Origin of the sequence: Streptomyces sp. NBC_01013 (assembly GCF_045162765.1) — a bacterium.
Lineage (GTDB): Bacteria > Actinomycetota > Actinomycetes > Streptomycetales > Streptomycetaceae > Streptomyces.
Window position 1 is genome coordinate 8304765 of sequence record NZ_CP108687.1, and the last position, 115343, is coordinate 8420107.

General features: G+C 71.0%; 66 protein-coding genes and 11 pseudogenes (1 of these 77 only partly in view). 47 read left to right on the forward strand and 30 right to left on the reverse strand.

What is annotated here, in order from left to right; translation table 11 throughout:
- From OG538_RS35955 to nudC, 7 genes are all read left to right on the forward strand, one after another.
- On the forward strand, positions 1 to 733 hold the end of the coding sequence (locus OG538_RS35955; RefSeq protein WP_406099832.1) for a peptidoglycan-binding protein. The gene continues 3917 nt to the left of window position 1, outside the view; the window shows 733 of its 4650 coding nt (coding positions 3918-4650); its start codon lies beyond the left edge, outside the window; it ends in the stop codon at positions 731 to 733.
- A gap of 575 nt (positions 734 to 1308) precedes the next feature.
- Positions 1309 to 1644 (forward strand): hypothetical protein, encoded by a 336-nt coding sequence (locus OG538_RS35960; RefSeq protein ID WP_406099834.1) that lies wholly within the window; start codon positions 1309 to 1311, stop codon positions 1642 to 1644.
- A gap of 462 nt (positions 1645 to 2106) precedes the next feature.
- Positions 2107 to 2514, forward strand: a complete 408-nt coding sequence (locus OG538_RS35965) for a hypothetical protein (RefSeq protein WP_406099836.1) — start codon at positions 2107 to 2109, stop codon at positions 2512 to 2514.
- A gap of 109 nt (positions 2515 to 2623) precedes the next feature.
- Positions 2624 to 3262: a hypothetical protein gene (locus OG538_RS35970; protein WP_406099838.1), complete on the forward strand. Its 639-nt coding sequence runs from the start codon at positions 2624 to 2626 to the stop codon at positions 3260 to 3262.
- A 52-nt stretch (positions 3263 to 3314) separates the two neighbouring features.
- Positions 3315 to 3518: a hypothetical protein gene (locus OG538_RS35975; RefSeq protein ID WP_406099840.1), complete on the forward strand. Its 204-nt coding sequence runs from the start codon at positions 3315 to 3317 to the stop codon at positions 3516 to 3518.
- A 94-nt stretch (positions 3519 to 3612) separates the two neighbouring features.
- Positions 3613 to 3879 carry a hypothetical protein gene (locus tag OG538_RS35980; protein ID WP_406099841.1) on the forward strand — a complete coding sequence of 89 codons (267 nt, stop codon included), beginning with the start codon at positions 3613 to 3615 and terminating at the stop codon, positions 3877 to 3879.
- Between the two features lie 151 nt (positions 3880 to 4030).
- Entirely contained in the window at positions 4031 to 4930 is a 900-nt protein-coding gene (gene nudC / locus OG538_RS35985; protein ID WP_406099843.1) for an NAD(+) diphosphatase, read from the forward strand.
- A gap of 358 nt (positions 4931 to 5288) precedes the next feature.
- On the opposite strand, the gene OG538_RS35990 is transcribed toward nudC, so the two are convergent.
- A complete protein-coding gene (locus tag OG538_RS35990) occupies positions 5289 to 5756 on the reverse strand; it encodes a hypothetical protein (RefSeq protein WP_406099844.1) in 468 nt (155 codons plus the stop codon).
- Positions 5757 to 6167: 411 nt separating this feature from the next.
- Positions 6168 to 6677, reverse strand: coding sequence for an ArsI/CadI family heavy metal resistance metalloenzyme (locus tag OG538_RS35995; protein WP_406099845.1), 510 nt, complete (start codon positions 6675 to 6677; stop codon positions 6168 to 6170).
- Positions 6678 to 6759: 82 nt separating this feature from the next.
- Between OG538_RS35995 and OG538_RS36000 the strand changes: the two genes are divergently transcribed.
- From OG538_RS36000 to OG538_RS36035, 8 genes are all read left to right on the forward strand, one after another.
- Entirely contained in the window at positions 6760 to 7140 is a 381-nt protein-coding gene (locus OG538_RS36000) for an ArsR/SmtB family transcription factor (protein ID WP_406099846.1), read from the forward strand.
- Positions 7137 to 7904 carry an aquaporin gene (locus OG538_RS36005; protein ID WP_406099847.1) on the forward strand — a complete coding sequence of 256 codons (768 nt, stop codon included), beginning with the start codon at positions 7137 to 7139 and terminating at the stop codon, positions 7902 to 7904. The genes OG538_RS36000 and OG538_RS36005 overlap by 4 nt, the downstream gene beginning before the upstream one ends.
- Positions 7904 to 8323 (forward strand): arsenate reductase ArsC, encoded by a 420-nt coding sequence (locus tag OG538_RS36010; protein WP_406099849.1) that lies wholly within the window; start codon positions 7904 to 7906, stop codon positions 8321 to 8323. The genes OG538_RS36005 and OG538_RS36010 overlap by 1 nt, the downstream gene beginning before the upstream one ends.
- A gap of 17 nt (positions 8324 to 8340) precedes the next feature.
- Positions 8341 to 8826, forward strand: a complete 486-nt coding sequence (locus tag OG538_RS36015; RefSeq protein WP_406100440.1) for a GNAT family N-acetyltransferase — start codon at positions 8341 to 8343, stop codon at positions 8824 to 8826.
- Between the two features lie 126 nt (positions 8827 to 8952).
- Positions 8953 to 9309, forward strand: coding sequence for a hypothetical protein (locus OG538_RS36020; protein ID WP_406099850.1), 357 nt, complete (start codon positions 8953 to 8955; stop codon positions 9307 to 9309).
- Between the two features lie 349 nt (positions 9310 to 9658).
- A complete protein-coding gene (locus OG538_RS36025) occupies positions 9659 to 9928 on the forward strand; it encodes a hypothetical protein (RefSeq protein WP_406099851.1) in 270 nt (89 codons plus the stop codon).
- Positions 9929 to 10160: 232 nt separating this feature from the next.
- On the forward strand, positions 10161 to 11921 hold the full coding sequence (locus OG538_RS36030) for a hypothetical protein (RefSeq protein WP_406099852.1): 1761 nt from the start codon (positions 10161 to 10163) through the stop codon (positions 11919 to 11921).
- 303 nt (positions 11922 to 12224) lie between these two features.
- The gene (locus tag OG538_RS36035) at positions 12225 to 12773 is read left to right on the forward strand and encodes a DUF4262 domain-containing protein (RefSeq protein ID WP_406099853.1); all 549 of its coding nucleotides are present in this window, start codon (positions 12225 to 12227) and stop codon (positions 12771 to 12773) included.
- A gap of 448 nt (positions 12774 to 13221) precedes the next feature.
- Here the strand turns inward: OG538_RS36035 and OG538_RS36040 are convergent, their stop codons facing one another.
- Positions 13222 to 13797: a CGNR zinc finger domain-containing protein gene (locus OG538_RS36040; RefSeq protein ID WP_406099854.1), complete on the reverse strand. Its 576-nt coding sequence runs from the start codon at positions 13795 to 13797 to the stop codon at positions 13222 to 13224.
- A 103-nt stretch (positions 13798 to 13900) separates the two neighbouring features.
- Here OG538_RS36040 and OG538_RS36045 point away from each other — a divergent pair, with 103 nt between their 5' ends.
- Positions 13901 to 15073 (forward strand): epoxide hydrolase family protein, encoded by a 1173-nt coding sequence (locus OG538_RS36045; protein WP_406099855.1) that lies wholly within the window; start codon positions 13901 to 13903, stop codon positions 15071 to 15073.
- Between the two features lie 59 nt (positions 15074 to 15132).
- Positions 15133 to 15936 (forward strand): MBL fold metallo-hydrolase, encoded by an 804-nt coding sequence (locus tag OG538_RS36050; protein WP_406099856.1) that lies wholly within the window; start codon positions 15133 to 15135, stop codon positions 15934 to 15936.
- Between the two features lie 18 nt (positions 15937 to 15954).
- On the opposite strand, the gene OG538_RS36055 is transcribed toward OG538_RS36050, so the two are convergent.
- A complete protein-coding gene (locus tag OG538_RS36055) occupies positions 15955 to 16512 on the reverse strand; it encodes a T3SS effector HopA1 family protein (protein WP_406100441.1) in 558 nt (185 codons plus the stop codon).
- Between the two features lie 44 nt (positions 16513 to 16556).
- Here OG538_RS36055 and OG538_RS36060 point away from each other — a divergent pair, with 44 nt between their 5' ends.
- Positions 16557 to 16901, forward strand: a complete 345-nt coding sequence (locus OG538_RS36060) for a hypothetical protein (protein WP_406099857.1) — start codon at positions 16557 to 16559, stop codon at positions 16899 to 16901.
- 1141 nt (positions 16902 to 18042) lie between these two features.
- Here OG538_RS36060 and OG538_RS36065 read toward each other — a convergent pair.
- From OG538_RS36065 to OG538_RS36080, 4 genes and pseudogenes are all read right to left on the reverse strand, one after another.
- A complete protein-coding gene (locus tag OG538_RS36065) occupies positions 18043 to 18342 on the reverse strand; it encodes a hypothetical protein (RefSeq protein ID WP_406100461.1) in 300 nt (99 codons plus the stop codon).
- Between the two features lie 25 nt (positions 18343 to 18367).
- Positions 18368 to 18631: pseudogene (locus OG538_RS36070) on the reverse strand (MMPL family transporter); the annotation flags it as partial.
- 264 nt (positions 18632 to 18895) lie between these two features.
- Positions 18896 to 19456 (reverse strand): GNAT family N-acetyltransferase, encoded by a 561-nt coding sequence (locus tag OG538_RS36075; RefSeq protein WP_406099858.1) that lies wholly within the window; start codon positions 19454 to 19456, stop codon positions 18896 to 18898.
- Between the two features lie 89 nt (positions 19457 to 19545).
- Positions 19546 to 19713: pseudogene (locus tag OG538_RS36080) on the reverse strand (IS256 family transposase); the annotation flags it as partial.
- Positions 19714 to 19718: 5 nt separating this feature from the next.
- On the opposite strand from OG538_RS36080, the gene OG538_RS36085 reads away from it, so the two are divergent.
- The 3 genes and pseudogenes from OG538_RS36085 to OG538_RS36095 form a co-directional block, all read left to right on the forward strand.
- Positions 19719 to 20147 carry an integrase core domain-containing protein gene (locus OG538_RS36085; protein ID WP_406099859.1) on the forward strand — a complete coding sequence of 143 codons (429 nt, stop codon included), beginning with the start codon at positions 19719 to 19721 and terminating at the stop codon, positions 20145 to 20147.
- 224 nt (positions 20148 to 20371) lie between these two features.
- Positions 20372 to 20761 carry a hypothetical protein gene (locus tag OG538_RS36090; RefSeq protein ID WP_406099860.1) on the forward strand — a complete coding sequence of 130 codons (390 nt, stop codon included), beginning with the start codon at positions 20372 to 20374 and terminating at the stop codon, positions 20759 to 20761.
- Positions 20762 to 20819: 58 nt separating this feature from the next.
- Positions 20820 to 21421: pseudogene (locus OG538_RS36095) on the forward strand (IS5 family transposase); the annotation flags it as partial.
- Between the two features lie 229 nt (positions 21422 to 21650).
- On the opposite strand, the gene OG538_RS36100 reads toward OG538_RS36095, so the two are convergent.
- The 4 genes and pseudogenes from OG538_RS36100 to OG538_RS36115 all read right to left on the reverse strand — a co-directional run bounded on the left by OG538_RS36100 (position 21651) and on the right by OG538_RS36115 (position 25116).
- Entirely contained in the window at positions 21651 to 22784 is a 1134-nt protein-coding gene (locus OG538_RS36100; RefSeq protein ID WP_406100462.1) for a hypothetical protein, read from the reverse strand.
- A gap of 103 nt (positions 22785 to 22887) precedes the next feature.
- Positions 22888 to 23521: pseudogene (locus OG538_RS36105) on the reverse strand (IS5 family transposase); the annotation flags it as partial.
- Positions 23522 to 23693: 172 nt separating this feature from the next.
- The gene (locus tag OG538_RS36110; RefSeq protein ID WP_406099861.1) at positions 23694 to 24272 is read right to left on the reverse strand and encodes a beta-N-acetylglucosaminidase domain-containing protein; all 579 of its coding nucleotides are present in this window, start codon (positions 24270 to 24272) and stop codon (positions 23694 to 23696) included.
- Positions 24154 to 25116 carry a mannose-binding protein gene (locus tag OG538_RS36115; protein ID WP_406099863.1) on the reverse strand — a complete coding sequence of 321 codons (963 nt, stop codon included), beginning with the start codon at positions 25114 to 25116 and terminating at the stop codon, positions 24154 to 24156. The genes OG538_RS36110 and OG538_RS36115 overlap by 119 nt, the downstream gene beginning before the upstream one ends.
- Positions 25117 to 25640: 524 nt before the next feature.
- Here OG538_RS36115 and OG538_RS36120 point away from each other — a divergent pair.
- From OG538_RS36120 to OG538_RS36135, 4 genes are all read left to right on the forward strand, one after another.
- Complete coding sequence (locus OG538_RS36120; RefSeq protein ID WP_406100442.1) at positions 25641 to 26453, forward strand: type VII secretion system-associated protein; 813 nt, start codon at positions 25641 to 25643, stop codon at positions 26451 to 26453.
- A complete protein-coding gene (locus tag OG538_RS36125) occupies positions 26450 to 27664 on the forward strand; it encodes an RICIN domain-containing protein (RefSeq protein WP_406099864.1) in 1215 nt (404 codons plus the stop codon). The genes OG538_RS36120 and OG538_RS36125 overlap by 4 nt, the downstream gene beginning before the upstream one ends.
- 147 nt (positions 27665 to 27811) lie before the next feature.
- Complete coding sequence (locus OG538_RS36130; RefSeq protein ID WP_406099865.1) at positions 27812 to 31123, forward strand: right-handed parallel beta-helix repeat-containing protein; 3312 nt, start codon at positions 27812 to 27814, stop codon at positions 31121 to 31123.
- Positions 31120 to 32376, forward strand: a complete 1257-nt coding sequence (locus tag OG538_RS36135; protein ID WP_406099866.1) for a S8 family serine peptidase — start codon at positions 31120 to 31122, stop codon at positions 32374 to 32376. The genes OG538_RS36130 and OG538_RS36135 overlap by 4 nt, the downstream gene beginning before the upstream one ends.
- 63 nt (positions 32377 to 32439) lie before the next feature.
- Here the strand turns inward: OG538_RS36135 and eccCa are convergent, their stop codons facing one another.
- Positions 32440 to 36444 (reverse strand): type VII secretion protein EccCa, encoded by a 4005-nt coding sequence (gene eccCa, locus OG538_RS36140; RefSeq protein ID WP_406099867.1) that lies wholly within the window; start codon positions 36442 to 36444, stop codon positions 32440 to 32442.
- Positions 36445 to 36904: 460 nt separating this feature from the next.
- Between eccCa and eccD the strand changes: the two genes are divergently transcribed.
- From eccD to OG538_RS36195, 11 genes are all read left to right on the forward strand, one after another.
- Positions 36905 to 38314: a type VII secretion integral membrane protein EccD gene (gene eccD / locus OG538_RS36145; RefSeq protein ID WP_406099868.1), complete on the forward strand. Its 1410-nt coding sequence runs from the start codon at positions 36905 to 36907 to the stop codon at positions 38312 to 38314.
- 47 nt (positions 38315 to 38361) lie between these two features.
- Positions 38362 to 39972, forward strand: coding sequence for a type VII secretion protein EccB (gene eccB / locus OG538_RS36150; RefSeq protein WP_406099869.1), 1611 nt, complete (start codon positions 38362 to 38364; stop codon positions 39970 to 39972).
- Between the two features lie 467 nt (positions 39973 to 40439).
- Positions 40440 to 40775 (forward strand): hypothetical protein, encoded by a 336-nt coding sequence (locus tag OG538_RS36155; RefSeq protein WP_406099871.1) that lies wholly within the window; start codon positions 40440 to 40442, stop codon positions 40773 to 40775.
- Between the two features lie 92 nt (positions 40776 to 40867).
- A complete protein-coding gene (locus tag OG538_RS36160) occupies positions 40868 to 41176 on the forward strand; it encodes a WXG100 family type VII secretion target (RefSeq protein ID WP_406099873.1) in 309 nt (102 codons plus the stop codon).
- Positions 41177 to 41307: 131 nt separating this feature from the next.
- Positions 41308 to 41772, forward strand: coding sequence for a type VII secretion system-associated protein (locus OG538_RS36165; protein ID WP_406099874.1), 465 nt, complete (start codon positions 41308 to 41310; stop codon positions 41770 to 41772).
- Positions 41773 to 41894: 122 nt separating this feature from the next.
- Positions 41895 to 45695, forward strand: coding sequence for an AAWKG family protein (locus OG538_RS36170; RefSeq protein ID WP_406099875.1), 3801 nt, complete (start codon positions 41895 to 41897; stop codon positions 45693 to 45695).
- A 188-nt stretch (positions 45696 to 45883) separates the two neighbouring features.
- Complete coding sequence (locus tag OG538_RS36175) at positions 45884 to 46339, forward strand: YbaB/EbfC family nucleoid-associated protein (protein WP_014153545.1); 456 nt, start codon at positions 45884 to 45886, stop codon at positions 46337 to 46339.
- A gap of 2 nt (positions 46340 to 46341) precedes the next feature.
- The gene (locus tag OG538_RS36180) at positions 46342 to 46710 is read left to right on the forward strand and encodes a hypothetical protein (protein ID WP_406099877.1); all 369 of its coding nucleotides are present in this window, start codon (positions 46342 to 46344) and stop codon (positions 46708 to 46710) included.
- Positions 46711 to 46791: 81 nt separating this feature from the next.
- Positions 46792 to 84033, forward strand: a complete 37242-nt coding sequence (locus tag OG538_RS36185) for a lonely Cys domain-containing protein (protein ID WP_406099878.1) — start codon at positions 46792 to 46794, stop codon at positions 84031 to 84033.
- Between the two features lie 67 nt (positions 84034 to 84100).
- Entirely contained in the window at positions 84101 to 84886 is a 786-nt protein-coding gene (locus OG538_RS36190; protein ID WP_406099880.1) for a type VII secretion system-associated protein, read from the forward strand.
- The gene (locus OG538_RS36195; RefSeq protein WP_406099881.1) at positions 84879 to 85616 is read left to right on the forward strand and encodes a type VII secretion system-associated protein; all 738 of its coding nucleotides are present in this window, start codon (positions 84879 to 84881) and stop codon (positions 85614 to 85616) included. The genes OG538_RS36190 and OG538_RS36195 overlap by 8 nt, the downstream gene beginning before the upstream one ends.
- On the opposite strand, the gene OG538_RS36200 is transcribed toward OG538_RS36195, so the two are convergent.
- The 5 genes from OG538_RS36200 to OG538_RS36220 all read right to left on the reverse strand — a co-directional run bounded on the left by OG538_RS36200 (position 85507) and on the right by OG538_RS36220 (position 91462).
- Entirely contained in the window at positions 85507 to 86700 is a 1194-nt protein-coding gene (locus OG538_RS36200) for a MerR family transcriptional regulator (RefSeq protein ID WP_406099883.1), read from the reverse strand. The two genes, OG538_RS36195 and OG538_RS36200, sit on opposite strands and share 110 nt — an antisense overlap.
- A gap of 107 nt (positions 86701 to 86807) precedes the next feature.
- Entirely contained in the window at positions 86808 to 88550 is a 1743-nt protein-coding gene (locus OG538_RS36205) for an endo-1,4-beta-xylanase (protein ID WP_406099884.1), read from the reverse strand.
- Positions 88551 to 88814: 264 nt separating this feature from the next.
- Positions 88815 to 89474, reverse strand: a complete 660-nt coding sequence (locus tag OG538_RS36210) for a hypothetical protein (protein ID WP_406099885.1) — start codon at positions 89472 to 89474, stop codon at positions 88815 to 88817.
- Positions 89471 to 89836 carry a hypothetical protein gene (locus tag OG538_RS36215; RefSeq protein WP_406099887.1) on the reverse strand — a complete coding sequence of 122 codons (366 nt, stop codon included), beginning with the start codon at positions 89834 to 89836 and terminating at the stop codon, positions 89471 to 89473. The genes OG538_RS36210 and OG538_RS36215 overlap by 4 nt, the downstream gene beginning before the upstream one ends.
- Positions 89837 to 90655: 819 nt before the next feature.
- Complete coding sequence (locus OG538_RS36220) at positions 90656 to 91462, reverse strand: peptidylprolyl isomerase (RefSeq protein WP_406099889.1); 807 nt, start codon at positions 91460 to 91462, stop codon at positions 90656 to 90658.
- Positions 91463 to 92408: 946 nt separating this feature from the next.
- On the opposite strand from OG538_RS36220, the gene OG538_RS36225 reads away from it, so the two are divergent.
- Both OG538_RS36225 and OG538_RS36230 read left to right on the forward strand, forming a co-directional pair.
- On the forward strand, positions 92409 to 93095 hold the full coding sequence (locus tag OG538_RS36225; protein WP_406099890.1) for a type 1 glutamine amidotransferase domain-containing protein: 687 nt from the start codon (positions 92409 to 92411) through the stop codon (positions 93093 to 93095).
- A 381-nt stretch (positions 93096 to 93476) separates the two neighbouring features.
- Positions 93477 to 93791, forward strand: coding sequence for a transposase (locus tag OG538_RS36230; RefSeq protein ID WP_406100443.1), 315 nt, complete (start codon positions 93477 to 93479; stop codon positions 93789 to 93791).
- Positions 93792 to 94150: 359 nt separating this feature from the next.
- Here OG538_RS36230 and OG538_RS36235 read toward each other — a convergent pair whose 3' ends face one another.
- The gene (locus OG538_RS36235) at positions 94151 to 94696 is read right to left on the reverse strand and encodes a DUF5710 domain-containing protein (protein WP_406099891.1); all 546 of its coding nucleotides are present in this window, start codon (positions 94694 to 94696) and stop codon (positions 94151 to 94153) included.
- 151 nt (positions 94697 to 94847) lie between these two features.
- Between OG538_RS36235 and OG538_RS36240 the strand changes: the two genes are divergently transcribed.
- Positions 94848 to 95345 carry a hypothetical protein gene (locus tag OG538_RS36240; protein WP_406099892.1) on the forward strand — a complete coding sequence of 166 codons (498 nt, stop codon included), beginning with the start codon at positions 94848 to 94850 and terminating at the stop codon, positions 95343 to 95345.
- Between the two features lie 437 nt (positions 95346 to 95782).
- Here OG538_RS36240 and OG538_RS36245 read toward each other — a convergent pair.
- The 4 genes and pseudogenes from OG538_RS36245 to OG538_RS36260 all read right to left on the reverse strand — a co-directional run.
- A pseudogene (locus OG538_RS36245) lies at positions 95783 to 96355 on the reverse strand (IS110 family transposase); the annotation flags it as partial.
- Positions 96356 to 96679: 324 nt separating this feature from the next.
- Complete coding sequence (locus OG538_RS36250) at positions 96680 to 97243, reverse strand: GNAT family N-acetyltransferase (RefSeq protein ID WP_406099894.1); 564 nt, start codon at positions 97241 to 97243, stop codon at positions 96680 to 96682.
- A pseudogene (locus OG538_RS36255) lies at positions 97240 to 97967 on the reverse strand (XRE family transcriptional regulator); the annotation flags it as partial. The pseudogene OG538_RS36255 and the gene OG538_RS36250, both read right to left, overlap by 4 nt.
- A 518-nt stretch (positions 97968 to 98485) precedes the next feature.
- Positions 98486 to 98650 (reverse strand): annotated as a pseudogene (locus OG538_RS36260) (NAD(P)-dependent oxidoreductase); the annotation flags it as partial.
- Positions 98651 to 98749: 99 nt separating this feature from the next.
- Between OG538_RS36260 and OG538_RS36265 the strand changes: the two are divergent.
- Positions 98750 to 99151 carry a DUF6193 family natural product biosynthesis protein gene (locus tag OG538_RS36265; RefSeq protein ID WP_406099895.1) on the forward strand — a complete coding sequence of 134 codons (402 nt, stop codon included), beginning with the start codon at positions 98750 to 98752 and terminating at the stop codon, positions 99149 to 99151.
- 148 nt (positions 99152 to 99299) lie between these two features.
- On the opposite strand, the gene OG538_RS36270 is transcribed toward OG538_RS36265, so the two are convergent.
- A complete protein-coding gene (locus OG538_RS36270; protein WP_406099896.1) occupies positions 99300 to 100241 on the reverse strand; it encodes an oxidoreductase in 942 nt (313 codons plus the stop codon).
- Positions 100242 to 100345: 104 nt separating this feature from the next.
- On the opposite strand from OG538_RS36270, the gene OG538_RS36275 reads away from it, so the two are divergent.
- Positions 100346 to 100951 carry a TetR/AcrR family transcriptional regulator gene (locus OG538_RS36275; protein ID WP_406099898.1) on the forward strand — a complete coding sequence of 202 codons (606 nt, stop codon included), beginning with the start codon at positions 100346 to 100348 and terminating at the stop codon, positions 100949 to 100951.
- Between the two features lie 2070 nt (positions 100952 to 103021).
- On the opposite strand, the gene OG538_RS36280 is transcribed toward OG538_RS36275, so the two are convergent.
- On the reverse strand, positions 103022 to 103747 hold the full coding sequence (locus OG538_RS36280; RefSeq protein ID WP_406099899.1) for a hypothetical protein: 726 nt from the start codon (positions 103745 to 103747) through the stop codon (positions 103022 to 103024).
- Here OG538_RS36280 and OG538_RS36285 point away from each other — a divergent pair.
- Positions 103717 to 103884 (forward strand): annotated as a pseudogene (locus OG538_RS36285) (Rid family hydrolase); the annotation flags it as partial. The gene OG538_RS36280 and the pseudogene OG538_RS36285 overlap by 31 nt on opposite strands.
- A 61-nt stretch (positions 103885 to 103945) precedes the next feature.
- On the opposite strand, the gene OG538_RS36290 reads toward OG538_RS36285, so the two are convergent.
- The 3 genes from OG538_RS36290 to OG538_RS36300 all read right to left on the reverse strand — a co-directional run bounded on the left by OG538_RS36290 (position 103946) and on the right by OG538_RS36300 (position 109634).
- Positions 103946 to 105490, reverse strand: a complete 1545-nt coding sequence (locus tag OG538_RS36290; protein ID WP_406099901.1) for a carboxylesterase/lipase family protein — start codon at positions 105488 to 105490, stop codon at positions 103946 to 103948.
- Between the two features lie 21 nt (positions 105491 to 105511).
- Positions 105512 to 106426: an MBL fold metallo-hydrolase gene (locus tag OG538_RS36295; RefSeq protein ID WP_406099902.1), complete on the reverse strand. Its 915-nt coding sequence runs from the start codon at positions 106424 to 106426 to the stop codon at positions 105512 to 105514.
- A gap of 355 nt (positions 106427 to 106781) precedes the next feature.
- On the reverse strand, positions 106782 to 109634 hold the full coding sequence (locus OG538_RS36300; RefSeq protein ID WP_406099903.1) for an AAA family ATPase: 2853 nt from the start codon (positions 109632 to 109634) through the stop codon (positions 106782 to 106784).
- Positions 109635 to 109887: 253 nt separating this feature from the next.
- Here OG538_RS36300 and OG538_RS36305 point away from each other — a divergent pair.
- Together OG538_RS36305 and OG538_RS36310 are read left to right on the forward strand one after the other, a co-directional pair.
- Positions 109888 to 110159, forward strand: a pseudogene (locus tag OG538_RS36305) (hypothetical protein); the annotation flags it as partial.
- 741 nt (positions 110160 to 110900) lie between these two features.
- Positions 110901 to 111095 (forward strand): annotated as a pseudogene (locus OG538_RS36310) (transposase); the annotation flags it as partial.
- Between the two features lie 246 nt (positions 111096 to 111341).
- Here OG538_RS36310 and OG538_RS36315 read toward each other — a convergent pair.
- Positions 111342 to 111512: pseudogene (locus tag OG538_RS36315) on the reverse strand (IS5/IS1182 family transposase); the annotation flags it as partial.
- 162 nt (positions 111513 to 111674) lie between these two features.
- Positions 111675 to 112061 carry a hypothetical protein gene (locus OG538_RS36320; protein ID WP_406099905.1) on the reverse strand — a complete coding sequence of 129 codons (387 nt, stop codon included), beginning with the start codon at positions 112059 to 112061 and terminating at the stop codon, positions 111675 to 111677.
- A 456-nt stretch (positions 112062 to 112517) separates the two neighbouring features.
- On the opposite strand from OG538_RS36320, the gene OG538_RS36325 reads away from it, so the two are divergent.
- The 3 genes from OG538_RS36325 to OG538_RS36335 all read left to right on the forward strand — a co-directional run bounded on the left by OG538_RS36325 (position 112518) and on the right by OG538_RS36335 (position 115091).
- Positions 112518 to 113243: a TnsA-like heteromeric transposase endonuclease subunit gene (locus OG538_RS36325; protein WP_406100444.1), complete on the forward strand. Its 726-nt coding sequence runs from the start codon at positions 112518 to 112520 to the stop codon at positions 113241 to 113243.
- Positions 113236 to 113604, forward strand: coding sequence for a hypothetical protein (locus tag OG538_RS36330; RefSeq protein WP_406099906.1), 369 nt, complete (start codon positions 113236 to 113238; stop codon positions 113602 to 113604). Before OG538_RS36325 ends, OG538_RS36330 begins: the two co-directional genes overlap by 8 nt.
- A 449-nt stretch (positions 113605 to 114053) precedes the next feature.
- Positions 114054 to 115091, forward strand: a complete 1038-nt coding sequence (locus OG538_RS36335; RefSeq protein WP_406099908.1) for a Mu transposase C-terminal domain-containing protein — start codon at positions 114054 to 114056, stop codon at positions 115089 to 115091.
- Positions 115092 to 115343 lie beyond the last annotated feature (252 nt).

Below are 115343 nucleotides of genomic sequence, written 5' to 3' on the forward strand. Positions count from 1 at the left end.
CGACACGGGCGAGATGGACGAAACGAGCGAGAAGGGTGGCCGCTGGTTCTGCGACCTGGACATCGACACCGGGGACGCCTGCCTGCCCTTCGTCCGGCTCGCCCTGGTCCGCTACCAGCCGGATTCGATCCCCGGAGCCGAGATCTCCCAGGTCGTCCTCGCCGACCTGGTGCGCACTCTGCCCGACCGGGAATTGCTGGTCACGCCCGGCGAGTCGCTGTCGGTCAGCGTCACCGGCCCCTCCTGGGACCCCACCGGGTCGCCGGCGCCGCAGATCACAGCAGCGTTGCAGCGCCGGAACAGCGCCGTCGCCGACGAGGACCTTGGCTGGGTGACGCTCGAGGACACCGCCGCTGTACTCACCTCGATCGACGCGGAGTCCTCCCGGACGCCCTTCTACACGGGTCAGATTCCGGTACCGCCCGTGCGACGCGGGGGGCCGCTGCGACTGGTGGTCGTCGAGACCGAGGGCATCCGAGCCGACGGCCCCACCCCGCCCACGACCCCGGGGCCGGTCGTCTACTGCGACACCGTCAACCTCTCACCGGGGAGCGCTGAACCGGACGAGCGGCACGACGGGCATGACGATCATGGCGGCCACGACGGGCCTGGCGGACACGACGGGCATGACGATCATGGCGGCCACGAGGGGCATTTCGGGCCCGGTGATCACGGCGGGCACGAGGGGCATGGCGGGCCCGGTGATCACGGCGGCGGGTTTCGACACGGCTGATCCCTTGGCACGAGTGGCCGGCTCTGTGGCCTGGGCGAGCCGAGCGAGCACGGTCCGTGAGACGGCTCAGGCGTGTGGCCCAGAGTCTCGACCCAGAAGGTCACCATGCTCCGCGGATCGGAACAGTCGATCGTCAGCCCCACTGTCGTCGCCATGCTCAGAGGATCCCAGGCGGTTCTGCAGTGCCGCAGTTGTCGGATCTGCCCGGGTGGATGTCGATAGTGGAGAGTGTAGCGAGGGTGCCTGATCGCTGAGGTCGTCTTCCCTGTTGGATCTGTGTGTTGAAGCGGATCGAGCAGGGGTGGATGCGTGCTGGGGTGGCGTACGTTCTGGGTACCGGAGGACCGCCAGGTGTCTGCGGCTCGGGTACCTGTTCTCGGTGGGTGGGAGGACCTGGGTGCTCGTGAGGATCGCGTTGGGATTCATCCTGGGGATCCGATTCTTCTTTCTCCGGACTGACAGGTCGATGAGGTACTGGGCCGGTATCTGTGCCAGGTGTGTTCCGCACAGCGAACGAGCGGTGCGAGAGCGTCCTGGCGCCGGTGACGAGCGAGCCGCCGTTTTGCACCCCTCAGATGGCCCGGCACAGCTTCGCGCTGGTGATGCTCGTGGTCCTCAACCACGTCATGGACCGGCGCATGGGCCTGACACCGCAGGAGCGGCGGGACTTCCGGCTCCTGTACGGAGATCCGTGGCGGATGGTGCAGGACCTGCTCGGACACGCCCAGCTGGAGACCACGAAGCACATCTACCTCGCTCCGGTCGCGGACCTACAACTACGGTCGCTGCTCGCCGACTTCCAGCCCGAAGACGGTCCGGTCTCCGAAGGACAGCTGACGTCGGTGTTCGCGCGGCTGGCCCAGGAGGGCGAGGGCATCCAGGACCTGGACGACAAGCTGGTGCCGCGGTGAGCCGCCGTGGCCACGCGGCTGCTCTGCCGAATGGGCCGCACCAGCGGCCGATGGCGCTGGAGCACGAAGCTGTGGTGGTGACGCACCGGGATCAGCAGGGGCGGGCGCGCCGCTACGACTTCGGCACCCTCCTCGTCCCAAGGCCGTGGCACAGTCGCTGGCCGTGCTCTTCGCCGCCAAGTGCACCCCTGGCGGGGGCTGGGACAGCGCGGAGAGCAGCGAGGCAACCTGGTACACGGTGCGACCCTTCGCCAGGTTCCTCAGCGGGCTGGATCAGGTACCTCAGGATGTGGACCAGCTGACCTCAGCCGCACCACCTGGCAGCTCAGCACCCGTCCCTGCCAGCGATGCGCGCTCGACCGGCAAGTACGCGACCTCCTGGCCGGCAACACGGGCACGATCCGGCAGGACCTCGTCCCTCTCTACAAGGCACTGTCCGGAGCCGAACGCCCCACAAGCACCATGTTCTGGCTATCGGGCTCGAAGGTCGGCGGCCTGCTCCGGCAGATAGGCCGTGACGAACGGCCCGTCACCCACGACACGCTCGACGAGTTGCCGGCGAGCAAGGTCCTCGCACATCTCCGCAGCGTCCTGGTCGCCACCGGCGCCTTGCCGCCTCGCGACGAGCGGCTGGTCGCCCTGGACCAGTGGATCACCTCGGCGCTCCAAGCACGCACCGATCTCACCGAGCGCCGGATCCTGCACGGCTACGCGGTCTGGCACCACCTACGTCGACTCCGGCGACGCCTCGGCCAGGAGCACACCACGCACCTAGGCGCTGAACGTACGCTGCCACGTCACCGCAGCAGCGAACTTCCTCGACTGGCTGTCCGACAGCGCTCTCACGCTGGGCACGTGCACCCAGGTTGACCTGGAGCGATGGATTGCCGACCCCAAGGCCACCTACCGGGACGAGACCAGCCACTTCGTCCGGTGGTCCGTCCAGCACCGGCATGCCAAGGGACTCACCTACGGCACCGTGCGCTGGACAGGACCCTGCGGGACGATCGACAGCGAGAAGCGCTGGGCCGACGCAAGGCGCCTCCTGCACGACGACACGCTGGCGACCTCGGATCGAGTCGCCGGCCTGCTGCTGGTCCTCTATGCCCAGCAGATCGCCACCATCAGCCGCCTGACGGTCGACGACGTCCACCTCGACAACGACAAGGTCGGGATCACGTTCGGCACCTCACCTGTCGTCCTCCCCGAACCGCTGGCCGGCCTGGTGCGCGACCTCATCGCCACCCGGCGCGGCAAGGCCAGGAGCGGCGCCCCCGACGACGCGCCGTGGCTATTCCCCGGCGGCCGTCCCGGACAGCCCATCGGTGACGACCGGCTCGGCCTCCGCCTCCAGAAGATCGGCCTCCAGCCGCGCCAGGACCGCTCCACCGCCCTGTTCACCCTCGCCACCGAGGTCCCCGCCGCCATCCTTGCCCGGATGCTGGGCGTCCACATCCAGGTCGCCGTCCAGTGGCAGAAGGCATCGGCCGGCGACTGGGCCGCCTACGCCGCCGAGGTCAGCCGCCGTGCCCCCACTCCGGCGGGCGAAGCCCAGACCAACGAGGTTCCCGATGGCCAGCACCCAAGAACAACAATCCCTCCGGGGCTAACGACGTGAAGAGCCACGTTGATCTTGCCGCGATTCCTACACCGAACGAGAGGTGCAACCCATGACCGACCATCTGTCTGCCGTCTTCACGATGCTTGGGCCGGGAGGCCGACGCTTCGCCGATCCCGAAAGCTGGGCGCGTCTTGAGTCGGAGGTCGGCACAGAACTCCCCAGCGACTACAAGGAGTTCATCGACGAGTACGCGCCGATCACGGTCAACAGCCTATTTCAAGCACCCGGCGACCACACGTTGGAACCTTCTTAAGGACATCCGGGAGACTGAGCAAGCCTTCCGCGATGCCGACTGGGACGGCCTTCCGCACCCGGAGACCGGTGCTGGCGGAGTTCTGATTCCTGCCTTGTCGACCGACTTCGGCTTCCACGCCTTCCTCAGCCGCAGCCCACGGACGCCCGACTGGAGCGTGGTGGTACACGACCGGGACGAAGGCGGGTCCTGGGAGCATGCCATGAGCTTCGCCGAGTGGCTCTACCGGCACCTCATTGGCGAGGAAGTCATCCATCCCAATGGAACGTATTTCTACCCCGGTCCGGTCAATCTCGAACACCTGCCCATGAGTCCGGACGATCGCCCCGTTCCCTGGCACGGACCTGACCGAGGGATGTGACGGTGGTTATCTAGTGTTGTCAAGCCATCGAGCCAGTTCATCCCAGATGTGATCCGGTAAGGCATGTTAGGCAAGTTCTAGCTGCGGAGGGTTTCGGCGGACGTATCCGCTAGTGTCGAGGACAGGCGGACACTGTGATCCAGGAGGAGCGGTGTACTACAGCGGGTTGGGGCTCGACCGTGTCGTTGATCGGCGGGGAGACTCGGACTGGATCGAGGCACTGCTGACCAGGGCCAGTACCCAGGTCATTCCCCTGTGGCAGGACCAGTGCCTGGTGCGAAACGAAACGCCGTTGCGGCTGCCCTTGGCCCAGGCGAGGGACATCCTCGTCGCGGCCGGCGACCGGGTGCTGCTCGGCCTCGAAGGCGAGAGGGCGGTGTTCGCGGCTGATGTGTCCGGGCTCGAACGGGAGAGCGCCGTCGAGCTGGCCGGCGCGGACAGGATGCTGGACGTGCGGGCGATGGTTCCCACCATCACGCCGGACGAAGCGGGTCTGCTGGCGTACGCGCGGGGAGTTCTGCACTGGAACCGCAATCAGCGGTTTTGTGGCGCCTGCGGGGGCCCGGCCCGGTCCTGCAATGGTGGCCACCTGCGGACCTGCCAGAACTGTGGGAAGCTGCTGTTCCCGCGGATCGAACCGGCCGTGATCGTGCTGGTCGAGCTTCCGGGCACGCCCCGGCGCTGCCTGCTCGGCCGCCATGCGGCATCCGGCCCGAACCGCTTCAGCACCCTAGCCGGGTTCGTCGAGATCGGCGAGAGCTTCGAGGACACGGTGCGCCGCGAGGTGCGGGAGGAAGCCGGCGTCACCGTGGGTGCGGTGACCTACCAGGGTTCCCAGGGGTGGCCGTTCCCGGCCGGGGTGATGATCGGGTTTCGCGCCGAGGCCCTTTCCGACGCGATCGATGTGGACAACGTGGAAGTGGTGGAGGCACGCTGGTTCACGGCCGCGGAACTGCGCGCGCGGCTGGCGGACGCTGCTCTCGGCGGCCCGTACCGGGTCGATTCGATTGGCAAGGCGCTCATCGACCAGTGGCTGGCCGACACAGACTGAACCGATGCGGTGTGCCTCGCTCATCTTCTGCTTCAACTCGGCCACCGCCTGCGTCCGTTATCTGGGGTTGAGTAGCCAAAAGCGCAGCTCAGAGGCCATGGGGCGCTGTAAGGCATGAGGGCAGCCCGCTCGCAGGTTTGGACATATGTCTGACGAAGAGTCTCGATCGAAACTCTTTGCCGCCCTGGTCAGAGGGCCTGCGCACCCGCCGACTGAACTGCGGAGTGAAAACCGCAGCGACGGGGACCAGCGTACAACCGCATGCCTTACAACTGCCTTACAGCCCTTACGGCTTACAGCAACCCACGATAACCTCGGGGCCGAGGCATTCGGAGAGTTCCAATACCCGACTCCACCATTAGCCCGGAGCCGCGACGGCATCCACGAACTGCTCGACATCGAGACCGCCCGGGCCACCGCCGACACCCTCACCACCGTCCACGACGACATCACCCACGAGGCGGGCATCTCCGGGCCGGCCGCCCGGCGCGCGATCCACGCCGCCGCCCAGGCACCGACGTTCGCCGGCTCGATCCGCACCCACCGCCAGGCCCGCGACATCCTGGCGAACCCCGCCCTGACCGTCTACGACAACCCGCGCGCCTTCCTGATGTGCGTCTACAACCGCGACCGGGCCCTGTGCCACCGCCTCGACATCACCGATGCCCCGCGGCTCGATCGTTGCCAGCCGGCCTGCGCGAACATCGCCCGCACCGACCAGCACGCCGACCAGCTTCGCCAGCACGCGCAGGCGCTGGAGAAGCAGGCCGCCTCCGAGGCCCTGCCTGATCCGCTCGCCGACCGGCTCGGCCGCCGCGCCGAACACCTTCTGGGCTTAGCCGACCGGCACGAACACGACCGCATCACCCTTCAGGAGCCGACACCGCAGCACGCGAACGGAGCGCTGACGATCGTCGCCCTCGCCGTGGAGGCCGGCGTCCCGCGCAACGCGCTCACCCAGCGGCACACCGACCTGAAGTCGGAGTTCTACGACAAGGTCCGGGCCCGGGGCGGAACGCCGGACAGCGAGCGCCGGCTGCGCCGGCAGGTCCGCAAGCTCAAGGAACTCCGGTCGGCCGACGCCGAAGAGATCGCGCAGCTCAAGGCCGACGTCGAGGCTCTGGTGGGCGCCTTCACCAGGCCACGGCAGAGAACAGTGGCCTGCGCCGGCAACTCGTCGACCGCCATGCGGTCGTGCGCGTGCTGCCGGCGCAGACGCCGCCGGTCAGGTAGCCGGTCAGCTGCCGCAGGCACACCCGGCGGCCGCCTTCGCCGCGACGGGGGTCTGAGAGGAGTCGAGGGCCTGCTCCTCGGGAGTGCAGCAGGCGGTGGTGCCGCAGCAGGCGTCCGGGGCGCCTTCGGCGCTCTTGCCCAGGGTGTCGGCGCCGGCCTTGACCACGTAGACCTCCCACGGCTCCTTGCCGGGGCCGGTGACCCACACCTTGTCCTGGAGGGCGTAGCAGCAGGAGGTGTCGTTCTCCTCGAACGTGGCCAGGCCCGCGTCCTTGAGCCGGGTCGTGGCGGCGGTGACGTCCTCGGTGCTGGCCACCTCGACACCGAGGTGGTCCAGGCGGGTGTCCTCGCCGGCCTCGCCCTCGATGAGGACGAGCTTGAGCAGGGGCTCGGTGACGGCGAAGTTGGCGTAGCCCTCGCGCCGCTTGGCGGGCTCGGTGCCGAAAAGTTTTGAGTAGAAGGCGATCGAGGCTTCGAGGTCGGCGACGCGCAGGGCGAGCTGGACACGGGACATGACGGTCTCCCAACGGTTTGTTTCGACGCCTGTCGATACAGTCGACCTTGCCACCGGGATCGACGGCTGTCAATATTGAGGAATGTCGAAACAATCTGGTCTGCCGGTGCTCGGACAGGACGACGTCGCGTGCTGCGCGCCGATGGTCCGCGAGCCGCTCGGCGAGGAGGCCGCGGTTGAGCTGTCGCGAATGTTCAAGGCGCTGTCGGACCCGATCCGGCTGCGGCTGCTGTCCCTGATCGCCTCCCACGAGGGCGGCGAGGCTTGCGTGTGCGACCTCATCGGCCCCTTCGACGTGTCCCAGCCGACGATCTCCCACCACCTGAAGGTGCTGCGCGAGGCCGGGCTGGTCGGCTCCGAGCGGCGCGGGACCTGGGTGTACTACTGGGTGCTCCCCGAGGCGCTGGCGAAGCTGTCCGCCCTGCTGGAGATCCCCGGCGTACCCGCGCAGGCCCCGGCGTGAGCGCGTCCGCGCCGCTGCTGCGGCGGGCGGCGGTCGAGGGGCTGGGGACGGCCGCGCTGGTCGCGGTGGTGGTCGGCTCCGGGATCCAGGCCACCGAACTGACCCACGACGTCGGCACGCAGCTGCTGGCCAACTCACTCGCCACGGTCTTCGGCCTGGGCGTGCTCATCGCGTTCCTGGGCCCGGTGTCCGGAGCGCACTTCAACCCCGCGGTCACCCTGGCCGCCTGGTTCACCGGCCGGCGCACCGGCGACGGCCCCGCCCTGCGCGACGTCGCCGCGTACCTGCCCGCCCAAGTCGCCGGGGCGATCGCCGGCGCGGTGCTGGCCGACGCCATGTTCGGCAAACCGCTGGCCGCCTTCTCCACCCACGAACGGTGGGCCGGGCACCTATGGCTCGCGGAGGTCGTGGCCACCGCCGGACTGGTCTGGCTCATCTTCGGCCTGGCCCGCGTCGGCCGCGCGCACCTCGCGCCGCTGCTGGTCGCCTCCTACATCGGCGCGGCGTACTGGTTCACCTCCTCCACCTCCTTCGCCAACCCCGCCGTCACCATCGGCCGGGCGTTCACCGACACCTTCACCGGCATCGCCCCCACCTCCGTGATGCCCTTCCTCGCCGCCCAGCTGCTCGGCGCCACCGCCGGTCTCTGCCTGGTCACCGTCTGCTTCGGCCGCCCTGCCGCCGCGAGTGAAGACGAGGTCATCGCCCCCCACGCCGGGCAGCAGCCCACCGCCCGTTCCACCGAAGAAAGCGCCCTGGCCTGATGAGCACCTCGTCCACCCCGTCCGTGCTGTTCGTCTGCGTGCACAACGCCGGCCGCTCCCAGATGGCCGCCGCCTTCCTCACCCACCTCGGCGGTACTCGCGTCCACGTCCGTTCCGCCGGATCCGCCCCCGCCGACACCGTGAACCCCGCCGTCGTGGAGGCTCTGGTCGAGGTCGGCATCGACATCTCCGCCGAGACCCCGAAGGTCCTCACCACCGAGGCGGTGCAGTCCTCGGACGTGGTGATCACCATGGGCTGCGGCGACGCCTGCCCCTACTTCCCCGGCAAGCGCTACCTCGACTGGAAGCTCGAAGATCCGGCCGGGCAGGGCGTCGCGGCCGTCCGCCCGATCCGCGACGAGATCGAGCGGCGCATCCGCGGCCTGCTCACCGAACTCGGCATCGAGCCCGCGGCGTGACGGCCCCCGACACCGGCATGCGCATCACGCCCATGGGGCCGGAGCACGCCGAGCAGGTCCTGGCGATCTACCAGCGCGGCATCGACGAAGGCAACGCCACCTTCGAGACAACCGCCCCGACCTGGGAGACGTTCGACAACGCCAAGCTGCCCAACCACCGCCTGGTCGCCCTCGACGGCGACCAGGTGCTGGGATGGGCCGTCGTGGTGCCGGTCTCAGACCGGTGCGCGTACGCCGGCGTCGTCGAGCACTCCGTCTACGTCCACACGGACGCCCGCGGCCGCGGTATTGGCCTGGCGCTGTTGACCGCTCTGATCGCCTCCACCGAGGCTGCCGGCATCTGGACGATCCAGTCCGGCGTCTTCCCCGAGAACACCACCAGCCTCGCCTTGCATCAGCGGGCCGGCTTCCGGGTGATCGGGACCCGAGAGCGCATCGGTCAGCACAACGGCCAGTGGCGCGACGTGGTCCTGATCGAACGCCGCAGCCCAGCCATCGCCTGAGCTGCAAGGCGGGCTACTTCACATCAACACGCTGAACTTGACAGAGAAGTTCGCGGTGACTACCCGAATCAAACGGCCGCGTTGAAGGCGGCCGCGCAGAAGCTGGGCATTGGTTCGGCTGAGACGTTGCGGAACTGGGCGGAGCAGGACGGGGTCGACTCTGGGTGGCTGCCGCCGTGCACGACCACCGAGGAGTCCGCCCAGCTCAAGACGTTGAAGAAGGTGAACGCCGAGCTGAAGTGGGCGAACGACATCGCTCACGCCCGCTCTGCAACTACTACATCGAAGAGCGTGCGCACTGGAAGACCTGGCTGGGCACGCGCAAGGACCGTCAACTGCTCCTTGCGGCTGACCAGCCGCCGGACGATGACCGCCGACCTGTCCGCCATGTACCCGCACGACACCGAGGGCCAGGCCATGCTGCGCCCGTTGACCCGCCAGCGGGGCCGCCTCGGCGTACGAGCGGGCCCGTCTCGCCGCTGACGCCGTGGCCGCCCGGGTCCACGCGGTGCGTCGTGCGGACCGCCTGTGCTCTCGCCCCCGACCGTGCGCCGTCGCCGTGCCTGCTTCCTCAAGGACGCACCCGCGGCCGTTCCGCACCGGCCGGAAGGACGGCCGCCTCCTGGAGTCGGAGACCGGCGTCGGCATGGTGGAGCAGACCCGCCGGACCTTCGAAGCCGCCGCTCAGCCGGCCGCAAGGCTCTAGGCCGCAAGCGGGAGCGCGCAGTCACCCACGCCGCCCGGCCACTGCCCGCCCGGCTATGTGTCCGCCGCCGCACATCCAGCCACCCGACACCCAACGCACACCGTGCCGGGCCAGGGGAGGAGTCGCATGAGTACCCCGGACGAACACCCCGACCCCGACGACGCACTCGTCCACGCGGCCCGCGCAAAGATGGCACACGCGACCCGCGCAAAGATGGCTGCCGCGCTCAACGATGACCATAAGCCAGAGCCTGATGAGCCCATGGGGTGTCAGCCAGTCTGGAAGCGGCCCTGGAAGCCGAAGTCGAAGGCAGCGAAGGTCCTGAACGTCACCAGCTTCACCCTCGAGGAGCGCATCACCGTTGAGGCGCCGTTGATCACGAACCACGGTGTGTAAGGGCCCGGTGGCCGCGCCGAGGAGGAACCCGCGCCTTGGCCATCCCGGGATGTGAGGACTGGCGCGGCAACGCCTTCTGAACAGGAGGCCGTCCAAGGGGCCTCCGACGAGGTCAACGTAGTCGTGGCCCACTCCGGCGTAGGGGCGGAGGCCGTCATGGGCATAAGCGGATTTCGCCCGGCGGGGATGGATAGGCTCATCAGGGTTCGTTAGCCGATGCCTTGGGGGGACGATGCTGACCGCCGACGATCTGACGGCAGCCGAGCAGCGGGTGGTGAGTGCGGCGGCCCGTGGTCAGGCCGCAGACCTGCGGGTCGGCGACGCGGAGACGGACGCCCCTGGCCGCGGTGCGTCGTGGTCACCGGAGCGCACAGTGCGGGCTGAGGTCATCGCCCAACTGCTCTTGGACACCGACGTGCGCACTCCGGTCCGATTGGCCGGCGCGCGGGTCACCGGGTCGCTCGACCTCGAAGGTGCCACACTGAGCCGCTGGCTGCTGCTCACGGACTGCTGGCTGGACGAGCCAGTCGCCCTCTCCCACGCCACCGTCCCTCTGATCCGCATGACCGGCTGTCACCTGCCCGGCCTGGACGCCGAAAACCTGTGCGTCCAGGCAGACCTCGCGCTGGAGCACGGATTCACAGCCCACGGAGAGGTCAAACTGGCCCGTGCTCGGGTGGGCGGTGTGCTGTCTCTGGCCGGGGCCCGCCTCGACAACCCCGGCGCGACCGCGCTGGATGCCGCACGGCTCACCGTCGATCACCACATGCGCCTGGATACGGGCTTCACCGCCCGCGGTGAAGTCTGTATCACCGGCGCCCAAGTCGGGGGAGACCTCGTCCTGACCGGCGCGCGGTTGACCAACCCCTCGGGCGTGGCTCTCGCCGCCGACCAGTTGCGCGTGACTCAGAGCGTGACAGGCGACGGGGTTTTGGCCGAAGGCAGCATCAACCTGGTCGGCGCGGGCATAGGCGGCTCGCTCATCTTCACCGGGGCCGGCATCGCCAGCGTGGATGACTGGGCACTTTTCGGTTCCGACCTGGAGGTGGCGCAGGAGATGCGGCTCAGCCATGGCTTCTCCTCGCTCGGAGGCATCGACCTGCGAGGAGCACGCCTCGGGACGCTCATCCTCGATCGAGCCGAACTCGACAACCCGGGCGGATCTGCGCTGGAGGGCGGCTGGCTCTCTGTGGACCGCCAGGTCTCGGGCCGTCAGGGACTCACCGTGCGAGGTGAATTCAGCCTGTACGGCGCACGGATCGGCACGCGGGTGGACCTGCGCGACGCTTCCTTCAGCAACCCCGGCAGCCTCGCTCTCGATTTCGAGCGACTCGACACCCCGGCCCTGTACCTGCTTCCCCGACGCTCACCGGACGGGCTCGTCGATCTCAGTCACGCGAAGGTCGGAACTCTCCATGACGACCCCGCGACCTGGCCCGACAGGCTCGACCTTCGCGGACTGACCTACACAACGCTCATCAACGAGCACGCCTCGGTTCGGGAGAGGCTGAGCTGGCTGGAGCGGCAACCGGGCGGCTATGTACCGCAGCCCTACGACCAACTCGCCGCCGCCTACCGCCAAGCCGGCCAGGAGGACGCCGCACGCCTTGTGGCCATCCACAAGCAACGCCGCCGGCGCCGTACGCTCAATCCAGTCGGAAGGCTGGTCAACTGGCTGCTCTATCTGACCGTCGGCTACGGCTACCGAACCTGGCTGGCCGCCCTATGGCTGCTCGCCCTGCTTGCCCTCGGCACCGCCGTCTTCAGCGACGCCCACCCCTCCCACATGACCGCTGCAAGCAAGCCCGCCCCGGCCTTTCACTCGGTTGCCTATTCCCTCGACGTCTTGCTCCCGATCATCGACCTCGGACAGCAGAAGGCCTGGTTGCCCACGGGCAGCGCCCTGTACTGGTCGTGGCTGCTCTCCGGCGCCGGATGGGTCCTGACCACGGCAGTAGCAGCAGGACTGAGCGGGGTACTCAAGCGGGACTGAAGACGGCATCAGACAGGAAGGCGCTGCCTTCGCGAAGCGCTCTTCCACGGGTCCGCTGCTGCCATGACCGCCCATCTGTCCGCCCGGTACCCGAACGACACCGAGGACCAAGCAGTGCTGCGCCCGCTGACCCACAAGCGGACCGTGGCCGGCCCGGAGTGGCTTTATCGAGCAGTAATGTCCAGTAGTGGGTTCTGGCACAGATCTTGGGGAGGTCGCCTGAGGTGACGATGCTGTTCGATTGAGAGGATGGTCGGGGACCCCGGCTGCCGGACTCGAACGCTCACCTCGTAGCCTCCGCACATGACCGATGATCCGTTCCAGTGCCGCTGTGTGCTGTGTCATGACTACGGTGACCTGGACGAAGCGGACCGCGCGGATCTGACGATCATCGAGAATGTGCAGCAGCACGGATGGCACGTCGTGATGGTGCCCGAGGACGACATCGGTCCGGGATTCGTCTACACGATCGGCCTCGCGCACACTCACGGCGCGCCCGAACTCGCCATGTTCGGACTCGATGTTCACGCCATGCACCGCATGCTCAACAGGCTCGGAGCGAAGTCCGCCGCGGGCGCTGCACTGAACGATGGCCAGAGGCATCCTGACGTTGTAGACGGTCACCAAGTCGCGCTCACGCAGGTCGACCTTCGCTGGTACCGGACCTTCTTCGGGCAGGCCATCGGGTTCTACCGGCGGCCTCCTTTCCCTGTGCTGCAGATTGCGTGGCCCGACGCGGATGGCCGCTTTCACTGGGAAGAACAGGCTGAGGAGAGGCATCGGGAGTCGCAGCCTCAGTTGTGGCTGCCACCGGCTGAGCACCCTGTTGGGGTCTGGACGACCGAACTATGACCCCGCGCCGACCAGCGATGGAGCAACACCGTCGCGAAAGCTACTGACCGTCGCATATCCTGCTGCCACTCGCGGAGCCCTCGCATCAGGAAATCCGAGAAACAGCGCCCAAGGGCTGTCCCACAATTCCTGGTGGATCAGCGCGCGGCGTCGGATGCGGTGCATCGCAAGGCGGAGAGGCGCCCGCACACTGGACGTATTCGGAGGTTTCGACAACGCGGCGAGGTGCCGTAGCTGTCGTGCGCCCGCCAGGAATTGCGGGACAGCCCTTAGTCCCGGCGGGCCTCCGCCGCCGGGACCGGCTCCACTGCGACTGAGTTAGGCCACCAGTCGCCGATCGCGTCCACGAGCGGCTGCATAGGTCCCGGAATGGCATCCACCAGCTGTCCTGCAAGGGCCGCGAGTGGCCACACGCCACCGCGACCGTCAGGGTGTACCGAGGTAACGATCACTCTGCCGATCTGGGGGTTTTGCGCTGGTTGGCATTGAAGCGCGCTTTCTTTCGACGATTCCCGCACGTGTTCATGTCGCACCATTTGCGGGTGCGACTTTGACTGGTGTCGAAGAAGGCGGCCAGGCAGGTTGGTGATGCGCACAAGGCCAGTTTTCCGACTCGTTCGCCTGCGATGATGCTGATCGCGTCGGCGGCGACCACGCTGAGAGCATCTTCCACGCAGGAAGGCGAGCTGAGCCGCCATTGCCGGTTACCCTCGGCCGTCAGGATCGCCGCGGCCTGACCCTGAGCGCTGCAGTCATTGATGACCTGTACAGCAGATGCAGGAAGAGCGGCCTGGATCGCGGCCGCTGTCGCGGCGGCGTGAATCGACTCCCTCAGTTCCCGAGCGAGGTCGAGCTGTGCAGTGGTGCAGGAGTCCACGGCGAGGCCGTTCACTACCAGCCAGTCGATGAGTCGGTGCGGCGTGGGGATGCGCTCCACGGCGTCGCCATGACGCTCCGACAGAGTCCCCGTGAAGCTGGTCGCCAGCACGTTACCGAGGCGGAAGTCAGGGAACGCAGCACGCATGGAACCACCTTAGCCGGTTGCACGCAGGTATGAAGACACGCTAGAACCGTCTTAGCCGGTTCGCGATAGTTCGCAACCGGTTCCGCGATGGCCAGGAGGTCTCATGCCCCGTCCAACCAGCGACGTGCAAGCATTCGAAGCCCACGCAACTGACGCTGACCTCGACGATCTGCGCGCGCGACTGGCCGCGGCGCGGCTACCGGAGGCCGAGACGGTCTATCGCGCCGCGCCCGACCCTCGCCGATGGGAGCAGGGCGTTCCTCTCGCCGACCTCGTCGATGTCGTGAACTACTGGCGCACCGGGTACAACTGGCGGTGGTTCGAAGAGCGCCTTAACCGGATCGGCCAGTTCCGCACGACCATTGATGATCTGGGAATCCATTTCCTGCACCGCCGATCCGTGCGCGCAGATGCCACTCCTCTGATCTTGACGCACGGCTGGCCAGACAGCATTGCTCGGTTCATCGACGTAGTGGACGAGCTGGCAGATCCGAAAGATGCGGACGCGCCGGCGTTCCACGTCGTGGTCCCGTCGCTGCCAGGTTTTGGTTACAGCGACAAGCCGGCCACCACCGGGTGGGGAAACGAAAAGATCGCGGCCGCGTGGGTGGAACTGATGGGAAGGCTCGGCTACAGCAAGTTCGCAGCCCACGGCGGCGACTGGGGCGGTAATATCACCACGGTTCTCGGCGGCAGGTTCCCGGCGCACGTTCTTGGCATCCACACAACGTTCGCGGAGGCACCGCCCGGGTTGACAACGGACGGGCTGACGGCGGCCGAGCGCAAATGGACCGAGGAAACCCGCGATTTCTGGCGCCACCACGCGGCATACGCGAAGCAACAGGCGACCCGACCGCAGACCATCGGCTACTCGCTCGTCGACTCACCGGTCGGGCTTCTTGCCTGGATCCTTGACAAGTTCGCCGAGTGGTCAGACACCGAAGACAGCCCGTTCGAGACGATTTCCAGAGACCGCGTTCTCGACGACGTCACCCTGTATTGGCTGACACGGACCGGCGCATCGGCGGCCCGCATCTACTACGAAAGCCACAACTCGCTCGACCCCGAACTTCGGGTCGACGTCCCGTCAGCACTCACTATGTATCCCCGCGACACCGAGAAGTGTCCGCGCCCCTGGGCACAGGAGCGGTACCGACAGATCGTCCGTTGGACGTTGCCCGAAAACGGGGGACATTTCCCGTCGCTGGAGGTTCCCGAGTATTTCGTCAAGGATCTGCGAGAAGGCCTCGCGGCAGTACTGGCCGCCAATCGGTGAACGCGACTGGGTGCCGGCACTCGTGGCGCGGGCCGCCCGCCGGTGGCATGATCTGTAGAATGCCCCATTCTCTTCAGGTCGGCCCGTACACCGTTATCGCGCTGGCCGACGGCGCGGGCCCCTTCTTCGCCCCCAGGTCCGAGGCGTTCCCCGACGCCACCACCGAGCAGTGGGCGGCGGCCGACCAGTTCGATCCCGGCGCGCTCGGCACCGACGGGCGCTGGCTGCTCCAGTTCCGCGCGTTCGCGATCCGCAGCGATCAGGGTGTGACTCTGGTCGATACGGGGATCGGCCCGGCCGACAGCCCGGCGGCCTCCTGGGCACCCGTGCCCGGGGTGCTCCCGGCTTCACTGGCTGCCGCGGGTATCGAACCCTCCGACGTGGACACCGTGGTGCTCACGCACCTGCACACCGACCACGTGGGCTGGGCTGTCGTCGGCGGCGAGCAAGCGCGGCCGTTCTTCCCGAACGCCCAGTACCTGTTGCAGCAGGCTGAACTTGACGCGCTCGAGGAAGTCAACCCGCAGCTGCGGTCCAAGGTGATCGAACCTCTCTGCAAGACCGATCAGCTTCGGCTGCTCGACGGTGACACCCTGCTGCGCAGCGGTGAGCGCGTGTTCGCCACGCCCGGTCACACACCCGGCCACCAGAGCGTGCTTGTCGCGTCCGGGCGCGAACTGGTCGCCGTTACCGGTGACCTGCTCGTGCACGCGATGCAGCTACTGCACCCCGAAGTCGCCTACGCTCACGAGATGGATCATGAGCAGGCAAGAACCTCAAGGCAACGGGTGCTCCACAGCCCGGCCGCCGACACCCTTTACCTCGCGACCCCGCACCTGACCGAGCCGTTCATCGTCCACTGACCCACCCGCCGGGGCCGGTCACTTCCGCGAGCACGCGCAGTCGCTCGGCAGGGGCGCCTCCTCACGGGGTGAGTCCGTGTTCCGGTACGGGGCGAGCGGGTCGATCCGTGCTTCGCGCAGGGCTTCGGCCGCTCGTGCCGGCAGAGGTGCCGCTGCCCCGCCCCGACCGGAACTCGTGCCAGGACGGCGGCCCGGTGCTGACCGAAACTCAGGCCCGCATCTGCGGGCGGGCGTCGTCGGGCTCCCACGCGATGGCGGCACGGGAGGCGAGTCGCCGTGCGAAGACGGAGGTGTCGGCTCCTGTGTCCGACCGGCCCTGGCCACCTCCGCGACGTCGTGGCAGTGGTGCCACGAACCGTGCCCCAGATACACCACGAGGCCGTCACGACGAGGATGGGCGGAGGGGAGGGACAGCGCCTTGGCCTGGTGCGCGGCCTGCGAGGGTTGGTCCCATCTCTCACCGCACGATGCCCTCCTCCGATCTCGACGCGACGGACCCCGCCGGCCAAGAGCTGGAAGACGGGGTCCGGCTTGCCTCTGGAGTCGGGCTGGAGCAGTTTGCGCGGGCGGCCTCAGGTGACGCGTTCTGCTTCGTCGGCGAGGGCGGAGAGGAACGCCCCGTGGTGTACGTCAGCCTCGACGGCGAGGCCGGGCCGCTCGCCCTCGGACTGCCAGAGCTGGTGCGGCTGTGTCTGGTGGCACCGTGGTGGCGTGATGCTCCCGGACGGACAGCTGGAGAACTCCAGGCGGTCGCCGACGAGTACCGGGAGGACATGCCCGACCTCGACCGGCAACGCGACTGCGCGGCCCGGGCGCTCGGCCTGGATCCGGCCGGACTGCCGTCCGAGGCGGCATCCCTGGCCCGGCTCGTGGAGCTCTCCCGAGGTCCCGTCGCCGTGGCTTGCCTCGTCGTCGGATACGAGGGCGATCCGCTTGATCCGCTGTTCGTCAGCGACCCCAGCTGACGCTGGCTGACCAGCCACCCGGACCCGGAACCCTGTGTGATCGGCCAGTTGTCCGCAGCCTGGACTCCGGTCGGCCGGCCACAAGCGAGCAGTAGCGAGATCGGTCAAGGCTCAGGGAGAGCGGACACGTGCAGGTCAGACGCCGGCTCGGGGATCTCACCGAGTTTGCGTGCTCGGGAGGCGGCCTGTCGGCAGGCGTGCGAGCACCATCGTCGGGCGGCTGAGGCGGATTCCATGGGGGACAGGCAGAGAGCCGCAGTCAGGCCCTGCGGGGACGCTGTGGTCGGCGTGGAGATGGGCGGGATGTTGCGTGCGTTCGAGGCAGTCCTGGTCGCGACAGCGCTGGTAGTAGCCGACCGGGCGGTGGCGGCTCATGGGGGTGCGGTGGATGACGTCACCGCACTTCGTGCAGACCTTCGGCGAGGAAGTGGTCGGGGCCGGCGGCTGCGGGAGCCGCTCGACTCCTTGGTGGTGTGCCATCCGCCGGCAGCGCGGGGAACACCGGGACGGTGTGCTCTTTCCCGGGGTTCGGGGCAGTTCGATGATGCTCGACTTCTGTCCAGCCCTCTCGTCGCGGGCGCGCATTGTGCTGGCACAAGGCTCACCCGTGCTGGGGGTTACGCCCTGCATAGTCACGCTGTTGCAGTCAGCTACCGCTTCCGAACCGGCAAGGTCGTCGAGGACCTGCCGTGGACCGAATCATTCATCGGTCTGCTGGGCTCAGCGACTCCGGGGCGAGCGTTTCGCTGGCACCGGGGACAGAAGCACCACTCAGGGCCCTACTGGGCGGCTATGACGCGGGGCCATGTGATCTATGGGTCGCGCCTGGAACTCTCACGGCTCTTGTTTGCCAAGATTGAGATGCGTCACTGGCCTTGCCGACCGTCCTCCGGCTGTCCCACCGGACCTGCCCGAGCACCCTGACTACCCTCGCATCCTCGCCGTCTTCAGAGGCGACCGGACTGCTGCGGGCCAAAGACGTCTGCGAAGCCTCGACCACAACTGCTGCCGAAGCGTTGAAGGCACCCGAACCACATTGAAACGCCTGGTCAAACTCGGCATCTTCACCGAGGTCGAAACTGGCAGCTTCGCCAGGAGGCAGTAACCGGCCGACCCCCGTGGTGGGGATCAGTGGGCTTCGTCAGCCAGCCGATGGGGTGAGGCTGGTGCGGTCGAACGGGCCACCGTGCACGGCGGCGTACGTGATGGCGTCGTTGACGGCATCGAGGCCGAACGGCCGGACCCGTTCGGGGGAGAGATCCAAAGCGCCCGAGGCGAGGAGCCGGATGATGCCGACATTGGCTGTGCGCGGGTACATCCACTGCCCACGCACGGTGATCGAGTTGCGCATGATCCATGGGTACGGGAGTGCGAGGTCGTCGCCACCGAGCATTCCGACGCCGCCCATGAGAACGACCCGGCCGTACTCGCGCACAGTCATGGCCGCCGCACGCGAGGCCGAGCCCCTTGGCCGTTACCTTCTGTCCGTCCGGGGCCTGGAACACCAAGCGGGCTTCGGCGCCCTGCGAGTTGCTCTGCGGGAAGCGCTCGTCCAGCAGGTCGAACGCTTCTTGCGACTCGGTGCCGGGCATGGCGAGGTCCTCGTCCTCACTGGCCGGCGCCAAGGCCGCGGCGGCCACAGCCACCACCAGGGCACCGAGCCAGAGACCGCCCACGAGCCGGCGCCGCCGGAAGGCCCACAGTCCGATCCGGTAAAGAATTGTCGCCACCGTTGATCACTCCAGACACCGCTAGGCGCGCCAGGCAAAGGAATTGCGTGGGATTCACGCGCCTCCCACCCTTCCCTGCGGCGCTCCGCCGGGCATCGTCCCCGGCCACCGTCGCCCCCTGGTGCACCCGGACCAGTCATGCCCGCAACCTGGTGCGTACGCACCACATGCCGGCTCGGGGCGCTGGGGGTGCCCCGGATGCAGGACCGGGCCCCCTGGTGGTCTGGAGTAATTGTCAAGAGTTGTGGACGGTGCCGCTGATGTCTATCGGTGCTGCTCCCACTGGGTCCGGGTGAGTTCGTACTCGACTTCACCGTGCTCGGAGCCTTCGATCGCCTCCGGCCAGTGCCCGGTGAAGTTCCGGACGAAGGACAGGCCCGACTTCTCCATCACGCGACGGGAGCGGGTGTTGACGGCCATGGTGTTTGCGGTGACCCGCTCGACCTCCAGTTCCACGAACCCCTTGTGGACCAGGGCCCGGGACCCCTCGGTGGCATAACCACGCCCCCATGTCGCCTGGTTCAACCGGTAACCGAGTTCGACCACGGCGGGGCCGTGCTCCTCCAACGGCCGGAACTCGAACCAGCCCAGGAAGGTGCCGGTGGACTTCTCCTGCGCGGCCCAGTAACCGCGGGTCTCCCAGCACGGGTAGTCGTGCAGGAGCCGCGGGAGGGTCCGGGTCTCGATCGCCTCCCGACTTGTGGGGCGGCCACCATTGATGAAGCGCATGACCTCGGGGTCGTTGTCCAGGGCGAGCAGGTGGTCGATGTCGGTCGCCGTGAACGCGCGCAGAACGAGCCGGTGGGTCTCCAGGAAGTTGGGCATGCCGCGATCTTCGGCACGGGCGGGCCGGGCCTGCCACTGGTTTTCTGACCGGCGGCAGGCGGTGGTGTTGATGCCGCGCGGGCCTCGGATCGCTCGGCCAGGAAGCCCCGCTCGAAGCGGACGCCAGCCCGGACCAGGGCGACGAGATGGGGTGCGTTCACGGCCCGCCAGCGTTCCTGGGCTGACTCGATGAGCTTGAAGACCACGGCCAGGGCGGCGGCCCGGCTGCCGGCGCCCTTGGTGACCTTGGTCCGCAGATATCGTGACCGACGCCCTGGCCGAGGCGATCCGCACCCGGGGCAGCCTCGTCGGATCGATCCTGCCCACCGACCACGGAGCCCAGTACGCCAGTCGGGCATTCGCTGAAGTCTGCAGGGCAGCAGGGGTCCGGCGAAGCATGAGCGCGGTCGGGTCCAGCGCGGACAACGCGCTCGCCGAGTCCTTCCACGCGACCTTCACACGCGAGACCCTGCAAGGACGAAAGAGCTGGCCAAACGAGTTCGACGCACGACTCGACGCCTTCCGATGGCTCCACCGCTACAACACCCGACGCTGCCATCTGCAACTGACCTGTGACAGCGAAGTAGGGCGGATTGCCACCGAAGTTGCACCAACGCTGTTTAGCGACGCCAAAGTTGGACCGATTGGGATGGATGCATACTCGGTGCGGGTGGCTCGCTGGGGTGCTTAGGGGGGGTTGGTGGGGGATCGTGTGGCTTGCTTCTACCGTCGCGGGCGACGAGCCCGCCGAGGTGCGCGGGCGTTGAGGTGAGAGTGGGCGGAAGCGGTGCCGTCGTTGATGGCCGCGTTGCAGCCCAGAGCAGACAAGGCCCAGATGTCGGCCGGGCGGGACGGTGGCTGCGGGCCCACCGGATTTCCGGGCGGTCAGGCCGTCATGCTAACTAGGATTGACCCATGACTAGTCGACGTCAGCTGATACTTCGTCTGTCGCTGTCCCTGCCCCTGCTGTTGGCGTCCACGCTCTCCCTTGCGGCCTGCAGCTCAACGCCCTCCAAGGCCACGGTGGCGGCGCGCGAGTCTGCCAAGTCCGCCTGCGCCTCCCTGCAGCAGCTGACCGACCAACTCGCCCGCCCCCGGCCGTCAGATCTGACCGACCCCTACTACCAGACCGCCGAGCAGTACCTGAACACGGCGACCAACCGCGCCGCCGACGCGGCTCAACAGGACCACGGCTACCAAGAGTTTGCCGACACCCTGCACCGGGCGGCCGAGACCTGGCAGGTCACCTTCACGCTGGACAAGGCCGAGCCGCTGATCCAGCGGGCGCGGAAGGAGAAGTGCTGACGCTCTCGGCGTGAACCTACTCGGGTGCAGATCTTCTGGGTGTGCCTGTTCGTCCTGGCTGACCTGCCGTTGCCCGTTCCAGCCCCTCCGGCCGAAATGGGAGTTGTTCCAGCGGGTGGTGCCGCAGGCGCCGTCGCGGCCGCAAGGTGGCGGTCGGCGCCGTCACGGCGACCGGGAGGTGCTGGCCGCGATCGATTTCGTGGCCACGTCGGGCTGTACCTGGCAGCAGCTACCGTCGGTGTCGTTCGGCCCGTCCGGCGCGACCGCCCACCGGCGGTTCTCGGAGTGGTCGAAGGCCAGGGTGCAGGCCAAGCTGCACCGCCCGGTCCTCGACGAACTCGGTGCCCGCGGCGAGTTGGACTGGTCGAGGTGCGCGATCGACTCGGTGAACCTGCGGGCCTTGAAAAGGGTGACCTGACAGGTCCGAATCCTGTTGACCGGGGCAAGCACGGCTCGAAGATCCACCTGATCACCGAGCGGAACGGTCGGGTCTGCCCATATCCGTCGCGATCTCCGGCGCCAACGTCCACGACAGCCAAGGTGGGTCTGATCCCGCTTGTGAAGGGCATACCCCCCATCCGCTCCCGCCGAGGCCCCCGTCGGCGCAGGCCCGGCAAGCTCCATGCCGACAAGGGCTACGTCTACCGCCACCTGCGGCAATGACTGTCCCGGCGCGGAATCCGGCATCGCATCAGCGCGAGCTCGTCGACCTCCTCGCCATCGAGCCCATCAACTGCTCCGCTCGCGAAGGCGTACCGCCGGGCGGAAACGACGACGCCGGGCGCCCGCGCCGGCCTGGGCGCGAGTCTCCAGCCCGATTCCCGCCTGTGCTTGTACTTCATCTTCAAGCGGCGCGAATGGCTGTAGCGCCCCACCGGGAGATCGCGGCCTACGGGTCCTGGCGTGTGTGCCGGGTCCTCGCGGACGCCGATCGCACCCAGCCGGGGCCCGGGGCCGCGTCGAAGTCCTCCGTGAAACGGTAGATGCCGCGCACGCCCGTATACGCGGCTACCAGGGCCAAGATCCACGCCACCGCGTCGGGTCCCGGTCCGCGTTCGGCCATGACGAGAGCGAGTAGCGTCGCTGCTGCCATGGCCAGCGCGGGAAGGTGCGCGGCGGCGCGGTACTGGGAGCTGCGCGGGGCCCGGCGGACGCGGCGGGCTGTGGTGGGTCGCGCATGCTCCGGTGCGTACGCCGACTCGGCGGCGTAGCGATCCGTCGCGCCCCAGACGACGTACCCGTCGTCCGTGACCAAGGCCGCGCCCATAGCCTCCGTCGGTTCGCCCCAGGATCCGCCAGCCGCGGCCCAGCAAAGCCAGCCGTACCGGCCCTCAAGGGCGATGCCCGGTTCCAGGTCGAGCCAGCGGAAGGCCGTGTTGTTCTCGTCCGCGGTCCGCAGCGCGAAGGTCTGGTCGTCGGCCGTGAGCGACAGCCGACGCGCCAGCCAGGTCACGTTGCCTTCGCCGTCCCACTGGGCCTTGCCCACCCGGACGCGGCGGGCGGCAACCGTACCGGCGGCGGCATCCCGGCGCAGCTCGGCCGGGCCCGCGTGAGGGCCGCCAGCGGCGAAAAGGCTGACCACCCACAGGCGCAGCAGGTACAAAGACACGAACCCGGCCACGACGGTGATCAGGTTCATGGCAGGTGCCAGCGGGCCGGCGTGGGCGCCTATCGTGCGGGCCACGACGAGCGGGAGCGCGGACAGCATCAGCCCGGGCACGAGCGTCGCCCGCACCCTGCGTCGGCGTGGTAGCCGGGCGGGTACGGCCGCGCGGCCGGGCTCCGCCGACAATGGCGGAAGGATCAGCGGAGGGGCCAAAAGCGCGCCGACCCACCAGAAGGTGGTGAGGAGTGCGGTCAGCGCCGCGTACCGAACCACCAGGTCGCTCCCGACGCCCGATTCGGGCGTCGGGAAGAGCAGGCAGAGGGTGGTGAGTGCCCCCGCCGCCAGCGCCGCTGTCCCTGTCACCCGGCACCACCAGGTCGCACGCCGCGGCAGCGCCGTACGGTCGTCGTCGTTCATGGCTCCCCCCAGGGCAGTCCAGCTGGAGGCGCGGCACGGTGCCTTCCCCTGGCGAACTGCGCCTCGCCTGTGTTCGATCCGGCGACAGAGTACGCCTGAATCCGTTGGCGAGTAGGCGGTAGCAGATGAGGGTGCAGGCGATGCTGGTGACGGCCAGGAAATGGTCGGCCTTGCGTTCGTAGCGGCGGTGGAGTCGTCGGCAGCCGGCGAGCCAGGACATGGTGCGTTCGAGCGTTCGATGGTCCAGCGGTGGCGGCCGAGTCGCTGTGAGGTCTCGATGCCTTTGCGTGCGATGCGGTGCCGGATTCCGCGCCGGGACAGCCATTGCCACAGGTGGCGGTAGACGTAGCCCTTGTCGGCATGGAGCTTGCCGGGCCTGCGCCGACGGGGGCCTCGGCGGGAGCGGATGGGGGGTATGCCCTTCACAAGCGGGATCAGACCCACCTTGGCTGTCGTGGACGTTGGCGCCGGAGATCGCGACGGATATGGGCAGACCCGACCGTTCCGCTCGGTGATCAGGTGGATCTTCGAGCCGTGCTTGCCCCGGTCAACAGGATTCGGACCTGTCAGGTCACCCTTTTCAAGGCCCGCAGGTTCACCGAGTCGATCGCGCACCTCGACCAGTCCAACTCGCCGCAGGAGCCGAGTGCGTCGAGGACCAGGCGGTGCAGCTTGGCCCAGACCCGTGCCTTCGTCCACTCGGTGAATCTGCCGTGGGCTGTCGCACCTGACAGACCCCGCAATTTCTTCCCGTACAGCGAGCCCACTATCACGCGCCCTTCGTGCACGACCGGCCCCAAGTGGTAACGCGTCTCAACCGAGGAGAACCGGCCCTGCCCATACCCGGAACACACGGGACCTCCAGAGAGATCCGCCGCTGCCGACTCCGCACGTCGGACACCAACAGCGCTACCGCCCACACGACAGCCCCGGCTGCCGGAACAAGAACCATGAGCACGTTCGCCCACCCCGGTCCCAGAAACGAGCAAGTAGCAAGAAGACGGCCTCGGGCGCCTGATTCCCGCGCCCGGGGCCGCGCGTCACATCGTCGGTGCGCAGCACGGACTTGTAGGCGGAGTCCGCCGTGTCGGAGTACTCCGTGGGCACGAACTGGAGCGGGGTGGCGTGCGGGCGGGTGTCGATGAATTCGTGCTGCACGGCGTTGAGCAGGTCGGCCTGCGCCTGCCCCGCGCTGCCCCTGCCCGGGGCGCCGTACTTCTCCCGGTCGGCTTCGCAGTTCCACTTCGTGTAGCTGATGAACCGGCGGGACCGGGCAGCCGGAAACGCCCGGACTCCATCTGCCGGTGACCGGCCCGGCGAAAACGCGGCCGGCCCGCACACGGCGGGCCGGCCGGGGTACGACAGGGCGTCAGGTCGACCAGAGGACGTTGCCGTTCTCGGCGACGACCACCTTGCCGTCCGCTCGCAGGACGAGCTGGGCTCCCGGGTGGTCGTGGGTCTTGGAGGCCCAGATCGGGCGGTCGTCACCGTTGTGGATGACGAGGTTGCCGTCGGGCTGGAAGATCGCCCGATGGTTCTGACCGAACGTCATCGCAGCCCAGATCGGCTTGCCGTCTTCGTTGAGGACGACGAGGTTGCCGTCGGTCTGCATGACCATCTTGATGCGGTTCGTCGTCCAGGCCTGGTTGACCTGGATGACACTGGGAGCCGAGATGACCACCGTGCTCCACTCCGGCTTCGGCGAGGGCTTGGGCTTCGGCTTCGCCTTGGGCTTCGGCTTCGTCGCGGAAGGGCTGGGCGTCGGCTCCGGTGCGGGGACCACGGGGGTCACGGCCTTCGGCTCGACCGGCTTCGGCTTCTCCTTGGTCGGGGAGGGGCTGGGCTTCCCGGCCACGTAGTCGTCGAGCGCGGCGGGGGCGGAGTTCGGGTTGAGGACGGTGTCGGCGCCCCCCGCCACCGGCCGCATCGGTGTCTCGTCCCCGCCCTTGTCGTTGGCGCTTCCGATCAGCAGCAGGGGTATGGCCACGAGGGCCGCGCCGAGGAAGGCGGCACCCGCCAGGACCGGCGTACGGGGGCGGCCGGCGTGGACGCCGGTGGCGGTCGTGGTGCCGGGCGCCGTCACGGCTGCCGTCGTGACGGCGACACCCTCCTGGGACGCCTCGGTCACCGCGGCCTTGGCGGCCGTCGGAGGGGTGGCCGCGGTGTTCCCGGCCGGCGCTGCGCCGGACTCCGCCTCGGGTGCGGCCGCGAGGGCCGGCGCCCCCTCGGCCGATGCCGGTGAGGGTGACGCGGGCCGGGAGCCGGCCGCCTCCGCGTCGGGGGCAGTGGCCGCTGTCGTGTTCGCGCCGGGGGTGGGGGGCTGGGAGGACATGCGGTTACTCCTTCTCGGTGGTGGAGCTGTCAGTGGGCAGCGGTGGGCCGGAGGAACACCTGCGAGCCCTCGACGCACGGGCTGACGTCCCGTCGAGGAACCGGGACGCACCGGTTCTCGCCGTCGGATGCCGGCTGACCCGGCGCGCGGTGTGCGGCCACCGGTCCGACGCCCCTCCGAGCTGTGAGGCAGTGCCGTGGGGTCCCGGTCGGGCGTCCGGACCGTGAGGTTCCGTACGTCGAAGAGGCCGATGGCGTACACAACGTAGCCGTTCGGCGCGAGAAGGACCGCGCCCTCACCCCGGGACTTCCCGTCACTTTGTCCCCTTCCTGCTCACTGCTCCCGGAAAGTTCTCCGCTCGGGCAGGAAACGGGCACGTCGGAGGCCCAAACGGACCCGGTCCGAACTCCCATGGGCGGGAGCCGTATGACATCCTGTTGGCTCCCCGATCTGATCAATGCCGGCGTGCGCGCGTGGCGTTTCGAGAGCCGAGAATTCGTACAGACCCAAGAGTTCAGGTGGAGATGCGGTCCGGAGAGCGACAAGAGGGCGCGAACGGCGCCTCGTTCGTCATGCCCGAAGCCCCGGACCCGGCCGCCGGACCGGGGCCCGGCATCAGTGAGGACACCGTCGAGGCCGACACCTCCGGCATACCCGAAGCAGTGAGGGCCGCGGCCCGCCGTGCTCCGGGACACTGGGTCGGGGTGGTGGACCCGGAATGGACCGGGGAACGCACACCGGCCGAGTGGGCGGTGCTGGGGGAGTGGCAGTCGGACGCGAGCGGCGGGGTGGGCGAGTACCGCGCCAACCCGGCGTACCGGCCCTCGGCGCGGGTGCTCGGATGGCCGGAGCCTACCGATCCAGTGGACGCAGCGGCGCAGCGGGCCGCCACCGGCTACGGCTCGGTGGAAGAGGCTCTCGCGGTGCTCGCCGAGGCGGAGATCACCGTCGTGCGCGGACCGGACGGCGGGCCGCTGACGGCAGCCGGACGGGACGGGGCGCCGGTGGTCCTGTTGTTCACCTCGCCCGCACACGAGTTCATGTCGTCGGCACTTCACCATGACAGGCTGCCCGTACAGGAACTTGCCCGCTCACTGAAGGATCCCGGCACCTTGCTGATGGTCAACGCGGGAGCCGCGGCCCCCTTGCTCGTCCCGGCGGAGAGCCTCCCCGGCCCCGCGCGCGTCGTGGGCGACGCCTGGGCGCCCGCGACGGAGTACGGCTCCGCCGCCTCAGGTACCGCGGATCACGCCGGGACCGCCTCGGCGGAACCCGCCGCGGACCGGACCGCCAGCTCATCCGACCACCTGCCCCCCACGACAGGGAGGACCCCGTGACGAGTTCGTCCCAGCACCGCCCCGCCCCCCCGAAGGCACGAGTCGAGTCCTCCGCCTCCGGCGGCGAGGAGTCGGCCGTCGGCACCGCGCCCACCGCCCCAGCCGCACCCCCGTCCGGATCCGCAGGGCCGGCGACCGGGGCGGACGCCGGGAAGGCCGGTACGCGGACCGCGGAGGCCGAAAAGGCCTCCGGAGAAGCCGAGAAGACCTCTGACGAGACCGCGAAGGAGCCCGGCGAGACGGGCAAGGAACCCGCAGGCCCCGCGGCGGGCAGGACGACGGCCGGCCCCGAAGCCGGCGCCCGGTCCGAGTCCGAGGCCGAGGCCGACCACGGCGGCACCGCCGCCGCGCAGAGCCGCTTGCCCGCACTCGTGCGGACCATGACCGCGACCGCGATCGGCAGGCCGGAGCACGAGGCCGGCCCCGTGGGCAGGCCCGGCAAGGCGGTACTGGCCGGGGCGGCGGTGGCGGGGGCGCTGCTCGTGTCGGTGCCCTTCCTGATACTCGTCGGGAACGACGACAAGGGCCCCGAGCGGACGTCGGTCGCCGCCGCGGGGACCGTGCTCGACGGGAGCGGTCCGGAGGCGCCGGGTGACTTCGCCGTGACCCCTGCCGAGACCACCTCTCCGCCCGCGGAGAAGACGAAGGCCGCCGACGAGCCGGTGAAGGAGAAGCCGGTGGAGAAGGCGCCGGAGCCGGAGAAGGCGGAGGACGTGCCGAAGAAGGCCGCCGAACCGGAGGAGCAGCCGAAGAAGGAGAGCACGGAGAAGAAGTCCGACGGCGCCAAGAAGCAGCCCGCGAAGACCGCCGCTCCGGCCGTCACGCTCAGTGGGCCCGTCTCCTTCCGCAGCCATCTCTCGGGCCGCTGCATCGACGTACCGGGCCACGACTTCAGCGACGGCAAGGCGCTGCACGTGTGGGACTGCAACGGCGCCCCCGCGCAGAAGTGGCAGTTCGCCTCCGACGGCACCATCCGCATCAAGGGCCTGTGCCTGGACGTGGCCAACGCGAACTTCAGCGACGGCACCCCCATCCAGATCGCCTGGTGCAACGGCAACGCCGCCCAGAAGTTCGCTCTGAACGGCGCCCATGATCTGGTCAACACCGTCGTCGGCATGTGCGTCGACATCGCGGGTGCCAACCAGAACAGCGGGGCGGCGCTGCAGCTGTTGCACTGTTCGGGCAACCCCGCCCAGAAATGGAGCACCTGACCGCAGCTCCTCGATGCCGGGAGCACCCCTCCCGGAACCCGTACCCGCCGGGGACGAGGCATGATGGCATCGTCGGCTCGCCGGCACGCGTCCCCGGCGAAACCGGGGAGCCCGCAGAAGACGCCGCCGTAGCAAGGAGGTTGGTGCGTGTCGCGCCAGGTACTGTCGGTCGGCCCCGCCGACCGCTTTTCGACGATCGGTGAAGCGCTTGCCGCAGCCCGTACCGGGGCGCTCATCAGCGTCCAGCCCGGGACGTACGCCGAGAACCTGGTGATCCACACCAGGGTGACCCTCACCGCCGCCGAGGGGCGGGGCACGGTGGAGATCAGGCCGCGTTCGGGCAGCGTGATCGTGTTGCGCGCCGATGCCGTGATGCTCTCCGAACTGACTCTGCGGGGTGGTGACGCCGAGCTGCCGGCGGTGGACGTGCGGCGCGGGCAGGCCGCGTTCGACGGCTGCGAGATCATCGGCGCCGCATGGACCGCGATGCTGGCCGGCGGAACCGGATCCCTCGCGCTGCGGAACTGCCGGGTGAGCAACCCGCAGGGCGCGGGCATCGTGGTGACCTCGGCCACTCCCACCACCGTCGAGTCCTGCACGCTCGAACACCTGGGCACCAGCGGCCTGGTCCTCGCCGAGCAGGGCGAGGCCCGCATGCGGGACTGCACGGTGCGCGATGCCCGCGGCAACGGCCTGCTGGCCAACGGCGAGACCCGTGGCACCGTGGAGGACTGCGACGTCTCCTCCACCGACAAGCCCTCCATAGCCCTGGAAGGGAACTGCACCGTCTCGGTGGTCCGCACCGTGGTGCACGACACCAGCACGGGTGTGCACCTGAGCAGTTCGGGCCGTACGACCCTGGAGGACGTCCGCGTCACCGGGGCCTCCGGGAACGGGATCGCACTGGCCGGGGGCACCGACCCGGTGCTGCGGCGCTGCCGTGTCTCACGCGCACGCGGCCACGGGGTGCTGGTCACCGACCGGTCCCGCGGCACCTTCGAGGACTGCTGGGTGGACGGCGCGCAGGGCGCGGCGCTGCGGGTCGCCGGGGCCGCCTCCCCGGCACTGACCGGCCTGACGGTCCGCGACTGCGACGGACCCGGACTGCTCCTGGAGGAGGACTCGGCACCGGAGTTCGACCGCCTCGAGGTGATCGGCGGCACGCCCGCGGTCGCGGTCGTCGGAGGTGCCAACCCGTTGCTGCGCAGGGCCAGGCTGGTGGAGCCCTCCGGTGACGGCATCGCGTTGACCAAGGATGCCCGCGGCCGCGCCGAGGACTGCGAGATCGTCCGTCCGAAGGGCGCCGGTGTGCGCGTGGCCGCCGGCAGCACCCTCTATCTGGCCGGTGGCGGGGTCTCCGACCCCGCCGCCAACGGGCTGGTGGTCGAGGACGGCGGCAACGTCACCGTCCGCGACTTCCGCGTCGAGACAGCCGGCGAGGAGGGTGTCGTGGTCGCCTTGGGCGGCGAGCTGACGGCCAACCGCACCGCCGTGCACGCCCCCAAGGGGCACGGCTACCTGATCCGTGAGGGCGCGCTCGCCTCGCTCAGCGGATGCGAGGCCACCGGCGGATCCCAGGACGGCTTCCGGGTGGAGTCCACCGCGCCGGTCTCGCTCGTCAACTGCCACGCGCGGGAGAACGAGGGCGGTGGTCTGGTGCAGACCGTGCCCGGCGAACGTCTCGCGGTGGACAACCTGAACAGCGTGAGCAACGGCAAGCGGGATGCCTGGGGCACCGGCAGCGCCGAGAACACCGACCCGGCCGGCTCCGGCGCCGCGGACGCGCCCGCGCCGGACCGTGCGGACGGCCCGCTCGGCGCCCTCAACGCGCTGATCGGCCTGGAGAACGTCAAGCAGCAGGTGCGGACCCTGGTCAACCTCACCCAGCTCGCCCAGCGCCGTGAACAACTGGGCATGTCGGCGCCGCCGATGAGCAGACATCTCATCTTCGCCGGTCCGCCCGGCACCGGAAAGACGACCGTCGCCCGCCTCTTCGGCGCGATCCTGGCCGAGCTGGGCTCGCTGCGCAGCGGGCACCTGGTGGAGGTCTCGCGCGCCGACCTCGTCGCCCAGGTCGTCGGCGGTACCGCGATCAAGACCACGGAGACCTTCCAGCGGGCCCTCGGCGGAGTCCTCTTCGTCGACGAGGCGTACACGCTCGCCTCCGACAGCGGCAACGGCGGCGCCGACTTCGGCCGCGAGGCCGTGGACACCCTGCTGAAGCTGATGGAGGACCACCGCGACGACGTGGTGGTGGTCGCGGCAGGCTACTCCCGCGAGATGGACTCCTTCCTCGCATCGAATCCGGGTCTGGCCTCCCGCTTCTCGAGGACCGTCGAATTCGAGAACTACTCCGTGCCCGACCTGGTCGCGATCATGGAGAGCATGTGCACCCAGCACCAGTACGAGCTGGGCGAGGGCACCGCCGCCGCGCTGGCCGCGCACTTCGAGGCGATGCCACGGGACGCCGGATTCGGCAACGGCCGTGCCGCACGGGGGGTGTTCGAGGAGATGGTGGACAGACAGGCGGTCCGGCTCGCCGAGCAGCAGCAGGTCAGTGAGCAGGATCTGCGGCTCCTGCTGCCGGACGACGTCTCCGCCACCGCCGCGGCGGCGGCCACCGACACCGCCGTTCCGGACGACGACCCGCTGACCCGTCTCGGCGACATGATCGGCCTCGCCGAGGTGAAGCGCGAGGTCGCCGACCTGGTCAACCTCATCACCACGGCCCGCCACCGCGCGGCTGCCGGGCTGCCGGTCCCCTCGCTCAGCAACCACCTGGTCTTCACGGGCCCTCCCGGTACCGGCAAGACCACCGTCGCCCGCCTCTACGGGGAGGTCCTGACCCAGCTCGGGGTGCTCGACCTGGGCCAGCTCGTCGAGGCGGCCCGCGCCGATCTGGTCGGCCGCTACATCGGCCACACCGCGCAGCTCACCCGCGAGGTCTTCGAACGGGCCCGTGGCGGTGTCCTTTTCATCGACGAGGCGTACACCCTCACCCCGCGTGGCGGCGGCGCCGACTTCGGCCAGGAGGCCGTGGACACCCTGCTGAAGCTGATGGAGGACCACCGCGACGAGGTGGTGGTCATCGTCGCCGGCTATACCGACGAGATGGAGCGCTTCCTCGGATCCAACCCGGGCCTCTCCTCCCGCTTCCCGCGCCGGATCGCGTTCGCCGACTACTCCTCCGAGGAACTGGTCACCATCGTGCGGACCCAGGCCGCGAACATGGGCTACGAGTGCGGGCCCGGCACCGGTCCCCTGCTCAAGGAGTACTTCGACGCGATGCCGCGGGACCGTTCCTTCGGAAACGCCCGGCTGGCCCGCCAGGTGGTCGAGTCCATGGTCACCCGTCAGGCGGGCCGGCTCAGTTCGCTGGCCGCGCCCACCCTGGAGGACCTGCGGGTACTCCTTCCCGCCGACGTCACGGCCGTTGCACTGAAGGTGGCACCCCGATGAGGCCTCCGGGGAACGGGGCGGCCCGCCTGCTGTCCGGGGCCGGCCTCGCCGCCGCCCTGCTGCTGCCCACCGCCCTCCCGGCGCAGGCCGCGCCCCCTTGGCGCGTCCCCGCGGCCGACGGGAAGAAGGGCCAGGAACTTCCCGGCATGCCGTCCGCCCTCGACCCCGAGGCCGACGAGGTGCTCTGCACCCCGGCCTCCCGTGAGACGGCGAAGAAGCAGGACTGGTCGCGCCAGCGCCTTGACCTGGACCGACTGCACCAGCACAGCACGGGTGCCGGGGTGACCGTCGCGCTGATCGGCACCGGTGTCGCCCCCGGCGCGGCCGGTCTCAAGGGCCGGGTCACCGCCGACGGTGAGGCCGCCGACGACTGCGTCGGAAGCGGCACGTTCCTGGCCGGCCTGATCGCCGGGACCGGTGGGGACAGCCCCCGGCTGGCCGGGGTGGCACCGGGGGCGAAGATCCTTGCCCTGCGCGGCACCGACCGACGTGGCAAGGCGAGCGCTGACCTGGTGGTGGACGCGCTGCGTGCGGCGACCGAGGCCCGTGCCGAGGTGATCGCGGTGGCGGTGGCTCTGCCGCGGCAGGACGCGGCGCTGAGCAGCGCGGTCGCGGAGGCCCGCCGTGCGGGCGCCGTCGTGGTCGCGGCTGCCGCCCCTGACCCGCCGTCCCGGGGCGGGTCCGACGAGATCCCGGCCCGCACGTACTGGCCGGCCGGGGAGCCCGGCGTCCTCTCCGTCGCCGACATGCTTCCCGGCGGTGTCCGTCCGGACGGCTCCCTGCCCACCTACGGCGTCGATCTGGCCGCCCCGGGCGCCGGGGTGGTCTCCGGCGGCCCGCGGGGCACGGGCCACTACCTCGGCGGCGGCGTCCCGGTGGCCACCGCCTACGCCGCGGGAGCCGTAGCGGCCGTCCGCGCCGCCCACCCCGACGACTCGCCCGAGGACGTCGTCCGCCGTCTGACGGCCACCGCCTACCCCGCCGACATCCCCCAGCTGGACGCCTACGCCGCCGTCACCTCCGTCCTCGGTGAGCCTGCCGGGTTCGCCGGGTCCGCCGGGGACAAGGACGGGGCGGAACCCGTGACCGTCCGCGACACCGCGGCGACGGACCGCGCCACCGGCCGGGCCACCCTTTTCGTCCTGCTCGGCTCAGCGGCCGTCCTCGCCGTCCTCTGGGCCGGTTTCGCCCTGTCCCGGGCCCGCGCCCGGGGGTGGCGCCCGGCGGGAGCGGCCGGAACGGCGTCCGAATGATCTGAGACGTGACGAGACCCTCCCGAGGCTGACCTCGGGAGGGTCTCGTCGTCGTGCGTCCTGTCAGTCCTGGCTCCGGCTCTCCTCGATCAGTGCCGTCTGTATGAGACGCGGCCGGCGGCGGGCGATGTGGAGGGCCCGGCCGGGCGGGAGGTTGAGAGGCCTCGCGTCGCCGAAGAGACGGCCCTCCGTGGGCGGGCACGAGAGCAGGACCGCGGGGTTGTTGGCCTCGTCGAGGCGGCGGATGAGCCCGTCGCTGAGGCCACGGCCGGCACCCATGGCACTGCGGGCGACGACCAGGTGCAGACCCATCTCGAAGCCCAGGGTCAGATTCTCGAAGAGCGGTTCGAAGGGGCTCTGGAAGGAGTTTCCGGAGACCATGTCGTAGTCGTCCACCAGGACGAACAGGCGGGGACCGGTCCACCAGTCGCACCTGCGCATCCGGGCGGGCGCGATGTCGGCGCCCGGGACACGGGACTTCATCGCGCGGGCCGCGCCCTCGATCGTCTCCTTGAGGTTGTCCAAGGAGATCACGTGCCCGATGCGGTACTCCTCGGGAATGGCGTCGACCAAGGTGCGGCGGTAGTCCACCGCGATGATCTTCGCCTCCTCCGGGGTGTAGCGGGTGGCGATGTTCCTGGTGATGCCGCGCAGCAGGTTGGTCTTGCCGCTCTCCGTGTCACCGACCACGATCAGGTGCGGTGTACGGCTGAAGTCGTGCCAGACCGGTTCCAGCGCGTCCTGGTCGATGCCCAGCGGGATACGCATGCCCCCGCCCTCGGTGGCCTCGGGCGCCGGGAGATCGGATGCCGGGAGCTTGTGCGGCAGCATCCGGACCTGAGGCGCGGGTGCACCCGTCCAGTGCCGGGAGATCTCCGCGACCAGGTGCGTGACGCCGTCGCCGAGGTCGTCCAGGGAGCCGCTGCCGTCCAGCCGGGGCAGACCGGCGAGGAAGTGCATCTTGCTGTCCGCGGTGATGCCGCGTCCCCCGCTGCGCGGCACCGAGCGGGCCTTGCGGGTGTCGATCTCGGAGTCCATCGGGTCACCCATCCGCAGTTCGAGGCGGGTGGCCGCCTGGTCACGGACCTGGGCGGACAGCTCGACCCAGCGCGTGGTGGTGATGATCAGGTGGATGCCGTAGTTGAGCCCCCGGGCGGCGAGTTCGTTGAACTTCGGGATCAGGTCGTCGTAGTCCTGACGGACCGTGGACCAGCCGTCGACCACCATGAACACGTCGCCGAACGGCTCGTCGGGGAACTCCCCGGCGGCCCGGCGGCGGCGGTAGGACTGCATGGAGTCGAGCGTGTGGTCCACGAAGAACTGCTCGCGGCGGGCGAGGAGCGTCATCACCTCGGCGACGGCACGGTGCACCCGCTCCGGGTTGAGCCGTGCCGCGACCCCGCCGACGTGCGGAAGGGCGGCGAGCTGCGAGAGACCGCCGCCGCCGAAGTCGAGGCAGTAGAACTGGATCTCGGCGGGTGTGTGGGTGAGGGCCAGGGCGGCGATGAGCGTGCGGGCGAGAGTGGACTTGCCGCTCTGCGAACCGCCCGCGACGGCGACGTGCCCGCCGGCTCCGGAGAGGTCCACGACCAGCGGGTCGCGGCGCTGCTCGAAGGGCTTGTCCACGAGGCCGACCGGGACCCGCAGCCGTCCGGTGCCGGACCACCCGGCGGCGCTGAGGCCGCGCTCCGGGTCGGGGGCGATGCCGGGCAGCAGGACGTCCAGCGGGGAGGGCTCGTCCAGCGGCGGCAGCCACACCCGGTGGGCGGCGGGGCCGGAACCGCGCAGCCGGTCGAGGGCCACGTCGAGCAGGGCCTCCTCCTCGCCCGTCTCCTCGGCCTCCGGCTCCGGCTCGGTGGCCGGGTCCAAGGTGCGCGGCACCACCCAGCCGCTGGTCCACGGCACCACCTGGCTGGCCACCCGGGCCTGGACGACCGCACCGGTGCGGCGCCCGTACGTCCCGGACGAGTAGGCGGCGCGGAACCGTGTGAGGGCCTCCACCCCGGACTTCAGGTAGCCGCTGCCCGGCTGGGCGGGCAGCTCGTAGGCGTCCGGAACGCCGAGTACGCCGCGGCTCTCCATGGCGGAGAAGGTACGCAGACCGATGCGGTACGACAGGTGGCTCTCGAGCTGGTGCATGCGGCCCTCGTCCAGGCGCTGCGAGGCCAGCAGCAGATGCACCCCGAGGGAGCGGCCGAGCCGGCCGATCATCACGAACAGGTCCATGAACTCCCGGTGCGCGGACAGCAGCTCACTGAACTCGTCGACCACCACGAAGAGGCTGGGCAGCGGGGTGAGGTCCGTCCCACCGGCGCGGGCGCGCTCGTACTCCAGGGCGGAGGTGTAGTTGCCGGCCGAGCGCAGCAGCTCCTGGCGCCGGATCAGTTCGCCGTGCAGGGCGTCCTGCATACGCTCGACCAGGGCGACCTCGTCGGCGAGGTTGGTGATGACGGCGGAGGTGTGCGGGAGTTCCTCCAGCCCGAGGAAGGTGGCTCCACCCTTGAAGTCGACCAGGATGAAGTTGAGGGTCTCGGAGGAGTTGGTCAGGGCGAGCCCCAGGACGAGCGTGCGCAGGAGTTCGCTCTTGCCGGAGCCGGTGGCTCCGATGAGCATGCCGTGCGGGCCCATGCCGCCCTGCGCGGACTCCTTGATGTCGAGGTCCACGGGGCGGCCGTCCACACCGACCGCGATCGGCACCCGCAGCCGTGCGGAGCCCGTGTGACGGTCGAAGAGGGTCTGCGGGTCGTGCCGGTGCAGGTCGGGGATGCCGAGCAGTGTGGTCAGCTCCACGTCCGTGTCCATCGGCTGCGCGATGTCGGTGCCCAGACTCATCCGGCGGGGGGTGATCAGCCGGGCCAGCGACTCCGCCCCGAGGAGGCCGAGCCGGTCCGGCCGGCCGAGCGGCACCGAGCGCTCCTTGCGGCTGCGGTCGGTGCGCACCAGGCTCACCTGGTCGGCGCCCACGGTCAGCCTCAGGGTGTTGCGGCCGGGGCGCCAGCGCAGCGCCCCGGATATGTCGAGGGCCAGGGCGTTGCGGTAGCCGTGTCCCTCCCAGCGGTGGCCTTCGGGCACGGTGACGCCGTCCAGGACGACGATCGTGTAGGGCTCGTCGCGGCCGGGTCGCGCTTCCGGGTCGAAGCCGGGGCGTTCGGCGAATTCGGCACCGAGGAGGTCGTCGAGTTCGGTGACGTCGGCGGTGATCCGCCGGGCCTGTCCGGCGCCGTCCTCCTCGTACGGGTCCAACGTGTGCGGAAGCCACTTGGCCCACTCCCAGTCGCGCCGCCGCTCGTCGCTGACGCAGAAGGCGATCCACAGCTCCTCCGGTGCGTGGAACACCGCGAGCTGGCCCAGCATGGCACGCACCAGGGCACGCGCCGCTTCCGTGTCGGGGCCCTCACCGGCCTCCCCGGACGGGGTGTTGCCCGGCCCGGCAGCTTCCTGGCCGTGCGTCTCCTCGGGGCGCAGCAGGATCCGGGCCGACGAACGCAGGTAGAGGCCGAGGGGTTGCCCGGGGATGGTGGAGTAGGCGCGGACGAAGCGGCGCAGGGCGTGCGCGCAGAGGGGTTCGAGGTCCTCGACCGGTCGGGTGGAGACCGGGTTCAGGGTGAGTGCGAGCTGCTGCTCGCCGACCGCGAGCCGGATCTCGCCGAAGTCCTCGTCGGCCGGGCGCCGCTCCCACAGCCGCGAGGTACGGGCCAGTGAGCGGAGCGACGCGGGCTCCGGGTGGCGCCAGGCGAGCGCCCGCTGCTGCTCCGTGATGGTGGCGCGGACCCGCTTGCGGATCTGGGCCAGGTACCGCAGGTAGTCGCGGCGTTCACCCTTCAGGCGCTGCTTGCGCTCACTGGAGCGCCGCATCAGCTGGCCCAGCAGCATGGCCCCGGCGGACAGCGCCATGACGCCCATCGCCAGGTACATGAAGACGCCGTTCCCGCCGCCGGGGCGCAGGAACATCAGCATCATCGAGACCGACATCAGCGCCATCGGCAGATAGGTCCAGATCGCCGAGGTGTCGGGCACCGTCTCGGCGAGGACCGGCGGCTCCTGGAGGGTCAATTGCCCTTCGGGCATCTCCGGCCCGCGCCTGCGGGCCGGGCGACGAAACAGCACGACACTCAAGGGAACAGAACCTCCGGTTCACTGAACTCTCCGGCCCGCACCGGAATTCCGGCGCACCCGGCGGTGGAAAGGGCCGCACCGCACCGATTCTCCGGGCTCCACGCGACGCGCGGTGAACGCCGGATGAATGTTTCGAGCGGATGGCCGGGCGCGGGCAACTTCCGTGATGGCCAACCACATACCGGATAAATGGAGTCCGGTCCGCAGCACGACCCTGTGGTCGTAGGCAGTAGTGTGCATTCACGGAACACGACCTGTCCACGCGGGAGTGGTCGTCGCCGGGGCCCGCGGAGGCACATTCCGCGCCCGGCCCCCCGGTTGGCGGCCGCGCGGACCTTCCGTACTGTTCGCACATCCTCCCTCGCGGGGAAGTCCTCCTGTCAAAGCCTTTCGGAAGACGAGAGTTCAGCTGATGACCGACAGCGCGGTGGCCGAATCGTGCCGCCTGACCGTACGTTCACCGAGCGTCAGCATCGATCTGGCGGTGCCCGCCGACGTACCGGTCGCCGATCTGCTGCCCACACTGCTGCGTTACGTCGGCGAGGAGGCCGAGGAGGCCGGACTCGACCACGCCGGCTGGGTGCTCCAGCGACTGGGTGACGCCCCGCTCGACGAGGAGACCACCCTGGCGCGGGCCGGGCTGGCCGACGGCGCCGTGCTGTACCTGCGCCCGCACACCGAGGCGCTGCCCGAGGCCCGGCTCGACGACCTGGTGGACGGTATCGCCGAGACCGTGGGAAGGCGCCTGCGCACGTGGTCTCCCGCAGCGGCCCGTGGCCTGCTCGTCGGTACCGCGGTGGCGACCGTGGCGACCGCCCTCGTGCTGGTCTTCTGGCCGGGGGTGACGACCAGCTCCGGTGGTTCCCGCGCGGCCTGCGCGGCCCTGGTCGGTCTGCTCCTGCTCGCGGGAGCCGGCTCCGCCAGCCGGGCGGTCGGCGACCGCGCCTCCGCCGTCGCGCTCGCCCTGCTGGTCGCACCCTGCCTCGCGCTCGTCGGCTGGGTGCTGCCCGGCGGGGACCTGACCGGCCCCGACGCGGAGCAGGTCGCAGGCGCCCGGCTCCTGGCCGCGGGTGCCGCGGGCGCGGGAGGCGCGGTCCTCGCGCTGGCCGCGACCGCGGTCGGCGCCCCTGCCCTGCTGGCCACCGCGATGGTCGCGGTGGCCACGGCGATCGCCGGGGCTCTGATGGGATACACGGGTCTGGACGTGCCGGCCGCGGTGGCGCTGGTCGCGACGGTGATCGTCCTCGCCGCCGGGGCGGTTGCACCGTTCGCCTTCAAACTGGCCGGGATGCGGATGCCGGCGCTGCCGTCCACCGCCGGCCAGCTCCAGGAGGGCATCGACCCCTACGTCGGTGACGAGGTTGCCGAGCGCACCGAACTGGCCGGACGCTGGGTCACCGCGCTCTTCGCCGGCACCGGCACCATCGCCGCGGCCGCCCTGGTGGTCCTCGCCGAGACGCCGGACCTGCCGGAGGTGCTGACCGGACTCGCGCTGAGCCTCCTGCTGCTCCTCCACAGCCGGGGTCTGGTGCACATCGGCCAGCGGCTGACCCTGGCGCTGCCGGGGACCCTGGGGCTGCTGCTGATGGCCAGGGCCTGGGCGTTCGACAGCGGAGCCGACGGCCGGGTGGTGGTCTTCGGCGTGCTGCTCGCCGCAGCGGCGGGAATCGTCGTCGCCTCCTGGACGCTGCCCGGCCGCCGGGTCCTGCCGTACTGGGGCCGTGCCGCGGAGCTGGCGCACACGGGCCTCGCCGTCGCGCTGCTGCCGTTCACCCTGTGGGTGGCGGGACTCTTCGGCTGGCTGCGCGGCCTGTTCGGCTGAGGACGCCGGCCGGACGCCGTCACACGAGAACGAGTTGAGGAGAGGCTGTGCAGTCCAAGCGCGACCAGGTACAGGCCCACGGATTCATGATGGGCAGGCTCAGCTCGGGCCTGCTGACGGCCGACCCGGACGCCCCGGAGAGCCCGCTCGGACGCACCACCCGTGGCGTGGTCTTCGGGGTGCTGGTGACGGTCCTGATCGGAGCGGGCGCCACCGTGTACGGGTTGCTGCGCCCCGGTGGCAACGACGGCTGGCGTGACGCGAAGAACCTGGTGGTCAACCGGGACACCGGAGCCCGCTACCTGTGGACCGGCACCGACGGCGTGCTGCACCCGGTGCGCAACTACGCCTCGGCGCGCCTGATCGGCGGCTCGGACCTCCCGACCGTGGACGTCGCCACCGCGTCGCTGCGGGACATCCCTGTGGGGTCCCCGGCCGGCATACCAGGAGCGCCGGACAGCCTGCCCGGACCGGGACAGCTCGACGAGGGCGCCTGGCACATGTGCGTCACCGGGCCGGGAGGGGCACTGGCCAGCACCTCGGGTGCCGCAGGGGGAACCGGGGTGGAGGAGCCCGGAGCCACGACCGTGGTCGCCGGGGCTCCTCTGGACTCTCGCGGTGTCGGTGCCGACCGCGGGGTTCTCGTGCGCGGCCCGGACCGCACCGAGTACCTGGTGTGGCGCGGCAGCAGGCTGGCGCTGGACCGCGCCTCCGACGCCCGTACCGCTCTCGGGTACGGCTCCGAGCAGGCCATGCCGGTCTCGGCGGCCTTCCTCGACGCCTTGGCCCCCGGACCCGCCCTGAAGCCCCCCGAGGTCGAGGGACGCGGCGCTGAAGGACCCGTGCTCGGCGGTGAGGCCAGCCGGACGGGCCAGCTGTTCAAGGTCAGCGTGCCCGGCGGAGGCAGCACGTACCACCTGCTGCGGAAGGACGGCCTGGTGCCGCTGACCCGGCTCGGCGCCGCGCTCGTGCTGGGCGACCCGGCCACCCAGAAGGACGCCTACGAGGGGCAGTCGCCCGAGGTGCGTGCGCTCGGTGCGGACGCGCTGCGCGAGCACAGGGCGGAGGGCTCGGACACGGCCGGATCCGCGGAGCTGCCCGAGACGCCGCCGACCCCGCAGTCGGCGCCGCGCGGCACCGCGCTCTGCGCGCAGGTGGACGGCGACAACGGCGGCGCACGGATCAAGTCGGTGCTGGTACCGCTCGCCGAGCTCGCCCCGGTCGCCGTGTCGGAGGGAACCGCGCAGCCGCTCGAGGCGGCCTGTGTGCGGACGGACGTCACGGTGGTGCGTCCCGGTCACGGGGCGCTCGTCCGCGCCCTGCACGCCAGTGGCGCCGCGCACGCCGGCACCACCTACCTGGTGGCGGAGAACGGTGTGAAGTACCGAATTTCGGCCAAGGACTCCCTGGCGGCGCTCGGCTACGCCGAGAAGGACATCAGCTCGGTCCCCGCACCCATGCTGGCAGCCCTCCCGACCGGCGCCGACCTGGATCCGGCAGCCGCGTCAGGTGCCGCGCGGCCCAAGGTCACGGCTCCGCGGTGCGGTGCCGACGAGCCGGAGGGCGAAGGCGGCGAGAAGGCCGGGAAGGGCGAAACGGAGCGGGTGGGCCAGGCTGCCGGGGAGGGCTCGGCGAGGGCGGCCGGCTCCAGGACCTGACACCCGGCAACGCGTTCCCGCGGCTTCGGAGAATGGGATGCCGAGGGCAGTTGTGACTTTATGCTGCGCTCTCGTCGCTCTGAGGTGGATTAGTCGTGCATCGGCCGCGGCGGGAAAGCTCAGAATTTGCTCAAACTTTTTTGAGCGTCATGCTCCCGGAGTCCTGTTCCTGTGACCCGCCCCCTTCACCGCGAACGGGCGTCTCCGATGCCCGTTCGCGGCGCCCCTGTGCCCGTTTGCCGACCGCATGATTCGGAACGGGGCGTTGGCGGCCCATCGGCCCGGTCCGCCGGGTAACACACGTTCATTTTGCGGAAACATCTCGACAACTCCATTGCCCCGGAGGGATTCCGGCGAGCTGACCTATGCTCAAATCTCCCCGGCATCCGTTGCGCCGGACGGTGGATTCTCTTTAGCCTCAGCGGGCAACGGTGCGAGGAGACTCGCCTGAACGAAGGGAGCGTGACATGGCGGACGGTTCCGGCAGGAAAGCGGAATATGCCAAGGGCTTGGGAGGTGTCTCCTCCCTGGAGTCGGCCCGGGCCGCGGTCGAGAAGATCCAGAACAACGTGGCCGAGGTCGCGGCGCGTTCGGGTGTCGGCGGCGACGAGGGTCAGGCTCTGCTGAAGCTCTTCCGCAGCTGGAACTCCGAAGCGCAGACGGTCGTCGTCCAGATCAGCAAGATGATCGACGCGCTCCAGGAGAACGTGACCTCGGCCAACCGCCTGGCGAAGGAGAACCAGGACCTGACCGAGGTGCTCAACAGCAAGACCAGCCAGGGTGTCTTCGAAGCGCTGCGCTGACCCAACCCCCCAGCGGCGACCGGCCCCTGCGAAGAGGCCGGCACCCGTGAGCTTCCCGGGCCTCGACGCCCGGACACCCGAGAGGAGACGTCATGGCCGACGGCATCATCGATGTGCAGTACGCCACGGTCCGGCACGCGATTGAGGAGCTGAAGGGCCAGACCCAGCAGATCATCACCACCCTCAACAACCTGGAGGACGAGCTGAAGCCGCTCGTCATGTCCTGGGAGGGTGAGGACCAGCAGATGTACCGCGGAGTCCAGGCGGAGTGGGACCAGGCCACCAAGAAGATGGCCCTGCTCCTGGGCGACAGCGGTGAACTGGTCCAGAGCATCCACGACAACCACTCCCGTGACGAGCGCAGGAGCGCCGACAACTGGGGCAATGTGCGAGCTCGCTGAGGCCCTGCGTGCGGATCGTGCCGGGGCGTCCCCCGGCGCGATCCGCGCGGCAGGTCCCCGGGGCCGGCCGGACTCCCTTTCGTCCGGCCGGCCCGCGTTCCGTCCGGTACCGAACGGCAGGAGGACGTCCCATGGCTGGTGAGAAGGCCGACGTCAAGCATTTCGACCTCAAGCAGATGGAGAACTTCCGGGACAACGAGGTGCAGCCTGTGTACACCAAGGCGAAGAAGCACCGGGAGGACGGCGAGCCGCCCAACATCCGGCCGCTCGGTGACCTCATCGACGGGCACACCAGCCCGGACAACCTCGTACAGGGCCAGCAGCTTCTGCGCATCGGCAAGATGGCCACCGAGGCCCTGGTCTCGGGCCCCAAGCTGATCGAAGGTGTCCGGACGGCGGCCGAGGCCATCGACAAGCTGCTCGGTGACCAGATGGAGCTCTTCAAGGAACTGCAGGAAGCGCTCACCGACACCATCGAAGAAGCCAACAAGACCAAGAACAAGAACCTGGACGCGATCGACGCCCAGACGCTGCTGCAGACCTTCGACGAGGTCGACACGCTCACCAGCGGGTCCTCGGAGACGAACGAGACCTGATCCCGTGCCGTGCGAGGCATCGGCGCCCCGCCCGGCACACGCTGTGAGAGAGACCCGGCTGCACGTCCACCCGACGGGGCGGCGCGCCGGCGCGGACGACAACAGACCAGAAAGGGTCCCCGGTGCCCGATAGGTACGATCCCACATCCGTCGGCAACGTCGACAAGTACGAGGACGTCGGTGGAGCATCGTCCGACACCTGGGCCGGCCTGGTCACCCACATCACCGGCTATCCGGTACCCGACCGCGCCACCATCTTCGACAAGCTCCGCTCCGACCACGGCGGCAAGCTCTTCCGGATGGACATCAAGGAGCGCAGTCTCGGCCTGCTCGTCAAGGACTCCGGCTTCCTGCAGAACAAGGGCGAGGATTACGACATATGGTTCTTCGACGGCGGCAAGAAGCGCTCCATCATGCAGGCCCGCATCGTCTTCGAGGGGCGGGTGAAGGCCGGCGACGAGATCGTCTTCGCCGGGGCCGACTCCGACGACGTGAACAACGTCCAGGTCCGTGAGGGAAACGAGTTCACGGACTACAACAAGGACAAGATGAGCACCATCCCGCTCGCCCAGTACATGAACGGGCCGCGGGCAGCGCTTCTCGAACTGCTGACGGGCGACACGAAGAACGCCCGGTTCAGCAGCCTCGGTGTGGCCGACGAAGCCGTGGTGGACCTGAACTCCTTCAATCGCACGGGGGAGTCCTTCGACTTCGCGGCCAAGTTCTTCAAGGACCAGGCGCCGCTGCTGAAGGACTGGGAGGACCGCTTCGGCCGTGACGACGCCAGCTGGAAGGGCGAGGCCGCGGAGGTCTTCCGGAGCCTGCTGAAGAAGGTCCGCGAGAACTATGACAGCTACGTCGAGACCTTCAACTCCTCGCCCGGCACGGGGGACGAGGCCGGAACGGGTAACACGCTCTACTCGCGGGCGCTGTCGCTGGGCCGCTCGTACCTGGTGGACGCCGCCAACACGCTGTTGGCGGCGTGGCTGAAGTGGGCGAAGTCCTCTTACTACGACCCGCACCGGGTGCTGCGCTACGTCCTGGACGACCTCGCCCAGTGGGTGGACACCGAGAACGTGGCCAAGACGGAGATCAAGTCCTACACCAGCCGCTACTCGACGACCGTCAGCCACAGTCCGAGGACCGGGTTCTCCCAGGTGCACCCCGACTACGGGGACCTCACCGACATCGCCAACTGGGCCAAGGTCGGCGACAAGGCGGTCGAGATCTGGAACAAGGGCGTCGACGAGCTGCTGATCACCCCCGCCCGTCAGGTGCAGTCGACTCTGAACAACCACTTCCTCGACCTGGGCAAGGACTTCGCCGAGAGCGTGCCCAAGCCGAAGTCGACCAGCACGGCCTCGGAGGAGTACGAGAAGAAGAAGCTCGAGGAGGAGAAGGAGGAGATCAAGAAGGAGAACGAGGAGAACAAGAAGTACCAGGACGAGCTGCGCGAGGAGCAGAGAAAGCAGCGTGAGGAGGACAAGAAGTACCAGGACGAGCTGCGCGAGGAGCAGCGGCTTCAGCGAGAGGAGGACAAGCGGCTCCAGGAGGATCTGCGGAACGAGCAGAACCAGCAGCGTGAGGAGGACAAGAAGTACCAGGACGAGCTCCGCGAGGAACAGAAGCGCGAACAGGAGGAGGCCAAGAAGCTCCAGGAGGATCTGCGGAACGAGCAGAACCAGCAGCGCGACGAGGACAAGAAGTACCAGGACGAGCTCCGCGAGGAACAGAAGCGCGAACAGGAGGAGGCCAAGCGGGAGGCCGAGGAGCAGCAGAAGATCGTGGAGGAGAGCCTCGGTGGCCTCAACGATCCGAACGCGGTCAACACGCAGAACCTCGACGACCTGTTCAACGTGCCGGTCACCGAGAGCAACGGTGATCTCGGCAACCTGAACAGTCCGGGTGGTCCCGACGACCCCAACAACACGATCACCGAGGAGCTCGGCAGCCTCGGCGACGTGAACAACCCCGGCGGTGACAACCAGACGCCCCTGGGTGTCACACCGCCCGTGTCCCAGAACCTCGGCAGTCTCGGCAACCTCAACGGTGGCGCCGGCGGCACGAAGAACGCCACGGACGCGGCCAACGAGGCCGTCACCCAGAACCTGGGCAGCCTCGGTGATCTGAACAGTGGCGGCGGTGGTTCCCTGGACACGCCGACCGGGGGCAGCATGCAGCTCGGTGAGAGCGGTCTGACGACGGACTTCCCGGACGGCAGCAGTTCGACGTTCGATCCGGACAGCGGTGTGCTGACCACCACGCATCCGGACGGCAGTGTCACCACGCAGGATCTGGGCAGCGGCGCGCGAGTGACGAACCCGGACGGGTCGGTGACCTCACTGGGTGACGACGGGAAGCTGACGACCACGTTCCCCGACGGCACGAAGCAGGTCGTGGACCCGGCGACCGGCCAGGCTGCCTCCACCGCTCCCGACGGCACCGTCACGACCGAGAACCTCGGCAGTCTCGGCAACCTGAACAGTGGGAACGGCGGCCTCGGAGACCTCGGCGACATCAACTCCTCACTGCCCACCGACTCGATCGGCGACCTGGGCGGCCTCGGTGATCTGAACAGCGGGGCCGGTGGTTCCCTGGACACGCCGACCGGGGGCAGCATCCAGCTCGGTGACAGCGGTCTGACGACGGACTTCCCGGACGGCAGCAGTTCGACGTTCGATCCGGACACCGGTGAGCTGACCACCACGCATCCGGACGGCAGTGTCACCACGCAGGGTCTGGGCGACCTCGGGCAGGTGACCAATCCGGACGGTTCGGTGACCTCGCTGGGTGACGACGGGAAGCTGACGACCACGTTCCCCGACGGCACGAAGCAGGTCGTGGACCCGACGACCGGCCAGGCCGTCTCCACGGCCCCCGACGGCACCGTCACGACCGAGAACCTCGGCAGTCTCGGCGACCTGAACACGGGGAACGGCGGCCTCGGGAATCTGGACGGCCTGGAGACCCCGACGGGCGGGCAGACCGGGCTCGTCGACGGCGACTTCGCCACGATGTTCGCGGACGGCGGCTCGACGCGCTTCGATCCCGAGAGCGGGATGCTCACCAGTACCGGCCCGGACGGCTCCATCGTGGAGACCGATCTCACCCACGGGGCGAGGGTGAACAACCCCGACGGCTCCACCACCTTCCTCGACGACGGCCAGCTGACCACCACCTTCCCGGACGGCTCCAAGCAGATCATCAACCCGGACACCGGCGTCGCCACCGTCACCGATGCGCAGGGCAGGACCGAGACGCTGGATCTGAAGGACCTCAACTCGTCGATTCCCACCAACAGTTCCGGCATCTTCGACGAGCTGGGCGGACTCGGTGACCTCGATGGCCTCAACGGGTCCGGCGGGTCCGGCGGTGGCGGCACCACCAGCCGCGACGTGCCGCTGTCCGAACTGGGTCTCGGTGGTGGCCAGATGGCCGCCGGTGCGTCGGGCGGCGGCATCCCGGGCGCCTCCATGGACGGCATGACGACAAGCCAGGTCGCTCCCCTCTCCGACAGCGTCTCCGCAGGCGCGGGAACCCCGCTCGCCGCCGCCGGCGGCGCCGGTGGTGCGCCCGGTGCCCCCGGCACCCCAGGCACGCCAGGCATGCCGATGGGTGGCGGCATGGGCGGCATGGGCGGCGGCGGAGAGAAGGGCAACGGTGAGCGGGTGCGTTCCGTCCTGGTCGACGCGGCCGAGGAGAGCGAGCGCCGCACCCGCCGCCGGCGCAGCCCGTGGAACCGGCAGGAGGACAGCGACACCTTCCTCTCCCCGGCCTCGCGGGTGACGACCACCGGCGGCGATTCCCCCGAGGAGCCGGCCGAGCCGGGCCGCAGGCCCACCACGTCCGCCGACTACCTCGAGGAGGACGCGGACGTGTGGGGCACGGAGGAAGGCGGCACCCCGTCGGTGATCGGCCGGTGACCACGGTTCAGGAGCGGCGCCTGCCGCGGCGAGAGGGGCCCGGACCGACCCCGGCTTCCGCAGCGGGGGCGTCACCAGGCAAGATCAACACTGTCGCCGGACGACAGGAGGCCGGGGCCGGCCACGGCCCTGGGGGCGCGAGTGCGTCCGGACGCACGGACACACGGACGGAGAGGGAGGGAACGAGCATGACGGAACCGCTGGAGAAGCGCCTCGAGAAGGCCATGGCCGAACTGCAGTCGGCCCAGGAGGCTGTCGCACGCACCGAACGCGAGTTGCGGACGGCGTCGTTCGCGGCACTCTCCTCCGACCGTGCGGTCCGAGCCACCGCGGGACCGCAGGGTGAGCTGACCGGGATCGACTTCCTGGAGAACAAGTACCGCGACATGTCACCGCAGGAGTTGGCCGCCAGTGTTCTGGAGGCGGCGAACGCGGCGCGCCTCAAGATGAACCGCCATGTGATGAAGGCGATGGCGCCCTTCACCGAGCCCAGCAGCAACGTGCCGGAGCTCAAGGGCTTCGAGATGGACTGGGAGCGTATCTTCGGTCCCGAGGTGCTGCGCGAGGACGACGGGGACACGGCGCGTGATGCCCAGGCGGCGCCTGCCTGGCGCGACGCGATCGGCGAAGAGGGAGAGGACTGACGATGGGACAGCGGTACTACGTAGACCCGCATCGCATCGAGGCCCTGGCCAAGCAGTTGGAGGAGATCGGCGCCCTGACCAGGAGCATGACCGAGGAGTTCCTCGACGAGCTGGCGCCCACAGTCAACTGGCCCGGCACGGAGGGCGAGTTCGCGGAGAAGGCGAAGCCGCAGGAGCAGAAGGAACGGCAGACCACCAAGGACACCATGCTGTCCATCCGTGACGCGCTGGTGGGCATCACCGACGCCACGCTCGGCAACGTACGGATGATGAAGGACACCCGCGACCGCAACATCGAGAACGTCGAGCGGAACACCAGCCGCATCGACACCGATGGACTCGACGGCCCGGGCGGGCATGGGCGTCGCTGACCTCCGCGCCACAGGCCGCTCCCACGTCACGACGGGAGCGGCCGCTCCGTCCTGCCCGCGCGGGCACGAGGACGGCCCCCGATGAGCATCCAGGTGTCGCCCGAGGTCAACGCCATGATCTTCATCCTCACCGGGGAGAGGCTCATGGACGCCGACGAGGATCTCGCGTACGAGAGCCGTCGGCCCTACTCCGGCCTGGGCCGGAAGCTGGACCGGCTGTCCTCGCTGATCGACAAGTCGGTCCACGACATCGGTGAGTCCATGCCGGACGACCTCGCCAAGTCGTACAGCAAGGCGATGGGCATGCTCATCGACGACGGCGGCAAGAACTACCTTCGCGACTTCGCCGAGCAGCTCGACAAGATCGCCGAGGGTCGGCGGAAGACCTCCATGGACATCATGGAGTCCAAGTGGCAGGTCATCGCCGAGATCATCCGGCTGCTCATCGAGATCGCCATCTATCTGGCCATGTCCTTCTTCACCGGAGGCGCCTCGGCCAGTCAGATCATGCTGGCCAAGATGCGCAGCCGGTTCTTCATCCTCACCACGCTCAGCCACCTGCTCCAGCGGTTGCACCTCGCTCCCTCGCTGACCGAGGCGTTCGCCGAGGCGTTCACGACCTTCGCGGTGCGGATGGCGATGATGAACTTCGCCCCGGACGGCCGCCGTCCCGACGGCGTCGACTGGAGCGACATAGGCAAGGCCGCCGCGTTCGGAGCGGCGGCCGGCTTCCTCACCAGCGTCTTCGACAAGTTCGCGCGCGGCATCGTCAAGAGCTTCGACAACAACTTCCTCAAGAACGCCCCGGACCTCGACTTCAAGAACCCCCCCAATCCGAAGAACACCCCCGACCTCGACCTGCCGAACGACCGACCGAATCCGCGGCCGACCCCCGAGCCCAGCCCGAAGCCCGACCGCGACAGCCCTTTCGACGACCGCCCCGGCCCGTACGGGAACGGCCCCGGCCCTTCGAGCAACCCGCCGGTCACCTTCCGGAACAACCCGCTGTCCTTCCGGAACAACCCCGAGCTGTGGCGCAACAACCAGCTCCTGCGCTTCAACGCCGACCGGCCCGGTGCGCTGGCCGGGCACTACGGACTGAAGGGCACGGCCGACTTCCTCGCCGCCGGCTCCGGCGAGGCGCTCGCCGAGATCCTGATCAAGGGAGCCTTCGACGGCGACTGGTCCACCAGTTGGTCCACCTTCGTCGGCGCGGGCATCAGCAGTCAGGTCGAGGCCACACTCAGCGACACGGCCGTGAACAGCGCCGCCGAGCTGCGTCACGTCATCGACAAGCTGCGCAACCCGCCGCCCACCGTGTCCGGCGGCACCACCGGCTCCGACGACGGTGCGTCGCGCTCCACGGGCGGCCAGGACCGCACCGACGGCCCCTCGCGTCCGGACACCACGGGCGGGGACGGCCCCACGCCTACCTCGCTCCCGCCGGTCTCCCAGCAGACCACCGGTCCGGGGGCCGTCGCCGGCAGCCAGTCGCCTCCGCCGTACGTCTCCGAGAACCCGCCGCCGTACACGTCGCTGGACCCGCCGCCCTACTCGCCGGGCCCGCTGCCGGTGACCGCCACCGAGAACGCGCTGTGGCAGCAGGTCCACCAGGGCCCGGCCGAGGTGCGTGAGCAGGCGCTGCGTGACCTGGCCGCCCTGCGCGGCTCCCAGCCGCCCGGCACCTCCGAGATCGGTGTCCGCGACAGCCTGCACGGCAATCTGTCGCAGCTGCCCGAGGTCCGGGTGGTGCCCGCCGGGGGCAGCCCCGCGAACCAGATCGACACGGACGAGGTCCGCCGTGCCCTCGACGGCTTCGGCACGCAGGTCACGGTGGACGCCCCGATCGCCGTGGGCGCGACACCCGGCGCGGTGGACGGGCCGGGTGCGGTGAACGGCGCCGGTACCTCCGGCAGCACGTCCGGCACGAACACCAGGAACTCCGCCGTACGTCCGACGGGGGACAACACCGACCTCGTGGTGGACCACGGCGCGGATGCGGTGTCGGAGGACTCGGCGGGCGGGCCGGTTACCGTGCCCGGGACGTCCCAGGAGAACGTCGCCGAGGACGTCCCGGCGGACTCCGCCGGGACGACCCCGTCCCCGGAGCGCGACGTCCAGGGCGCCCGGGAGGGGAGCACGCAGGAGTCTCCGGAGGGCGTGGTCCAGGCTGCTCCGGAGAGCAACACCCAGGGGTCTCCGGAGAGCGACCTCCGGACGTCCCCGGGGGAAGGGGCGGGCCGGAACGACGCCGTGGCCGCCGTGCCGGGTACTCAGGGGAACGCCACTCCCGTCGCTACGGGCGGCAGTCCCACGACCTCCGCCACCCCCGCGACGGGCAGCGCCGCCCGTCCGGGTGGCGTGCCCACGGCGGGCGGTGCTCCGGCTTCCTCCGCCACGTCCCCGCAGGGCACCCGCGCTCCGGACGGCGCGGCTCAGGCGGACGGCTCGCCGACCACCACGGACGACTCCTCGCCGAGCACTCCCGCCCCGGAGGCCGTCGACGCCCTCAGGCCCGGCGTCACGACGGACCCGGACGTCACCACGCGCCCCGGCGGGAACGCCTCCGCCCCCGTAGGCGACAGCACCACGGTGGACGCCCCCAGCGCTCCGGCCGCCGGCCCCGCCACCGACGTCACTCGCGACCTTGCTGCCGACACCGTCACGGCTCCCCCGAAGGTGAGCACCGTCGGCTCGTCCGCCGACCCCGGCGACCAACGGGATGTCAGCGGCACCACCGACGTGAAGTCGGACCCCGCGCCTGCCGTGCACCCCGATTCCACGCCGGCACCGCCCCTGACGATCGTGGTGTCGCAGGTGCCGCCACCGGGGGAGGGGTCGCCGGAGGCGGCCGAACTGCTGGACGGCGCGGGAACCGACCGGGCCGTCGTGCTCGGGCCGGCCGTCGCGCCCGACGGGACGGGGCGCCCCGTACGCGCCGCGGTGGAGCTGACCCGCGAGGGGCCGGGCTCCCCGGTCCAGGTCCGCACCCTTACCGGCCCGACGCCCGCCGCGACGGCCGCCGGCACCGTGGACACCGCGTTCCCCGGCGCGGACGTGCTGCTGCCGCTCGCCGACGCACTCGGCCCGATGCCCCGCCCCGCCACCCAGAGCACCACGGACACCGACGCGGCCGTCACCTCCACCTCCACCCCCACGCCCCCGCCGACGGGCCCCACGGAGAAGGTGAACCCCGCACACGGCAACCCGGTCCTCCCGGACTCCACGCCCGCCACGGCGCCCGCCGCCGACAAGCTCGCCACCCTGTCGCGGCCCTGGAGCGACCCGGCCACCGACGTGTACCTGGAGTCGGGCGACAGCGACCGTGCCGGGGCCGGCGGACGGGCTGCCGGCCCCGGCACGGGACACGGCACCGGTAACGGCGGCACCCCGCCCCCGCTCGCCCCGGTCACCGCCGAAACCTCCCCCACGACACAGCCCGTCGCCCTTCCCCCGCCCAAGGCCCGGATCGTCGTACGCCCCGTGGGCGGCGCAGCCACCACCGAGGGCGACGGAGACGGGACCGGCAGGCCGACGAGCGAGCCGGCCGTCGTCACCCTGGACGGCCTCACGGTGCCCCTCAGCCAGTTGCGGCGCCTGGTGCCGGACACGACGTCGCAGCCCCAGCCGGGCCGTGCCGTCCGGACGCTGACCATCTCGCAGAGCCCGGCCGAGGACGGCACGCGACGCGACGCGGGGCGCCGGGCGCTGCTCGGCCAGGACACCTTCCGCGGGGTACGCACGGTCTCCGACGGCGGCCCCCCCTCCTCACCCCCGCGCGTGCGGACGGCCTCCGACGCGGGTACCGAAGCCCAGCAGTCCGCCCCACGCACCGTCTTCACCGGCCCCTCGGCCCCGCTCCCCGGTGCGGGCACGGAACGGGGAGCCGACTACTTCGTGGGACACGGCACCCCCCGTACCGTCACGCTCGGCACCGACGACACGGCCCTGCCCAGCGTGAAGGTGAGCGGTGTCCAGCTCGGTGAGGTGCTCAAGTCCTGGGTGGTGGACGGCGATCAGGACCGGCCGCTGGTGCTGTTCGCCTGCGAGACCGGACAGCAGCCGCAGATCGCCGGTCTGCCCGTGGCACAGCACGTGGCGAACCGGACGGGGCGCCCGGTGTACGCGCCGACCACCGAGGTGGGCACCGCCCGCGACCGGGACGGCGAGGTCCGCGCGGTGCTCACCGAGGGCGCGGACGGGCCGGGGCGCTGGCGGTTGTTCACCCCGGAACCCAAGGGCGCGGACCTGGACCGGGCGGCGCGCGACGCCGGTCTGCACGCGGGCCCCGGTCCGGCCGACCCGTTCGCCCGCGCCCGCACCCTCCAGCAGATCCGTACCCTGCGTGATGCCCTCGGATCGGGCGCCGAACAGCGGCCCGGGAACGCCGAGTTGCTCGCCGGTCTCGCCTACGTGGACGGTCTGCGCTGGCTGAACGCGGACAGCGCCGCCCGTTACGGCGACGGCCGCATGACCCCGGACCTGCTGCGCCGCATGGTCACCGACTGGCACACCGCCACCGGTGCCCCGACGGCCGATCCGTCCGCCGACCCCACGGCCGAGCAGTACACCGCGTTCCTGCGCGCGGCGGCCGGGCTACGGGCCGGTGCAGGGCCCGGGACCACGCTCGGCGACCTGTTGCCCCCTCCGCCCGCCCAGCTGTCTCCGACCACGTTGGTCTCCCGGGAGGACGTGCGCGGACTCTCCTACGCGCCCTCGGCCGACGTGGCCTGGTCGTTGACGAGCGCACCGCTGCCGCTGTCCGAGCTGGCCCTCGGCCCCGAGGACACCGCGGAGCTGGCTCGACGCCTGAACGACCCGGCGCCCACGACCACCGGCCGGCAGGAACAGCCGACGCCCGAGCCGCCCAAGGCCGGTGAGGTCGATTCGTATGCGGCGCGTCATGTGTACGGGATGGCGGAGAAGGGGTTCAAGGAGTTCCGTGATCTGGCGCGGGACAGGAACGTGGTCATCGATGTGCGGCCGACGAATTCTCTGGCTCCGAAGTGGCTGGAGGCGGGTGCGTTGCCGAAGCCGTCGGAGATCAAGGCGAAGACGGTCAATGACGTCGATGTCTTTCTGGGTGCTGATCCTTCGGTTGTCGGGCTGGTCGGTTATTTCAAGCCGGTGCTGGCTGATGTGGGGGTTGTTCCGGAGGGGGAGCGGGACCGTGTCCTGTCGCGTTTCAACGAGCGGTCGGCGGAGTTCCGTGCGCTTGCCGGGCAGATGGCGGGACTTGAGGCGGAGAACAGGTTCTTCGTCCGGGACGGAGTGGTCTACGGGACGGGGCGGGACGGTGAGCGGCGTCCGCTCACCGGTGATCACGATGTGTTCGACATCTCGACGCCTGACGGGGAGCGGATCTCGCTTCCGGCGCATGACGCGCTGATCGAGGAGATGCGGGCGAAGGACATGGCCGTGATGCACGGCGCGCACATGTTCTGGAATCCGCCGACGGCTTTCGACAAGTCGGTCTTCGACAAGATCGTCGGGTCTCACCAGGGCCCGGACGGCCAGCCGTTGCTCCGGTTCAGCCCCGGGAACAACAACGCCGAACTCACCTGGACCGTGCCGCTCGGGGTGAATGAGGTCGATTCGTATGCGGCGCGTCATGTGTACGGGATGGCGGAGAAGGGGTTCAAGGAGTTCCGTGATCTGGCGCGGGACAGGAACGTGGTCATCGATGTGCGGCCGACGAATTCTCTGGCTCCGAAGTGGCTGGAGGCGGGTGCGTTGCCGAAGCCGTCGGAGATCAAGGCGAAGACGGTCAATGACGTCGATGTCTTTCTGGGTGCTGATCCTTCGGTTGTCGGGCTGGTCGGTTATTTCAAGCCGGTGCTGGCTGATGTGGGGGTTGTTCCGGAGGGGGAGCGGGACCGTGTCCTGTCGCGTTTCAACGAGCGGTCGGCGGAGTTCCGTGCGCTTGCCGGGCAGATGGCGGGACTTGAGGCGGAGAACAGGTTCTTCGTCCGGGACGGAGTGGTCTACGGGACGGGGCGGGACGGTGAGCGGCGTCCGCTCACCGGTGATCACGATGTGTTCGACATCTCGACGCCTGACGGGGAGCGGATCTCGCTTCCGGCGCATGACGCGCTGATCGAGGAGATGCGGGCGAAGGACATGGCCGTGATGCACGGCGCGCACATGTTCTGGAATCCGCCGACGGCTTTCGACAAGTCGCTCTTCGACAAGATCGTCGGGTCTCACCAGGGCCCGGACGGCCAGCCGTTGCTCCGGTTCAGCCCCGGGAACAACAACGCCGAACTCACCTGGACCGTGCCGCTCACGCGGCCTTCCGGCCTGCCCGCGACCGCACCGGTCTCGCCGGAGGAGGTGCGCGGACCCGGTCCGCTGGTGCCGTCGGCGCAGAACCGTCCGGACAGCCTCGCCGAGAGCCTGGCGCTGTTCAGCAAGGGCAAGGGCCCCGCGACGGCGTCCGACCCCGCGGACCTCGTCCGGGCGCAGGGCCTCGCCTTCCGCCGGGTGGACGTCCCGGGCGACGGGAACTGCCTCTTCCGGGCGGTGCTCGACAGTGCCCGCGGCCGCGACGTGCCTCCTGCCTGGGCCGCCCGGAACATCGCCGGACTGCGCGGCCTGGTGCGTGACCGGGTCGCCGGGTCCGAGCTCGGTACCGTCGCCGACACCCTCGTGCCGGACCCGGTGTTCAGCGTGGTGGACGACCTGCGGACGCGCGCGCTGGCCGGCGTGACCGACGCGGGGGAGCACCGCCTGATCACCGACGCCTGGAACCGCATCGCACAGGCGGTCGTCACCGACGGTGACGCCGACCAGTGGCGGCAGATCCTGGCCGACAGCGACTATCCGCAGCTCGCACAGGTGGCGCCCACCCCCGCCGACGCCCGACGGCTCGGCGGACGCGGCCTGCTCGCCGCGGCCGCGGAGCGACCCGGGCTGTGGTCGTCCCCCTTCGCCGACCTGCTCCCGGACGCGCTGGCGCACACCCTCGACCTCGATCTGCGCCTCGTGCGGCCCGACCCGCACACGACGGGCGCGCTCCTCGTCACCGAACTGCACCCCGGAGGCACCGGCGGCACCCTGCACCTGGCGTACAACGGGAGCGATCACTACGACGCGCTCGTCCCCGCCGCCCCGGAGCCCGCGGCGGACCCGGAAACCGAGCCCGGGCCGAAGCCGGACCCGGGAGCGAAGCCCGGCCCGGAAACCGCGTCCGAGCCGGACCCGGTCACGCCGCCCGTGCCGCCGCTCTCCCCGCAGCCGGACGGTTCCGACCCGTTCGGGGAGTGGCTGCGCAGCATGGCCGGGATCACCGGTCCCGACGATGCCGAGACCCCCGACCGGGGCGACCCGGTGCCACTGGAGACCCAACTCGAAAGGCACCGCCCTGCCCGTCTGCTGACCGGCGACGACGTCCGTCCACCGGGGCCTGCACCGCGCACCGTCACCTTCGAGGACGGCAGCAGGCTGCCCACCGTCCTCATCAGGCCGGGCGCCGACCCGCGTGACACCGCCCCGTCCGGGGCGCCGAAGGGCGCGTCCACGGGGCTGCTCACCGGGCCCGGCACGCTCACGCTCCGCTCGCCCCAGCTGGTGGCGCGGGAGATCCTCGACAAGCTGCCGGCGGCGACGCGTGCGCACTTCGACGAGGCGGAGCTGCTGCGTCTGCTGACCTACCAGCCCTCGGCGTTCACTTCCCCTCGCGGCGCCCGCGTCGTCGGCCGGGAGAAGTCCGGGGTCGGCCTGGAGATGACGGTCGAGGCCGTCCCGTACCACCGGTGGGAACGCTTCTCCGACGTCGGTGGCGCCACGGTCCGGGTGGACACGATGCGGCGTGGGCAGGCCGGTACGGGTGGCGGACGCAGTGTGGGCGTCGGACGCCGTATCGCAGGCGGCGTGGGCATGGGACCGCCCCTCAACTGGCTCCTGAAGATCGGTACGTCGCTGGGCTGGAGCCGCAGGACCGACTACACCCAGGGCACCACGGCGTACAACCAGGGCGAGCACCGCGCCCACGAGGGCTCACACCTGCACCTGGACGACGTCCACTACCGGGTGACGGTGCGACGGGTCACCGAGGCGCCCAAGGCCGCCAGGACCGGCACCGCGGCGACCGGTCCCGTCGCGGGGCCGCGTTGGCAGCGCACCCGGGTGCACACCGCGGAGTTCGGCATGCGGGACGGGCTCAGCTGGCGGCTGCCCGACGACCTCACCGTGCCGTTCACGGGGCCCCGCCGGGCACCGGAGACCCTGACGTTCCCGGACGGGGTGGAGCCGCGGCTGAACGACTCCACCGCCCTTCACCTGACGACCCCCCCGGAGGACATCGCACTGGCCCTCTCCGGGGCACGCCCCGGCAGTTCGGCGCACCGCACGCTGGTCTCGTACGTGCGCCCGGGACGGCTGCTCGGGCTGTTCGGGCGGCTCACCGGACCGGTCAGCGGTCCCGAGCTGACGCAGGGCAGCGGCCAGCACCCGATGGGGCACCTGGTCGTGGAACGCTCGGTGCCGCACCGGGCCGTGCTGGTCACCGAGTCGGTCAAGGCGGAGGTGCGCGACCTCACCCAGACCACGTACCAGAACCAACGCGGTCACGTCCGCGAGACCAAGTTCGGATTCCAGGTCACCGCGGGCCCGAACCACACGCTGCCCGGGCTCGAGACCGACGTACGCCTCCAGGGCGGTCCGCTGGTCCGCGCGGACCTGGGCATCGGGCGGGGCCACTACCTCGGTACCGACGCGGCCCGCAAGGTCACCGGCCGGGTCCGCAACCATCCGATGGCGCTCTACCAGGTGGAGCGCACCCTGATGGTCCGCAGGGCCGGTGAACCGGCCTCCGCGGCCCGGCCGGTGCACGTGGTCAGCCTGGACTGGATCTCCACCCAGGACGCCCGCCGGCTGGCGGGCTGGGACAGTCGCACGCCCGGCCGCACGGGACCGAACCCGGACGCCGAGCCTCCCGTGCCGTGGTATCTCACCCGGAAGGACCCGGTCCACCTCGGCGGACAGGTCCGCGCGGAGGGCTTCCGCCCACAGGCACGCACCGTCGCCCAGCCGCCGACGACGCAGCAGACGCCGCCGCCCGTCACCGGTCAGCAGTCACCGCCGCCCGTCACCGACGAGCAGGCGCCTGCGACGACACAGGAGCGGACACCCCCGAGGACCGGCCCGCAGACACCGCCCCCGGACCAGCGGCAGCCCGCCCCCCAGGACGGCACCGCCCCGCAGGACGGCACCGCCCCGCAGGACGGCACCGCCCCGCAGGACGGCACCGTCGCGCCGGACCCCATGCGCGCCTTCACGGACGCCGTCCTGGACACCCTGCACCGCTCGTACCCGTCGATGTTCGTTCCGCCGATGATGCTGAGGCATCCCCGGCTGGCCCGGTTCCGGTACGGCGACGGACGGTTGCGGACCGCGCTGCACAACGAGCGGCAGGTGCGGGAGGCGCTGAACCGGCCCACCCTGACGCAGAGCCTGGACGAACTGACCACCACCGGGGTCCCGGTCACGCTCACCGAGGACGGCGTGGTGCGCCGCGGCCACCACACGCTGATCCTGCGGGCGTCGCTGACCGACCGCCGGTTCGAGACCACCATGAGCGAGCGGTCACTGCGCAACGCGGTGATCGGCAACGAGGTCTCCGGCCAGGGACAGCAGGACTCCAGCACCTACTCCGCGGGCATCGAGGTGGGTGTCTCCCCGCGCGACCACGACAAGGTGCCCGGTCCCGACCTGCCGCGCCAGGCAGGGAGCGTCTCGGTGGGTGCCCGCCACGCCCGCACCTACCAGAAGGCCACCCGGAACACGGTCACGGTCGCCCACGACCACCTCACCTTCCAGAACGGCGCCGACCTCTACAGCTACCAGGTGGAACTCGGCGCGACCTTCGAGGGCCACCGCCGGCCGCGCGGCTGGGCGCGGCTGCTGACCGTCGGTCTGCTCGGTGCGGGCGTCTTCGTCAGCAAGGTCGAGGAGCGCCCGCTGTTCAGCCGGGGTACCGAAACCGTGGGACGGGTCGAGCTGGCCGTGCCCGCCGCCCACGGGTCCGACCGGCACGCGCCGACCGACCCGCCCGCCGACGGCACGACGACCGCGCCGACTCCCGCCCCCACGCCCCAGCGGCTCTCCACCGCGGAGGCGGACCAGCTCCTAGACGGCATCCGCCCGCTGCCCAGGGCGGACTCGGACGACCGCAGGCTCGTCCGGCAGCTGCTGAGCGCACCGCACGTCGTGCTCAGCGCCGAGGGCGGCCCGCAGCGCCAACAGCTGATGCAGGACACCGCCGACCGCGCGGCGGGCGGCACCTGGCACGTCAGCGCCCCCGGTGCGCCGGTGCGCACCGCGCTGCGACGGGCGATGGCCAACCTCGGTGTGGCCGGTCAACTCGGCCAGTACCTGGGGCCGTTCGGCTCCCGGATCACCGGGCTCAACGGCGCCGGGCCGCTCCGGACGCACTACGTGAAGGCCGCGGTCCGCGGTGAGCTGGACAACCTGCGGGTCAGGAGCGATCCGAAGCCGGCCAGCCTGGAGACCACCATCGCCAACGACCACCGGGTCGTCGGCAGCACGAGCACCGGCTCGCGCACCACGTTGGGCGTCCAGGGCGGCTACATGCCGTTGCAGCAACTCCCCGGCAAGGAGCCGGTCGTCGGCTCGTACTCCTCCGCCCTCCAGTACGCCTGGGGCAAGGGCCGCGGCTTCTCGCAGGCCCTGACCCGGGGACGCAGCACCACCGTGACCTTCGCCGGCCGGATGTACCTGGTGGTCGCCGACGCCACGGAGACCGTGGCGGTGCGGGACCGCTGGACGGCCGCGATCGGCACGGTCGGTACCCGTGCCGGGGGCCGCGTCAGCTCCGCCGCCGGGAAGGTGTCCGAGAGGCTCGGACGCGGCCTGGCCCCGCGCCGGGCGGCCGCCGCGCTCCAGCGGATCCGTGACGCGGTGATGTTCCACCTGCCGATGCAGGACGCCATCGAGGCCGGGCTGGCCCCCGACGGGCTGGGCCCCACCACCCCGAAGAACCTCGGCGGCGGCTACCGGGTGCCGGCCTTCCTGCGGGGCCGGCGCTTCCCGACCCACCCCAGCGGCCAGCTGGACGCGAGCCGGGCCGCGCAGGTGCTGCTGCCGCGCCTGCAGAAGATCGGCGTGCCCTCGCACGACCGTGAACAGGTCCTGCAGCGGCTCTCACCGGACTTCCTGCGCGCCCACCTGCACGAGCTGACCACCGAAGGAATGAGTCTGCCGGTCCGCTACCGCGCCTGGGCCAGCCCGCACCTGCTGCCGGTCGGAGGCAGCCCCGGGCAGGTCCGGTTCAGACTGACACCGATCACCACGACCGTGCAGCGGCTGCGTACGGGGTTCGAGCTCGAGGACTACCGCAACATCTCCCGTGACGACGCGGACAACACCCACCAGGACCGTGGCGCCGACCTCACCCTGTCCGCCGGCGAGCGCGCGGCGGACAACGGGGTGCTCATCGCCAACCCCTCGCTCCAGGGAACGGCGGCCAAGCAGCGGGGGAGCACCCGGACCGAGACCGTGGGCACCACCTCCATGCCGAACATCGCCACCACGCAGGCGCACGCGGAGATCGTCACCGGCTACACCCTGACCGTCACCATGACGGACGCGGCCGGTGACCCGCTCGCCCCGCGTGCGGTCGCCCAGGTCGGCACCCTCAACGAGATCGCGCCGGCGAGCCTGCTCACCCCGGTGGGTGACGGCGACGACGGCGCGGTCACCGAACAGGACGTGCCCGAACCGGACCGCTCGGTCCACCTGCTGACGGCCGAACAGTCCCTGCCGGACGGCATCGCCGCCTGGCGCACCTCCGGTGACGGCGTGAGCGGTCCCGACCCCGACATCCTGCCCTTCGACGACCGGATCGGCTCCGGCATCCTCGCCGTCGACATGCGCGGTGCGACAGGGGTGCACGATGCGCTGACCCTCGCAACCGCCCGCGCCGACGGCCTGGGCGACTCCGACCTCGGCAGCCGGCACTCCGGCAACGTCCTCGCCTTGCGCGTGCGCATGGCCCGCCACACCCCGCTCACCGGCCTCGGCACGGCGCCCGCGCAGGCCCAGGCGGAGGCCACCTCGCAGGGCGGACTGACCGCGGGGTTCCGCGAGGCGCTCGGCGCGGGCGGCTCCCAGCTGCCCGTGCAGTCCTCCGCCCGACTGCTGGGCCAGTCCCACACCGCCGACTCCCGCCTCTACGCGAAGATGCACCGCCGCGGCGCGCGGCTCCTCGCCGTGGAGAACAAGCCCCGCATGGAGGCCATGCAGCGGTCCAAGACCTCCGACGCCCTGGAGGCCGGTATCACCGACAACGTCGAAGGCATGGCGGGCACCGCGCCGCTGGCCGGCAACAGCAACGCAGGTGTGACCAACCCCGGTGGTGCGGTACCGATCGGCGGCGCGAACGACGGCACCGCACTGAAGGGCGCCACGGACACCACGCTCGGCACCCACGTCAAGGTCGTCACCGACCGCAGCATGCTGTTCGCGGTGCCGGTGACCTGGCTGGCGGTGGCCGAGGTGGACCACCGGATCACCGACAGCCGCCCGTTCCGCGCCCTGGGCGCGGCCCGGCGGGGACCGCGCGCCGCCGAGGCCGGGACCACCGCGCTGATCTGGTTGCGTGAGGACATCGCACGCGACTACGGCCTTCTGGACGACAGCTCGTTCCCGGCCGAGGCGAGCGCCGCCTGGGACGACATGGCCAAGGCGGCCGCCGACCTCGCCGCGGCGGAGAAGGAGTACTACGACGCTCGCGCGCGGGCCCGTGAGGCCTGGCTCTCCCTGAGCCCCGCCGAGCGGAGCACGCTCGGCGACCCGCCCCTGACGACCGTGCTGCCGCGGGAGTCGGCCCAGTCCCCGGCCGTCATCACCTGGCAGGCCGCCCGCGACGCCGCACGGCTCTGGGAGGGGCGCGCCGGGACGGCCGCCGCGGACCACCACCGGCTGCATCTCGCCGCCTCCCGTCTCACCTCCCACCACCAGGGCTCGGCATCCGTCCCGGTCGCGGACGCGCCGCAGGAGTACACGGCGCCGGGATGGCGGTCCGAGGCGCCGGAGCCGTACGGGATCACCGACGCCACCGGCTCCACCCCGCGCACCCTCACCTCGCCGGACGGCGCCACGGTGCGCGAGGTGCACGAGGTGCCGCACGACGGCGCCTCGTTCTTCCACGCGCTGCTCGCCGTCGCCAGGGGGCAGCTGTCCCGCCTGCTCGGCGGCAATCTCGCCGGCCGCTTCGCAGAATCACCCGGTGACCCGGCGGTCGGCGCCGAGGCCATCCGCGCCGCCCGTGACCGCCTGGCCTGGGCCCTGGGCGAGGACGGCAACCAGGATCTGCTGGACGCCCTCGCCCTGGACACGGCCGACACCTTCACCCAGGCCGAACTGGACGGCGCGGGCGTGGTGCTGACCCGGGAGCAGCAGGCCGAGTTCGACGCCTTCGGCCGTCTCCCACTGACGTTCTGGCCGACGCCCGAACAGCGTGTGGCGCTGGCGACCGCCGCCCTGTCCCGCCCGTTCACGAGCGAGCCGTCCGGCGCCGAGCAGCCGGCGGGCGCTCCGGCCCCGCCCGAGCGCCGCGCCGGGGACCACGGCGGCGCCGACCTGCTGCCCGCCCTCGCCGCGCGGGTCCTCGGCACCCCGCTGACCGTGGTGACCGGTGAGGGCCGCGATCAGCTGTTCCTCCCGCACGGCACCGATCCGGCCGCCGTCGATCCGGCCGCCGACCCGGTGCTCTTCTCCGCCGGAGGCTTCTTCCACGCCGCCCTCCCGCCCGGCTCCCCGGCCCCGGCCACCGGCGCGCTGCCCGCCCCGGCGGCTGCCGGGACCTCCGGCGCGGACACCACGGCCGGGGATCCGCCCACGCACCGCAGCCACACCACCGCGCCCTGGCTGCCGCCCGCCGACAGCAGCGGACCGCGCTACCGCCTCGCACGCGACGGCGTCCTCACCGCGCCCGACGGCGCCACCTACACCCAGGGCACGCCCACGGGACGCGGCAACGGCTTCTTCGGCGCTCTCTCCACGGCCCTGCGCGCCGCCGCAGGCCTGCCGGGCACGGACCGCCGGGTCGCCGCCCGGCTGCGGATGCGCTCCGAGACGGTGCCGACCCGGCTCATGCGCCTGGCCGGCCTCCCGGGCGACCCGGCGGAGCGGGACACGTTGTTCGCGCCCCCGCCCCTCGTACCGCGCAGCGGAGATCCCACGCCGAGCAAGGACGCGCTGGAGGGACGCCTGCGCCGTCACCTCGCCGAGGCCCCCTGGGGTCCCGGAGCCGACCGGGCCGTCGCCGAGTGGGCCGCCGGAGCGACCGGCACCACCGTCACCCTCATCGAGGAGAACGGCACCGCCCACACGTATCCCGGCCCGGCAGGCGACGGCGGCCCGCACATCCGGCTCCGCCGCCGCGGCGGCGACTTCGTCCCGCTGGTCCCGCGCACCGCGGCGACCGGAACGGGATCCGAGGCCACACCGAAGAAGGGGCCGCAGACCGACGGCACCACCCGGCCCACCACGACCGCGCCGGGCACGTCGCCGTCCGTCGTCCCGCCGGTGGCCGCCCACGAGCCGCCGGTCCCGCCGCCGCCGCGCGAACCCGCCCCCGACCCGCTGTCCCCGCCGCCTGCCCCCGAGGGGACGCCGGGTCTGCGGGACGCGGAGGAGGCATACGAGCTGGACACGCTGTCCGGCAGGCCGGGCCCCTCGCGGTCCGATGCCGAGGCGCTGGCGCAGTTCCGGTTCACCGACGACACCAGCGAATCCGAGAGCGAGTCCGAGTCGGACTCCGACTTGGACTCCGACAGCGAGGACGGCACCACCGGGAGCACCCACGAGGCCTGGCTCGACCTCCTCTTCGGCCCCGCGGTCCGGGAGGACTACTCTCCCGAGATGCTCGTCGGCACGGCGCTGTCGCTGCGGGAGCTCGCCCGCAGGGCACCGCAGCCGGCCACCGGCACCCGCGACCCTCTCCGCGACCTCACCAGGCGTGTGCTGAACCTCGGCCCCGGCGTCGAGGTGACCGACCAGCACCTCCTGCTCCTCGGTTCGCTGGCACTCGACGCGTCCCCGGCCCAGCTGGCCGACGAGGGCGCTCTCGCCTCGCACCTGCGACGGCACGACGCCGCCCTGGACCGCGGGACCGCCCTGATGTCGCAGGACGCCACCGTGCGCAACTGGACCGGGACCGGGGACCAGGTGCCGCCCCTGGACTCGTACGCGGTGGAGGGGGACGACGGCAGGATCAGCGCCTGGCCCGCGCCGTGGTCCGAGCCGTACGTGGTCCTCGCCCAGGACAGCGAGGAATCGGTCCTGCTGAACACGCCGCGCGGCACGTTGACGCTGGACGACCCCGGTGAGTTCGCCCGGCTCGTCGCACGTGACTCCGCGCGGCCGGCGGGCGCCGACGTCGTCCTGGCCTTCCCCCACCAGGACATCGAGGTCCTGGCGCGGCACGTCGCCGATCTGACCGGTTCCAGGGTCTGGTACTCGGAGCACGCCCCCCGCCCGTCCACCGACTGGCGGACCGGCACCGAGCGCATCACGCTGGGCCCCGTCGGGGACGACGTCGGCAGGGTGTGGACGTCCGTCCGGCCTGACCAGGACGCGGACGGCTCGGGCGACTTCGACGAGCTCATCGGTCTGTACGAGGACGACTCCGACCGGGCCGACGGGATCGCGGCACGCCGGGCGGAACCGCTGACCACGACGGACTACGGCGTCGTGGACGACAGCGGCGAAGGCGTGCTGTTCCGCCGGCCCGGGGGGATCCGCGGCAGATGGCAGACCCCGCGGGCACTGAGCGGCACGGAGGACGCCCCCGAAATCGCCATGTCCGTACAGGAGTACAGCGACACGCTCGTCAGTGACCGGCCAGCCCTGCGGATCTCCCCGGACCGCACGCTCGCCGTCGAGAACGGTGCCTACGGGCAGCAGGTCTTCGCCACGGAGCAAGCCGTCGCGAACGCCTCCGTGAAATTGGCACGGGCGGGACTCGCGGTGCGGCTGCGGACCGATCAGTCACTGAGCATCATCCTGCCCACCCCCGACGGGGGCACCAGGCGGCTGTTCCGTGTCGTCCCCGTCTTCCTGACCCGCTCCGGCGAGTCCACCGAAGAGATCTGCCGGGACTTCGCGGACATGCTGGCCGACGGTGCCCGCACCTCGCACATGGTCTTCCGTGGTCCGGGGGGCGGACCGGCGGTCACGGCGCCCGTCAACGCCTCCGACGGCGCGGAGGTCACCGGCACCCATCACCTCGCCGACATCCTGAGCCATGTCGCGGACGGCGACATACCGGCGGAATCGGCGGATCCGGCCTGGGCGGCGTCCCTCGCCCGCCGGGACGACCGGCCCACCGGCGGCGACGGCGGTCCGCTGCCCGGCCGCGCGTACGGAAGCGCGCTGAGCCTCGACCAGGCGGACGACCCGCGCCGCGACGCCCTGTCGGACGCCGCACGCCGGATCGGGGTCAACGAGCACGCGTGGGCCGACATCGGCGAGGGCTATGTCGTCCAGTCCGTCGCGGCGGCCGGCGCCCAGGGCCAGCCGAGCCTGGAGCAGAACTTCGCCAAGCCGCAGAGCGCGGCCGGAGGCGCGCACTTCGGCTACCACTTCGCCACGGTCGTCCTGGCCAGCGAGGACGGCAGCCACCAGATCTCCCTGGAGAACCACGCGCGTTCCTCGGTACGCAACCACCGGCACCGCAGAGCGGTCCGGGCAAACCTGGACACCCTCACGGTGGACGAGATGCGGGAGAACGCGGCGCTCCTGCGACAGGAGATCGAGCGCCGGCAGGAGGCCGGGGACGACGAGCACCTCGCGGAGCTGCGCGGCCACCTCGACCTGACGCTGGCCATGATCAGGGCCGGCCAGGCCCGTACGGAGATGCGGGCGGCGCCGGCCGATTCGCCGGAGCGCGCCGCAGCCGAGCGCACGCTGGAAGCGGCCACCCGCGCGGCCGCGACGCGCGTCGGACAGCTCGAAGCGGTCATCCCGGGCAAGCGGCAGTGGTACATGCGGATGTACGCACAGCGCCCGGGTGAGTCGGCCCACGACACCAACGCGGAACTGCTGTCCGACACGCCCTCCGCCGAGGCCAACCCGTTCACCGCCGTCGTGCTCCGCGGACAGCTGGCGCTGCCGGTTTCCGTCACGTTCGCCAAGGACACGCACCGGACGCCCGAGAGCGCGAAGCACCCCGTCCGGCACCTCGCCAAGGTGGTGGCCAGGGCGGGGCTGTGGAACGCCGCGAACGGGCTGCCGCTGCCGGACGTCAGGATCAGCGGGGTGCGCGGCGCGCGCCTGCTCGGCCGGGACCTCACCAGGACACGTGCCGAGGCGGTCGCGGCCTCCTTCCGGCAGGAGCTCGCCGACGCTCTCGCGGATTACCAGGAGGACACTCCGCAACCGCACCTCACCGCGGACGGCTTCACCGTGGAACCCGTCGCGGTGCGCGGCCGCCGGCCCTCCACCGGAGACGCGGGTACCGCCACCGTCGACATCACGGTCGACGACCACCGCGGCGGCCCCCGGGACGTCGCCGTCCGCGGTCCGCGCGGCGGTTCCCAGACGCGCCTGCCGGGCGGCTCGCGCGACGACGGCGCCGACCCGGTGGCGGAGCAGTGGCCCATCGGCCGCCCGGTCACCGTCGGGCGTCCCCGCTACGGAGTCGACCCGCGCTTCATCGTGTCCGCCGCCGACGTGCCCGACGCGGGCACGCCCTCCACCGGCGCACCCGCGGACACCGGGAAGGGCAAGGAGCGGGCCGCCCCGGACACGGACGACGCGACGGCCACGGCGGGCCCCCGGCCGAACCTGTGGTTCACGTACACGCGTGACGCCGAGTCCCGCCCGGAGCCCTTCCGCTACGAGGTCGCCGACACCGGACACATCCGGCTCCCCGGAGGGGACGAGATCCCGCCGACCGGGTGGGCCAGGTTCGGTCACGACTTCGTCCACGGAACAGGCGCGATCCTGCGGGGCGACAGCGGCTGGATCGGCCGCGTGGACAACATGGAGACGCTCTCGCTCCTCATGGCGGATCTGGACCAGGAGCCCACACCCCACCGGGTCGTGGCGGACGGCTCGGCCCTGTACCTGGTGCCGGAGGGCGACGGGGACTCGGCGCTGCGCATTCCGCTGCGGGAGTCCGCCGACGCCACGCCCCCCGGGCCGTCCCCGTCCGAGCCGCCCCGCGCCCGCCTCGACGACCGGCCGCGCGTCGTCGTGCGGTCGGCCTTCGACGTGCGGCGCTTCACGCACGCCGGTGAGACCGTCACCGACCTGACCGTGCGGCTCGCCCTGCGTCCCGGCGACGGACGGGCGGACACCGATGCCGTCCTGGCCCGGGTGCTCCGGGGCGTGGAGGAGTTCTACAACCGCCCCGGGCACAAGCTTCCCAACGGGGACCGGTTGCACGTCACCGTCGAGCCGGTCCGGCCGGACGAGAACCCCCACCTGACGGTCGATCTCGTGGGCCGTGACCAGCGGATGAACCAGCGGGCGTGGTGGGCCGACGCAGACCCGGCGGACTTCGCGCACGAACTCGCGCACCAGCTGTTCCTGCGCGACGAGACGCGCGACGCGACCAACCCCGGGCGGCTCCACGCGCCGGGCAGCCTGCTCGGACCCTTCCGGGAGCAGGCCCCCGACGGCGTCGCGCAGACCGGTCTGCGCCCGCGCCACCTCCAGCTGTGGGCGGCGGTGGCCGGGGACATCGATGCGCACACCTCGCCGGAGGGGACGAGCTGGGCCGATGCGCGGACGGACGCCCCGGCGGAGAGCCGGGAGCCCGTGTGGGTCGACCCGGTGTCGCTCCCCGACGCCTCGCCGCAGTCCGGTCCGGACGGTGCGGTGCCGCCCCCGCTGCCCCCCGGACGCGACCTCTCCCCGCTCGCGGAGGAGTCCGACGACTCCGACTCCGACGACGAGGCGGCCGATCCGGGTTGGCTGGACACCGTGTTCGGCCCGCACCGGGGAGACATCCCCCGTGCCCGGCTCCGCGAGACCTCCGAGGCACTGCTCGACCTCGTCCGGGAGGAGGCGGCCGCCCAGCCGACGTCGCGTGAGCTGCGCCACGGCCTGAACCGCGTCACCCGTCAGGTCCTGCACATGGCTTCCGGGTCCCGGCCGGGCCCCGCGGACTTCCTGCTGCTCGGTTCCCTGGCGCTCGACGCCTCCTCCGACGACCTCGCGAGTACCGAGCAGCTCGCCGTCTACTTCATCGAGCGGCAGATCGAGACCGGCCGCGGCGCCATGGACGAGGCCACGCTGCTGCGCGACGACTACGGGGCCGTCGTCGGGCGTGACTTCACCGGGCGAGGGCTGCCCGCCCCCGAGCCCGCCTCCTACGCCGTGCGGGGCCGGGGCCGGGTCATCCCGCGTCCCGCCCCGTGGCAGAACCCGTACATGGTCGTGGCCAGGGCGGCCGGTCACGCCGTCGAGGTCACCATGCCGGGGCGTACATTCCGGGTGGACAGCGCCGACGAGCTGGCCATGCTCATCTCGTACGACTCCCGGCGGCCCCGCGGCGCCGACATCGTCCTGGCGCTGCCTCCGGAGTACGCCGCGACCGTCGCCCTCCTGGTCACGGGGACGACCGGCCGCCGCGTCTGGTATCCCGAGGCACCGGTCGACGTCGCCACGCATCCCACCGCCGGGACGCGCCACCTCATGCTGGACCTGAACGACGGCAACACCGGGGCGGGCTGGGCATCGAGCGACCCGTCCGAGGGCGACGGCCTGCCCGGAGCCCGCGACTTCGACAGCGACACCGACGGCGGGCCCGTCCTGGACAGCGACGACGACCTGTCCAGTACCGAGGGGGACGCGGAGTTCGACCGGCTGGCCGACCAGGCCGTCCTCGAACGGCAGATCGAGGGGCTCCGCCCCCGGCCGCTGACGACGCGTGACTACGGCGTCATCGACAAGCGCGGTACCGGGGTCCTGTTCACCCGGCCGCTCCCGCCCGTCGTCGGCGAGGTCCGGGCAGGCACCGGCTCCGACGCCCTGGTCCTGCCGCGCCAGGACCAGGGGACCGTCCCCACGGCCGGCCGGCCGGCGCTGCACATCTCCGAGGACCGCACGCTGGCGATGCTCGCGGGCGACGGGGACACCACCGGCCGCGGCCGCCAGGTGTACGCCACCCGGGCGGCGGTCGAACGCTCCTCGGCGCGGCTGACCGCGGCAGGGGCCGGGGTCCGGCTGAAGACCGACGAGTCGGCCGGCGTGCTGCTGCCGAAGGAGGACGGTTCCTACGGCGAACCGCTGTACCGGGTGGAGCCGGAGTTCCTGACGGCTTCCGGCGCCTCGGAACACGCCTTCACCCGCACCTTCGCCCAGATGGTGGCCGGCTCCACGAACGCCCCCTTGTCCCACATCGCCTTCCGCGGGCCCACCGGCGCCGTCGTCTCCACCGCCCCGGTGAACGGACAGCACAGCCGTGAGGTCACCGGGACGCACCACCTGGCCCAGGCGCTGACGGAGGTCGCCGAGGGCTCGCGCCCCGCCGCCGAGGTGACCCCCCGCTGGGCAGCCCGCCAGGCGGGCAGGGACAAGCGCTTCACCGGTGGCGTGGTGGGCGCGCCCACACCGGGCGAGCGCTACGGCCGGGCCCTGAGCTACGAGCCGGACAACCCGCTGCGCACCCCGCTGGCGTCGGCCGCGCGGCGCATCGGTGTCAACGAGTACGCGTGGGCAGGGGTCGGAGAGGGCTATCTGATCCAGTCGGTCAGCACCACGAACGACGGCGGCGCGCAGTTGTTCACACACAACCACGCCAAGTCCGGCGACCGGGTGGGCCCCCACGCCCCCTACCACTTCGCGCAGGTCGTGCTGGAGAGCGAGAACGGCACCCACCAGATCACGCTGGAGAACGAGACCCACTCCCGGACCCCGATCTCCCCCGAGGCCCTCGACGACGTCATCGACGAGAACCTCGACCGCTACGGGGAGCACCAGCTCCTCCAGCTGGCCCGCAGTGCCGAACGGCAGGTCGCCGAGGCGCGGGAACGCGGCGCGGACCGGTCGGAGACCGACGGTCCGGAGGGCTTCGCCCGGGTCGCCAGGGCCCTGGCTGCCGTCCACGACGCCGAGCAACTGCCCCCCTTCTTCGACGAGGACCGGCCCGAGCACGCGCTGGCACTGGACGAGGTGGACCGGGCCCGCTCCCGCGCGAGGGAAACGATCCGGGACGCCGCGCCGGTGATGGACGACAAGGACCTCTGGTCCTTCCGTGCGTACAGCAAGCGGCCCGGTGAGTCCGCGCACGAGGTCAACGCGGCACTGCTGTCGGACTCCTCTCCCGCGGTGGCCAATCCGCTGACGACGGTGGTGCTGCACGGCCACGCGCCGCGCTGGCACCAGCAGGCGATCCACTTCGACGAGGGGGACCACGGCGTCCCCGCCGACGCGGACGGCACGATCGACGGCCTGGCGCAGTCACTGGCGCGGGCGGGACTGTGGAACCGCGCCCACGGACTGCCCATGCCCAGGATCACCCTCACCGGGCACGGCAATCGCTCGCAGGCCAGCGGCCAGGACCGGGCGGACGCCGTCGCGAGGGCGCTCGCGACCAGGCTGGGCCAGATCCTGACCACCCTTCAGGCGGACACGGACGGACCGCGGGTCGGCGTGAGGGACTTCGGTCTCACCAAGGCCGCCAAGCGGGTGCGCAGGGCCACCGACCCGGCCCAGGGGCGCGTAGTGACGATCGAGATCGACGACCAGCGGCTCGTCCCGCCCGGTTCGTCGCAGCCGTCGGGGACCACCACGCCCGTCAGGGACGCGGCCGCGTCCGAGCGGCCCGCACCCGACCGGACCTCCGGATCCCCGGTCGCCGGGCAGGAGAACGGTGAATCCCCGTCCACCGGGCCCGACGAGACAGCCGAGCCCTTGACGGTACCCACCCCCGAGCGCGGCAGGTCCCGCTCCCGGGGCCGTTCCGCGATGCCCAGCCCGGAGCGCAGGAACAGCGACGCGCCCCCGTGGGTCATGGCGCGCATCCGCTACGCCGAGGAGTCCGCCGCCTTCGACCGCCGGCTCGGCGAGTACCTGGCCGAACACGAGGCGGTGACGGCCGAGTTCCGGAAGATGGCGAGTGCCGCGTGGGCGGCCGCGCGCATGAGGCATCCGCGCGCGCTGGCTACGTTCGGAGACACCAGCAAGTTCAAGGCGGGCGTCGTCGGCACGTCCCGCGATGCCCTCCAGCGAGTGCTGAGGAGCGGAAACCTGCGGGAGCTCGTGGCGTTCCTGTACGAGGGGATCTCCGAGAACCTCGTGCCGGAGATGCTCGGCGGCGTGGAGGAGCAGCACCCGGAGATCGCCGCCGAGCGGCCGAGCCGCCGGCAGAGGGAGGCCTACGCCGAGTACATGCGGCGCGCCATCGAGATCCAGCAGTCGGCCCTGACCCTCGAGGAGAAGGAGGCCGCCGTCAGGGACCTGCCGCGGCCCGTGGCCGATCCGCCACACCCGGACACCGCGCGCCCGCCGCTGAGCGCGGCGGAGCGCCGGATCGCGGTCGACGAGGCCGGCCTGACCTGGATGCCCGCGACAGCGGTGTATGACCTCGCGATGAGCGCCGGCTTCCAGGGCCGGTCCGAGGACTCGGGCGGCCTGGTGGCGACCGGCACAGCCGGGTCCACGTACCGCTTCCTGCTGCACGCCGCCCGGATGCGGGACCAGTGGGGCCTCGACCTGGACCTCGGTCTGATCCGGGCCGGGATGCTGGCCATCTCGCTCACCGTCGGCCACCACACCGCCCATGAGGTGATGCGCGGCGCCCAGCTGGCACTGGACGGCGTGCCCGGCCACGACCCGGCGCTGGACTACACGGACAACTGGGGCCGGTACTGGAACGTCCATCCCCTCGGCGAGCGGGAGCTGAGGGAGAACGTCGCGCGGGACGGGCTCTTCCCCGACGAGCACGCGCAGGCCCTCCTGGACGAGCTGGAACCGAAGCCCGTCGGCGGCGTCGTACGGCAGGACGGCGCGCGCACCCGTGCGACGCTTCCGCACCGTCCGGTGCACACCCGCCCCGTCGCCTCCGAGCCGAACCACCCGGCTCCTCAGATGCCGAACGCTCCCGCCCCGCACCAGGGCACCACCGCCGCGTCGCCCCAGGTGTCGCCCGACGACGCGGAACGGCACCGCGAGGCGATCCTCGACGCCCTGTACGGCCTCGGCGCCCTCAACGGCGTCGACCCGGGGCGGGCCGCCGAGGGCCTGGAGCGGCTCGACCGGCTGAGGGAGACGGACCCGGAGCTGCGCGGCGGCTTCCTGGACCTGGACGCCCTGGTCCGCCGGACGCTGCTCCTCGATCCCTCCGACACCGTGAACGCCGCCGCCCGCGGCGCCCTCATGCGGCTCGTGACGGACCCCTCCACCGCAGGCGTCCGCACACTGAGCGCGGTGTCCGCCCACTACCTCGTCCGGCGCGGCGCCTTCCACGCGGACTTCCGGCTCACCGACGCGCAGGGCCGCCCGCGCGGCTGGAACTGGCTGGGCCAGGCCCTGCCGGCCGACTTCGACCCGGGCACCACCGGCCGTGTCTCGCGTGCCCCCGACGGCACGACCGGCCACAGCGGGCCCGAGACCGCGCCGTGGCTCCCCACCCCGGGCCACCCCGACCCGTACCTCGTGCTGCTCGGCGGCCGGCCGGACGGGGTCGTGGTACGGGGACTCGGTGGCTTCGCGCGTCCCGTCCCGCCCGAGGTCCTCAACGAGCTGATGGCCCTTGACCGGGGCCTCGCCGGCCGGCCGGGACCGCTGCTGCTGCACGTCGCCCGGTCCGAGGCAGCCTCCCTGGACATGCCGCGCGGGCTCGCCGACCGCCTCGGCAGAGACGTGTGGGCCACCACCGGCCGGTCGGCCATCGGGCGCCTTCCCGGAGCCCCGGACCGCTCGGTCGTCCTGCTGCTGGACGAGGAGAAGCAGGCGCCCCGGGGCCAGTGGTTCTCCAACACGCCCGCCACACAGCCCACGTCGTCCTCCGACGCGGTGGACGGCGAGATCAGCTCCCTGTCCGTCGCCCACCACGGGAACCGGTCCACGGGCTACATCTCCATGGACCTCGCCGACTCCGACGACGGGGGCTGGTCGCGGACGCTGACCCACAGCCGGCTGGGGACGGTCACCTCGTACACCTTCCAGCGCACCTCCTACGACGCCACGCAGCCCACGGCACCCGTGCCCTGGGTCGAACTCAACCTGCCCACGCCGTACTTCCCCAACAACCACGGCCTGCCGGGCTCCGTCATGTGGCACACCCCGCAGGGGGAGCGGACCGACGACGGGCCGCAGTTCGCCCGCAGGCTCGCCCGCCGCCGCAGCCTGGCCTCCCTCGCCCCCGAGCACCCCGTGGTGCTGCTCGTCTGCTACGCGGCGGCGACCCCCGGCATCGGGGAGATGCACGGGCAGCACATCGACGGCCCGCTGCCGTTCACACCCGACCCGCTCGCGGACGTGCCGGTCGGCCAGCACACGGCCAACGAGACGGGCCGCACGGTGTTCGCGACCACCCTCATGAACGCCGCCGTCCAGTCACGGCACGGCGCCCAGGAGGCCTACCTCAGCCTCCACACCGACGCACGCGGCCGCGCCTACCCGTGGAGCATGTTCCGACCGGAGCCCACGGGGGCGGCACTGGAGCAGCGGGCCCGCGACGCGGGGCTGCACCACGGCCCCGGTCCGGTCCCCGAGGCCGTACAGGAACGGACGCTGCGGCTGGTACGCGCGCTGCGTCAGATCTTCGGCCCCACGGTCGACGACGCCCCGGATCATCCGGTGCTGCTCCGCGGCATCGGCGCGCTCGACCTGATGCGCGAGGCCGATCCATACCTGGACCGGGACGGCGCGCGCACGTTCACCCTCGACCTGTACGAGCAGCTCCTGACCGGCTATCACACGGGAGGCCTCGCGACGGGGCCGGTACCGCAGTTCACTCCGGACGCCCACCGGAGCCTGCTGGTGGAGGCGGCCCGGCGCCAGGACACGGGCCCGCGCGAACCCCTCACCCGCTGGATCGCGCTGCCGCACCTGGTCCACATGCTGACGGATCTCGCCTCCACGCCCCACCGGGAGGACATCGCCCGCGACATTCTGGGGCTTGACGTCTCGGCGCCGGTGGGCGAGGCGGAGTGGTCGCGGCTGGTGTGGGCGTCGTTCAAGGTCGCCCTGACGACCGGGCAGATGGACCAGGGCGCGTTCGCCGCAGCCGTGCTGCACCTGCCCGCGCCCGACCCGGCGCGGTTCGGCGAAGCGGTCCTCGTGGCACGGCGGGCCGCCGCCGCCGGCCGCGATCCGCGGCAGCTGGGCGAGCTGGCCGCACACCACCTGGAGCAGCAGGGCGCACTGGACCCGGACCGGCTCCTGACGGACGACGACGGCACGGCCTGGGGCCGTGCGCTGGACGGCGTGTCCCGGCCGCAGGGCACGTTCGACCCGAACGTCGTCACCCTGCTCGGGTACGCGCCCGACGGCACGCTCGTGCCCGTCGGCACCGAGCCCGCGCCCTGGTCGGCCGATCCGCACCGTCCGCGGCCCTTCGTGTACGTCGCCGACGGTGACGCCGACGGACTGCGGATGCAGGGACCGGTGCCGCCCGGCGAGTTCGGCGAACTGGTCTTCCGCGACCCGGAGCTGCTCTCCGAGGACGGCTACGCGGAGGTCGTCGCCGTGGTGCCGTACGGCAGGCCGTCCGGCGCGCGGCCCGTCGAGGGCAGCGTCCCCGGTGAGGGCGCCCGCAACTCGGCCCGCAACTGGTGGGCCACGCACAGCGCCACCACGCTCCACCACGACCCGGCGACCGGGACGTACACCGTCGCGGTGCTGCCGGGCCCGGACGGTCAGCCGGCCACAGCGGGTACCTGGGGACGGATCACGAGCGCCGAGGGCGACGGAGCCGGTGCCCCCGGTACGGCGGTGGCCACCAACGCGAAGCCGCCCCGCACGGGCGGGGCCCGCGCCACCGCCGGGACCGGCACCCCGGAACTCGACACCGCCCGGGCCGCGCACGCACGGGCGACGAGCGCATTCGTCGAGGCCGCGGCCGGAGCCGCGACGGCGGAGCGGGCCGGCGGTGACGGGACGGCGGCGGCCGAAGCCTGGGCCGAGGCCGATGCCGCACGCCGCCTGCTGGAGGACGCCGAGGCACTGCTGTGGGCCCTGGGCGTCGCCCCCGACGCGCGGGACACCGGGCCGGACGACGCCGCCGACGGTGAAACGGCCGCCCCGGTCGTCCCGCGGACCGACCGGGAACGCGTATGGATCGCCGGGCAGCTGACCGAGGGCGACCTGCCGCCCGGTCCGGCGGGGCCCGCCGAGGGCGAGACCTTCGGCCCGCGGGAACGTGCGGCGGCGGGCATCACGCTCTCCGTCGGCCAGCGGACCGAGATGATGCTGCGCGGCGACGACCGGCTGCCCGCGGGCGCGCTGTCGCCGCTGGACCTGATGCGGGTGCGGATGGCCGGCGACGGCGCCTGGTCGGACGCGATGGACACGGCCGCCGCGCAAGCGTCGAGGCGGCTGTGGGCACGGGCGTACGCGGACTTCGCCGGAACGGTCCCCGAGAACACGGGCGGGAGCGGAACCGGCCGCGCCTGGGACGCCGCCCTCTCCCTGGTGCTCCCGGCGGAGCCGCACGCGGTCCTCGCCGACTCCCGGTACGCCGGTGAGGACTTCCGCGACGCGGTACGCCGTGTCGCCGGCCACCTGCTGGGAGCCTGGAACGGTACCGGGGCCGCCCCCGCGTCCGCCGTGGAGCTGGCCGACACGCTCCGCTCCGGGCTCAGCCTGCGACAGCGCTGGACGGCGCCCGCCACGGACACCGGCGCCGACGCGGACACCCCCACCGACGCCGGAGCCACCCCGGCCCCGGCCCCGGTCCCACAGTCGGGCACCGACGCCGATATGCCGGACATCGACATGCCGGCCCCGGACGAACCGGTGCTCGACACCGGCGGGTTCGGCGAACTCGACATCTCCGCATGGGACGGCGTCGACCTCGGTGACTTCGACTTCGACTTCGGCGACTTCGACTCCGACCTGCTCGGAACGGGCCTCGAAGACCTGGCCGCCCCCGACGTGGACATGGCCGACGCGGAGCCGATCAGTACCGACCCGACGGCGCTGGACACGGACGGCGCGCAGCAGGTGTTCGCCGTACCGACGACCGCGGTCCCGCCCCGTCCGCTCGCCCGCCTGCCCCGGCAGAGCCTCGTGACGTACGCCCCGGGAGAGACGCGCCCCTCGGCCGGCGCCCAGGTCGACGTCGAACGCCTGGCGTTCCAGGCCGCCAGGGCCGGGCTGCGCAACCTGCGTGCGCGGGTGCCGCTGCCGAAGATCGACATCGCCGGCTTCGGCGCCGACGCACGCGGGGCCGGAACCGCGCAGGAGCGGGAACAGGCCGCCCGGCAGCGGGGTGACCAGCGTGCCCGGACCGCGTACGACCTGTTCGTCCGGAGTCTCGACGACGCGCTGCGCGCCCTCCAGACGAATCTGCCGGCGGGCCGGACCCGGCTGACCCCGAAGGACTTCAGGATCACCCGGCGTGGCCGGGCGCGCCTGCCCCGCCAGGGCGGCATCGCCGGCCTGCCGGAGCCGGTGAGCCGCGCGGACCTGGGCCGCCAGGCCACCATCGCCCTCACGTCGCCGGGGCACGCGGCGGCGGTCGAGGCACTGGACGCGGCACGCCGCGACGCCCCGGAGCTGCGCACCGGTACGTTCGACGTGGACGCGGTCGCCCGGCGCGTCCTCCACCTCGCCCCGTCCGTCCTCGTCGACCCGGAGATGCGCCGAGACCTGTACATGATGGTCGAGCGGGCACTCGCGGCCGGGCGGGCCGGCGGCCTGGCGGCCCTCACGGCGTTCTCCCTCGACGAGCAGGGCGTCCTCGCCCCGGACCGCGCCCGGCACGTCACCGTGGGCGGGACCCGGGTGGCAGGCCTGAACTGGGCCGGATCCGACGTCGTCGAACTGGACAGCATGTTCATCGAGGGCCTCCGGCCGGACGGGTCCGGCGGCTTCGAGTCGATGGGCATCACGGACTTCGCCCCGTGGACGTGGAGCGAGACGCCGTACGCCGTGCTGGCCGACGGGCGCCACGACGCGGTGACGGTGCGGCTGCCCGACGGCACGGCGCAGGACCTCGACGCCGCCGAGTTCGCCGATCTGGTCCTCGCGGACCCGGCGTTGCAGGGCCTCCCGGCAGATGTCCCGATCGTGCTCGCGGTCCCCTCCGCCGGCGACCGGTACCTGGACCTGCCGCGCACGCTCGCCGACCGGACAGGCCGCACCGTGTGGGTCCACAGCGGCCAGGCACGACGCAGCCCCGGCCCGGCCGGGGCGAGCACCATCGCCGTGATCCGGCAGGACGGACTGCCGCACGGCTCCTGGTTCCCGGTCCGGCCCGGCCTCGCGCCCGGCGCCGACGACGGCGCGCCGGACTGGCACCGTGACGTACTGACCCAGCCCCTCGTCAGCGTGCTGACCGGAGAGCAGATCGGCCGCAGCCTGCACACGCCCGGCGAGCTCGCCGGGCCGCGTGAGCACAACTTCAGCCGCCTCGACCAGATGACCCTGTACGTCCACTTCGACCCCGCCACCGGCACGTACTCCGCGAAGCTCCCGCTGGACGATCCGGGGCCGAAGGACAAGGCTTACCACCTCGCGGGCCACGGCCTGCCGGGACGGCTGGTGCTGCCGATGGCCGACGGAGGGTCGAGGACGGCGGACCGGCACGAGGCGGGCGAGTGGCTGCGTCGGCGCAAGAGCCTGTCGAGCAGGCCCGCCGACCACTGGCTCGACATGGTGGTCTGCTATTCCTCGACCCCCCAGGACGGCACCACGCAGGACCTCTCCCAGGCCGGCCACTCCTTCGCCGTGCCGTTCGCCGCCGATCCGCTCGCGGACGACGCCCTCTCCCTGGGGCAGCACCTCGCGAACGAGACGCGGCGCACGGTGCGCCTCTCCTACGCCCTGCAGGGCGCGTTCACCTACCAGGACGACCCCGTGCGGGTGCTGTTCACCGACGCGAGCGGCCGCCGGTGGTGGTGGGAGACCCGCCGTCCGGAGCCCGACGAGGCCGAGCTCGACCGCCTCGCGGAACTGGCCGGATTCGAGGGTGATGCGTCGCCGCGGAGCCGTGCCGGGCTGCTGCGCCTGGTGCGGGCCGTGCGGCTGCTCCTCGGGCAGGACGTGGAGGACGCGGACGACTTCACGACCCTGATCCGCGGAGCCGCCGCGGTCGTCAACATGTGGCACGCCGATCCGGATCTCGGCCCGACGGGACCGTTCTCGCACGACCTGCTGCGACGGGTGATCGCCGCCCACCCCGAGGCCGCGTCCGGGGTGGACCGGGACGTCACCCGCCGTGTCCTGGCCGCGGCGGCACAGGCCTGGCAGTCCGGCCCGTCCACGCCGGTGAGCCGCTTCGTGAACCTGCCCGTGCTCGACTCGGCCGCCCGCTGGCTCGGTGACACCGCGGCGGTGGACACGGCGGCCGTCACCGCGCTGAAGCTCTCCGGCCCCGACGAGGTGGACGGAGCCGGGCGGGCACGGATGTTCTGGGCGCGGGTCAAGGCCGAGGAGACACTGCTCGCTGCCCAGGACGCCGACGCGCTCACGACGCGGGTGCTCCACCTCGACCCCGCCGTCGACGTGGACGAGGCGTTGCTCGGCGAGGCGCTGACCCTGCTCACCGGGGGTTTCGCCGCGGGCCGGAACATGGCCGACGTCGATGTGGCGGCCGCGTACGACCTGGAGACACGGGGCGCCTTCGACCACGCCCCGGCGGCGACGACCATGGGGTCCGCCCTGGGGGGCGGTCTCGACTGGAAGGACGGCGCCGCAGCCCTCCTGCCCGGACTGGACACGTTCCGGGTGCCGAGCGGAGTCGTCGCCGCTCCGTGGGCCGGTCAGGACGCCTCCGGCGCGGCCAAGCCGGTGCCCTACCTGGTGCGGGCCTCCGTGGATCTGCAGGACGGCAACGACCTCCATGTGACCTTCAACGGCGCCGCGTACCAGGTGCGGGCCGCCGAGTTCGCCGAACTGCTCGCTGCCGACCCGGAGTTGCGGCGCAAGGACCTGACGACCCCCGTCCTGCTGGTACTGGACGGTCTCGACGGGCCCGCGCCCGGCGTCGCGGACCTGGTGGCCCAGCGGCTCGGCCGCAGCGTGTGGTGGAGCCCCTTCCCGGTGGAGCTGTCCGGTACGGACGACGCGGGTGTCACGGTGCCCACGCTCGTCGGTTCGCTGATGACCCTGACCAGCCCGACGGCCGCCGACTGGCGCGAGGCGCGGCCCGTCGACCGGGGCGGGGTCCAGGAGGGCCGCCGCCCGGTCGGTTCGCCCCTGCCCGCCGCTCCGCCGTCCGGCACGCCGGGCGCGGCCGGCGACGGCCCGGCGGCCGGGACGGCCTCCGTGGACACGGGCGGGCAGACCACCGGCGCCGCTGCCCCGACGGCCTCCTCCGGGAAGGCCCGCTCCTCGGCCGGTGACCCCATGCAGGGTGTGGAGACGGACTCGGACCCCATGCGGGGGGTGGAGACGGCCTCGGCATCCGTGATCACCAGGCCCGTCCGCACGGCCCCGGCCGCCCCGCCGCCGCCCGCACTGCCCACGCGCAGCCTGGTCGCGTACGCGCACGGCATCACGACACCGTCCGCGGACGGCACGGAGACCCTGCGCCTGCTGGTGTCCCAGGTGGCCGCCGCGGGGCTGCGCAACCGGCGGGCGGGCGTGTCGCTGCCGCGCGTCGCCGTCACCGGCTACGGCGCCGACGCGCCCCGTGACGAGCAGGCCGCCGCGGCCAGGCGGCGCGCACAGACCGCGCGGACCCTGTTCCGGCGGCTGCTGGCCCGCGCCCTCGAAGACCTCCAGCAGGACCTGCCCGTCGGCGGACCGCGCCTGACCGTCGAGGACTTCACGGTCGGGGCGCGGAGCATGGCCCCGCCCCCCGAGGACTGGGTGGGCACAGGACCCCTCGACGGCGTGACCCGCGCGGAGCTGGGCCGGCAGGCAACGATCGGCATCACCCAGCCGCCCGACGCGGCAGCGATGCAGACCCTGGACACCCTGCGTCGCCGTGACCGCTCCCTGCGCGACCGCTCGCTGGACTTGGACGCGCTCGCCCGCCGCGTGCTGCACCTGGACCCCGGCGCGGGTGTCGGACAGGACCGGCTGGCGGAACTGTTCGCCCTGGTGCAACGGTCCACGGCCGCCGGCGCGGCCACGAGCCTCGCGGCCCTGGGCGCCTTCCACCTGGCCGAGCTGGGTGTGCGAGCGCCCGGCCGCGCACGCCATTTCACCGTTCAGGGCCGCCGGGTACCGGGTCTCAACTGGGACGCCGACACCGTCGCGGAGCTGGACACGGCCAGTGGTGACGTGCTGGAGGACACCCCGTCCGGTACGTACGACGTCCTCGACACCCTGCGGACCCCGTGGCCGCAGGGCGTCCCCCCCTACGTCGTGGCCGCCGACGGAGCGCACGACCGGGTGGAGGCACGGCTGCCGGACGGCTCGACGCGCGAGCTGGACGTCGACGAGTTCGTGGAGCTCGTCGCGGCGGATGTGGCGCAGGAGGTGCCGGCGCAGGGCACCTCCATCGTGCTGGCCATCCCCTTCGCCGCGGACGCCTACCTCGATCTGCCGCGCAAGCTCGCGGACCGCACCGGACTGACGGTGTGGGCGCACAGCGGCGAGGTGACGCTCAGTTCGGCGCCCGGAGCGGCGAGCACCATCGACATCGTCCGGCGGTTCGGCGTCCCGCAGGGCGACTGGATCGCGAGCGTGCCCGGCCTGGCCCCCGACCCCGACGACGACGCACCGGCCTGGCACCGCGCAGTGGTGACGCGGCCCATCGTCAGCTCCCTGACCGGGAAGCAGATCGGCCGGGCCTCGCACCACCCCGCCGAGTACGCCGAGCACTTCGAGGACGAGGGCCGCCACTTCGACCGGATGACGACGTTCGTGCACCACTACCCCGCCACGGGCGGGACGTCCCAGGAACACGACCTGCCGCGCCCGGGCCCCGAGGACACCGCCTACCGCCTGGACATGCACGGCGAACCGGGCGTCCTCCAACTGGCGCTGCGGGACGGCGGCGTCCGGCTGGTCGACGAGCGGGAGGCCGGGCCGTGGCTCAAGCGCCGCAAGAGCCTGGCGAGCCTGCCCGAGGACCACTGGATCGACCTGGTGGTCTGCTGGAGCGGAGCGCCCGGGGGAAGTGCCGTGCCGGCCCCGGCCACCGTGAGCGACGCCTACCCCGGCCCGTTCGTCCCCGACCCGCTGCGTGACGTGTCCATGGGACAGCACCTGGCGAACAGCACGGGACGAACCGTCCGCCTGGCGTACAGCTCGCAGGGGGCGCGGTCGGACGGCGGCCACTACATGCGCACCCTGTACGCGGACGCGCAGGGACGCCACCGGGCCTGGGACCTGTTCCGGCCGGAGCCCTCGGGCCCCGGACTGGACCGCCTGGCCGAGGCCGCCGGTTACCGCACGGGCGCCGGACCCGTCACGGACGAGGCGCGCGAGAGAACGCTGCGCCTGGTGCGGGCGCTGCGGCTCACGTTCGGGCACGAGGTGGACGAAGCCCCCGACTTCGGCGATCTGCTGCGCGGTGCGGCGGCGGTGGACCACATGTGGAGCAGCGACTCCGACTTCGACGCGGCCGGCCCCTTCACGCTGGACCTGCTGCGCCGGGTGACCGAGGCGCACGCCGGCGGCGCCGCCGCCGTGGACCAGGAAGCCACCCGTCGTGCGCTGACCGCCGCCGCCGAGCAGTGGTCCATGTGGCCCGGCGACGTGCTGGCCGGCTTCGTGGACCTGCCGGCGGTGGAGGCCGCCGCACAGTGGATGCGGGACGGCGACCCCGCGGACGAGGCCGCGACCGCCCTGGACATCGAGACCGACGAGGTCGGCGTGACCGAGCGGTCACGCATCTTCTGGGCCCGCGTCAAGGCCGAGGAGGCGCTGCCCGACACCGACCCCGGCCAGCACGAGTTCATCACGCAGGTCCTCCACCTGCCCCCGGGCGCCCGGACGGGCCGAGCGGAGCGCGACGAGACGCTGGACCTGATCACCCGCGCCTTCGCGGTGGGCCGCGCCGCGTCCGACCCGGACGCGGCGGCGGCATACGCCCTGGAGGAGTCCGGCGCGTACACCACCACCCGTCTGCGCACGGTCCAGGACGGCGCACACGGAGGCGGCCGCGACTTCACCGGCGTACCGATGCCGTCGGACGTGGACCTGGCGCAGTTCCGCACACCCGCCGGAGTGGTGCACGCGCCGTGGAAGCAGGGGACGGACACACCGGTCCCGTACCTGGTGCGTGTCGCCCCGGACCCGCACGACCCCGACCTCCTCCGCCTGTCCTACGACGGCGAGACGTCCGGCGTGCCGACCGCCGAGTTCGCGGAAATGCTCGCGAACGACCTGCCGTTGATGCGCCGGGAACTGACCACCCCCGTGGTCCTGGCTTTCTCGGGACCGCCCGCCGACGCCGGGGACGTCGCCCACCGGCTCGCCCAGCGGCTGGGCCGCTCCGTCTGGTGGACCGACTTCCCCGCGGACCTGTCGGCGGCCGGCGACTCCGGAAAGCCGGTGCTGAACCTGCGCGACCCGGCCGTCGCCGGGAGCGTGCCGGCGTCCGACGTCTGGCACGAGACGCGCCCGGTCCGGTACACCGCGGCCGGGGACGCGCCTCGCACGCTTCCCGCGCCGGTGCCCCGGTCCACCGGCCGGGGCACCCGGAGCCCGGCCCCGCCCGAGTCGCCGTCCACCGGCTCTCTTCCGTCCCCGGGCGCCGTCGACGCCGCGTCGGACCCGCTACTGTCCGAAGCCACACTGATGACCGACACCCAGGGCGCTCCGCGCGGTCGCGACTGGACCGGCACCGGCGTCGGAAGCATCGACCCCTCACGGACCCGGCTCCAGGGTCAACGGGGCGGCGAGCTGCGGACCGTCTCCGAAGGGGCGTCACCCTGGGGCGAGGCGGCGTATGTTGTGGCGGCCGAGGCCGGATACGACGAGGCCCTGTTCGCCGACGGCCGGGAGCTCGGACCGCAGGCGCTGGCAGACCTCCTGGCCGCTGATCCCGTGCTGGCCTCGCTGCCCCGCGACGTTCCGGTGGTGCTGGTGAGCCCGTACGCGGGCGCGCAGTACGGGCCGTTGGCGCGGGCCGCGGCGGAGCGGCTGGGCCGCACGGTATGGGCACCCAGCGGCGACGGACGTGTCACCGGCACCGAGGGCGACCCCGACGCCACGACCACCGGGCCGGTCCCCTCCGTACCGTCGCTCGTCGACTCCGACCCCGACGACGCGTACGGCGACTGGGTGCCGTTCGACCCTCCGCAGGACGGGGCCGCGCGGGCCGAGGACCGCGAGTGGGTCACGGTGGACGGCGTCCGGTTCCGGGACAGCGACGTGCACACCCGCCCGCTGGTCGGGGCGGACCACCGCTTCGAGGGCCGGGAGTCGATGCCCGACGACGGCCGCAGGCGGCTGCGGGAACGGCGGCTGCGGCTGTATCGGGGCATGCGGGAGCGCACACACGTGCTCCGCCTCGGCGACACCTTCCACACGGTCGGCGCGGAGGAGACCGTCCCGGACCCCGAGGCGTCCGTCTACACCTTCCACGCCCACGGGGTCCCCGGCGGGCTGAAGCTGGCCGGCAAGGACGGCCGCGTACTGCTGCTCGGCGCCGAGGACGGCGGGCGCTACATCGGCGGGCTGCCCGAGGTCGTCGCGCGGGCGGCCGGAGACGAACTGCACGTCGCGAGCTGCTACGGCGCCGTGGCCGGCGACCCGCTGCGCCGCCAGTCCCTCATCAGGCCCGCCCCGCTCGTCGAGGACCCCCTGGAGGAGGTGGCGCTCGCGCAGCACGCCGCCAACCACAGCGGGCGCACCACCACCGCCGCCACCGGCAGGACGGGCTACAACGACACCGTGCGGCTGCTCGCGGCGACACCCGAAGGCACCCTGGCGAGGATGGAGGCCTTCCTGCCCGAACCGGTGGGCACGATCGCCGAGTTGACGGAGGCGGCGGGCCTGCGACCCCTCCCGCGCCCCACCGGCCTCCCCGCCTGGGACGACGAGGCGCCGCGCGCCCTGCGGCTGGTACGGGCGCTGCGGCTGGTCTTCGGCAACGAGGTCGAGGCGGACCGCGGCGTGCCGGGCGGCCGTTACGAGCGGCTGCTGCGCGGGATCGGCGCGCTGGAGACACTGCGGGCGAACGACCCGGCACTGAGCGGTTACACCCCCCTGCGCATGGAGCTGTGGCAGCTCCTCGTGCCGGCGCCCGACGGGGGAGCCGCACCGGAGCCGGCCGACTACGAGGCCGTGCTCGACCGGGCCCTGGCCGCGCCGGGGGATGCCGCGCTCACCGCCGTATGGGACGTGCCCGCACTGCGGGCCGCGTCCGACCGGCTCACCGCCGGCGGCGACGGAGCGGTCCGGTCGGTGCTGCGGATGCCCACCGGACCGCTCACGCCGCGCGCGTACGCCCGCGCGCTCTGGGCGATGACCGGCGCGGCACGGCTGCTCGACGCCAAGTCCCCGGCGGAGCGGGAGGAGACGGGGCGCGCGGTGCTCCACATGCCCGCCGGCACCGCGTGGGACGCGGCTGCGGAGGCCCGGCTGAGGGAGCTGACCGAGCAGGCCTTCGCCACCGGCCGTGATTCCGGCCACCCGGACGAGCTGGCCGTCTTCCACCTGGAGACGATGGGGGCGTTCGCCGACGGGAGCCGGATGCGTGCGCCCGACGGCACCCTCCAGGGCCGCGACTGGGGTCCCACGCCGGCCTCCGGCGGGCCGGAGCCCGCGCGTCTGTTCACAGCCGGGGCCGGTACCGCCCCTGACACCGGCTCGCCGGAGTCCGCCCCGTGGGCCCAGGAGGGCGCCGTGGCCCCCTACTTCGTGCACGCGGAGACGAACACCGCCGGTGCCGTGGTCCTGCACCTGCCGGGTGGCACCGCGCAGGTCACCGTGCGGGAGCTCTACGCGCTGCTGGAGTCCGACCCGGAGCTGCCGCTGATCGGCGGGCACCGCCCCGTGGTCCTCCTGGTGCCCGGTCTCGGCTCGGGCGAGCTGCGCGACCAGCACCACTTCTCCCTCACGAACGACCGGACGGTATGGAGCCACGGCGGTGCACCTTCCGTGGCGGACCCCCGGGCCACGGACGGCGGTGCGCCTTCCGTGGCGGACCCCCGGGCCACGGGGACGACGCGGGACCCGGACGAGCGGCGCGGCGTATGGCGCAGGACCGTGCCGCGGTTGCCGTCCTTCGGGCCGCCCGCCACCGCGGACGGGGTGCGCGACCCGGAGTGGAACGCGAGCACCGCCACCGATCCGGACGCCGGCGCAGCCGCTGCGGACCCGGCGGGGAGGGCCCAGCCCTATGCGGCGGACGGACGGTTCGACGAGCGGTTCGCGGAGACCCTGGAGGCCTTCCCCGTGGCCTCCTCCACCGACCGTCACACGGTGTGGGGCTACGGCCAGGAGGACGCGGAGTTCCACGTGTTCGTGGCCGAGATACCGTCCCTCGGACTGCGCGGCGAGTACAACTCCGACGGCCCGTCCGCCGGTGGTGTCACCGACATGGCCGGGAAGGTGTACTCCGACGGCCCGGCCTGGGACTGGTACCTGCCCGGCCGCGGACTCGTCGCCTCCTCACGCCTGCTGACGGAGCCGCACACGGCGGCCGAGGACGGCCCCCCGCCCGTCCCGGTCATCTGGCCCGCCACAGGGCCGGTGAGCAGCGCTCCGCCCGTCGACCCCGCCACCGTCGCCGCCGACCCGGCCGCACTGGCGGGCAGCACGCTCCCCGACGCGCTGTGGCGCGACCACGACGGCCCCCTGTTCCGCTTCAGCCCCGACGGGCCCGAGCGGGTCTTCGGCGAGGGTCTCAGGGCGTACGGCCCCGACATGGTGCACCTCCTCGACCACGTCTACGGGGGCAGCTCCCTGGTCCCCACCACCGTCTTCGCGAGCACGACCGCGAACCGTCACTACGTGCGCGACAGCGCCCGTGCCAACCCGATGGGCGCCCACGCCCTGTACCACCGCTACCGCTGGCGCTACGACATCCAGGTCCCCGGCGGCATCGACGTGAACGCCACCCTGGGCCTTGCCTCGCCCTTCCCCGACCAGGAGGAAGTGCTGTTCCCCGGTGGCATCGACCGCCGGTACATCCGTGGCGCGCAGCCGATGGAGTACGGCATGCCGCTCGGACCGTACGTCGCCAACCCGCACTTCGCGCCCGCCACGCCGCCCGGCGGTGCGGGGGAGAGCGACGGTGCGGGGGCGGGCGACGTCGGCGGTGCGCGTGGGTGATGAGATGTCCACGTGCCTTCCTCAGCCAGCCGGGCCTTCGCGCGGCGCGACCGTATGGAGTGACACCATGCCGACCACCAGCGGACAGCCGGACGGCGCCCCCGGGCCCGCACCGGCCTCCGGTGCGGCACCCGGGCGCGCCGCGGTGTCCGCCCCCGTGGCCGCGCAGCCGCCCGTCACCGTCGCACGCGGCGAGCCGGACTTCCCCGTCCCGCCCGAGGACATCGTCGCCGCGGCTCTCACCGCGCCCGATCACTGGCTGTCCGTGACCGACCGGCACTGGCTGGGCGCGACGGGCGAGGAGCCCGCGCCCCCGTGGGCCGTGCTCGGCCGCTGGCGCAGCAACGCGCGGGGCCGGATCGTCTCCTGGGAGGCCAACCCGGACTACCGGCCCTCGCCCGCCGCGCTCGGCTGGGCGCCACCGGTGGACGACGCCGACGCCGCCCTGCACCTGGCCGCCACCGGATACGGTCCGGACGAGGACGTCGCCGAGGCGATCGCGGAAGCCGGCACCGTGGCCGTGTGCGTTGCCGAGGACGGGGAGCCGGCACGGACGCGGATACCCGGGGGCACACACGCGGTGCCCGCCTTCACATCGCCGCCGCCGGGGGCGCCGGCGGACCGGATTCCCGCGCACGTGACGATGACGCTTCCCGCTCTCCTCGACCTACTGCCGTCCGGCCGGGACGTGCTCCTCCTCAGCCCGTCGGCCCCGGCCTCCCTGCTCCTCCCCGCGGACGAGCTGCGTGAACAGGGGCAGCGGGCGTCCGCCGCGTCCCTTGACCGGACCCGGTCCACCGGGCGCTCCCGCACCGATTCAGGTACCCCCAGCAAGCGAGGCCAAGATGAGTGAGTCCGGCGCCGCAACTCCCGCCGCCCCCCAGGATCCCGTACCCCCCGAGGAGTTCGTCCAGGCCGCCCGGCTGGCACCCGACCACTGGCTCTACCTGGCCGATCCTGCCTGGCAGGGGGACGGCCCGCCGCCGGAGTGGGCCGTGATCGGCCAGTGGCGCTCCGATTCCGAGGGCGAGATCGTCGAATGGGAGGACAACGAGGACTACAGGCCGTCACCCGAGGCGATGGGATGGCCGGAGCCCGCTGACGACGTGGACCGTGCGATCCAGCTCGCCACCACCGGGTACGGCCCGGTGGAGGAAGTCACCTCGGCGCTGGCCAGGACCGAGGTCGCGGTGCTCATCACGGCGGACGGTGAGCCGGTGAGCGCGTCGGCGCCCGACGGCACGGCGGTGGTGCCGGTCTTCACCTCCCCCCGTCATCTCCAGGCCGCCGGGCAGCTGGGCTTCGAACGGATGCCGGTGGTGGACCTGCTCGGCCGCGTCCCCTCCGGCCACCACCTCTGCCTCAACAGCACGGCCGCCGTAAGCATGGTGCTGGCCGTGGACGGGCTGGCGGAGATGCTGCACGGCGCCGTGACAGCGCCGAGCGCCATTCCGGCGGACAGCGCGAGCGGCTTCATGACGCAGCCCCGCGAGCCGGGCGGGACGGCGCCGAACCGGGCAGCTGGTGGCGAGCCTGCTCAGAGGCTTCGTCCAGGCGGACATGGTCGAGCAGATCGCGGGTGAGCGCTTCGGAGCCGGTGCGGATCGCGCGGTAGCAGCCGCAGACCAGCAGCGTGAAGTAGGCACCGATGGGTCCGGTGGTGCGCTCGAACAGATAGTCCTCCAGGTCGGTGAGCATGCCAGGGCGGTGTTCGGCCGGCACGAGCTGGCGCTCGGTCGACTTGATCAAGCTCCGCCAGTGCCGGCGGCTGGCACCGTCGCGCCGGTGGAACGGCTCGACTCCCAGGCGGGTCCACCGCCCGGCGGTCTGCGCGAGGAGGGTGTTCTTGCCGGTGAACCCGTCAGCGAAGAACCGGCTCTCGGCCAGGCCCTCGCTAGAGGCAGAACCTCCGATAGAGGGCGAAGCGTTCCTGTGGGGCGAGCGCGGTGCGAACGTGCGCGGTGCCGGATACTCGACCATCGCTTCGTGGCGAAGGCCTGGCGTGCGCGCTTCGCCAGGTGGAAGGGACGGGCCGTGGCATTGCCGGACTGCGGCATCGCCTTGGCTGACGAGAAACTCATACACTCCGACCTTGAACCTGATCAGGTCCAACGACTCGGTGAGACTGCCGATCTGTGCGGTCACCCGCTCCTGGTGCTCACGCATGAGCGCGAGCCGCTCCTCCGCGTTGCCCGCGCCTTCCCTGACGAGGTCGGCGTACCGGCGAAGCACGGTCAGGGGCATGCCGGAGGCGCGGAGGATGATGCAGACGTTCAGCCATTCCACGTCGTCCTGGCAGTAGATACGGCGCCCGCCGGGCCCGCGTCGCACGGCGTTGACGAAGGGGCCTTCCTGCTCGTAGAAGCGCAGCGCGTGAACGCTCAAACCGGTGCGCTCGGCGACCTGTCCGATGCTCAGACTCTGGGGGCCCGTTCGACGGTCGATGGCGTGGCCGTTGAGGCCAGTACTACCCGGCCGAGTTCGTGCAGGGCCTGACAACCTGGACTGTCTACCGCGCCGACAGCGACGCCGAAGCCGTCCAGGCGGAGCCTTTCCACGCGGGCACCCAAGCCGCGGAGTGGCTGCGGCCCTTGCTGCCCCGGCCCCACGGCCTTCTGCGGCGCGAGAACATCGTTCTGGCGGGCGATTGTGCCCGGCGCTGGGCACCGTGACCTGCTCAACTTCGCCGCCCTATCAAACGCCCCTGGCGGAACAAGACGCTCTTTGACTCTCACTACCATCGACAGCAACCCGAGAGATCGCACCTGGATTCCTCACGTCTCGTCAAAAGCTTCGAGCAGGCGCTCGTGCGCCAGCTTCGGCCGCAGGGCCGCGTCCCACGGCAGGGAATCGGCCGTGCGCGGAGGATAGATCTTGGTGTCGGCGGTGGAACCGTACCGGTCGGTGAATCCCCATGTGGAGAACGATGTGCAGTTCGGCTCCTCCAGGCAGACCCGCAGCTTGCCCGCCATCTCATCAGCCTGGGTCTGCCGCCCGTCCTCCTCGTCCTCACCTATGGGGACGTCCATCTCCGACACCCGCGCCTGAACCCCGAGCTCCGCCAGATCCCGCACATGGCTGCGGAAGGTCTCATGGTCGATGCGGTCGCCGGGTGCGTACTCATGGTTCTGGAAACCTACGCCGTCGATCGGTACGCCGCGATCCTTGAGCCGCTTGACCAGATCGTAGAGGGCGTCCCACCGCTCGCCTTCCTCCTCGACCCCGTACTCGTTGAGGAACAGCCGTGCCTTCGGATCGGCCCGGTGGGCGGCCCTGAACGCCCCGTCGATGTATTCCTCGCCCATGGCCTCGAACCACGGGCTCTGCTCGGAACGCAGACCGAGATCCCCGTTGGTGTAGCTCTTCTCGTCGTCGGACATGGGCTCGTTGACCACATCCCATTCCGCGACCCTTCCCTGGAAGTGCCCGGCGACCGTGGCGATGTGCCGGAGCATGGTCCGGCGCACCTCCTCGGGGTCGTCGTCCTCCCGCATCCAGTCGGGCAGAGCCTCGTGCCAGACGAGGGTGTGCGCGTGCACCTTCATGTCGTTTGCGCGGGCGAAGCGTACGAGTAGGTCCGCGTCGCGGAAGTCGTAGATGCCCCGGCGTGGGTGGAGGAACTGTGGCTTGAACGCGTTCTCCGGAGTGAGCATGGAGAACTGGCTCCCCGCGAGTGCCCGGTAGCGTGAGTCGGTGAGCAGCGGGTTCTCGGCCAGGGCGGTGCCGACATCGAACGGCCGCCCCACGTCTGCGGCCCGTGCACGCAGCGAGTCGTCGGACTGCTCCTGGCGTAGCTGCGGCGCCTTGATGACGCGGAGCGAGTCACCGCTCTCTGCCCGCGCGATCAGCTGCGTCAGACGCCATCCCTCGCGGCGCTCGTCTTCGCCCGCGTCCGCCTCCAGACCGAACCAGACAGTGCCCTCGGCGAACACCCCCGGGTCCTGCACGGTTCCCAGCCGCCGTCCGTCGGCTTTCACGCGGAATGTGTCACCGATGCTCGATACGGCGAGCGTCACCGTCCCGGAGCAGCCGCAGTCGAAATCCTCGGAGGTGGCCGGCTCATCGCCCTCGCCGTCCCATATCTGTACGCTCACTTGTCCGTCAGCGGTTACGCCGATGCGGAGTGAGGGCCGCTCCTGCCGCCACTCGTCGTAGATGACCGGAACCCGTCCGTACAGCCGCAGCCACGAGTCGCCGCCATCGTCACCCACACCGGACATGCGCGCAGTGACGGTGAAGTCGCCATCGGACCTAAGATGCGGGCCGGCCAGGTTTAGCGGGGGGTTGGGCTGGCCGCCGGAGGAATCCTGCTCCACGATGTGCCGATCCAATGCACTGACCCGCAGGATGTCGTTCCGCGCGGTGGTGCCCGGCATCTGCGTCCAGTCGTGGTTCCGCAGCAGGTCTTCGCCGTTTCCGCCGCCCGCGCCTTCGCCCTGTCCCGTACACCCGGCCGCCACCGCCATGACGAGCACCACGGCGGTCAGTCGCTGCCACGGCCCCCCACCAAGGCCCACGGCCCCTCCCGCTCTCTTGTTCGAGACGAGATCAACGTCTCGTAACCGGGCCACAGTTCATCACACGTGAGCAACGGCGGCCTCGTGTGGCACGTCCCGGCTCGTGTGGCGGAGCGGGCCCGGATCGTTGCGGCCTGCGCGGAAGGCGCATCAAATACGCGTGTGCCAGCGAACTTCAGGGTATCCACGGAGACGGTACACAAGACGCTCACGGTTCGCTGACCGGCGGATGGTGGGACTGGCGGACGAGCCGCCGCCGGACCGTCACAAGCCGGAACCGGTACTCAGCGAGGCTGAGCGCACGGGGCCGTTCCCCGTGAGGGTCAGTAAAAGGTTTGGCTCTGTCACGTACGTGTACTCCTTGACGGTCCTGGGGCCGCCCCTCGGTCCAGGAGTGGACCCGCAGTGGCCCCTGACGGCGCAGTCGCATGCTGACGGCGGCGTATGCCGGGCTCTCAGTGAGCGGGTCGACATGGGCCGGGTCGCCGACGATTCCACGGTCGCCCCGGCGTCCTGCGGGACGGTCCAGGCGAGCAAGCCGAACACCTGCGTGCCTCCCTGCTCCTCCAGGTGGCTGATGCCGAGTTCGTCACCGCGCCATCCGAGGTTGTGGATCGCCGCGGCGAGGGGCGCGAGCAGTGGGTCGAGTAGCGGCCCGGAGCACACCAGATACAGCGTCTGGTCCTCTTCCTGCGGGCCCAGCGCGGCCAGCGCCCGCTGGATGACGAGGAAGTCGCCGCCGTCCGTGATGTCGTTGTCGGCGGGCTGCGTGACAGCCATCCGTTCCAGCGGTACGCCTCGCCGACGGACCATGAGCTCCGCCACTTGCCGACGCAGTTGGTTACGGGGGAGCCCGGCTGACGACCGCAGTCGCGGCTGCTCGCGCACGGTCACGGCCGGCGAGTCGATATACGGTGAGGTCACCGTTGTCTCCCTCCCTGTGTGACGTGCTCTGCCGATGGCGCGGCGGAGGACTCGGACGCCACTTCGACGAGCAGCGTCTGGCAGAAGTTGCGCCAGAAGAGGTTGCTGGAGAGATCCGGCATGATCCACTCAACGTCCGCGAGGGTGAGGCCCCTGGCGTCCGTCGCGTCACGCAGGGTCTCGATGAGATGGCCGACGCAGGAGGGGGAGAAGTGGTTCGACTCCTGCCTGGTCATGCGCAGGTTCCGGTGGAAACGCCCATCGCGTACCGAGCCGCCGGACAGGTAGCGGTAGCGCGGGAAGCCGTGGTTGTAAGCGCTCTGTACGACCACTGCGGCGACGGCGTCGCCGACAACCGTCACGCCAGGTACGATCCGCGCCATGTCGGACACACTGCTGTGATCCCCGCCCAGTACGAGCACCCGTTCCCCGGGGCACGCGCCGGGGCGCGTGTGGTAACGACGGGCCACCTCCACGGATCGCAGCACGGAAACGCAGTTGACGTGTGAACTCCCACAAATGTGCGCCTGCGGCAGGCCCAGCGCGCGACGGGCGCCTCGTGAAGCCTGGCCGGCAGGCTAGGTCCTGCACGCTCTGGCTGTGCCCGTACAGCCCGACGCCGACGAGCTTGTCGATCAACCCGCGGGCATCAGAACATGCTCACGACGGGGTTCCACGCGCTCCTTGCGTGGTTGGGCGAGCGGGATGTGGCCTTCGTGCTCCTGAGCGCCGACCCGATGGAACCCGGCGCCGCCATGGCTGCAGCCGGACTTCCCGCTCCGCCCTGCGGCGTCGGAGCCTTCGTGAACAGGTCCGTTCACCGGGCTGAGTCCGTGCCGGTTCAGCAAGCGGATCACCGCGTTGCGGCGTGAGTAAGCCGATCCAGTCACCGCCTGGACGACGCCGGCCTGCTCTCGAGTTCGAGGAGAAGCACTGTGCCGCGCGAGAGACGGCCGAACCACCGAACCTGAACGCCCGTCAACCTCTGCTGACCAGCTGATCAACACCTCCCAGTTGACGGGCCTCAGTTCAGTCCCTCGGCTTGGGGATCGGCCGCGGCGAAGCGGGCCACGAGGGTCGGCGCTCGCGGTGGCTGAGGATTACCCGAATAGGCAACGGCGGCTCCGCGTCACCGTGGGGCCAGGCCCGTAGCCGGATCCAGCGGTGACACGGAGCAGGGTTCATGAAGGCCGGACGTTGCGCAGTTCGGTCCTCAGTACGGGCGTGCCGTCGACAGGCGCCGGATTCTGCTCGGTCGGCTCGATTCCGCCGGCAGCGATCTTGTCGAGCGTCTTCAGGCCGGCGGCGCCGACCGTACCGAACGCCGTGTAGTTCGGCAGCAGCGTGGAGTCACCGTAGACGACGAAGAACTGCGAACCGTTCGTATCCGGCCCGGCATTGGCCATCGCCAGCAGGCCGCGCCCGTAAAGGCGACGGGTGCCGGTCGGATCACTCGGTGCCGGCGGCAGGTCCACCGGCAGCTCGTCCTTGTACGCGTACCCCGGTCCACCCTCGCCGGTGCCGGTCGGGTCGCCGCACTGCAGGACCTTCAGCGTCGGATACGCCGTCAGCCGGTGACACACCGTACGATCGTAGAACCGGTGCCGCGCCAGGTGCACGAAGCTCTGGACCGTGCATGGTGCCTTCGTCCGGTCCAGACGCAGGGGGAGCGGCCCCTGGCTGGTCGGGACAGCCATATCGATCGCGCCGTGACTGGGGGTGTGCCGCGGGTCGGGCGGCAGGGGAACCGGCCGCGCCGCCGGCTCGTCCGGTGTCTGGGAGTACTGGCAAGGACCGTGCGTGGTTCGCGGCGGGGCATCGGAAGCGGAGGCGGTGACGCCGCCCCCGGATACGACCAACGTCAATGCCGTCAACGCGGTCATGAGGCCATGGTTCATCCTGCACACCCTCCCAAAGATCGTCAGATTTCGGAGCGGTCGCAGTCTAAGGCGCGGCCTGTCGGGCGAGTACCCGTCCGCAAGCCACATTCGCCTCCTTCGCGATCAGAGCAGAGCAGGGAACAGCCGGACCTCCTCACTGACCTTGTCACGGATGTCGTCACGGATGTCGTCACGGGCCGGGCATAGGGCTCCGGCCGGCGACCGATCTCACGCCACCCGAGCAGAGCACCTGACCACGCTGTCTTCATCGGGCGGGGCCGGAAGGGGCCGCAGGCGCAGAACATCGTCCGCGGCTGACCGAGCGGTAGCGACCACCAGGCGGCTGCCGGACCGGCAGCCGCCTTTGTGTGCCTCGGGCTCGAAGAGATTTCCAGCTGCGGCGGCTGGTACAGCGGCCGAGGTCGCTTGGCGTGGCCGGTGTGCAGGGCAAGGAGGCCGCGCACGTCAGCCGCGTGCACCTCGACCCAAGGTGCGACGATTCCCAGCGCAACTCGCCGGTTCTGCGTGGTCCGCTCGCGATGCGAGCCGGGGAAGCAGAATGACAGTGCAGCTCAGCGGCGCGAGCCCGCCGGTACGTGTTGCGAGCCTGGTTTTTGTCGGGCAGTGCTTCGCCTGTGCGGCGGCGATGGTCCTCGGCTTCCTCAGCCCGCTGCCGTGACGCTGTTGGTTTGGTTGGCTACCCGAGTGGGCCAGTCGCAGGGTGCAAGGTGTCGAGCGCGGCAAAGACGGGTACAGCGTGGCGTGTACTGCTGGAAGGACGAAGGTCATGGGGCGTGTCCCGGTGGGTACGGACAACGGCTTGAATGCGAATGTCCGGCGCTGCCCCCAGCCCGTTACGCGGGGATCGAGGGTGCGCTCAGGACCTGCCCGCTCCCCACAGCGTCGAGGGCAATCAGGTCTGTCCTTGGCTTCCCTCGGTTCCTAGCACGGGCGGCTCACTGCTGCCTGGCATCGTGCCCTGACCGAGTTCTTCGCGACGACGCGAACACGGCTCGTCTACTCAGACTCCCATTCTCTTGAGGAGAACATCATCATGAAGGTCCTCGTCGTCCTCACCTCGCACGACCGGCTCGGCGACACCGGCCGTGCCACCGGATTCTGGCTGGAGGAACTCGCCGCCCCTTACTACCGCTTCAAGGAGGCAGGGTGGGAGATCACCCTCGCTTCCCCGAAGGGCGGCCAACCGCCGCTGGACCCCAAAAGCAACGAGCCCGACGCCCAGACCGACCAGACCCGCCGTTTCGAGGCGGACACCGAAGCCATGACCGCACTGGCGAACACCATCCGCCTCGACTCCGTCAACGCCGACGACTACGACACCCTCTTCTACCCAGGAGGCCACGGCCCCCTGTGGGACCTCGCCGAGGACGCCGACTCCGCCCGCCTGATCGAGACCACCCTGCGCGCCGGCAAGCCCCTCGCCCTGGTCTGCCACGCCCCCGGCGTACTGCGCCACACCCGCAACGAAGACGGCACGCCCCTCGTACAGGGCAGGAAGGTCACCGGCTTCACCAACACGGAAGAGGAAGGCGTCCAGCTCACCGAAGTCGTCCCCTTCCTCGTCGAGGACGAACTCAGGAAGCTCGGCGGCCACTACGCCAAGCAGGCGGACTGGCAGCCCTACGTTGTCCAGGACGGCCTCCTCATCACCGGCCAGAACCCTGCCTCCTCCGGCCCTGCCGCCGACGCTCTCGTGGAGCTCGTCTCGGCTCACCCCTGAGCAACCGACCGCCGCGGCAACGCCCGGTGGCGTGGTCCACGGGTTCGCCGGCCACAACCCCGGGAGCCCTCGCTCCCGGGGTTCGGACGCTCGCCCCACGGGCCGGAGCACCCCATCCGAAGCCGCGGCACGCGCAGCCAACCTCACCACACGCGCCCACGCCACAACCTGAATGAGCCGCGCACAGCACCAGCAGGCGCGGAGCGCCGGGGACCGTGAGAACGACCTCGGCATGACAGGGCGGCCGATGGACAGCGGATCGTTCACACGAGACCTCCCTCGGCTCCCTCCAGGGCTATTCCTCTGATCTACGCGATCCGCGAGTACCGGGGCCGCAAGGACGAGCCGAAAGGCTTCGGCTGGCGCGCCTTCCGCGACCTGATCGTCCGCGCTCGCATCCAGCTCGGCGGACCGATCGTGCTGGTCTGGGACAACGTCCGCCTGCACCTGACAGCCGGCATACGCGAGTTCATCGACGCGAACGCCGAGTGGCTCACCGTTTTCCAGCTGCCTACCTATGCCCCGGACCTCAACCCGACCGAAGGCATCTGGTCGCTGGTCAAGCGTGACATCGGCAACCTTGCTGCGGCCGACCTCGGCCAGATCACCCGCGCCGTGAAGCGCAAACTGAAGATGCTGCAGTACCGGCCGGAGGTCATCGACGGCTGCCTCGCCGGCACCGACCTGGCCCTGTGAGCGTCGGGTCGACGGACACGAAGATATGCTGAAGCCCAAAGCTGCTGGTCAGCTACGGTGACGGCATGACCGACAGCTTGTCCGAGGACATAGCCGACGTGCTTGACCTCGTCCTGAACCGGACGAGCCTATTCACGTCGCCCTCGACGGCAGGTGCCCCACCTCAGGGTGAAAACCCGCTGTAAGTGCGGGTGCGGCACTGCCTACTTCGACCTTGACGCCGACGCGGTGGAGCCCGCGCCAACGGGCCCCGGCATCGTCGTGGTTGCCGACATACAGCTGTCCACGGCCGTAAGCCCGACCAACACCCTCCCCACCCGCCCTGCACCCGTGTGAGGGGACGGCGAAACGGTGGAAGCTCAGCTCGAGGCACGGGCCACCATCAGGCCGTGGCACTGCCGTGCCCACTCACCTACTTCACCCTCCAACACGGACAACTCGGCCAGGTACCAGACCACATCGGCGACATCATCACTTGGATGCGTAGCGAGCACCCCGTAGTCGCCTCCGGTACCTCGTTTTCCGGTTCGACGAGTACGGCCCGGAAATTCGAGCGCTCCCTCCCTGCCGGGCGGTGCGTACCACCGCCGAGCTGCGGCATCCCAGCGGGCACCTGCCGCCTTCGCTTGGTCCTTCTCCGCGTACGCGACGTCCAACCAGGACCGTTCAACAGTCATGTGCCCCACTAGCACTGACCGAATGTCATTGCTTGGACACGTCAGGGCAAGGCGCTGACAGCTGCCCTGTTGTGCGCGGAATCGACCACGGGCACAGCAGCCGGGACAGTGGTGTGGGGCGGGCTCCGGGTTCGCGTGGCCAGGCCGGCGGGGCGGGTGCATCGTCCGGTGGTGGTTCGGCCGCGGGCGGGGTGTTGCCGTCGGGTCTGGCGATGGCCTCGACCTCATACGGGTGCCGGTTGGTGCTCATGGGCCAAGGGTGCTCCTGGTGCTGGGAGTTGCTGCCCCGGGTGCCGACTGACACAACCGAACGCAAGTCTTGGAATTCCTTGGACTCCTTGTCTTGTCCATCCAGTCATGGAGTCGCTACGCTGGCGCGATGACAAACGCCAACGCCAGTCACACAGGCCGTTGTTACTGCGGTTGCGGCACCGAAATCGGCTTCGGCCGCCTCTTCGCCGCCGGCCACGACAAGATCGCCGAAGCCGCCTACCTCGCCGTCCACCACAGCGGCTCCGTCGCCGAGCTCCTCGTCAGCCAGGGCTACGGACCGGACAACCCCGTAGTCGACGCAGCTGTCCAAAAGGGCGGCTGGCTGGTGTGCGACCACTGCGACTACAAGGGCGCCCCCGCCAGCATCCGAAACCACATGGCCAAGGTCCAGAAGGCCGAGAACAGTCAGCGGGAAGCCCTGGAAAAGACCCTCCGCGCGCTCGGAGGGACCTGGGACCCCAGCCGCGGAGTCCAAACACTCCGCGACGCCGGATACCACCCCTCCGAGAAGTACATTCGCGAGGTGTACCGGCGCCTGGCTGACAGCGGCCTGCTGGAGAAAGTGGACGAGAACCGGGCCATCTACTTCGTCATCGAGCAGTGAGGACCGAACCCATGCCCATCTCCACCCGCAACCCCAGACGCGCACGCCTCACCATCACCCTCGCCGGCCTTGCCGTCGCCATCCTCGGCGGCATCCTCTGGCTCGTCGGCGACGAAAACGAGGTCACCGGCTCCAACAGGATGGACCTCAACTCCAGTGCCGTGTGGGGCGACATCCTCGGATACGAAAGCACCCAAGCTGACGAGTACGACGCCGCCAAGGAGCAGCGCGACACCGGCGAAACGCAGATGTCGTGGGCTATCGTCCTCGCCGTTCTGGGTCTGGCCGTGGTCGGTTCGCGCTGGCTGATCTCCCCCACGCCCGCACCCGCGAAGCCCGCCGCGGTCATGCTGACGCCGGAACAGCAGCAGCAGGCGATCACCATGTACCTCGAAGCGCAGCAGCGCGCCAGTGACGAGACGTGAGGCGCACAACCATGGTGACCCGAACCGTTCCAGTAGGGCCAGGACGGCCGGGTGCTGCAACCTGGGCCCCAGGACCCGTTCCAGCGACGGATGGATCTGAGTCAGCAGCCCATGCAGCCGGTTGGCGACCCTGGTTGCTTCGCCGGTGAGGTCGTCGTCGAATCCGACGGTCATCTCCAGTTCGGCCATCGTCTCGTCCTCGCCGTCGATGGCCCGAAGCGTGTGGGGCATCGCGCGGGACGCGTCCGCGATGATGAACGCGTCCCTGGCGTCGGTCTTGGCCTCGCCCGGGTAGAGGTCGGCGATCCGGCGCATCGTCAGCCCGGGAAGGTAGGCGACCGGGCAGCCCATGTCCCGGGCCACTGCCAGCGGCAGGGCGCCGATCGAGGCGGGCTGGTCGACCACGACCAGCACCGTTCCGTGCTTGGCCTGCAGCTTGGCGAACAGTTCGCGGAGCTTGGGCTCGGTGTTGGGCAGCCGTTTGTAGAAGGCTTTCTTGCCGGCTGGGGTGACGGCAGTGGCATGGTGTTCGCTCTTGCCGACGTCCAGACCGAGGAAGACGTCGATGTTGCCGATGTCGATCACGTGCAGGCCCCTCCATCACGTTTTCGTCCGGCCTTGCCTCGGCACCGAGCTGCCACACCCACGTGACGGAGAGCTCTTCCGGCCCGGGTAAGCCGGTGCTCAAACCCCTCATCAGCGGTCCGTCGACGCCTCCGGGCCCAGTGACACCACCCCCCGGATCATCAACCGCAACAAGGGGGGGAAGTCATGCCGGACCCGAAGGCCGGTAGCCCCGTTGCGGAGCCAAAAAGGCAACGGGGGGCCATAAAGACGCTGTGCTGCCCGCTCGTGGGCCCGACGAATATGCCCCGCTCATCACGAGCGGGGCGTCTTTGTTGGGGCCGGTCAGGAGGTGGGGGCGATCGCGCCTCCGTCGCTGGCGCGGACCATCACCTCAAGCAGCGGGGAGGCGGGCGAGGGCTGGCTACGCCCGATGTCCTCGTATCCCCAGGCCCGGTAGAGGGCGTGCACCTTTCCGTCGCCGGCCGCCTTGTTGACCATGAGGGTCACGTACGGCTCCTTGGAAACCAGCAGGAGTGCATCGTGGATGCGTCGAGCGGTGCCTGTCTTGCGCCAGCTCGGCCGGACGCCGATCTCTTTGATGGCCAGAGCGGGGCTCTTCGTGTACCTGGCCGGCGGCTCCGGGCTGGTTCGCTGCCAGTACCGATCTCTGTGCTTGATGCGGTTGCCGTACGCGTACCCGATCGGCTGTCCTTCCGCGTATGCCAGGACGGCGACGAATCCGGGCTCGGTGCCATGCCGGTCCAGTCGCTCACCGAACCCCGTGATGGCGTAGTTCGGCAGGTGAAGCAGCGGCACCCGCACTTCGGCGTATACGTCGATCAGGTCGTCGCGGGCGCCGTCGAGTTTGGTGAACTGACGAAGTTCGATAACGGGTGCCGTGGTCATGCGCTGGTCCTCCAGGCGGCTGTGTGCTCGGTCCAGGTCTGCACGTTGATGCTGCCCGGCGCGGTCGCGCGCAGGGCAGCCCCGAACTCGTTCAGCATCCGGGATACACGGGCATGTTGAGTAGCCGCTGCTGCGGGAACCTTCATTGCCGCAGCCACGGCGGCATCGGCCTCGCCCTGGGCGAGCTGGGCGTGCGCGAGCCTCGTTTGCGTGATGGTGCGGGACCTGGCCATGTGGGGGCGCAGCCCGGCCAGGCAGCGGGGGCGTGGGCCTCTGCTGTCTGATAGTCCCCGAGTGCCAGGTACGCCGAGAGCGCGAGCGAGTCCAGTTCGGCCTGGTCGTAGAAGGCGACCAGCCAGACGGGGCGGGACGCGTGCGGGTCGGCGCGGTCTATGGCCTCTTGGGCCTGGTCGAAGGCGCGCTTGGTGCCGGTGCGTTCTTGGGCTGCGCCGTGGATGGCGGCGTGCCGCGCCAGGCCGGGTGACGCGAACATGGGGTCGCGGCGCGTGATGTGCAGGCCGCGTGCGACTTCGTTTGCGGCGAAGGCGTCGGACGGGCGTCCCCTGTGCCGGTACATGCTGCCGGTGTGGCTCCGGATGCGGAACTTGATGGCTTGGTCGCCGGACATCTCGGCGAGGGCTTGGGCTTCACGCATGTGGCGCTGGGCGTCGACGTAGCGGCGGCCGTCGATTGCTGCCCACATCGCGGAGGACGGAAAACCAGCCGGCTCCCTGCCCCAACCACCCCGGCGACGCGCCATTGTGCGCCCGCCCCCGCAGCCCGTTTTTTCAGGGAACACCTATCAAGCCGGAGGAAGTTCGGTCTCAGGCCTCGTGCGGGTGATTCGGAGCCGGCTGCGCTCTCGGTCCAGGTGCCCGTTGACCAGGCATGTGGAAGATCATGCCATGGGCGGTCGGTGCCGCACTGCTTGCTCCGGCCTCGGTATCTGCACAGGCGGCGCCCTTGCCGGTGCCCATTGCGGAGACTCACCGGTGTACTGCGAGCAGGGACTACTGCATCGTCATCGAGTACACGGGGGCCTCCCCGGAGCGGGTGCCGCTGCCGGGGGACCGGGCATGGGCAAGCGAGTGGAAGGAAGCGACGTGGACTGGCGAGAACGGTAGGGCGCCCGGTGTCACGGTGGAGACGCTGTGGGGATAACAGTCAGGCAGGAGGGCCGAAGCTGCCGAAGAACACACTCGTGTGCACACAGTTCAAGGGCTCGAACCAGAAAGCGTGCTTGGACATGCGGCTTTGTCCGTCGGTGTCGGTGACGAGGTCGTCGAGGCCGGTGCGGTAGGTGCCGGTGCGTTCGCCGGGTTGGATGGTGGCGGTGGGGGTGAGACTGGTCCAGCGGATGTCGGTGACGGCGCGGTAGTAGTCGGGCGTGTTGCCGTGGGCGTGGACTCCTGCCACCGTCGAGCCCGAAGCCACCACCGCGGCTCGCCTCGTCCCTCGCCCGCGCAGGGCGCCGCGGGCCGGGTCGATCCGGCGGGGCGGGTTGTGATGGTTGATCTTGGGCGTCATGATCGCGGGATAGCTGGGGAGACGGTGGTTGAGCAGAAGTGGCGGGGATACCGGGGAGGCCTCCCGGGGTGCGAAGGGGCAATCTCGCGGTGGCAGAGGCCGCCTACGCCGAACCTCGGTTGCGGGCTCTGTTCCGTATCCGAGCCCTGGGGCGCTCGCACCGGAAAAAAACCGCACGTGCAGTGGAGCAACGACCTGCCGTCTATCGCCTGCAACGCGCAAGCGTGCATCGTGTACGCGCCCCTGCGCGCGTCGAAGCGTGTTCTGGGTGAGTCGCTCACCTCGCAGGAGGCGGCCGCTTTGGTGGTGGCTCACCTGCCCGACGGCTGCGGGCCCGCCTTCGAAGGGCCATGGCTCCCACTGGGGAAGCCCACCGACTGAACCTGCTGCAGAGCCGCAGCCGCCCTGCCGCGCCCGTCAAACCCCGTTGAGACGGGTCACCGGGAGCGGCCCGCATTGCCGCCGCGCCCGATACCGTAGTGGCACACGCCCGTTCGCGCCCTGGATGCCTCTCGTGATCGCACACTGATCAGGTGCGCCACCGGTAACGCACCCCGGTGAGCCGTTCGGAGAGCGCCCACAGCTTGCGGGCCGTTGGCGCGTCTCGGATGGCTCGTTCCCGGTCGCGCAGCACGGGCTTGCCGCGCAGTTGGAACGGTCCGTCGGGTACGACGTAGCTTCCGCCGGGCAGACCGGGGACGGTCGCGGCATACAGGGACGTCCTGGCGCCGTCAGGTGTCGGGCGGAAGGCGACGCGTACGAGCAGGCGGGTGAGGAGTGCGTACAGGCGGCCGCGGTCGCTGTTGGCGCCGCCGGTCAGCACGTTGGACCGGGTGAGGCCGGGGGCAACGGCCATGCTGCGCAGGCTCACGCCGGCGGCGTCGGCCCTTCGCTGCAGTTCCATGGCGAAGTAGAGGTTGGCCCGCTTGGACTGCACGTAGGCGAACGCCGTTCGGTAACGGCGTTCAGCGTTGAGGTTCGTCAGATCGAACCGCGCGAATCGCTGGCCCTCGCTGCTGACCGTCACCACGCGCGGATCGTCGGCGGCCAGCAGGTACGGCATCAGGAGCCCGGTGAGCGCGAATGCGCCGAGATGGTTGATGCCGAACTGCGACTCGAAGCCGTCGGCGGTGCGGGAGAACGGGACCATGGCGACGCCCGCGTTGTTGACCAGGAGGTCGAGCCTTCCGTGGCTCCACTCCTCGGCGAACCGTCGGACGGACTTCAGGTCGGAGAGATCGAGCAGGCGCAGTTCGGCGTGGGCGCCGGGGACTTCCGTACGCAGTCGCGCCAGTGCGTCCGCCCCGCGCTCGCGGCTGCGGCAGGCCAGGACGACCTGGACACCGTGCCGGGCGAGTTCGCGGGCAGTGACGTAACCGATGCCGCTGTTCGCTCCGGTCACGACGGCCAGCTGTGCCGTCTGGTCGGGGACGGGGCCCGGTGACCGGTGCCCGTCTGGGGCATGGCTCATGGGGGTGCCTCGATTCGCGTGATAAAGCAGGCCTCATTGCAACTTGAAGTTGCGATAGCCTGATCCTGTCGTACGAGCCGCCCCTAACGCAACCGGGAGTTGCAATGGAACTAGCTGGAGTGCCCTCCGGGCGCGCCCCCACCGTCGGACGCGGCGGCAGGATGCGCGCCGCCGTACTGGAGGCGGCCATCGCCGAACTCGCGGAAAGCGGATACGCCGCCCTGACCGTCGAGAACGTCGCCCAGCGGGCCGGCGTGCACAAGACGACGATCTACAGGAACTGGAAGGACGCCGACGGCCTCATCGCCCAGGCGCTGGCCGCCCACTTCGCGGCGGACGTCCCCATCCCGGACACCGGGGCGGTCGCCACCGACCTGCGTGAGCTGGCCCGTTCGCTCGTGGCAACGATGACCACGCCGACGGGCATGGCCCTGCTGAAGGCCGTCCTCTCGGACGCCGTACGCCTCCCGCAGGTCGCCGAGATCAAACGCGCGCTCTTCGACGACCGCTTCCGGCGGGCGGCACCCGTGATCGCCCGAGCCGTCGAGCGCGGTGAACTGCCCAAGGGCACGGACCCCGTCGAACTCCTCAAGGCCCTCGCCGCGCCCGTCTACTTCCGGCTCGTGTGCAGCGGAGAGCCGGTCGGCAGGGCGACCGCGGACCGCGCGGCTGACGCGGCACTGGCTGCGGCACGGGCGGGGGTGCTGTAGGCGGTCCCTCTTGTACTTCCAGCTGCCGCCCCAGATCCGGTACCCGAGGGTCACGGACTGGCCGGTGAGGGTGCCGTGGTGGCAAGGGGCGCTGAGTTCGCCCTTGATGGTGTAGTGGCGGGGTCCGTCGCTGCTGACGGTTCCGTTCAAACGGACGTCGCACTGGGTGACACGCCGTACGGGTCGGTCCTTTCGTAGCTGACGTGGGTTTCGAGAGTTCCCGCGCTGGCGGTCGAGGCGGGCAGGAGGACAGCGCTGGCCACGGCGAGAGCCGTGGCGCAGGCGCAGGCCAGGTGGCGCACCGGCCGCCGGGCGGGGAGAGTGTTCGTCGTCATGGCCTGGAACCGATCACCGAAGGGCGAGGTGTTTGCCCGTCTTAGTGATCTTGGAACGACTGTGGCTCCGGCATGCCCGCCCCACCACCTGTGCCAGGGCGGAGCTGGCCGGCCGTGAGCGGCGGCCGTAGTGACGACGACACCCCTCACGCCCACCGCATCCCAATCGCGGAGAGCGGGACCCGGTCGACCTGCGTCCGGGTCATGTCCCCGGTGCGGTGCCCGTCCCGTGTCGGGAGAACCTGGAAGCCAGGGACGTCTCCTGCCCGTGCAGGAGATCCGGAACAACTTCGCCGCCGCCGGAGTCGATCAGGGCACCGCAGCGAAGGTCGTCTCCTACTGCGGCTCAGGAGTGACGGCCTGTCCTAACCTCCTTGCCCTGGAGCACACAGCCCTCGGCCGCGGCCGGCTCTTCGTCGGGGGTTGGTCCGCCTACAGCCGCGACGAATCCCGCCCGGTAGAAACCGGACCCGCTCACTGAAACTCCCCCGTCTGGTTGAAGACCCAACCGAGTGGGGCTTGCGAGCAGCCCTGGCCGTTTGGATTCAAGGCCCTGACCGGACTTCCGGGATGTCCCGGTTCGCCCAGCACTGGCCCCAGCAGACCCCCGGTCTGGATCACCGGTGCGCCTATACGGGTCACTTCCGGGCGTTCCCGAGCGAAAGGCGCTCAGTGGGGGTAGGTCGCTTCGCGCAAGGGTGACCTGGAGATCCGTGAGGAGATCAGCTGTGTACGCAGTGATTCGGCGTTACGAAGGAGTGACTGACTCTGCCGAGGCGGGACGCCGAGTGGATGAGGGATTCGTGCCTCTCCTCCGCCGCGTCCCCGGCTTCGTGTCCTACTACTGGGTGGACGCAGGGGACGGAGTGATGGTCTCTACCAGCGTCTTTGAAGACCAGACCGGGGCCGAAGAGTCGGTCGAGCGGGCCGCGGACTTCGTAAGGGACAACCTCACGTCGCTGCTCCCCAACCGTCCTCAGGTCACGGCCGGCATGGTTGTGGCGGCTGGGTAGTGCTCTGACCGGGAAGGTGCGCCGGGTGGGCGGTCCCAGCGGTTGGATGTGTGGTGGCGTCCGTTGATCTGGCTGTGGCGGGTTTGGTGGCTGAGCCTGTCGGCGTGCGCAGACTGACTGACTGACCAGATCGCGGTCATGCGCTGGGCGCGCTTCCTCTGGTCGCCCCCGACGAAGGCGGAACCCGGGCCGCCGCTCGGACGGCGCTGCGGACGGCGGGCCTGCGGCGCAGGCGCCCTTTGTGCGCACGGCGGCCATGAGTCGACGCCGGAGCGCCGCGTTGTTCGCCTCGGCCAGCGCCTCTTCCCGCACCCGCTCGAGGGCGTGCGCCAGCAGGCCGATGCCGATGCCGGTCCCGGTGAGGGGAAGGCGACCGCCGACCCGGTACTTGATCTCTGCCGAGTCCCGTGCGGACAGGCGCTCGACGAGAACGGCTCGTCGCCGTCGCGCACGGTGAGAAGGATGCGCTGGCCGGTAACCCGGTGCAGCTCCTCCACGAACGGCAGCGCGGCGGCGCGCAGACCATGGCCGCGGGGCGCCGGCGAGGCGACCTCGGGGAGCTGCAGGCCGACGATGAAATCGCCGTTGCCGAGGCGTTCGAGGGCGCCCGCACGTACCTGGGCGACCAGTGGGGCGTGGGTGACTGGGAGGGCTACCACCGCGCGGCCGGCGCCGCGTCGTCGCCGATGGCACGGCACCCCGTGAGCATGCGGTGCGGGGCCTCAGCCGAGGATGAAGGTGCCGCCGGCTGCGCCGGCGAGGTCGGGGCCGAGGGCTGCTGCGGGAGTGTAGGCGCCGGGCTTGCCCTGGCCGCGTGCGAGGCGGGCGGCGGTCTCGGCGGCGACGGCGGCGGCGTAGTCCATGCCGTCGTCGGCACGCAGCCAGCCCCCGCGACGTGTGTCATCGGGCCACATGACGACCGCGTGGACCCAGGAGTGCCGGCACGGCTCGGGCGTGGCCTTTGTCTTGACGGCGGCCACACGACGGACGGCGAGACGCTGCACCGCCGGGATCGACAGCAGATTCCCGGCCGGCGGAAGGATCGCGCGTGCGATCGCAGACGTGGGGGCCAGGGCCGTAGTCAGGGTGACTGAGCCGGCGCCGCTGACCCACTGTGCGGCCATGAGTTCGCCGGTGGGGGCGCCCGCGGACTTCACCGTCTCAGCATCGGGGAGGGTGAGATGCTGCGCGTCGGCGCCCAGGCGCACGGTTACCAGCCGGCCGTTTGCGTAGGCACGGCCGCCCATGGACATGGTGTCCACGACAGAGGCCGCGAACGCGGAGCCCATGGTGCCCGCCCTCATCCCGACCGAGCCCAGGGCATCGACGCGTACCCGCTCAGGGGTGGGCTGGTTCTCGCACATTTTGGCTACGACGGCCTCGGCGGCCAGGACACCGACTCCCGCGCCGGTGACCAGTGTGCTTCCCGCTGCCCACCGAGAACGCACCCACTCCGGAAGACCCGCTGTCCCAGGGCATCTGCAAGGGCCCGATCCTTCAGATCTCCGGGCAACTCCCGCTCGACCCGGCCACCGGCGCGGTCGTCGGCACCACGGTCGCCGAGCAGACCACGCAGGCCCTGCGCAACGTCACCGCCGTACTCAGGGCGGCCGGCGCCGGACTGAAGGACGTCGTGATGACGGTTCTCATGGTGTGTCCTTGCCGGAAGGGCGCACAGAGCGATCCGTGCGAGGGGGGCAGGCCCAGGCCTGTCGTTCCTGGCTGCGGGGGTCGTCGACCTGGGTCCACTCGGCGTCGATGCGCATCGTGGTCCGGCGTGTGGTGTCGTACTGGTTCCAGCCGGGGTTGCCGATCCTGGCGAAGCGGATCCAGGCCTTGTGCGTGCGGGTGGCAAGGTCCGCGGGGGGCTTGTCGGGGCCGAGCAGGACGCCCTCACCCGCCAGCTGCGGGAGTTCGGCGACGTCGAAGACGAAGGGAAGTTCCATCGTGTGGGTGGCGCCGAGGTCTCCGCCCAGGGCCTGGGAGCGCCAGGCGAACTCGTAGCTGAACGTGGCGGACTGGGGGTGGGCGGCGTGCGCGCCGACCAGGGCCCAGCTGCCCGCGCCGAACAGCGCGTCACCCATGATGGCCGACCGCAGCTCACCGAAGGACGCCTCGGGGCGGGTGTTGCGGTACGTCTCCACGAGCTGCGCCGGTTTCGGGTGCGAGCGCGCCGCCGTATCGTCGACGTCGTCGGCGGTCGAGGTTGCGTACTTGTCCACCGGGACCAAATAGAGGTTTCCCTCCTCGGTGTTGGCCCCGACGAGCAGGTCGACATCGGCGCTCAGGCCGGCGCCGACGGATACGGCGGGCTGTGTGTCGAGCACCAGGCTGAAGGGGCTGAGGCCGATCAGCGGATCGTGGTGCGTCCCGGTCCGCAGGTCGATGCCCGCGAGCCGGGAGGCGGCCTCCACCAGGCGCTCGTCGGAGATGCCCGCGAAGGCGTCGGTGTGCGGCTCGATGCCCAGTTCCCCGGCCGCGGCCTTGGTGACACGGGCGGCCTGCTCGGAGGTGAACGCCCCCAGACCGCTGCCGCTCTGCACGATCGCCCGGCGGAACAGGCCCGCGGCCCCAGGGGTGGCGAGGATGCCGCCGACGACGGTCGCCCCAGCCGACTGGCCGAAAAGGGTGACGTTGTCCGGGTCACCACCGAAGGCGGCGATGTTCTCCCGCACCCAGCGCAGCGCCGCGACGACATCGAGCAGGCCGCGGTTGGCAGGCGCCCCGGGGATGTCGAGGAACCCGGCGATGCCCAGCCGGTAGTTGAGTGTGACCAGGACGACGCCGTGGCGGGCGAAGGCGGAACCGTCGTACAGCGCGGACCGCGTCGACCCAGCGACGAACCCGCCGCCGTGGACGAACACCATCACGGGCAGACCGCTGTCCGCGGCGGTGGGCTGGAAAACGTTGACGGTGAGGTAGTCCTCGCCACGGCTCCAGCCGGTGCCGAAGTAGGGGGCCATGTCGATGCTGCCGAGCTTCCGCTCGGACTGCGGGGCGTTGGGGCCGGGCACGGTGGCGTCCCGTACTCCGTCCCAGGGCTCGTGCGGCTGCGGCGGGGCGAACCGGCCGGCGCCCATCGGAGGAGCGGCGTAGGGGATGTTCAGGAAGGTGGCGGTGCCGTCATCCTTACGGAGACCACGGACGGCTCCCTGTGCAGTGGTGACGACGGGCTGGGGTTCGTGAATCACAGCTAGACCTTTCCGGGGGCGTCAGCCCTGCTCGGAGTACGGGGCGAAGGGCGCCCAGCCCTTGATGTCGAAGGTGTTGCCGTTACGCGCGATTTCGGCGGCACCGTGACCACCCAGGTGCGCGGGGATCAGGAGCGCGTTGTTGTCGGCCGCCCAGCCCAGCACCTTGCGGCGGGTGCCGCGGGCGCCCGCGGGGTCCTCGCAGAAGCAGCTGTTGGCGTCCGGTTCGACGATCTGCACCGGGTTGTGCAGCAGGTCACCGACGAACACCGCACGGTCCGTCCCTGAGTTGAGGGTCAGTACAGAGGAGCCAGGGGTGTGTCCGGGAGCCGCGTCCAGGCGCAGGTCGGCGTCGATCTGGTGGCTGTTCTCCCACAGCAGCGTCTGGCCGGCCTGGTGCACCGGGGCCACGCTGTCCTCGAAGACGTTCTGGTTGCCGCGGCCAGGCAGCGGCTGGTGGCCGTTTGCCGGGTTCCAGAAGTCGAAGTCCTCCTTCGGCATCAGATAGGTCGCGTTGGGAAAGGTGGGAACCCAACTCCGCCCGTCCAGATACGTGTTCCAGCCGACGTGATCGATGTGCAGATGCGTGTTGATCACGATGTCCACGTCCTCGGGCTGGACACCTGCCCGGGCGAGGTTGGCCAGGAAGTCCGTCTCCAGGTGGCTCCAGACCGGCGCGTAGGGGCGCTCCTTGTGGTTGCCCACACCGGTGTCGACGAGGATGGTCTTGCCTCCGCTGCGCAGCAGCCAGGTCTGGATCGCGGAATTCACAGTGTTGGTCTCGGAGTCCAGGAAATGCGGAGCCAACCAGTGGCAGCCGTCCTTCCAGACTTCCTGCGAGCTTTCCGGGAAGAAGGTGTGGGGCTCCATATGGACGGATCCGTAGTATTCCCAAACGCGGGTGATGGAGACATTGCCGAGCGTAATCTGTTCCACGTGATTTCCTTGGAGTTCGTAAGGTTTGCCCAACCGTACGAGCGGCTCCGGCGGGCGCGGTATCCGTCACGTGACTGCACCAGTGCGTACCGCTCTGAACAGGGACATTTCCTCTCGTCGACCTGGTGAAAGGCGAGGGGGGCGCTCCCCGTTCCGAGTTCCGTTCCCGGATGCCCCGTGGACGAGTACGTGGCTATCTCGCCGCGTTCACGAGGCGGCAGCCGGATCTGTATGCCGCTTGCTGGCCGTGTCGTGTGCGCTGACTGTCCCCGCCTTTCACGGCGGCGGCTTCGGCGCCGGCAAATCAGCGAAATGCAAGGGTGCGCGGTCGCGCCATGATGCGTTCTGGCGTTGGTCAGACGGCCTGGGCGCCTTTGCACTGGTCCTCGAAATCGACGCAGCGCACCGCGACAGCCGGGGCCGGCCGGCCCTGCACGCCGGTACTCGACAGGACGCCTTCGACCACGTCGCGGAGCTGTGAGCGGGCGGTGATGCCGAGCTTGGGGAACACCCGGTAGAGGTGCGAACCGACCGTGCGCGGTGAGAGGAACAGCTTTTCCCCGATCTCACGATTCGTCAGGCCACGTGCCGCCAGCTGGACGATCTGCTGCTGTTGGGGGCTGATCTCGGCGAAGGCGGTGGGTACGACGTCGCCGGCCTCGATGCCGGCGGCGCGCAGTTCTGCCTGTGCCCGCTCGACCCACGGCCGCGCGCCCAGCCGCTGGAAGGTTTCCAGAGCGGCGCTCAGCAGCGGACGGGCCTCGGAGATACGGCGCTGCCGCCGGAGCCATTCCCCGTAGTCGAGCTGCGTCTGCGCCCGTTCGAACGGCCACTGCTCACCTGCGGGATCCTTGAGCGCTGCCCGGAAGAACGACTCCGCGTGCTCGGGATCCGCCAGCAGGGCGCGGCCACGGTCGATCAGTGTCCTCACCCGTGCCGACATGCCTGTACCGAGGCGCCGCGCCGACCGTTCCAGCAGCTCTGCGGCGTGTTCCTGTCGTCCTCGGCGGACGGCCGCCGCCGCCAGTTCGGCCAGGAGGGTGTAGGAGACGTGGTAGTGGACCGGATCGCCGTCGTCGGTGAACGCGGAGCGGAACTGCGTGTACGCGGTGTCGTAGTCGCCCTCGGCCACGGCCGCCATCCCCAGGGCCCGACGCGCGAAGACCGCGACGGAACGGCTCTCCAGTGGATCGACGAGAGCCAGGGCTCGTTCGACGAGCCGGCGTGCGGTGGCCGGGTCGCCCAGCAGAGCGACCACCGTGGCATCGAGTGCGTGAGCACACGCCTCAGCGTGGTCAAGTCCGGCCGACGATGCCATGGCCGCGATGTCAGTCGCCACCGAGCGGGCCTCGGCCCATCGGCCCTGCTCCAGACGGGTCCAGCCGGCCGCGCATCCCAGTCCGTCCGGGAGCCCTCCACGGGTCTGCCACTGGCCGAACGCCTCGTCGAAGGTCCTGGCGGCGAGGGCGGTCTGGTCGAGCAGCCAGGCGACGATGGCCAGAGCGGTCAGGCGACTGGCATCGCCCTTGGCCTTGGCGATGAGCCCGGGCAGGGCCGGTGTGAGGAAGGCTCCTGCGCTGCTGGGGTCGGAGACGGCCAGGACCCAGGCACGCAGCGCCGCTCCGGCGGCATCGTCGGGCATGCGGGAGAGCAGGCTCTGGATCTGTCGCTGTTGGGACTCCTCGCCCGAGTAGTAACGGACCACCGCCGCCGCGGCCAGCGCGTCGAGAACGAGGGGCGACCGGGCGTCCGTCGCCTCGTCGGCAACACGCATGAGCAGGGCGAAGGCTGCTACGTGATGGGAGCCCAGGGACATGAGCTGTCCAGTGGCAAGCGCGGCTTTGCCCAGCAGTACCTGGTCGTCGGTGCACTGGCGGACTGCGGCGGCCAGTTGTTCCACCCAGCCGAGCTGACCGGTGAAGACGGCGGTGGTGGCGGCTTCGGTCAGAAGACGCGCCCGGTCCTCGCGGCGCGGGCTGAGTTCCGCGGCGCGCTCCTGAGCCGCAGCCGCAGCCGCGAAGCCACCCCGGCGCCGGGCCCGGTCGGCCGTCTGCTGCAGCGCGGCCGACACGTCCTGGTCGGGGCGTACGGTCGCGGCGGCGAGGTGCCAGGCGCGGCGGTCGGGTTCCTCGCGCAGCAACTCCGCGAGAGCGAGGTGGGCCCGGCGGCGTTCCTTGAACGACGCGGCATGGTAGACGGCGGAGCGGATGAGCGGGTGGCGGAAGGATATCCGGGATCCGTCCTGGCGTACGAGACCGGCCCGGTCCGCGGGTACCCATGCCTCGTCGTCCGCCTCGGGAAGTCCCACGGCCGCCGCCGGAGCGTCCGCCGCGTTGGCGGCCGCGAGCAGCAGCAGGATGCGGCGGGTCGGTTCCGGCAGGTCCGCCATGTGCCCCGCGAAGATCCGCTCCAGTCGCTCGGTGACCGGCAGCGGGCCCTGCACGCCACTCCCCTCGGGGTGCCGGATCGCGGTGGCGTGGGTCAGTTCCACCAGGGCCAGCGGGTTCCCGGCCGCCTCCAGGAGGATCCGCACCCGGGCTCGGCCGGTGGGCGGCGTGGGTTGCCGGTCCAGCAGTAGGTTGGCCGCCTCAGCGTCCAGCGGGCCGAGTTCGAGGCGCTCGTATTCCTTGTCGAATCCAGGCAGCGCGGTCGCGGTGCGGACTCCGATCAGCAGCGTGACAGGCTCGCTGTCCATGCGTCGCGCCACGAAAGAGAGAACGTCCAGTGATGCGCGGTCGATCCACTGGGCGTCGTCGACCACCACCACCAGCGGGGCGGTTTCCGCCAGGTCGGACAACAAGGTCAGGACCGCCAGACCGACGAGCATTGCGTCGGGAGTCTCCGCACACTCTTCGAGCCCCAGGACGGCTCGGAGCGCGGAGCGCTGCCGCGACGGCAGTCCCTGTGCTTCAGCGAGTACCGGGCGCAACAACTGATGAAGACCGGCGAATCCGAGGTGCGCTTCGGATTCGCTCCCCACCGTCCGCAGCACTCGGCCACCCGCGCCCCGTGCGCGATCGGCCGCGAGGTCGAGCAGCGTGCTTTTTCCGGCACCGGGGTCACCCGTGACGATCAAGACGTCGCTGTGGGACCGGCCAGTGCCCACACGCCGGATGATTTCTGCGGTCTCGAGTTCTCGGCTCACCACCGCCGGACCGGAATTCCGCGTCGAGCGCTGCTCCCCACGAGCCTTTCCATCGTTTTGCACGGATGCTCCAAGGAATCGAGATACTCCAGACAGTAGCGGGGCTACGGCGGCAGTGTCGGCAGCGGTATCGAACCCAGCTCAAAGCACTCGGAGCGCAGTCGTCGTCCGGGGCATCGATGCAGTCACGTGACGCATACGCCGACTGTTCGTCGAGCCGCAGAACCGTCAAGCGGGCGCGGCCACGTCGTTCCGGGACGGCGGGCAGGAGCGGCCGTGCGTCGCCGGTGGTGTCGTGCCATCGCCGACGAGGATCGCCCGGGTGAAGCGGGGGTTCAGGAACCTGCGGGCGAAGACGGGGCGCCAGCCGGTGCACCGAAACCCACCCGCCCCGGCCCCGGTCGACGGCTTGGCTCGAAGAACCGACAGCCCGCCACCCGCTACGACGTCGGACGAGTCCTCGCCACGGGCGAGTCCTACACCCGACCCGCGCACCACAAGCAAGGGACCAAGCCTCGGCGCACTGGCGAAGCGACTCGTCCGCCGCGTAATCCGGGGCGCGAAGCCGCCCCGGATCTGGCATGCTGACCGCGTGAACAACAAGCTCAGAAAGGACGATGCCGCGTAATCGGCCGTCCCAAGTCCGCGCCTCCGGACGCCATCCGAGGCGGCAGGCACATGAAACACCGACGCCTGGGTTGCCGCTTGGCTCCGGCAAGCTCGCCGGAGCGGTTTCCCGTCTCGAACACGATCGGCTCTGGCCTGGGGCGATAGCCCAGGCCTTGCGGCAGTGGTCGCGAACAGCACGCCGCCCCAGTCGTGCACTCTCCGGCGGTTGTGGTTGCCCTTTGTGCAACCGCTTCTACGCAACCGACGAGCGAGGAGTTCTGGAAGCGGCAATGCACGCTCTCCCGCCACGGGCGGCGCGTGAACTGCGGCATCTGGTGAAACCGCTCGACGACTCCTACATCGCCAAAACCTGGCCCGACCCCTTCGCGTCGCCTGACGACGGATGGTGGGCAAGACGCTGTTGGGGATAGGCCTACGTCGATCACTGCCCCAGCGCCGTTGCCTGCCCAGCAGAGTCGTTAAACGACAAGCTTAGAGGGTGTACACGCCTCTCTTGATGCGGTTTCAGGTGCTATATGACTCGGCTTGGATGAGATCGGTGCTTCTCGAGGTCCCGGTGGTGCTGGTGGGGTGCTGATGCCGTTGTCTCGCCCGCACCCCTCCTGTTTCATCCCAGGACGCGCTGTTGTGCACCGTTCGCTTCGCGCGTCTCACGCATGCGCCCGGGCCGGGTCCGCGGGCGGCCGGTGCTCCAGAATCATGACTGAGCGCCATCGCTATCCAAGCGACCTCTCCGATGTCCGATGGGAGTTGGTCGGGCCGGTCCTGACCGCATGGCGGGCGCGGACTTGCATCGGCAGGCCACCGAATCAGGACCTGCGAAGCCTGCTGGACGCGGTCCTCTACGTGAGCCGCACCGGGATCCCCTGGCGCTATTTGCCGCACGACTACCCTCACTGGAACGCTCAGGGTCCGCATCCCCCCGACCTGACGCCCGCGCGCGCCCGCATCCACCACCTCACCTGCGAGATCGGCGACGCCAAGCGCACACCCGAACAGCAGCACAGCGTCGGCCAGGAACTGCTGGCCGTGATGCGCCACGGCGAAGAAGGCGGCAGCACCGATCGCGCCACACGCCTGGCCGAGGCCATCCACATCCCCGCTGGGTCACCGAGGAGTACGTCGTCGTCTGCGGCGACAGCGGGCCAGGCGCCGGTGGTTCATGAGCCATCCCAGGGTCCGCTCAACGGTCCAGCGGCGGGGCAGAACGGTAAATCCCCTGGTGGTGGGGTCGCGGCGGACGATGTGCATGTCGATGCCGGTGGTGGCGGCGTGCTCGACGAGGTGCTGGCGGTAGCCACCGTCGACCCAGGTTTATGCTCATCCTCCAACCAGGTCTCCTGGCTTGCCCAGTCAAGCCGATGGCGCAACAGCACTCTCGCCTCTGCGCCGGAGTGCGCGTAATCGGCTGTACCACCACGTAGGCGCCATCGCCGCGATGTGGGCCTCTGGCCCTGGGCGCTTCCCATGCGCCTATTCAATTGGACCACGGGTGTTTCGACAGCCCTCTCCCGGCAGGCCGGCCTCGTCGTCAACATCCTTCCACTCCCGATAGGCCCTCTCGATCTCGCCGAGGTACTGCCTGAGATCGAACCGGACTTCGTCTACGAGCCTGCCCTGGAGGTCTGGGTACATCAGATCGGTCCAGACGACGGTCCCGCCCTGGAGGCGCACACGGACGACGAGCCCACCCGCGTTGGGCTCAGAGGGCACCACAGATGCCACGTTGACGTCTCGAATTGCATCAGCCGGATAGAGCGGTCCGCCGGGGCGGAGGAGCCGTCGGGGATGCAGGCCGACGGCCCCGCTGTGGCTTCGCGCGATCATGTCGAGTCCATCGACAAAGAGGTACGTGTGCATGCTCGCACAAACCGGTACCCCGGGGCAGCGACTGACGAGCAACGTGCTGGTGGTGGCACCATCGCCTGGAAGGCCGGGAGCTACGACCCAAACCTTACGCGGCGGTCTACGCGGCATCTGCCCGTCGTGACGTCATGAGCGGATCTTAGCGACAGCGCCTCCCGGCGTGGTCGATCAGCCGGGTCCCATCCGACGTGTGGGCATCAGAGACAGCTACCGGGAGCTACTTGTCACTTCGCGGCAGCTTCGAAAGCACAAGGCCGGGAAGCCCGTGTCCTGTCGCATTGAAGCTGTCGGATTCTCACTGCTTCTCGTTCGCGGTGTCGGATTCTCATTGCGTCGCGTGCTGAGCGGCGACGTTTGCCCCTTACGTTGGGTTTGATCTCATTTTCCTGGTCTGGTTCTCGCAGTACCTGTCACGGTCGTGTCGGCAGGTACGCGGAGCCGGGGGTGGCGATGGATCTGGGTCTGGTCGATGTCGAGTGGGCTGATGGTGAGGGTGGCTGGCTGCGGAAGGTGCTGGAGGCGGTGTCCCGGGTTCGGTTCGAGCCGGTGCTCCCGGTGCGGCGGTTCACGTCGTACCAGGGGCAGCGGCACTTCTCGGACTGGTACTGGGCCGCGACGACGCAGTCGCTGGTGGGGGTCGAGTCGTGGCTGGAGCGGGACCGGACCATGCTCCTCGATCATGACCGGCGGGTGGTGGGGCTGGCCTCGCAGCCGTTCCGGGTGACCTGGCAGGGGGAGAAGCGCCGGATCTGGCATACGCCCAACTACTTCGCACGGCTGGATGACGGCTCGGGCCTGGTCGTCGATGTCCGGCCGGCGGATCGGGTCGGCCCGGAGGACGCGGTGAAGTTCTCGGCGACCGAAGGGATGTGCCAGGAGATGGGCTGCTGGTCCTTCGCCCTGGTGCACGAGCCCGATCCGGTGGAGATGGCCAACGTCCGCTGGCTGTCGGGGTATCGGCATCCACGTAATCGGGTCGGCGACGTCGCGAAGCGGCTCATGGACACGTTCGACGATCCACGGTTGCGCATGGATGGCATCGAAGAGGTGGGGGACCCGTTGTCCGTCCTGCCGACGCTTTATCACCTGCTGTGGTGTGGTGACCTGCGTCTTGACCTGTCGGTGCCGTTGGAAGACGGCTCCATGATCGGCCGTGCGGCGGTGAGTCATGGCTGAACTGGCGCCACGTGGGGTTCTGCGGGTCGGGGACCGGATCCGGTTCGAGGGCCGGCACCAGCAGGTCATCGGGCTGGAGGGAACGGCCCTGCGGCTACTCAGCGACGAGGGCGATACCAATGTCATGGCTGCCGGCTACGTGATGGCGGCCGCCGATTTCGAGGTACTGGGCCGTGGGCCGGAGGCGGTCCCGGAACGAGTCCTGCCGCCGTTCGCGTCGGTGGATGCGTTGCCGCCGCAGGCCGTCGAGAAGGCCCGGCTCTGGGAACAGCACGTGGTGGAAGTGCTCACCGGGCTGCCGCCGGATGCCCAGGAGGGCATGTCTCCTCGGCCCGAGTACGTTCCGGCCTGCGGAATCTGATGGAACGAGAAGCTGCGAAGGTCGCCGAGCCGGCGGCCGGCGGGCAGCAGATGAGCAAGCGGACCTTTCTGCAGATGCGGCAGCGTTATGAGGCCGAGGGGTTGTGAGGACTGGTGGACGGCCGGTCCCGGAAACCGCGGCCCCGGTCCCCGGCACCGGAAGGGTGGACGAGCGCGTCGTCGAGGCGGTCAGCGAGGCGCTGGCCGGGCAGACGGACCTTTCGACGGGCGACCGCAAGCGGCTCATGCTGCGGTCCGAGCAGATCCTCGCTGCGAGACACGGCGAGGAAGCGGTGAAGCTTCTGCCGACGAGGGCAACCTTCTGTCGTCTGGTGAACAGCCTCGCGAAGAACAACGAGTCCTTCGGGTCGGCGACGGTCCGCCGCCAGCGGGCTCTTCGGCCCGTGGGGCCGTTCACCCCGTCCATGGCCAGCCCGCCCCGGGGAGATCGTGCAGATCGACTCCACGCGGCTGGACGTGATGGCGGTGTTGGACGACGAGGTCGTGGACCGACCGGAGTTGACGATCGCCGTCGATGTCACGACGCGCACGGTCTGCGCGGCCCTGCTCAGGCCCGCGGGGACGAAGGACGTCGACGCTGCGGTGCTGCTGGCGAGGATGCTGGTTCCCGAGCCGATGCGGCCGGGCTGGAGCCAGACCCTGGCGATGTCGGACTCGATCCTGCCGCACCAGCGGCTGGACGCGCGGTTGGAGAAGGCCGCGGCCAAGCCGGTCATCGTCCCGGACACCATCGTGATCGACCACGGCAAGGTGTTCGTCTCCGACACGTTCTCCTCCGCCTGCTCGCTGCTGGGGATCTCCCTGCAGCTCGCCCGGCCCAGGACCCCGACGGACAAGGCGATCGTGGAGAGGACCTTCGCGTCGATCAACTCGCTGTTCTGCCAGTACGTCGCGGGCTACACCGGCTCCGATGTCACTCGTCGCGGAAGCGATCCGGCCTCCGAGGCGGTCTGGACCCTCGCTCAGCTCCAGGATCTCCTAGACGAGTGGATCATCTGCTGGCGGCAGCGTCCGCACGAGGGTCTGCGCAACCTCTATCTGGCGGGGCGGACGCTGTCGCCGGACGAGTCCTACGCCGTCGCTGTTGCCCGCGCCGGGTATCTGCCCGTCGCTTTGTCGGCGGAGGATTACATCGAACTGCTGCCCGCAGTCTGGAGGGCCGTCAACGACTACGGCATCAAGGTCAACTACCGGACCTACGACAGCCCCGAGCTCAACCGCCTGCGGAGGCAGCCGTCCGGGGTGACGGGTAAGCAGGGCTTGTGGGAGGTCCACTACGACCCCTATGACGTTTCCCGCGTCTGGGTAGGGCGAGGCGACAGCCGCCGGTGGATCGAAGTCCCGTGGACCCATCTGCCCATGGTCCGGGCCCCGCTCGCCGACTTCACCTGGCGTCAAGCACGCCCGCGCCTGCGCTCGCCGACTTCCTCAGCCCGCACGGTCCCGGGCAGCGAACGGAACGGCTGATCAGCCGCCCCTGCCGCTGCTGCACGGCCCGTCGCAGTCCGACTGCTTCCGTGGTCATCACCCTCTCGCCCGCCCACATCCACCTCTGCCCGCAGCATCAGCTCTGGACCCGCTCCACTCACGACATCCCGTTCGGCGTCCTACCGGAAGTCATCGAGGCCCAGCGTCGACTCGACCACTCGCCCGCCGTCACCGGCAAACCAGACGAGCCCTCGACATGGCGCGGAAGATCGTCGAGGACTGGTCCGCCTC

What these genes read in the sequence shown, in the direction of transcription:
- OG538_RS36160 (WP_406099873.1), top strand. Translation starts at nt 40,868, where the DNA reads ATGGCCGACGGCATCATCGATGTGCAGTACGCCACGGTCCGGCACGCG.
- OG538_RS36065 (WP_406100461.1), bottom strand. Translation starts at nt 18,342, where the DNA reads ATGACTGTGCGCGAGTACGGCCGGGTCGTTCTCATGGGCGGCGTCGGA.
- OG538_RS36175 (WP_014153545.1), top strand. Translation starts at nt 45,884, where the DNA reads ATGACGGAACCGCTGGAGAAGCGCCTCGAGAAGGCCATGGCCGAACTG.
- OG538_RS36165 (WP_406099874.1), top strand. Translation starts at nt 41,308, where the DNA reads ATGGCTGGTGAGAAGGCCGACGTCAAGCATTTCGACCTCAAGCAGATG.
- OG538_RS36155 (WP_406099871.1), top strand. Translation starts at nt 40,440, where the DNA reads ATGGCGGACGGTTCCGGCAGGAAAGCGGAATATGCCAAGGGCTTGGGA.
- OG538_RS36270 (WP_406099896.1), bottom strand. Translation starts at nt 100,241, where the DNA reads ATGAGCCATGCCCCAGACGGGCACCGGTCACCGGGCCCCGTCCCCGAC.
- OG538_RS36090 (WP_406099860.1), top strand. Translation starts at nt 20,372, where the DNA reads ATGACTAGTCGACGTCAGCTGATACTTCGTCTGTCGCTGTCCCTGCCC.
- OG538_RS36265 (WP_406099895.1), top strand. Translation starts at nt 98,750, where the DNA reads ATGGTTGATCTTGGGCGTCATGATCGCGGGATAGCTGGGGAGACGGTG.
- OG538_RS36015 (WP_406100440.1), top strand. Translation starts at nt 8,341, where the DNA reads ATGCGCATCACGCCCATGGGGCCGGAGCACGCCGAGCAGGTCCTGGCG.
- OG538_RS36325 (WP_406100444.1), top strand. Translation starts at nt 112,518, where the DNA reads ATGGATCTGGGTCTGGTCGATGTCGAGTGGGCTGATGGTGAGGGTGGC.
- OG538_RS36220 (WP_406099889.1), bottom strand. Translation starts at nt 91,462, where the DNA reads ATGTGGCTTGCGGACGGGTACTCGCCCGACAGGCCGCGCCTTAGACTG.
- OG538_RS35960 (WP_406099834.1), top strand. Translation starts at nt 1,309, where the DNA reads ATGGCCCGGCACAGCTTCGCGCTGGTGATGCTCGTGGTCCTCAACCAC.
- OG538_RS36275 (WP_406099898.1), top strand. Translation starts at nt 100,346, where the DNA reads ATGGAACTAGCTGGAGTGCCCTCCGGGCGCGCCCCCACCGTCGGACGC.
- OG538_RS36135 (WP_406099866.1), top strand. Translation starts at nt 31,120, where the DNA reads ATGAGGCCTCCGGGGAACGGGGCGGCCCGCCTGCTGTCCGGGGCCGGC.
- OG538_RS36225 (WP_406099890.1), top strand. Translation starts at nt 92,409, where the DNA reads ATGAAGGTCCTCGTCGTCCTCACCTCGCACGACCGGCTCGGCGACACC.
- OG538_RS36185 (WP_406099878.1), top strand. Translation starts at nt 46,792, where the DNA reads ATGAGCATCCAGGTGTCGCCCGAGGTCAACGCCATGATCTTCATCCTC.
- OG538_RS36120 (WP_406100442.1), top strand. Translation starts at nt 25,641, where the DNA reads ATGCGGTCCGGAGAGCGACAAGAGGGCGCGAACGGCGCCTCGTTCGTC.
- OG538_RS36100 (WP_406100462.1), bottom strand. Translation starts at nt 22,784, where the DNA reads ATGAACGACGACGACCGTACGGCGCTGCCGCGGCGTGCGACCTGGTGG.
- OG538_RS36075 (WP_406099858.1), bottom strand. Translation starts at nt 19,456, where the DNA reads ATGCCCAACTTCCTGGAGACCCACCGGCTCGTTCTGCGCGCGTTCACG.
- OG538_RS36035 (WP_406099853.1), top strand. Translation starts at nt 12,225, where the DNA reads ATGACCGATGATCCGTTCCAGTGCCGCTGTGTGCTGTGTCATGACTAC.
- OG538_RS36000 (WP_406099846.1), top strand. Translation starts at nt 6,760, where the DNA reads ATGTCGAAACAATCTGGTCTGCCGGTGCTCGGACAGGACGACGTCGCG.
- OG538_RS36010 (WP_406099849.1), top strand. Translation starts at nt 7,904, where the DNA reads ATGAGCACCTCGTCCACCCCGTCCGTGCTGTTCGTCTGCGTGCACAAC.
- OG538_RS36025 (WP_406099851.1), top strand. Translation starts at nt 9,659, where the DNA reads ATGAGTACCCCGGACGAACACCCCGACCCCGACGACGCACTCGTCCAC.
- OG538_RS36040 (WP_406099854.1), bottom strand. Translation starts at nt 13,797, where the DNA reads ATGCGTGCTGCGTTCCCTGACTTCCGCCTCGGTAACGTGCTGGCGACC.
- eccD (WP_406099868.1), top strand. Translation starts at nt 36,905, where the DNA reads ATGACCGACAGCGCGGTGGCCGAATCGTGCCGCCTGACCGTACGTTCA.
- OG538_RS35995 (WP_406099845.1), bottom strand. Translation starts at nt 6,677, where the DNA reads ATGTCCCGTGTCCAGCTCGCCCTGCGCGTCGCCGACCTCGAAGCCTCG.
- OG538_RS36195 (WP_406099881.1), top strand. Translation starts at nt 84,879, where the DNA reads ATGAGTGAGTCCGGCGCCGCAACTCCCGCCGCCCCCCAGGATCCCGTA.
- eccCa (WP_406099867.1), bottom strand. Translation starts at nt 36,444, where the DNA reads ATGCCCGAAGGGCAATTGACCCTCCAGGAGCCGCCGGTCCTCGCCGAG.
- OG538_RS36330 (WP_406099906.1), top strand. Translation starts at nt 113,236, where the DNA reads ATGGCTGAACTGGCGCCACGTGGGGTTCTGCGGGTCGGGGACCGGATC.
- OG538_RS36030 (WP_406099852.1), top strand. Translation starts at nt 10,161, where the DNA reads ATGCTGACCGCCGACGATCTGACGGCAGCCGAGCAGCGGGTGGTGAGT.
- OG538_RS36050 (WP_406099856.1), top strand. Translation starts at nt 15,133, where the DNA reads ATGCCCCATTCTCTTCAGGTCGGCCCGTACACCGTTATCGCGCTGGCC.
- OG538_RS36320 (WP_406099905.1), bottom strand. Translation starts at nt 112,061, where the DNA reads ATGCACACGTACCTCTTTGTCGATGGACTCGACATGATCGCGCGAAGC.
- OG538_RS36235 (WP_406099891.1), bottom strand. Translation starts at nt 94,696, where the DNA reads ATGAGGTCGAGGCCATCGCCAGACCCGACGGCAACACCCCGCCCGCGG.
- OG538_RS36250 (WP_406099894.1), bottom strand. Translation starts at nt 97,243, where the DNA reads ATGACCACGGCACCCGTTATCGAACTTCGTCAGTTCACCAAACTCGAC.
- OG538_RS35965 (WP_406099836.1), top strand. Translation starts at nt 2,107, where the DNA reads ATGTTCTGGCTATCGGGCTCGAAGGTCGGCGGCCTGCTCCGGCAGATA.
- OG538_RS36190 (WP_406099880.1), top strand. Translation starts at nt 84,101, where the DNA reads ATGCCGACCACCAGCGGACAGCCGGACGGCGCCCCCGGGCCCGCACCG.
- OG538_RS36180 (WP_406099877.1), top strand. Translation starts at nt 46,342, where the DNA reads ATGGGACAGCGGTACTACGTAGACCCGCATCGCATCGAGGCCCTGGCC.
- OG538_RS36045 (WP_406099855.1), top strand. Translation starts at nt 13,901, where the DNA reads ATGCCCCGTCCAACCAGCGACGTGCAAGCATTCGAAGCCCACGCAACT.
- OG538_RS36240 (WP_406099892.1), top strand. Translation starts at nt 94,848, where the DNA reads ATGACAAACGCCAACGCCAGTCACACAGGCCGTTGTTACTGCGGTTGC.
- OG538_RS35975 (WP_406099840.1), top strand. Translation starts at nt 3,315, where the DNA reads ATGACCGACCATCTGTCTGCCGTCTTCACGATGCTTGGGCCGGGAGGC.
- OG538_RS36115 (WP_406099863.1), bottom strand. Translation starts at nt 25,116, where the DNA reads ATGTCCTCCCAGCCCCCCACCCCCGGCGCGAACACGACAGCGGCCACT.